This window comes from Caballeronia glebae (assembly GCF_001545035.1).
GTDB lineage: Bacteria > Pseudomonadota > Gammaproteobacteria > Burkholderiales > Burkholderiaceae > Caballeronia > Caballeronia glebae.
In genome coordinates this window covers 1-113,680 of record NZ_FCOJ02000009.1, presented here as the reverse complement: position 1 = coordinate 113,680, position 113,680 = coordinate 1, and the positions used below count along the sequence as shown (strand labels likewise).

Here is a 113,680-nt window from a genome sequence, read left to right as displayed (position 1 = left end):
AGCCGATTTTGATCGTCGCTATCGAAACAGAGGTTTCACAGCGTCTTTGACGCATCGACTAGTAGTGGCAGGACCTTTCTCTAGCAGTTCATCTTTTCTTTCACCCTGGCGGGGAGCGATCCCTACCGGGGCCGCATTCCGCCCACCATAACGGAGTGCATCATGTTTGGTCTTTATCCCGCTGGCCCGAACTGGGTTCGCACCTTTGCGTTGGGCGACTGCTCATCGCGTGATCTTCAAAAGTCGTTGGTCGATTTGGCCGGCTTTACCGCTGCGATTCAGCATCAGCCGTTCGGTCAACACCGCGGCGCGGTACTGGCGCAGTCCGGTCAGACGCTGTTGCTGGTCGCCACGACGCCCGGCGCGTGCGAAGTTGCAGTCACGCCCACGGTCGAAATGCAGCACCTTCTCTGGTCGTATCAGGAAGGGTATGCAAGTCAGTGGTCTGCTGCGGAGATCCGTAGCCTCACCGGGTATAGCGGCTTGTCGGAGCTTCTGACGAACGCGCGTCGCGAGTTCAGCAGAGTCTACGATCAGGTGGCGGCGGCGCTCGATGGCACGCTTCAGGCACCGTCCCGTGCCATTGCATCTGCCGACCTGAACGAGCCGTTTCCCAACGAGGACGACGACGCGTTCTACTCGCAGATGGCAACGCTGTCCGCCTCGATGAGTGTATCGGAGGACCTGTCATGCGGCCTCTGAAACTGACTCTGGAAGGCTTCGTTGGCGTGCGCGATGGCATGAAACGCGAAAGCGTAACGCTGGATCTGGAGACGTTGCCCGATGGCCTGATCGCCTTGACCGGCCCTAACGGGGCGGGCAAGACAACGATCATGGACAACTTGCACCCGTATCCGATCATGCCGTCGCGAGCGTCGAAGCTGTCGGTCGACGCCTTCTCGTACTGGGATCACATCTGTGGCACCAGCGCGTTGAAGGAACTCGAATGGGAGCACGATGGCATTCGCTATCGATCGTCGTTCACGTTTCGCAAGCCCGGCAAGACAGGCAAGGCGGAGTACTACCTTGCCTATCACGGCGTCGACGGTACGTGGCGCCCGGTGTCTCTGCCTGACGGAACGGTGTCGGACGGCAAGGCGGAGTCGTATAACCGCTGTGTCGAGGCGATCAACGGTTCGTTGGAAACGTTTTTCACGAGCGTGTTCTCGGCTCAGAACCGGCGGCCGCTCGCGTCCTACGGCGCGGGCGAGATCAAGACGCTGCTGGCTGAGCTGCTTGGCATCGACCACCTGAAGGCACTGTCGGCGAAAGCCGGCGAGGTCGCGAAGCTGCTCGGCAAATCGCTTGAAGGCATCCAGTCTGAGCTTGGCGCGCTCGCCGGAAAGCGCCAACGTAAAGCCGACGCTGAGCAGTCGATCGTCGCGCAGGGCAACACCCTGCGTGCCGCTCGGGAGCAACGTGATGGCGCGCTTGAGCGTGCGAGCAAGCTGACTCAAGAGCGCGCGACGCTTGCGGCCAAGCAGAGCGAATCGGCCACGACCGAAGCGCGCCTGCGAGAGCTGGGCGTGCGCCGCGACGAGTTTGGGCGTGCCCTGAAAAGCGCGGCCGACGACGAGCAAGCCGCCGCGGTTCGCTGTCAGCAGCGCGTTTCGGTGCTGAGTCGAACCGTGGCCACGCACCAAGCAACGCTGGCTCGCCGCGAGGCGATCCTCGGTGCGGCGGCGAAGCGCGAGGAGGCCGAGTTGGCGATTGCGCGCGAGGAAGCGAGGTTCGCTCCCCTGCAGCGCGAGATTGCCGATTTGGAGGTTAAACGCGCGACGTTGACCACGCTCGATGCGACGCTTACCAGCTTGATGAACCAAGGCACGACGAAAGCCGCGCACTTCGACACGTTGAACAAGCAGGCTGCGGTGGCGGAGCAAGTGCCGTGCGTCGGTCATTCGATGCATGCGCAATGCCCGCTGCTCGCGCAAGCCTTTCGAGCGAAAGAGCAAGCGGAGGTGCAGCGTGTTTCGGTGGCGAATCTTCGCGCGGAGTATCGCGAGAAGAAAGCGCAGGCCGAAGCCTTGGCGCTCGTGCCGGATGAGTTGGCGGCGAAGCGTGTTGAGATGCTCGCCATCACCGATGCGGCCGCGCAGTTGCGCCGTGCCTTGCAGGCCGCGGCAGAGCTTGCCGCCACTAACCCCTTGCTGGACGCAGCCGTATCGGGACTTGAAGCCGCGCAAGCTGAGTTGCGCTCGATCGCCGAGGAAAGTGCTGCACGGACCGCCAAGTACCAGTCTGAAAAGACGCGTATGGAAGCGGAGCTTGCCCGCATTACCGAGGAAGTCGGGCGACTGGCCGCCGTCGATGTGACAGCCGGCATTGCGAAGCTTGACCGCGACATCGCAGCGAACCGGGAGACCGTCGCGGCACTGGATGGTCGAATCGAGCAATCGATCCGCGCGCAGAGTGTGTTGCAGGCCGAAGCGGAAGCCCTGGCGCTGGAGTTGGAGAAGTTCTCGGCCACGCAGTCTCGTGCCGACCGCCTCTCCGACGAAATTGCTCATTGGAAGCTGCTGGCTAAGGGCTTGGGCAACGACGGCGTGATCGCGTTGACCATCGATGACGCGGGTCCAGCGCTGACGCACACCGTCAACGAGCTATTGCTCGCGTGCTACGGCATGCGTTTCACCGTTGAGATCCGCACGCAGCGCACGCTCGCAAGCGGTGAATTGCGCGAGGGCTTCGAGATCCTCGTTCACGACGCCGAGTCCGACAGCAGCAAGTCGGTCTCCGTCATGTCCGGTGGTCAGAAGGTCTGGATCAACGAGTGCCTCACGCGGGGCATCGCGCTCTATCTCGCGCAGAACGCCGGTCAGCCGTATCAGACCTTGTTCAGCGACGAGTCAGACGGCCCGCTCGATCCCGAGCGCAAAGTGCAGTTCATGCGAATGAAGCGCGAGGTGTTGCGCCAAGGCGGGTATCAGCGGGAGTTCTTCATCTCGCAGACGCCCGACCTTGTGGCAGAGGCCGACGCTGTCATCGACGTACAGGCGCTTGCCGCCTGATTTTTTATTAACCCTTGTGGGGAATAGCCCCCACAAGGGGCGCTTCTCGTCTTTCCGACCCTTCTCTCGCGCCTTGCGGCGCTATCCCTATGGCAAACCTTCTCATGCTGCTGCTCGCGGCAGCCAGCAGTCCGTCTCACTCGAATGCGGTGCCTCACCGGCCGCCTACGGAGCAAGCTGCACCGGCTAATGCTCAGTCGCAGCCGCCGCGTCCGCCGTACTTGCGTCGCGCGGCTGCGTTCGATACCGGCCGTCTGCGTCGCATCTGACGGCGGCTCCTTTTCCTCACTTTCTGACTGGAGCCTTCCATGGCCTATTCCTGCACCGATTTCGTCGACGACGTCCTGAACGACATGGTGATCCGAAGCTGGATCAAGCCCGAGCAGTATGGGCCTGACGACCCGCAAGCCCAATGCGATGCGGTGGTGGCCGCGATCGCCGACGCTGACGTGTCGCTGCGCCTTGCTGCTGACGCGAAGCAGTTCAATGCGGAATTGCTGGATGCCGTCGAAACGCTGACCGGCATCGCCGAACAGTACGGCGCGCTCGCCCTCGCGAATGTCGTCTATCTCCAGGCGGCCATTTTGAAGGGCGGGCTGATCGAGCTTACGCGCGACGAAGCGGAGAACTTCGCTTTCGTCAGAGACCTGCCTTCGGGCGGTCGCTGGTGGCAAAGCGTCAAGCTGATCGAGTAAGTGGCACAACTCGCCGTCTAATTTCTTCTTACAACCCTTGCGGGCAAGCGACCCGCGAGGGTCGCTCCGCGTTCTTTCTGTGGAGTGTTTTCATGTTTGAAGCAGCGAAGCTGGGCGCATCGCCAGAGCAATTCGCCAACCTCGAAGCGGCGATTGGTTACATCGCCGGCACCGCGACGCACGCGGGTGAAGTTCGTCCGTGGGTCCGCAACGTTGATACGAAGGTCTTCCTGATCATCGGTGGCAGAGTGCAACCTCAAAGCGGGGTGCGCCAATGACGCCGCCCTGGCTGGAGCAATACGCCAGCGGCCAGAAGGCTGGCTACGCGCAATCCTTCATGGCGTACGCCGAGTACTACGGAGTCGATGGATCTGCTGACGATGACCCGGAAATTGAGGAGCGGATCGCCATGCATCGGCAGCCGCTCGTCGGTTACGCCAGTCGCACCGGCACCCGCCGCAACCTGGCCGCACTGAAGGGCGCCGACTGGCGCTTGTTGGTCTCGGCCAAGGGCGAGTTGCGTACCGAGGGCTTCGATCGCTATGCGTTGGATAACGGCGCTTGGACCGCCTACCAGCAGGGCCAGCCCTTCGACGAGCACGCGTTTTCTGTTGCTGTCGAACGGCTCGGCGAACGCGCCGATTGGCTTGTCCTTCCGGACATCGTCATGGGCGGGATGGCCTCGCTCGACTACTCGTTGAAGTGGCTGGAACGACTTCGCGGGATGCCGTGCCGGATGCTGATCGCAGTTCAGAACGGTATGCAGGTCGACGACCTCGCTTCGCTTCTGTCGCCCGCTGTCGGCATCTTCATCGGCGGTTCAACGGAGTGGAAAGAGCAGACGGCGCACGTGTGGGGGTCCCTCGCGCGGCGGCGTCACTGCTACTTGCACGTCGGTCGTGTGAACTCGGCGCGGCGCATCCGCATCTGTGCGGCCGCCGGTGCGGACAGCTTCGACGGTACGAGCGTGAGCCGGTACGCAAAGTCGCTTCCTCGGCTGGATCGAGCAACACGGCAAGCGGACATGTTTGCCGCAGCGCACGACGGTCTGGAAGAGGCGCAACGAGCGACGGCCGACCTTTTGATTTGAATCATTAACCCATTCGGGAGCGAATCCCGAATGGGTCGCTCCTATATTATTGGAGAGAGAAAGATGGAACAGGAAATTGTTTCGAAGATGGAAGCTGCGATCGGCGTCATGCAGCGATACATCGAACTTGGGCATAGCCTGAGCTGCGCTTATTCAGGCGGCAAGGACAGCACGTGTACTCTGGTGTTGATGCTTGAGGCGATTCGCCGTGCCGGCGGCACGACGATCACCCACCATGTTCAGTCGGCGGACACGACGATCGAGAATCCGACAATCGCAAACTTCTTGCACTCAGTGTTGGACGAGCTGCAGTTGTTTATCGAAGCGTCGGTGTTGCCCGTACAGGTTCACGTCACGACGCCGTCGTTGGCAAGCCAGTTCGTCGTCTCCACGATCGGACGCGGCACGTTGGTACGCACACCTGAGAATGGCGTGCGTGACGGTAGACGGACCAGGGCGTGCGCGGACGAGTGGAAGGTACGCCCGGGAGGTCGGCTCCGAACACTGCTTGAACGACGAGCGGCGGATGACGGTGCCCGCGAAGTTATAACGGTGCTCGGATTGCGCAAGGACGAAAGTACCTCCCGTGCGGTCGCCATGACCGAGCGACGCGACAGCGCCGAAGTTGCGGTCCGAAGCAGAACCGGGGCGCTGACCCTCAGCCCGCTAAGCGAATGGACGTCCGATGATGTGTGGACGATGCTCGCGCTGCTGGCCGCGGACGAAGGCATGACGTTTCCCTCGCCGTTGGCACCGAGCACTATTCACCGCCTGTCCGAGATCTACCGGGCAGGAAACGGTGGAACGTGCGGTGTCGTGGTGGGCGAATCGGGTGCTCGCGCCGCGTGCGGCTCGCGTTTTGGGTGCTCCTTCTGTTGCGTCGCCGGTGATCGCGACAAGTCGCTGGAGGCCATGATCGAGGATGAGCAATACGGGCATCTTCGACCGCTGAACGACTTCCGCAACTATCTGCTTGCGATCCAGTGGGACATGTCGCGACGCGAGTTGGTGGGCCGGTCGTTGAGTGACGCCGGTTACACGCGCATCCAGGCAGACACATACAGCTACCTGACGCGCGTCGATCTTCTGAAAAAGCTCTGCAGTATTGACGCGGCCGAACGCGACCGCGCCGAAGCGCACTCGGGGGCACTGGTGACTGGTTTAATTCCCGATACGGAAGAAAACCGGGCGTTGTGTGAGCCGCAGTTTGAGTTCGTGACGCCGCAGCAGTTGGTGGCCATCGACTTTTTTCTCTCGATGCATCACTACGCGCCGCATGCGTTTCCGGCGCTGGCGGTCTGGCATGACGTGAACGTGCTTGGGCGTCGGTATCCGGTTCCGAAGCTCGACGGCTTGCCGAAGACCGACATCGTCCTGCACGGCTGGTATCCGGTCGGGCAGTACGACCGGGAAGCACCGTCGGTCGGGTTGCGCTCGTTCGATGCAGAGCAGTGGAATCCGTACCGGCATCCGGGTCGGCCAGGGCGGTATGCGAGGACGACCGGTGGCGAACAGACGGTGTATTTCGAAGAGGCCTCGCAGTTTGAGGTGGACGCGGAAGCCGCCTGCGCCTTCGTGACGTGCACGTATGACACTGCTTTCATGTTGGACACACAGCACCGCGACGCAATCGAATCAGCCCATTTCTGGCTGAACGAAGGCATCGTGAAGTTGCCGACCGGTATGGCGCAGCGGTATCAGGACATGGCCAAGCGCGGGCAGTACTTCGCGCGACTCGCTCAACGTCTGAATCTGACGGCCGCCGAGTTGGACGCGCATCTCGTCTCGAACGCTATCAGCGACGTGGAACATGACAGGCTGTTAGGCCATGACCGCATACAATTGAGTCTCTTTGCTGAGGCGGCCTAGCCGCACGACACCTTCAAAAATCCCGGGCTAAACCCCCGGGATTTTTTTTTCGCAAAGCGAAGGCATCAAGGTCGGGGGCGGGAAGCGTTTCAGTGGGTTGCACGCCGAGCAACTTTAGAGCGTGCATAATCGCGGCCGACTCTCGGGTAAAATTGATCGTGAAGGTTTCGCCTTCCATCGTGACCTGCGCGCCAGAATGAACGCTTAAAGCGTGCAGGGCTATGTTGAGTGCGCGGGCGATTTCTCCATCGCGCGTCTTTTCATCGAAAATCGGATTCATAGCTGCCCCTGGGCTCGGCTCTCGTCGTAAGAAGCAGGCACCGTGCCGGGCGAGAAGGAACGCCTCACGTGCTTCGTCCTCGAACAATCCTTTTCGGGCTTTTCCACGTCGCGTCGGTGCTTGGGTTCGTCGTGCTCCTGTCTAGTATGAGCGTAGCGACGATCCTCCTCGTGGGTATGGTGTGTGCGATCGCCGGGTTTGGCGCGGGTTTTCTCTCGCGCCGGCCGAGAAGCGAAGCGAACAACGGCGACTGGCGGACAATGGCCTATAACCCGAAAGAGCTTAGACGCATCAAATAGCGAATAGGCGAAACGAACGAATTAGCAATGGCATACACGAACTCAGAAATAACGCAGCTCCTTCAAAAGCAAGCCGCACTGAATACCGCGATCGCCGAGGCTCGAGAAAAAGAAACGAGGCTCGCTTTGATCGAGATGGTGCAAAAGATGCGCGAATACGACATTAGTCTGCATGAACTGATGGGTCAAAAGCTGGGCGAACCGGCGGCGGCTCTGCAGAAGTATCGCGATCCAGTGACCGGCGCGACGTGGAGCGGCCGTGGGCGAGAGCCGCAGTGGATCGCGGGGCGCGATCGCGATCGATTCCTGACGAACGGTGGCAACACTGACGGGCCAGTTCAAGTTGCGCTGTTTCAGCAAGCGCGCTGACTGCAGTCGGTCCCCAAGGCTTAATGCTATAGAGCAAGGTGAGTAACGGGCCGAGCCGCGCGCAACGAATTGGTGTCAGCAGCCGGTGCTCCGAGGTACCGAGTCGTTACCACGTTGGAGCTTGGGGCAGGCGTTCATTGAAACAATCTCGTTTCACCTGCGTTGATTGCGGCTTCTGCCAGCCCGTGCATCATCCTTGAGCCGATTATCTCTGGGAGGTCGGGCAATAGCTCCTTTTTGAGGTCAAGTACGCCCTTGGCGGTGTCACGACCAGCGCCTTCCAAAAAGGACTTTTCGAGGTCAAACCACAGCAAGGTGACGTCGGTCCACTCGTCGCTTTCATAGCTTTTGCTCGAGGTAACTGCGATCACTCGTCCAAGACAGAAGAGGGCCAGCGCTATCCACCCGGGTTGTCGCGGGTCGCCTGTCAGCTTGCGATGCGCACGTGTAATTGCAAGAACGATGGGATCGTCAGGATGCGCCGGCCGATTCTTGTTGAATTGAAGCGCGAGATACGGATCGCTCGACCAAAACTTCGTATGGGCAATGCGGATCATCTGATCGATGAAGTCCACGAATTTCTGGTTTCGGAATGCTTGCTGCATGCCCTCTGCCCAAGCTTGCGGCGCCACGGCCCTCAATTGTTTGGCCATTCGTGCGGCGCCGAGCGGGGCCTCTCGTAGGGCTTGGGCGAGCTCATCCTCCCGTATGGCGTCAGCAACCTGACCGAACATCGATAATTCGCCCGCTTTCTTCGACATATCCGAAAACCGGGCGATCGATGTGAACGTAGGCAGCACCTGAGGGTGTCGCACCATCTCTCCGGCCAGCGCAAGGCCTTCGCGCGTGCGATCGTCAAGAGCCGAAGATTTACTGCGGCTAGCTTTTCCCATTGTCGATTCGGAGTTGGCAGTGCACAGACGAACAGCATGCCACATCTGCTTGGCGGCCCGGATGGCCTGTGCATCCCTTTCAAGTCCAGGACTTTTGAGCGGCGATGGAGGAGCGCCGCTTCGCTCGCTAACGCGACGCGAGTGCGCGGAACTGTATAAATTGCTTAAAACCTGTCAATCAGTATAATTTACCTTTGATTCCGATTACTATTTGGGAAACAAGGTGTCTACCGGGGAGGCGGTATGGAAGCGGAACGCGAGGTTCTCTACAAGGGTTTTACGCTTTCGCCAGTCGCCGTCGATGATGGCGATTTTTATACCGCGATGCTGATTGTGCGAGCGCCCGGTGGAGAAAGGCGAGCGAGCGGTATGCTGGGTCAATTTCCCTGCGCTTTATCGGCGACCCAATACGCGCTTGCTTATGGGATGGCGGAGGTTGATCACCGGGAACTGCCGATTTTGGATTGGCCGGTCAGGATCCGCGTACCGCTTGCAGGGCGCCGCTTAAGAGCTTATTGACCGAAACGATGCTGGGCCCGCTTCCCGCCTGCTACCCTCCGTCCGTATCTCGCTAACTTCTGCCGCATCGACCACCCGGTTGCGGCCGCGCCTTCGCCCGGTACAGCGCCGCGTCTGCGAGGTTGAGCAGCGCCGGCGCCGAATCCGGCGAGGTGGGGAGCGAGCACGCAAGACCAATCGATACTGTCACCGGCGCACCGTTTGAGGATGCTGACGGGATGCCAAGTGTTTCGATCGCGGACCTCAGCGACTGCGCGACGCCCAGTCCTGCCGTTGCCTTACAGGCCGGGAGCACCACGACGAACTCTTCGCCGCCGTAGCGCGCCAGGTAGTCGCTTTGCCGCCGCAATGTGGTCGAGAGTGTGCGCGCGACCCGGCGCAAGCAGTCGTCGCCGGCAAGATGCCCGAAGGTATCGTTGTATTGCTTGAAATGATCAACGTCGATGAGTAAGACGCAAAGCGGCTGGTCGCTGTCAGATGCGAACGAAAAATCGCGCGGGAATCGATCGTCGAAGTAGGCGCGGTTGAAGACCCCTGTCAGGCCATCGCGCGCCGACGTCTCCACCAGTCTTTTATGCGTCTCGGACAATCGCCGGTATAGGCCGGTCGTCTCGTAGATCAACATCCCGAGGACTGCACTCGACGAAATCATCGACGCTGCGCGCGCCGCGTACCAGCCCACGCTGTAACGCGCCCCGGCAGACAACGTGAGCGTCACATCGATAAGCGTGCCGAGGAGCGCGACGGCGAGCCACAAGTCCATCAACGAGCGCAGTCGAGTCGTCGATACATGCAATCCGAGCGCTGCGAGGCAAATCGCCTCCACGACGATCCCGGCCGGACTGCTGGACAATTGCGCGTACGAACCGGAGGCTGCGACAAAGGGCGGGAGGTGCGCTTGCCCGGCGGTGGCGAGCGCGCAGAGGCTCAGCGCTAGCGCGACACAGGCTAATGCGACGGCTCTGCCCCGGGCGAGGCGGCTCGCAGTGGAGGGAACGGTTCGCGTAAAAAGGGAAGCGGTTATCAGCGCCGGAAAGCCGCCATGCCAGAACACCCAAATCCACACCGCCGTCTGAGGCCCCGCGCCAAGGAGGCCGGTAGGGGAAAACACGCCCGGAAAGACGAGCAACTGGATGGCGGCGATGGCACTCGTGAACGCATATGCACCGCTTAGTGCAGCGAAAAGCAGCCTGCCCGAGACGGCGAACTGCGTCCACAACAGCAATGCTGTCAGGCCCTCGGTCAGCGTCACCCATGTCGCGAACACAGGCAGGAACGGGGGAATAACCGGCCCAGGATTTTTCGCATATGGCCAGACAAAGACGGCGCCACTCATTGCGAGCAAGGCCACGACCGCCGCCATAACTCGATGCCGGAGGGCGGATGGCAGGTGAATCAGCGTTGTGTGCATTTGGTAAGCGTGCAAATGCGGCCGGTTGCCGCCGTCGCCCTTAACAATTCATCAGAAGTTTCCGCTTTTACGGTCGGAACGCTGGCTTCTTGAGATCGCCGCCAGCACAATGCGCGCCGGGGTTGGCTTAGCCGTTGCTATTGGCTAGATGGCAGGCAATATTAGAAAAGTTCGATGCCATGAAAGTTACGATCGTTTCCTATGGCGCTCCTCCGCCGGGGCATGAGGAGGACATGCGCAGGTTCTGCTTCCAGACGGAAGACGGCCCGAGCCCGCCGAGACGTCACTCAATCTCCCTGCGCACCGCCCGAGTCATTCTGGAAAGCAACCCTCCCGACGACGCGCTTACCAAAATGCTGCGCGCTATCGTGAGCACTGCCAGCGGGGACTACGACGGCCTTATTGGAAAAACCTACACAGACAACGGTGATGCCCCCTATGCGCGAAGACGTAGAAACGATGAAGGTCGAGCACGGTGATTGGACCATCGACTCGCGGCCACAACAAATGGGCCACCATTGGCATTCGTGGTGCGAGATTGAACGACGGCCAACGGACGATGGGGTCGATGGGGAAATTTTCCATTTCTTCGATATCGGCTACTTCGACACGCAGCGGGCGGCTTACGAACGTGCCGTCTCATGGGCGAAGGCGTGGATAGAGGACAACTTCTGATGCAGGCGGGCTGCGGCGGGCAAGGAGTTTGCGGTCCGCACGCCACTTAACCTTCGGGGTGCCGATATGACGGTCAGTGATAAACGGGTGGATGAGGTCGTCGTGCGGCCAGACGAGCACGCGGGGTGGCGTGTTGAGGTCCCGGACAAAGACCGACCGCAAGGCGTCTTTGTGACGATCGTAGCCGACTGTGAGGGCGCACTTAAGATCGCCGCGGATATGTATCCGACAGCGAAGATCCAAGTCGTCGACAGTCCTCCAGAAACATGAAAACGCGCTCGAGGGGCGCCACGGGCCGCGGCCCCGATGAGCCGCTCCCAGAATCGATCTCTCCGCAACTCGCCACGCTCGCTAGCCGACCGCCTGCGAGCGGCGGCTGGCTATGGGAGATAAAGTTCGACGGCTACCGATTGATGTGCCGGATAGAGAGCGGTCGGGCGAAATTGATCACGCGTGGCGGACACGACTGGACTGTGAAGATGCGCACGCTCGCGACTGCCGTCGAGCAAATGCCGGTCGACAATGCGTGGTTGGACGGAGAGGTGGTGGTGCTCACCGAGACCGGCATTCCCGATTTCAACGCGTTGCAGAACGCGTTCGACCGACGCAGCACGGCGCAATTGACCTTCTTCGCGTTCGATATCCCCTTTCTCAACGGACGTGACTTGCGCGAGGCGCCGCTCTCCCAGCGCAGAGAGCTACTCGGCGAGTTGATCGCCACGACGTCGAGCGAGCGCGTGCGCTTCAGTGAGTCATTCACAGAAGATCCGGAATCGCTGCTCGCTTCGGCGTGCCGAATGCGCCTGGAAGGGATCATCGGCAAGCGTGCGGATGCGCCGTACCGCTCCGGCCGCTCAACCGACTGGATCAAACTCAAATGTCTGCAGCGCCAGGAGTTTGTCGTCGGCGGATACACAGTACTCACGGGCGCAAAGAGCGGGATGAGATCGCTAATGCTCGGCGTGCACGAGCGAGACGGCAGCCTACGGTTCGCCGGCACCGTGAAGGCGGAATTGAAGCCGCGCCCGCTTGCTGAACTCGAGAAGAAGGCGGCGAAGCTACTTCGCGACGATCCGCCTTTCTATAACCCGCCACCGCGCGAGAAGGACCGCGACTTCCACTGGCTTGAGCCCGAACTCGTCGTTGAAGCGTCGTTCCTCGAATGGACGCCGGCGGGTGAGGTTCGTCATCCCGTTTTTCAAGGTATGCGCGAGGACAAGCCCGCCACCGCTGTGACGGAAGAGGCAGTCGTGGATGTCGATGAACCGCAGAGCCCTCCGCAAGCGAAGGGAACCACGCGGGTGTCGCCCGGCCGAGCCGATAGGATCATCTCAGGCGTGAAGGTGTCCAACGCCGAGCGAATCATCGACGACGTGACGCGCATGAAGAAGATCGACCTCGTTCGCTACTACGACGAGATCGCGGAGTTTGCGTTGCCGTATCTGAAGGATCGCCCTGTGTCGCTGGTGCGCGCGCCTGAAGGCATCCACGGCGAGCTATTTTTTCAAAAGCACGAGGAGCGCTCCAAGATACCCGGCATCACGCGGCTGCCGGTCGAGATGCACCCGGGCCACCCGCCGCTGCTGGTCGTAGACCATCACGCAGCGCTCATCGGCCTCGCCCAGATGAACGTGGTCGAATTGCATAGTTGGAACGCCGTGCAGCCCGACCTTGACCATCCCGATCGCTTCATCCTCGACCTGGACCCAGACCCAGAGCTTTCATGGCAGATGATGGTCGACGCGGCGACGCTATCAAAGGTGTTGCTTGACGAGATCGGACTCAAGAGCTTCATCAAGACGAGCGGCGGCAAGGGCTTTCATATCGTCGTGCCGCTCACGCGCCGGCAGCAGTGGGAAGAAGTGAAAGACTTCTCGCACGCGGTCGCGCGCTACATGGCGCGGCTCATGCCGGAGCGGTTCTCTGCGGTCCTCGGACCCAAGAACCGGGTGAAGAAGATCTTCATCGACTACCTGCGCAACAGCAAGGGAGCGAGCACGGTTGCGGTTTTTTCCGCGCGCGCCCGATCCGGCATGGGTGTATCGATGCCCATCGCATGGGATGAGTTGAAAGAAATCGGCCGCGCCGATCAGTGGACGATAAAGACGGCTGCCGCGCGCATGCACTCGCTTAAGGCCGATCCATGGAACGGCTTTCACCGCACGCGACAGGGCATTACCATGGCGATGCGAAGGGCGGTCGGCCTGCGCTGACCGCGCGAGCCTACTGTCAGCTATGGTTCTTTGGTTTGTGGTGCCGTTTGAGATGCAGCGTAGAGTGCTTGCCCGTCGGCCCTCCGGTCGCGCCTGTTTCGCCGTTGGCGTCGGGCGTCGGGCGTCGTTGCCGTGCCGACGCCACCACGGCCCGCGCCGTTTCCGCGTTGCCCTGCGCGAAGGCGCCCGTAGACAGGCCCGACGCAAGCGCCGTTGTCACTACGCATTTCGTTGCAACATTCAGCGTGTCTCTTTATTTTCTTGATGGCCCTCCAACGATCGAAAGCGTTGCTTGCCGTCGACTTGCGCGCGTCAGGTCTCAAAAGCTTCGCGAAGCTCCGCACGGTGTCGAGAGCCGACAAATAGCGTAGCGGTGCATGGTATCTCGCGCTGGCGCGGTTGCCGTCTAATCGGCAAGCAACCTGTTTTCTATCGCCCGGGAAGACCGCGTTTCCTGCTCTTTTTCGGCGCTTTGTACGCCTCGCTGGATACGTACACTGCTTTCCGTGGCGATGAAACGCAAAAAGCAAGTCGCACAACGGCAGTCACCGAGCATCCGGCCCAACCTCACGCCTATCCGGACAAGCGGTTGCCACGCGTGCGTCTCAGGTTTCATCACTCCGCTTCAAGAGATTAGTCGTTACGGGGAAGTCGTTGCTGTCCAGCGGTAGAGAGACGTTGTAGGAAGTTGGCGCAGTCGTAGTAAGCGAAGCCCCGGCCCGGATCATCGGTCGGGGCTTCGTCTTTTTGCGGCTATCGCGCGTCCTTCAGCTCGTGCGGGTTGAGCGGCGGGCTTGACCTCGTTGTGCTGGAACTCCGGCGTGTTCTTCTTCCTTGGTGGCGCCCGCCCACGGCGCGTGATTTGCTCTTGGTCTTGGCCAGTTCAATGCAACCGAGGCCGACAACGGACCAATGAATTAGCTCCCGCCAGTGCGCAGAGACGACGCTGCCGATGATGACCATCAGGCCCAGTTCGACAAAGCGTTCAATCTCGACCGAGAAGCCCATCATGTTTTCGGCGATATACGCATGAGCCAATTCTGGATCTTTGGCGGCTTCCTCCCGCTCGCCCCGCTCGACTGATTCCAACACCTCGCTTGGCGGTTTGTCACCCGTGGCCTTCATTTCCTGCCGCCGCAGCGCGACGCCGGCGGCGAAGACTGCGATGAAAGCGTAGCCGTCGACGATCAGGGTCGCACCGTAGGCTAAGGCAACAAGCCCAAGTGCAAGAAAGCCTTCGAGACCCAGCGCATGGTCGTACTTCGTGCGCAGTTTCGTCACCAGCACGACCACACCGGTGCCCAACGCCCAGCCGAAAAAGAGTGCGCTGGCCAGTCCCCACGCGATCGCAAGGGCGAACGTCCACGGATTCCCGCTGCCCAGACTGCTGACTCCGCAGAGTGCGAGAGCAATGTAGACCATCGGAGAGGCCGCACCGTCGTTGAGTCCGCCCTCCGACGACAGGGCGAAGCGTAGCGGTTCATCGTCGCCCGCCTCCTCGACGCGCAACTCGTTCGCCAATACGGGATCGGTCGGCGCGAGCGCAGACGCCAGCAGCAACGCCGGGCCTGCGGTGAGCCCGAGACCCCAGCGCACGGCGGCGAACATGACCGCGATCGTAATAAGCATGGCGGGACCGGCGAGGCGTAACGTCAGTCGCCAAAGCGGCCGGGAAAGCTCGACGCGCAGATACATCCCGATGGCGAATAGAGACACCACAAGTCCGGCTTCCGTAAGCATACGAAGCAGGCGCACGTCGCGCTCGATGTCGATCGTCAACAGACCGGCGCCCGCCGGACCGAGGAGGAAGCCGACGACGAGATACACCATTGCGCCGGTCATCGGCAGCCGCTCAACCAGTTTGCGGCCCAGCGCCATCAGCACCATCAATGCCCCGACGATCAAGAACCACACGGCTTCGATCGTCATCAGCGTCTCCTGTTAGAGCTTCTGAAGTCTGCGGAATTGGTTGAAGTGGCGAATGGCTAGAGTCGCTTCGCCCAGTTCTTCGTGGATACGCGCGGCGTTGAAATGGGCATCAGCGAATTCCGGGTCCTGTTCAATGCAACGCTCATAGAACTGCAGTGCCTCGCGGAAGCGGCCCGAATCTTCAAGCGCCACCCCAATGTTGAAAAGAAGCACCGGGTCGTCCGCCCGGTATCGCAGCGCGTCTTGGTACACCGATATCGCCTCGTCGAACCGCTCGCTGTCCATCAGGATGCCGCCGAGGTTCAGCGATGCGTCGGTATAGTCGGGCGCGCGTTCTAGCGCTTTCCGATAGGCCGCTTCTGCGGCGTCGAGGTCATCGTCCTCCAGGGCCCGCGCCTGCCGGAACAGGTCAACGGCTTCTTCGCGTGCCCGCTGCTCGCGCGGCGCTTGCAGGGAGGAGACGTTTCCGGTTGCGTGTCCCGGCTCGAAATCCAGAAGCAGTTGGCCGGTCTCCGCATCCCACTGGCGGCTTGCCTCGTCCCGCACGGCGACGCGATCGCCGACAGCAGCAATGCGCACGCCAGTGAGCGATCCTTCACGCCCCCAGCTCTTCTGGAGGTGATCGAGTGCGCGGACGATTTTCATTGGGGAGACACCCGCCACGCGGAGCGCATGCGCGGTCCTGAGCATGACGATGTCCTGGAAGGTGAAGCGCCGCTCGCCTTTTTCGCCGCTTAGCGGTAATACAAAACCCGCCGCGATCAACCGTTCAACGACGCTGCGCGACACACCGAGCATGCGTTGCACATCGCGGAGGCTGTACCCGTCGTCTTGCATATCACCGTTTCGTGCCAGTCTTGCGCGCGGGTGCCGGTTGGTCCTCCGTGGCCGCACGCCGCACGGCACGGCGCTTCGGAGCCGGCGCGGCTTCGACCGCTTCTTCGACCGCGGCCGCCGTGCGCGTTGTCTTGCGTGCCGCCCGCGGTGCGGCTGGCTGTTCGGCAGACGGCTTCTTCTTCAAGCTCGCCCGCAGTGCCTCCACGAGGTCGATGACTTGCGCGCCGGGGTGTTCGACGGCGGGCGCGGCGGTGATCTTGTTGCCCGCGATCTTCTTGTCGATCTCAGCGAGGATGCGTTCCTTCTCCTCGTCCTTGTACGCGGCGGCGTCGTAGCTCTCGACGCGATATTGCTCGATCAGTTGTTCGGCGAGCTGCAATTCCGTGGGCTGGATCTCGGTTTCTTCAATGCCGATATCGGCCTGCGAACGTACCTCGTCGGCGTAGAGCAGCGTCTGGAGAATCAGGCCGTCGTTGCCGGCGCGTACCTGCACCATGTGCTGCTTGCCTTTCCACGTCCAACGGGCGACGGCGCACGTGCCGCTGTCCCTCATCGCTTCCTGCAGCAGCCGGTACGGTTTGCCGCCGCGCTTGTCCGGGGCGAGGTAGTAGGGCTTGTCGAGGTAGATCGGGTCGATCGCCTCGGTCGGCACAAACGAGACAATGTCGATCGTGTGGCTCGCGCTCGCTTCCAGCGCCTCCAGTTCCGATTTCTCGAAGATCACGTACTTCTCTTTCTCGAACTCGTAGCCCTTGACCATGTCGGCGCGTTCGACGACTTTTCCGTCGTGGGGGCAGACATACTGCTGCTTGAGCCGGGTGCCGCACTCTTTGTGCATCAGGTTGAAGCCAACGCCAGACTTGCTCTCGGTGGCCGTGTAGACCTTCACCGGCACGGAGACGAGACCGAAACTCAGCGTCATTGAAGCGATCGAGCGGGCAGCCATAGGAAACCTCTCGCGTAGGTTATCTGGCCGGCCACAGTCGATGCCGCTCTTGGCGGCGCATCCCAGTCACGCGGCAAGGCCAACGGGCGTTTTGCGCAAAACGGGTGCCACGCCTTTATGCCAGGTTGTGACAACGGGGAAGGCGGGCGCCGATCCGCCTCCGTGTATATTTTCGACAACGGAGGGCGAAAAAGTGTGCACGAGCTACGAGTCTAATCCGAAAGACGCGTTTGACGTCTTCAGTCTGTTTCCGGTGCCGAACTTCGACTACAAGCCGGAAATCTACAAGGACTATGCTGCGCCGATCTTTCGCCGGATCGACGGTGAGTATTTGACTGACGCCGCGACGTTCGGCATCGTCCCGCGCAAATTCATCCCGCAGGGGGTGAAAGCGTTCGACACGATGAACGCGCGGTCGGAGTCGGTCGGGCAGAAGACGAGCTTTCGCACGGCGTGGAACAAGCTGCAACTCGCCCTGATCCCCTGCCGCCGGTTCTACGAGCCAGACTACGAGACGGGCAAGGCAGTGCGCTGGCGCATCGGCATGGCCGATGGCGCTCCGCTCGCGATCGCTGGGTTGTGGCGGGAATGGAAAGATCCTGCCGAGGGCTCAACGAGCCTGTCGATGACCATGTTGACGGTCAACGCCGAAGATCACCCGTTGATGAAGCGTTTCCACAGGCCCGGATCGGAGAAAAGATCGGTGGTCATCATCCCGCAGACCGGATACGAGGACTGGTTGTCTTGCAAAAGCACGGACGAAGCGCGGTCCTTCCTGCAGCTTTATCCGGCCGACGCGATGCACGCGGAGCCCTTTCCTCTGCCGCCCCGAACGGCAAAGCCGAAGGCAACGCCTAACGTTGACTTGGCGCAAGCATCTCTTCTTGCGGACGACGGCGGCTGATCGAGGGCAGCGATACCGGTCTGGACAACAGGAGAAAGGCGATGCCTACTTATCGCGGCATATGTTCGGCCGGAAGCCGGTTCTAACGGCGTCGGCATGCTGCTGACGACGCAAGAGCATTCCACTTTGACCGACGACGAACTGATGGTGGTCGCCCGTCAGGTGGCGGCCGCCAACGACGTGGAAGGGGGAAATTGTCATCGGCGGCTGGAGGGAGTAATGCAACAGAGGCGTCGCATCGTCGATTGCACGTGAAGCAGTTAGGCGGGCGTGCGTTTGACGGTGATGCGGTACTCTGCGCCGCGGCGGTCGGTCGCAATGGCGGTCGCAGCGTTGAGCGGGACCGTTGTGTCAACGTGCTGCTGCGAGCCCGAATCATCTAAATCAATGACGACATGCGCCGTATTGTCGGAATTGAGCGCAACGACATTAGCCACTAGCGTGAATTGGCGGTGTCCGTCGCTGCTCTGCTGGATTCTCCAACGGCCGATCAAATCCTTAGTGGCATATGACGCCTCGAGAGCTTTGGCCTCGTTGTATTTTTCGACATTGACAGTGGCCAGAGGCGCGATCGCATCCTGCCACTTGGCGTTGGCGCAAATGACTGATCGATGCGATGCGGCATCGCCGAGCGCGCCATTGTTCTCGTCGGGGCATTTTGCGCCCATGACCTGCTGAGCATGCGCGGTTCCGAGCGTCGCAAGAATCGCCCATACTGATGCAAGTAGTTTTGCTTTGTTCATTTCGATTTATTTCCCGTAAATGAGATCCCCGGCTCTGTGGCCGCGACCAACGCACTCGCGGATGTCGATGTCGAGGCCACACCAACCGACGCGGGCCGCTCGCAGCATCGTTTGCTAGTCGAATTCCGGGTCAACGATGTAGCCGCCACCGCGGCCAGCAACTGCGGTCGGGCGCGCGCGAAGCGAATACTTGAATGTCTGCCACGTAATCCTTCGACGTAGCAGAAGTCGCCCGACGTTGAATGCGTAACGGACGATCACGCTCATCCCAGAATGGCGACCGACGTGAAGCTCCTGCCCCGGCGACGGCCCCATGTCGTTTCTCAGGCCCGGCTGCCGAGCGCGCGCTCGATCTTACGATCGGTCTTGTACTGGCCGAGTGCGAAAACGGACCAGATAGCGGCGGGGATCCAGCCGATCAGCGTGATCTGCAGAAGCAGGCAGATGATTCCGTCGATCGGACGGCCGATCGTGAAAAACTGGAGCCACGGGATGATGATGGCGAGAAAGAGGCGCATGTTGAATTCCTTGATGGTTCGATGAGACCGCCGGTATAACGGCTCAACTAAGCAAATCCTTAACGGGGCGGGAGTGCGTCTTGCCTTCCGCCCCAACTTGATCAGTTGACGACAAGAGCGCCGCCGTTCCCCAGGCCGCCCTTGACGTTCTGCGCGCGGTACTGTCGAACTGCGCCAACGAGGTTGTTGAGCGAGTCGGTGAATGCGGCTACGACGACCTTGCCCTGCGCGGTCCGTGCGTAGGCACCGCCGCCCGCAGCGCCTGCGCCGCCCAAGCCGCCGGCGAACACGCCGGAGAGCATGCCGAAGTCGACGTTACGCGCCGAACCTTCGGCGGCCGCCAGTTGCACGCTGGAGCGGTTGTCGACGAGCGTCAGCATGGTCGACGCTTCCTGCGCCTTCATCGTGCCAGCGGCACCGGCGAGCACACCGCCTACCACGGGCACGAATGCGAGGAGCCCCGCTGCGCCGCCGCCCGCGTCGCGGTTGCTGAACGTCACGCTCGGGCTGATCGTGTAGTCGGCCGCGACCATCTGGCCTTTGTGCATTTTGGAGGTCTTGCGCAGTTCGCCCGATGCGTTCAGGGCGCGCTCGCCCATAGCCGTGCCGAGCGCGCGGCCGCGATCGACGATCACGAAGCAGTTGCTTTGCTGGACGAGCAGTTTCAGGACAGGCACCGTCGATCCGAGCTGGTATTGACCAGTGAGAAGGCCGTACCACGGGGCTTCCGTATCCTCGACGATGGCCACGGTGCCGAGCGGCGCCGGGCAGTGCTGCAGGCCTGCATTGGCGTTCTGCGACGCTTCGCCGGCAGCGGAACCGGTCGCCGCCGTCTTGGCGGATTGCGCGCCCGGCTGCATCTGTGAGCAAGCGGACAGCGCGAAAACGGACAGGGCGACGATGCCGATCATTTTGAGCTTCATGGTTCCTCGTTGTAGTCGTGAATTCTTGATTTATGGCGCAACGGCCGATTGAGCCAGCAGCGGTTGCGCGGCCACCGCGCAGACGCTTTCATGAGCGAAAACAAGGCTACCGGCCGTGGGCGCGTCTTGGATTCGGAAAGACGCATGTTTTTGCGCGTCTTTCCGTTTCTGCGGTGTCTAACGCCAGCGGCGCTCGAGCGGGGTCACTCGCCACCACACGCCGTCAAGGCTCGACGCTTGAGCACGAACGCGACGCATCGCCCCGCGCTTCACCATCATCCCGCCGTCCTTGACGAACCCCATGCCTTTCAATGCCTCAGTGGTGTATCGCTTTCTCAGCGTCGCGTAGATGCGAGTCATGACGACTTGCCGTCCGGAGAAGCCGCCACCTTCGGCGGGCAGTCGAAGCTGGTTCGGTCCCCTCGGATCACTTCGACATCTGCGCGGTTCGCCCGCACGAGAACGTCGCGCGACCCGTTTGTTTCGTCGAAGAGCCGTATGTACGAGCTTCCGCCGACCCCATGCCACACGGCGCGGGCGTCGCGCGTACCCCACTTATCGGTGGTCGGAAGCTTGCAGAACTGCACCTTCACACCGCTCGCCGTTGCGATCGCAGCCAACTGCGTATGCTCAGCATCGGAAAAGATCACAACTTGGCCGGGCGCTGAGCGCACGCCGAGGTTCACCATCGACAAATTCAGGAGAGCGGGGCGGGTGGCGACGAGCGCGCCAAAAATGGCCACCGCCAAGAAGACCACCGTGAGACGAATATCGCGCTGCTGCACTTTGGACGGAACGATCAGCACGATGATCGCGGTGATTGCGCCTACAGCAGCAAAGAACATAAGGGTCGCGTGCATGCGGGCGTCGGGGGACTGGTCTCTGACAAAAACGAGCAGATAGGCAAGGGGGAGTGCCACGAGAAACGACATAAAAACCATCGATCCGCTATCGACTGCGCGATGCAGCGAAGCCGCCGGCGGCTCCCCGCGCCGCTTGAGGCGGAAGTTGTTGGCGACAACGAGAAGCTTGAGCGCCCACAACGTCGAGAAGGCCCCGAAGCCGACGCCGATCAATGCTATGCAGGTGAATGAGAACGCGGCGGACGCCAAGAAGAACGCATCGCCCAGCGACAAACCCTCGGGCACGATGCTTTCGAAGTAGCAGTAGACGACCAGTATCAGACCGCCGAGGAGGAGGACCGCTTTCCATGCGGCCGCAAATGCAGCTTGAATGACGTCGATGAGCGACTTGATCAGTTTCATCGCGTCGACGGGCTCTTTCTTGTTGGGTTCCATGGGACCTCGCTTAGATGACGATAGCGACGCGAGTTCGTTCGCGTCACAAACCAGCCTATCGACACCACCGCGAAGTCAAGGAACCAACGCCGGCCTCAGACGCCCGCGAAAAGAGATGAGCCTGTCGTGGAACTGCTGACGGTTTCGGACGGGTAAAGCGTTGCACGGATACGCTGCTCGTCGGGCTTTGCTTTAGACTCAAAGCGGATCGTCCGGATGCCAGCGCTCGTCAGATATGCGTCCCGGACAGCGTCCCGAGCAGCATCATGGGTCCGATCATCGAGCTCAATGACGGCAAGCAGAGTCAGGCTCTTGTCGTACACCGCGAAGTCCACGCGTTTCTGCGAGATGCGGCGCAAGTCAACCATCCTTTGCTTGCCGGTAGCGCAGGGTTGGATAATCGCGGACATCGCGACCTGCGGGAAGATGCACGCCTCAGGCAGCGCGCGACGAAGTCGCCCGAAGAACTCCTTCTCGTTGGGTGTGAGAAGTGGCACTGCTTTGTACTTCGGTTTCGAGGCGACTGCTTTGCTCACGATAGCGAGAAGAAGCGCGACTAGAACGGCGATCAACGCCACCGGTGCGATATGGTTTGGCATGGGCAAACAGTGTCATTTGTTAGAGCGCGGACGGCGGTCGATCGGGACCGGTCAAAACCGCGCTCCCTGGGTCAAAGGGCGGTTATTGAACTATCGGGGGGCGACCGGCATGGCTAGCTGCTTTCGCCTTCGCATCGCTGGGGCTGGCCGTGGTAAATGACCACGTCAGGTCCATTGGATGCGCCGGCGCGCCCGTTGCAAAGGAGTCTGTCAGTACGCCAACTGCATGCACCGTGTACGTCGAGCTGGCAGTGAGCGGGGCGAACGGGATGCACATGGCGCCAGACGTCAGGTGCGAGTCGTTCTCGGGCGTTTGCAGTTGACACAGCACGGTGTTGCCGCCGCTGTCACCTATGCTGATGTGCACCGAACTCAGCTTCGAAAACAGCTTCCCCTGGATCGTGACCGGATAACCGGTGTTGGTCTGCCTGTACTGCGGCGCAGAGGCAAACGGGTCCGGGTCTTCATATGCGTACCAACTGGTAGGAACACCTGTTTGGCCAGCGTACGGATAAGCGACAACCTGCGACGAACTGAGGTCAGTGGTCTGATCTCCGAAGTCGATGTTGAAGGCCCCCCACGTCGCGCTGTTCACACTGCCTACGCCCATGCGCGCGTAGTCCGCCAGCATCGCCATTCGGTGGTAGGGAGCGTCAAAAATCAATTGGACTGCGGTCAGCGAGCTAGAGAATGCGCGGACATCACCCGAGATAGTTACCTCCGTTGCAGCGTTCGGGAAACCCACGGCCGCAATGCGGCCAAAAGGTGATGCACCCGTATAGCCCGGCAGGCCAGCGGTTTCGTAGTGGCCCATGGTCGAGTTCGCTACTAGGTACGCGGCGTGATTTTGAGATGACGTCGTTAGGCCGTTGTCGACTGCGATCGCCGTCGGGTAGCCGACGTTGTGGCGAACCGCGTTTGTGAACGCTATGCCGTCCACTGTCGCGTCGCCGGTGGGCGTAACCTGCTGCAGGTTGGACGCGGGAGGCAGGAATGTCACCTTCTGCGATGCGGCGACAGAGCCGGCTTCGTTGCCCGCGTTGGTGGAACCAGCGCCCGCGGGTTTGCTCGTGCTGTTCGAGTCGGAGGAACCGCCGCCGCACGCGGCGAGTACGGCGATGGTCAGCGCGGTCAACGCAGTGACGCGGACGGACGGCAATACATAACAAAATCTTTTCAAATCGAGCCTCGTTAAGTTCGTGGACGCCTCCACGGCGCTCTGATCGCTTCTTCTCTTCACCGATCCGGTCGCAAGCGCGCGGATCGTTGACAAACCAGTGTTGTCCGAAAAGCCGCTTGTCAAGGCGGTGGAGTCCCGCCTACCGCAGGGTCGCGCTGCGGACTATTGCGAATTCGGTATGCCAGCCCGGATCAGCATGAGCATGGTGAACAGAACGCCGGTTACTGAGCGGGCGAAAGCTACGATTTTTCGAGCGCCTTTCGCCCGTAACTGACGATGGCCGGCGATGTATCGTTCGCAAGGTTGAGCGCGGCCGCTGAACGGAGCAGAACCGCTAAAGGCCGCCGTCAAGCGACCGATAGAAGGGTTGGCGGGGCGTTGGCACGTCGAAGTCGCGGTTCAGGCCGCGAGTGAAAGCAAAAAACTGGTGAGGTAGATGAAAATGCTTGGAAACAAAGTTGTCGCAATCGCGTTGATGGTGGCTGTCGGCGCGACCGGTATTAGCGCAGCGACGGCCTTAACGTCGTTCTCTGCGAATTCGAATGCGACGCTGGCGGCGACGCTCATTGCAGTAACGACTAATCAGGTAATGCATGGTGATAGCGCTGAGGCGAAGGCGTCTGTAGAAAATGTCCGGGAACGGAAGCTGGAGGCGCAGGGCATGCTTGACTCGGCGGCAACCTCGCGGTCCGTCTTTTCATGGTCGATACTGGCATTTGGTTTGTCCTTGTTGCTGCTGTCGGCCTCATCGTTGAGAGCGGTACGTGTACTGATGAGGGCGCCGGGACAAGGCTCGGCCTCAAACTGACCGAAAAAATATCGGACAACGGGAAACCCGGAGGAAAAATGCAAATGGAGGTTTTTATGACGGCACTCGTCGCGCTGCTAGTTTGCGAGGCTGTCATAGCTCGGATGATGTGGCCCGCCTCCCTGCTCGGGCAAATCCTTCTCTTCTCCGCGCCCGCCGTGTTTCTGGCATGGCAAGTGACGCATCGGATACGTGAGCGCCGCAGCACTTAGAGCCGGAAAGCCTGAACGAAGATAACAACTTGATCCGCTGCCAGATAGACGCCGCTGATGACCCACAAACAACGCGCCGACATAGCTTCGCGTGGGTAAAATTGGACGCGTCTACCTTTCGCGCCGAGGTCCGCGCATCCGACTCTATGGTTTTCTCGCATCGACGATCGACGTATCTCCGACTTGGCGCAGTGGAAGCATACGCGCGCCGGAAGCGTCGCGTCATGAAAATCGCGGACAGTCCGGTCCTGTTCACCGTGCAGGCGGCTGACCCGATGATCATCCCCGAGGCGCTGTTCGCGCTGAAAGAGGGCGATTGCCTTTCTCCGAGCGACCTCGAGCCCATTGTCCCCGGTCTCGCCGACATGCCCAGCTCCTTCGGACCGGCGACGGCGGCGCACCCCCTGCATACGCTAACGACCTTGACCGATGGGATCCTCGTCGTTCTCGAGCTGGCACAGGAGGCGGAAAGGGATTGCGCGCGAGCGGAGGCGAAGCTACGCGGAACCCTAGCGCGGTTCATCGTGACGATGCTCTGGCCGCCGGGATCCGAGATCGACGCAGCGCAGCATGCCTTGGCAAACCGGCCGTTCGCATAGGTGGCGAGCTTCGACGCCGCAAAGATCCTCGTCTCGTTGAGCCGTTCACGCAGCAGCGCAAGAGGATGCCGGTTGAACGTGAGGCGCGTCCAGCGATAGGTAGTCGCTAACCGCCTGCGGCTCACTGGGTCGGCCCGGCTAGCCGCGTACACACGCGTATTTACATTTGTTCGTCGATCGCTTATAGTACATCCATTGTACACACGCCACGAGGAACGAGATGCAAACGACGCGAGTTTTCAGGAACGGCAATTCCCAGGCCGTCCGCATTCCTGCTGACCTCGCCTATGATCGCAGCGACCTTGAGCTTGAGATCGAACGCGTGGGCGATGAAATCCGCATCCGACCGGCGCGTCGACCGCTTGCCGGTGTGTTGAAGAAATTCGCCAGATTCAGCCCCGATTTTATGGCCGAGGGACGAGGCGAGCAGGAGCAAGCAGAACGTGAGGGCCTGTAATGCCGCGCTTCATGCTCGATACCAATATGTGCATCTACCTGATGAAGAATCAGCCCGAGCAGGTGGCAAAACGCTTCGCGGAATGCGTTGTTGGTGACGTGGTCATGTCAGCTATCACGTATGCAGAGTTGGAATACGGGGTCGCAGTTTGTGCAAATCCGGCCAAAGAACGGCGCACCCTCGCCGCGTTGATTGAGGACATTCCGGTGGCTCCGTTCGATGCTGCGGCGGCGGTGGCATATGGCCCGATTCGTGAGGCTACGCGCGAGCGTAAGAAGGACCAACTGGATAAGCTGATCGCTGCACATGCGGTTGCGCTCGATGTTGCTCTCGTCACGAACAACACAAAAGACTTTGTCAGTTATCCGGGCGTCAGGCTCGAGAACTGGCTTAGCGATTGAACACGGAAAACGAACCATGTCCAATTTGACTCCAGCGCTTGCTCTGCGGGCAGCGATTAACGTTTTGCGCGATTCTGCTGAGTCACGCAAGATGCCCAACGGCGAGCCGCTAACCGATACCGTGGTGCGGCTCCATTTGGACGCGGCGGACATGCTCGAAGAATCCTTGTCGGACCTTCGCGACCACGAGTGAGGGAAACGACGCATCGCATAGGAGATGAGACGATGGCTACTATCGAACTCCGGATCAACGATCGTGAACTTGAAGCCGAACTTACCGCTGGATTGAGGGTAATCGTTCGTGAACGCGATGTGGCCGAGGTCGCGTACTCGTTGAGTGAAGCGTTCGCCGCGCTGCTTCCGCAAGGTCCAGAGTATGTGCTCCGGTCGACCGTCGACGATGCGATCAGGGCACTGCTACGAAAGCACGCACTGCCCAATTAGGAAACGGAGAAAAAATGGACGCACTGTATGCCGCCGATGCGGCTCTGAAAGACGCCGTGCCTGCAGCCGTGCAACGCCATCGGCAGGCCGGGACGCTGACTTGGGCGCTAATTCATAAAATCGAGTCGGAGGTTCTCAGTGAGGTTGCATCCACCGGCGAACACAGCGCGCGGATGCTCGGCATGTTGCGGGCCTCTCCCGCGATGGGCTATCCAAATGACGAACGGCCGGTTTCGTTCGAAGGCCACGATGTGGTCCCTACGGTCTTCGGCGCTATCTACGCCGAATGGAATCGCATCAACTGACAAGGGCGTCTCGAAAATCCACCTCGATGTACCTGACCAGTGTGGCCGGCGCACTCGGCGTCGGCGACTCGACCGGGGATCCGGCGGGAAGAATGCGAGCCTGTGACGATAAGCGTCCCTCGGCTATAGGACACCAGCATGAGCAAAGAGTACGAGCTACAAACGGACGTATTGGGCACTATCGTCGCCGCAACGCCGGTCACCAAAAAGCACGCCGATTTGTTGACGACGTTCGCGACACGCACCGACTACCGGTCTCTGCGTTACGTCATGACGCGCGATACATACGGCCCATCACCGGCTCGAATCATTGATGCCGAGGGCCGTGAAATTTCGCCTGACTATCGAGCGTGGATCGAGGCGGAACTGGAGGTACATGGCGGTTCAGCACGCGCGGTATGGCTGGCGCACAAGGATGCGGGATACCTGGTCACCGAGAACGCGCTATTGCTTCATTACTTCGTTCACGACCGTGGCGGCAAACAGGACAACTTCGTCCAGATCGCAGTTTGGGAAGAGCAAGAATTCGTGGAGCGCGAGCTTCTCCCTCGCACCGACAGCTGGGGGTTGCCAGACGTCACCGACCTGCGACATGGGTCGAGCAGCATGGGGGCCGAACAGTGCGAACGACGCTCGCTCGGTCAGCCGCGGTATCGACTGCATGAGGTAATCGACATGCAACGGTTTGCGGAGCTTGCGGAGAAGCTTTACCTCGATCGACATCGCGTACGCGGCGATCGACGTGTGATCGAGACGGACTGCAGTACCGGTGAGCAGCGCAGTCTGACCATACGAGAGCTCACGCCCGGTTACGACCAGATGCAATGGTCCGGTCGGCGTTTCTTCGATGACTGGACGGACTCAAGCGCCGGCCGCCGCGGGGAGCGCGTCTGCCAACGCTGGACGTTTAACACCCAAGACTATGTTGACCAGCAGGGCGACAGAGAGCTGAGCTTCGTCCCTCAGTGGGCGCATACCCGCAAGGTCGCCGAGTTGAAGAACACGCGGGACCTCGACGTGTACAGCCTTTACGGGAAGCTCACGCAGTTCGACGAACGGATCGGAATGCCCTTCGCGTGGTACTTCTACGGGCTGCATGGCGATCTCGTGAAAAGTGGGCAGATGGAGCGGGTGCTAGAAGCAGCGGAAGCAGGATTAATCGTCTTGCCCGAACACGACTATCGTGTCCTACGACGTTGGGGCGATGCGTCCTACGGTTTCTGACGTACAGGGAATCCAAGGGTCTTCGCCTCGACCGAGTTCGGCCATAAGCCGACGGGCGGTTGGGTTACCGGTCCGCCGTTCAGGCGTCGGCTGCTCCTCCGCGACCGGTCGTTCGACTGTCGGAGAACGGTGAGACTACGCGTTTGCTGCTCCGATCGACGTCTTTTTCCTGATATAGTTGCCGCTGGCTGTCGTCGCCTGCCGCGCGCGCCCCTCCGGGGCATGACAAAGACGATGTTTAACCGCACCCACCCCATTCAATCGTCGTTGTTTTCGATGGGCGGTCCGCAAAGCGTGCACCGGATGTACCGCCCAGGAGAAGACAATGGACACTCAACAGTTGAAGCTGCTGGCTGCGGTCGTCCGCGGCCTTTTGCAGCCGTCGCACCCTTCCGTTAGCCACGGCCAATCGCTCGACCTCATCGCCGCGCTCCCAGGACTTCGTAACTGGCCCGAGGTAATGGCGTTTCCGGATCGCGTCGCCGCAACTGAACTGGACACCGCAGCAACCGGCCGCCTGGCGTTCCGCCTGAAAAAGCGCTTCGCGGTCGACTGGTCGCCGCAGGAACTGCTCGCAGCCCTGTCACCGCCCGGCTCGGTCGTCAGCCGAAGGGCTCCGCAGGTCTGGCCAGCGGGCCCCGTTCCCGGCGTCTACATCACCACCTCGCAGGATGCTATCGACGCCCTGCTGGAGGTCTACGAGGACGCAACCGACGGCGCGGTCGTCTACGCCGAACGTGCTGGCAATCAGTGGGCCGGGAGCATCGATCTGGGTGAGTACGGCCTATGGTCGTCCGGGCTAGACCGGGTACCCAGCGGCACGCTGCTCATCGTCGGGCCGTTGAAATTCGACCAGCAATCGTGGAATGACGCGGGCGAGCGGCTCGAGATGGCGTGCAACCATGCCCTGAACTCTGGGCATCGCATCGCCGTACTTGTTGACACTCCCACACCGGAAACCGTTCACCAGGATGTTCAGCTCCTTGTGACGTCGCGTCCTGACCACACGGATGACGACACGGCGTTGACCGGTGTTGTTACGGACGATGGGGAACTGGAACCGCGCACGCCGTTCGCGCGCCCCTGGCCCCGCATTGAGCTTGTGCCTTCCGCGACCACGCCCGACGCTTTCCCAGCCTCGATCATGGGCCCGCTTAGCGAGGCCCTCGCCGGGAAGACGAGCGGCCTGTTGCTGTTCGGGTCGGGGACCATCGACGAGCACCCAGCCATCCACCTGGTGGCAGCATCGCTCGCACTGACCGAGCACGCGGGCCCAGCGGCTCGTGTCATGCCCCGCCACCGCTCCACTCCGTCGAAGGATTGGGACGTGCCGGAAGCGATTCGCGCGCTGCCTTTCCTCCCATCGATCGAGAGCGCCTACGCCCAAGGGTATCGCCGGATCATCTACACACCGAGCTATAGCCGTTCTGACCATTTGCTGGGCGCGAGCAAGGACGCGCTGTTGATCAGCGGTGCCTATGGCAGTGACCTCGCGCAGGTGTTCATGGCTTCGTCGCGCTACGGTGGTGCAAAGGACGAGGAAAGCCTGCTGAGCCGCATTGTTGCCATTGCCGCCACTGTCGATATCAGAACCAGCAGCAACAGCACCGCGTCTGTCGCAGATCTTTACATCGCCAACGGGCGGGCACTCGGAACCCCAAAGCGCTTCAAGGAGGCCGACGAGTTCATGACCGCCCACCGCCTCGTGCGTTGGGAAGACGAGCTGACACGCCTGCTCGACGCGGGGTCGGTCACGCACGACGCCGTCAAGGAAGCGTTCCCGCGTAGCCATGGGATAGACGCCTTCCTGGCTGACCACGCGGCAAAACGTTCGGGCCAAACAGCGTAAGGCGAAAGGGGCGCGGCCTCTTTGGCAGACGCCCCTCCAGCGCCCACGAGCGGCTCCATGGACGTTGCCTGATTTCTAAACCGCCGGCGGGTTTCATCCGCCAGCGCGAACAACGTCGGCTGCGACCGGCCGCCTCGGGCAGTAGCCGGCCGCTTCCTACCGCTCGCCCAGCCATCTAGTGGTCACTCGGCCGGCCGGTCCACTCCGAAACCCGCTGGTTGTTGACGCGCGCTCGGTCGGCCTTTGCTGACGTTCGCCGTTTCACTAAAAAGCGGCTCGTCGGGACCTGACCGAATGGCCAGGCGCAGTCACGGTTTGGTTTGGCCTGCCTTGCGTACGCCCCCGTTATCGGGCCTCCGAGTGCTCCACCGGGCGTTGGAAGCCACGACGCTTGTCACGCCCTTGAGGCATGCGCTCATTGACAAAGGTACAAAGATTGGTACAATGATCCCCGTTGCACTGTTCAGCAGACACAGCATCTTTCCCTGTCCGGAAAGTCTCCGCTGTAGCGAGCCTCCGGCCTGACAATGATCTAATACTTGAAACTGATCCTGACGCCGCTTACGAAAATTGAACTGACACTGTCAAAGCTAAACGACTACTGATCTCGATACTGATACTTCTGGCGCTAATTTAACTCTCTATTTAACGATGACTATTGCCGGGATCGGACAGGATCCCTTGGAGCTCTTGATGAACATCCTGACTTTCAGCGAGGCGCGAGCCGGCCTGAAGCAGGCGATGGACGACGTTTGCCGGGATCATGAGCCTGCTGTGATCACCCGGCAACGCGGAGAGCATGTGGTATTGATGTCGCTTGACGACTTCAACAGCATGCAGGAGACCTTGCGGCTGCTTGAATCTCCTGCCAATGCGAAACGGCTCAGCGAGTCTATCGCCCAATTCAATGCTGGCAAGACCTCCATTCGAGGTTTGAGCAATGAACCAGCAGAAAAAGAAGGCCCGGAACAAAGCCGAGGCCGTAAGCGCAGTTAAGGTTGCGTGGTCTGACCACGCATGGGATGACTACCTGTTCTGGCAAAAAACCGACATGGCAGTCGTCCGCGAGATCAACGGTTTGCTAGAAGAGATATCGCGCGATCCGTTTCGAGGAACCGGCAAACCCGAGCCCTTGAAAGGAAGTCTTACTGGCTTCTGGTCTCGCCGAATCACCAAAGGCGATCGCTTGGTGTACGTGGTTCAAGCCGGTGTAATTCACGTGATGCAATGCCGCTATCACTATTAACGGCTCTTTTGAAAAAGCAGTGGGTAACGGGGCTCACGAGGCATGCGGGTTGAAGGCGGAGAAGTCGAGCTTGCCAGCAATCAGAAAGAGGACCGTGCGCATCGTCGTGAAGCGCGTGTAACCGCGGGCCTTTCGCTTGGCCGCTTGAAACAAACCGTTGATGGCTTCGATGAAACCGTTGGTCTGCCGGGTCTGAGTCCAGGCGATGATGCCGTCGAAGTGCCGACGAATCAGGCGCGCGACGTCCTTCATCGGTTCGACCTTTGAGCGCATGACGTTGGTGCACCACTGCCGCAACATCGCGGAGACGACATGGATTTGCTTGCGTTCGAGAATCTCTCGCAGTTGCTCGCGATACAGCCATGCGCGGGCGGTGCGCTTGGTGGCGTACCGCCTGACGAGCGCCTCGAGGTCGGTCAATTGCGCAAGATTCAGTTTGTTGGCGTCCTTGAGCAGCGTCCAGCGCATCCCTTTGAGTTCCGGGTCGGCTTTCTGTTGTTGGCGCCGTACCGTATCAAGCGCCGTGGACGCATGGGCGACGATGTGAAACTTGTCGAACGTCACTCGCGCATTGGGCAGATGTTCGCCCACGCCCTTGATGAACGCGGGCGACATGTCGATGCTCACGGTGGTGACTTGCTCGGGCGTGCCGTGGTGTTGGCTAAGGTACGCCGCAAAGCTCTCAATCGCCTGCGCGTCACGGCCGGGCGTGACGAACACGACGCGCCGCGCCTGCATATCAGCGAGCAGCGTCAGATACTGGTGGCCGCGCCGGTACGAGGTCTCGTCAATGGCTACCGTGCTCACGTCCGACAGGTCCGCCGACGCGAGCGTGAGTTCCACATAACGCGAACAGATGGCATGCACTCGATGCCACGACAGATTGACGATGCGCGCCACAGCGGCGAACGGCATCTGCTGCGCCAGCATCAGCACCAGCGCTTCGAACAGCAACGTGAAGCCGTCGAGTTGGCCGACCCAATCCGGCTGCGCGAGCCGTACCGAGCCGTCCGGCAAGCGCACTCGCGGCACCCGCACTTCCAGATGGCACTCGTGCTGGAAAAAATTGAGATGACGCAGCCGCTTGATTTGCGTGTCATGCACTGGGTGCTCGCCAGCGACCCCGGGGTAGGCGAAGCGGCTGCCGGCGACAAAATCCACGGCAATCGTGAGTTGCCGTTTGGCGGCATCGAAGTCGACACCTTGCACATACCACGGGGTCTTGATTCCCAAGGCGGCTTCAAAGAGTTGATTTGTCATCGCTTCGTCCCGCATTGCTGGTTGCAGCATTCTGCCCCAACCAGCCATGCCCCAGCTTGTCGATTCAAGGCGTCTCAAGGGTTCGCTGCGCCGGGCGCCCGCCCTTGACCCGCGAAACCACCCACTTGGAATTCAAAAGAGGCCTATTAACTAATGAAGGGCACCGGAGACGGTGCTCTTTTTTATGGCTTAGGGAATTTTCGAGCGTGCATCAAAAGCGCAGACGAAGTCAAGGTGCTGCGCAACGATATCCGAAACGCCGACAAACACTCTGCCGCGATACGTCCGCTGTACGTTCGCGACCGGCCATCGACGTAGCAATGCCGCGAACGTCGCGCGTGGGTCGCGTGCCGCCGATGACCGTCAGGCAGTAACCGGCTAGGAAACGTCATTCGTCCATCGCGTCGTTCCGCCATTCGGATGGCGCGTCAGCCCGCTAACGGTCATTCGATTACTGGAAAGCGATTAAGCGCACCAACTTATCTCGGATACTCCAGCTTTTTATCGTCGCGTTGGATGCGGAGGTCGCGTTACCAATTTGTCGCGAACCCGTATGGGCATACTTAGTGGCTAAACGAATCTTCTGGCCAGCTATTGCGCCGTCGTTCGAAGCACCCCTAGTGAGCTTGCCATCTTCGAATGAACTACATACCCTATTTCTAGAACCAGATTGCACGGCTCAACGTCGGCGCCCGTGTGTTGTGGCCAAGCGGGCGCTTCAAACATCGAAGTATCTATATAGATAAATACGTTGATCAGCATCAGAATATTTGGAGAAACACGTGTCCGAAGCGAACGAGGGTTCATCTATTAAAACAGGTAGCTGGTGGCTCACGGTACCAGGCATCTTGGCGCAAGCCGCAGTAGTCATCGCAGCGATAGCGGGCCTGATAACGACCTTGCACGAAGTCGGCATTATTAAAAGCAACAGCGGGTCAGCGTCCCCTGCGCGGGACGTGTCGGCGCTGCCATCGGCTGACGTGAACGAACTAAGGCGACGAGCGGATGCGTATCTAGTCGGGCGCGGACAGGTACCAAAGAACCTAAACGAAGCGGCGAGCCTCTATCTGAAGGCCGCCGAGTTGGGTGATGCAAAGTCGCAAAACTCGATAGGGGCCATGCTTCGGGACGGTCTCGGTGTAGCAAAGAACTGGCCTGAGTCTGTATTCTGGTTTCAGAAAGCAATGGAACAGAAAGACCCGCAATCCTATGCGAATCTCGGGTTCATGTACCAAACAGGCCGTGGCGGACTATCAGAGGATTACGCGATGGCGGCTGAGCTATACCTAAAGGGAACCGAAAAAGGCGATCCCCACGCGATGGGCTTATTGGCGTCGGCGTATCTCAATGGTCGGGGGGTTCCAGAAGACAAAGGTGAAGCACTTAAATGGGCAACTACTGCGGCGAAGTCGGGCGATCCAGTGGCGCAAAACGTTTTGGGCTTCATGACTGATGAAGGGTTAGGTGGACTCGCTAAGGACGAAAAGCAGGCTGTGAGTTGGTATAAGAAAGCTGCCGCACAGGGAGACTGGAAGGCACAGGCAAACCTAGCCTTTATGTACGCGGAAGGCGCAGGAGGTTTGACGAAGGACGATGCTGAAGCGTTGCGCTGGTATCGCAAGGCTGCGGACCAAGGCCATCCGGACGCGCAGTACGCCTTGGGCCGATATTACGACGAAGGAACTGGCGGTGTAGGCAAGGACGAAGCGGAGGCTATGCGCTGGTACCGCAAGGCTGCGGACCAAGGCCATCCGGAGGCGCAGTACGCCGTGGGCCTAAACTATGAGTCCGGTATTGGCGGCGTAACAGAGGACGACGTGGAGGCGATGCGTTGGTACCTAAAAGCTGCTGACCAAGGCCAGCCTGGTGCGCAGTACTATGTCGGCCTGAACTACGACTTGGGTGAGGGTGGCGTAACGAAGAGCGACGTGGAGGCGCTTAGTTGGTTCCGGAAAGCTGCCGTTCAGGGCAACGCAGCGGCACAATACGAAGTTGGCGTGTACCATTCTAAAGGACTGGCCGGCTTGGCAGTAGATAAGTCAGAGGCGATGCGCTGGTATCGCAAAGCTGCAGCCCAACAAGACCCTGATGCAATGTACGCTTTAGGTTGGTACTACTACAACGGGATCGCCGTGAAAAAGGATGAGACTGAGGCAGTCCGCTGGTATCGAAAAGCCGCAGAACAGGGAAGTTCCAAAGCTCAAGCGGTCCTTAATCGACTCAAGATCGGTTGAGATGCCCGCACCGTGTACAGCGCTTTTAGAGCTTGATTGGTGCCGAGAACCGAATTCGGATGCCTTTGAATTGCATTAGGGTGTATGGCCATGCCGACAGCGTAGCGAAGTGCGTCACGTGTAACGGCGGCTGGGGGTTATGCACATCGAGTCGGTTCCAGTTGACTGACCGCTCCACGTTTTCATGCGGCATTTGCTTCAGCTTGCGTCGACCGTCTGCTCAGGGTCGAGGGCGGTCCGTCGAAACAAGCGACGCTCAACCGCGTGTTAGAAGCGATCTGTGGGGCCGGGACCGCGCCGGGACAGAGCGACGGACACGGTGAGGAGATGTGGCGAAGATGATGAGGTTTGACGTGCCTTCCGACACGACCCTGTTGGCTGCGATTGGCGAAGTTGCGCTGAGGCAGGAGCATCTCAACTACACGCTGCGCATGACCATCAAGACACTGGCGCGCCTAGATCTTGGTGAGGCACTCGACGCTACCGCGTACGACGGTTCCTCGCAGCTGAGGGAACGAATCAAGAAGCTCGCGCGCCAAGAACTCCGCGAAGGCGTGCCCTTGCTCAAGCTACAAGCGCTACTGGAGCGCTGCAAGCGTGCGACGGAGAAACGCAATGACTTCATTCATAGCGTGTGGCTGAAGGAGCTGGACGCGGAGTCAGGTCGCAGACATTCGGGCGGCGCATCGCACGCATGGCCGACAGTAAGCGAACTGCGCGACCTTGCGGAGACGCTTGCGGCGCTGACGTTGGAACTGAACGAGGCCCGCTTGGAAGGGTACCTTCATGAAGCCGTTACCAAGAAAGAGAAGTAGCGGCCGAAATGACGGCAGATGGCAAAGTACCGGGTCCCGCTATACTGCACGTCCATACATGGCTTGCCCAGCAAGGGACAAGGGGATAGATGGATACCGGGAATGTGTCAGCGATCATCTCCGCTGTATCGGGCATCAGCGGAGTGCTGTTTGGCAATTCGTTCGTGGCCGTAAAGGAATGGCTGGTCCATCGCGGCGAACGCCGGAAAGCTACTGAATACCTGGCCATCATCGTGGTGTCGCACCTCGACCGCTTTGCCAATGGCTGTTCGCACGTCGCTTTTGACGACGGCACCGCGTACGGACGCCCCGCAGGCCCAGACGGTGAAGAGTTCACGCCGACCACAACGCCACCCGTTTTTCAACCACTTGATATTGACGTCGAGTGGAAGGTGTTGCCCGTCGATCTGATGTACGCGATTTTGCGACTTCCTGACCAGCATGAGCAGCTTCAGAGCTGGCTGGCTGGTATCGCAGAGTTCGACGACGACTACCCCGACCACACCGACTACTTTCGCAAGAGGAGGCGAGAATATGCGAGTCTCGGCCTCCAGGCCTCAGACTTGGCGCGGCAGCTCCGGAAGCACGTTGGGATGCCGCTTGAAGACGATCCTGCGCCCAACGGCTGGAACCGGGACCAGGAGCTGAGAGAACTGATACGACAGATCGACGCGGCGCAAGCTGAGCACAATCGTCGGCTCGCTGAAGTCACAGCGAAAACGCCTGCTGTCTCCACGCCCGAATAGGGGAGACTACGAGACGGTGCTTGTGTGGCCGTTGTACTTCAAAAGGGGCCATTTCGAAGGAGGCATGTCGAGCGGCCGGGTTGGGTCGATCTTGGTCAGCGGTGCCAAGTTCAGTGAAAATTTCGGCTCGACGTCGCCAAGTTGCCGAGGAGCGCGGTCATGTCAACGAGTCGATTTGCGACAAGGTGCTTTACTTCGCCTTCCTTCTGCCACACGCCATAGACGCCAAGCAGCGACGCTCCCAGCGCTTCCTTTCTAAACTTCTCGACGAGCGACGGCCAGACGATCACGTTAATTTGGCCGGTCTCGTCCTCCAACGTGATGAAAAGCACGCCGTTCGCTGTGCCCGGCCGCTGGCGGACGGTAACGATGCCGCATGCCTTCGCAAGCCGCCCGTTTGGATAGGTCGCGAGCTTCGAGGCTGCGAAGATCTTCTTCTCGTCGAGCCGTTCACGCAGCAACGCGAGAGGGTGGCGATTCAATGTCAAGCCCGTCGAGCGATAGTCGCTGACGATCTCCTGCGCCTCATTCGGCGCGGCGAGCACCGGCAGTTCTTCCTCGCGGGCAGTGGCGCGCAACAAGTCCTTGTCGGGTACCGCTGCCACCGCCTGCCAGAGCGCCTCACGGCGATTCCCCGATAGCGCGGAAAGGGCGTTCGCGTCCGCCAGCAACTGGAGGTCGCGACGATCGAGGCGTGCACGGTTAGCAAGGTCGTTGACCGACTCAAAGGGGCGTACCGCCCGCGCGGCTTCAATGCGTGCAGCCGATTCCTCCCGCATGCCGCGAATGAGCGACATGCCGAGCCGCACCGGCGCCATCGGGCCGTCGCCTTGAAGAAATGAATCCCAGTTGCTTATCGTGACGTCGATCGGCAGCACGCGGACCTTATGGCGCTTTGCGTCTTGCACAAGTTGTGAGGGCGAGTAGAAGCCCATCGGTTGGCTGTTGAGCATCGCGCAGAGAAACGCCGCCGGTTCATGGCACTTGAGCCAGCTGCTCGCATAGACGAGGAGAGCGAAACTCGCCGCGTGGCTCTCCGGAAAGCCGTATTCGCCGAAGCCTTGGATCTGAGCAAAGATCGATTCAGCGAACTCGCGGTCGTAGCCACGATCGAGCATGCCGTTCACGATGCGGTCGTAATAGTGCTGCAGTCCGCCTTTTCGCTTCCATGCGGCCATTGCGCGGCGGAGCTGGTCGGCCTCGCCGGCGCTGAAGCCAGCTGCGAGCATGGCGACCTGCATCACCTGCTCCTGGAAGATCGGCACGCCGAGCGTGCGAGCGAGCGCCGTTTCCATCTCAGGCGAGGGGAATGACACAGCTTCCAGCCCTTGCCGCCGGCGCAGGTACGGGTGGACCATGCCGCCTTGGACGGGGCCCGGCCGCACGATCGCGACTTCGATCACGAGGTCATAAAACTGGCGCGGCTGCAGGCGCGGCAACATGCTCATCTGCGCACGTGATTCGATCTGAAAGACGCCAACCGTATCGGCGCGGCAGATCATCTCGTACGTCTTCGCGTCTTCTGCCGGAATATCCTGCAATTCAAATGGCTCGCCGCGCTGTTTGGAGATCAGGTCCAGGGTGCGTCGAATCGCTGACAGCATGCCGAGCGCCAGCACGTCGATCTTCAGAAGCCCAAGCGCTTCAAGGTCGTCCTTGTCCCACTGGATCACGCTGCGATCGACCATCGCGGCGTTTTCGATCGGCACGAGCCGTGAGAGTTTGCCGCGCGCAATGACGAAGCCGCCGGTGTGCTGCGACAGGTGACGCGGGAAGTTCAGCAATTGCGATGCGAGGCTCGCCCACTGCTGAATGATGGGTGTCGAGGTGTCGAGGCCGGATTCAACGAAACGGTTGAGCAGGTCCGCACTGGAGTCGAACCAGTGGTGCGACTTGGCTACCTTGTCGACGATGATCGGATCGACGCCCAGTGCCTTGCCCGAATCCCGCAGTGCAGATTTCGGCCGGTAGGTGGTGACGGCAGCCGCGAGCGCCGCGCGAGTGCGCGTGTACTTGCGATAGATGTACTGGATCACCTCTTCACGCCGCTGGTGCTCGAAGTCCACGTCGATATCGGGCGGCTCGCCGCGTTCCTTGGAGATGAAGCGCTCGAACAGCATCGAGCTGCGTGCGGGGTCGACTTCGGTGACGCCCAGGCAGTAGCAGACCGCAGAGTTCGCCGCCGACCCACGCCCCTGACACAGGATTCCTTCGTTGCGCGCGAAGCGAACAAGGTCATAGACGGTTAGGAAATACGGCTCGTACCGCAGCTCGGCGATGAGCGCGAGTTCGTGCTCGATCTGCGTCTGCACCTTGTGCGGTATGCCTTGGGGAAAGCGGCGATGCGCGCCAATGTAAGTTTCCTGCCGCAGATAGGCGGTCGGGTTCGTGCCTTCGGGGATCAGTTCGTCCGGGTACTCGTAGCGCAGTTCATCCAACGAAAAGGTGCAGCGATTGGCGATCGTCAACGTCTCGGCCAGCGCCCGCTCGGGATAGAGATTCGCGAGCCGTAGCCGTGCGCGCAAGTGCTGCTCGGCGTTCTGCGCGAGCTCGAACCCGCACTCGGCAATCGACCGGTTCAGGCGCACAGCGGTTAGCGTGTCCTGCAGCGGCTTGCGAGATCGCACGTGCATGGTGACGCCGCCAGTGGCGACCACCGGGACGCCGTGTTGGTCCGCGACGTACTCGACGATCCCGCGGTGAATATCGTCCATCGCGCGGGCATGAAGCGTCAGCGCCGCCCAGCAACGGCCTTCAAACGTGCGGGCGAGCCATTCCATCTGCGCATCCAGTCGCTCCTCTTTCGCGGGATATTCCGGCGAGAGGATGACGAGGCAGTCGGGTAGACCTTTGAGGTGCTCATACGGCGCTTCGGGCCGTGCGAGATCGTTCGGCGTCAGCAGGTACGTGCCTTTAGATGTCCGCGTGCGCGCAAGCGTGATGAGTTCCGACAGGTTCCCATAGCCGTTGCGGTTCATCGCGAGCGCTGTGAAGGCGAGGGCGGGTGTGCCGTCGGCATTGGTCAACTCGAAATGCGCGCCGACGATGAGCCGGATATTCGCTTCCTTCGCGGCCACGTGCGCGCGGACGATACCGGCGAGCGAACACTCGTCGGTGATCGCGACCGCGGGGTATCCGAGCTGCTCGGCGCGCAGAATCAGTTCTTCCGAGTGCGACGCGCCGCGCAGGAACGTAAAGTTGGAGAAGCACTGCAACTCGGCGTAGCCGGGCAGCATGGATGTATACAGGTCCATCGCATCACCCGAACAGGCCGTGCAGGAACCATCGAGGATCTTCTTCGGCGCGACTGCCGACGCGCTCGCGGTAGATCCAGTAGCAGGTATGGTCGTCCGCTTCCGCGACGAAGTAGTCGCGCGTGACGAGCTCGCCTCCCCACCATCCCGCTTCGACGCGCTCACCGGGCGACACGGTGCGCAGCGGACTGCCGTAGAACGGCCGGTGCTGGCGCGTCATCAACTGGATGGGCGTTTCAAGCAACCATGAAGGGCGCGGCTGATCGCCGGGCAGCGGACAGCCTTTCACATCGCTCGACACCGACACCCAGTTCGATACGATCTCGGGCCGATGATCGGCCACAGGTGCCGCGCGCAAGACGTTCTCGTGGCCAAGACGCGCGACGAGCAACTCCATTAGCCGGTTGTGGTCGGCCGCGCTGCCGCCCGGCTCGGGGAATAGCGTGTCGGACGGCGGCTCGGCGGCTTCAACGTCATTCACTTCAAGTCGCACAGCGATGACCGCGGCCGCCAACTCGACGCGTCCAACCCGTTCTTTGAGCAAGCGCGTCAGGTGTTCCTCGTGCCACGTCGGCTCGGCGAGCGCCACCTCAATCGTCGTTGGCGGCAACGCCGCGCGCCCTCGTTCATGTTCGAGGTCGATCGAAAAGCGCGTGAGTGCCAGTTGCTTGCTCGCGAGCCAGCCGGTCAGTTGCACGATGAGCCGGCGCGCCACGAAGAGGACGGCTTCCGCGTGCTCGACGCGATCGGGTAATTCGACGCGAGCGTTGAACGACGGCGGCGTCTGGACCCATTCGTAGAGTTCGGGTGCTTCCCCAACGGCGCGATCGAGCGTATCCAGTAGCGCCGTGCCGCAGCGCTTTTTCAGACCGGCGCGCGGCAAGCGCCGCAGGTCCGCGACGCTCGTGCATCCGAGGCCGTCGAACCAGTCGGCGTAGCGTCGGGCTTCAAGAACGAGCAGGGCGGGCAAGCGCGGCAATTGACGCATCAGCGAGCGGATGGAGAGACGTCGGCCGCCGCGATAGCGGGCCATGAGCCATGCACTCTGGCCAGTGGGCGCGACGCTCATCCGCGCCGTGAAGCCGAAGGCGGAGAGCGAGGCGCGGATCGCGCGTCTGAGCGCGCGAACGCCACCGAATAAGCGCAAGCTCGCGGAGACGTCGACCAGCACCGTCTGCTCCTCAGCGATCGACACTTGCGGGCTGAACTGCATGAGGGCGGTGGACACGTCCGCGACCGCCTGCTGCTCCTTCAGTTCGTCTTTGTCGTGAATGCGCGCATCGGGCGCGAGCGTGAGAGCGCCGCCTTTGCGCATGCCGATGCGAACACCCGCCTCGTGCGCTGCCTGATCGAGCGCAACGACACGCTCGTGGTCGAGCACGACTAAGCCCACGCCCGACCCCAAGCCCGCCTCACTCGTGGACGACCAGTTCGGCTGGAAGACTTCTCGGCTGAGGTGCGGCAGATACACGCCGATCCACACTTGCATGGCGATTCAACAGGATAGGCGAATGGGTCAATCCAACGACAAGCGGCTCATCACGCGCCGGGCCGCGGCGCTTCACAAACTCCAATGAAACGCTGTCGCGCGCAGGGCGAACAGCAATGCGAAGCGGGGCAGGCGACGTATCGCTCGCGGCAGCGAGCGGCCGCACCATGAAGAACAGCGATTCGCTCGTCTGCGCGGCAAGGTGCAGGCGGCGTAGCGCTTCCGGTCGCACATGCGTTTGCCAGAAGATCAACGCGCCGAACGTACCCGTGCGAAGGATCTGCTCGCCCGCCCAGAGTGCATCGGCGGTCTTCTGGGCATGCACGACGTTAATCGACGTCTCAGGCAGGCCCCAGTACGCCGCTGCTTCGGGTTGAAAGCGATGAGGCGGCTGCAGGAAAGCAATGCGTCGTTGCGCGACAGCCTTGAGCGCCGGCAATAGCAATCGCATCTCACCAACGCCGGGCTGCTGGACCAGTAAGTCGGTGAGCGCGCCTTTGGGCCAACCGCCTCCCGGAAGTTCTGCGGCAAGCGTCTCAGATCCACACGGCACGACGTTCACGCGAGCAGAAGCCAGTTGCGAGCCGCGCCAAATCGATGGATGAATGTCTTCGAGGGCCAACGCTCCCATGTTCACCCCATACTGTATGTTTGTACAGTAGTCTACACGATGCGGGCAGCGAACGGTCCGGGGTCTAAGTCAGCGGCCCGGGTCTGATTCGATCGCGAAGGTAACTCTGTCGTTTTCGCGCATCAGTCGGGTAACTCCTTATCGAGTAGACGTTACCGAAATCGTCGTTCCGCACGCGCGGCGCGAACCAGAAAGGAAGCTGCAAGCGGCATGCCGCTGAGCAATATCTATCCGGTCTTGATCACCTGGATTGGTAAATACGCATATGACATACATCGAAAGAAGGAAATAAAACTTCCTTCGCGAACGATTGCGCGAGACGTATTTGCTGTAGCAAACGACTACCGCGTGTAACTAAATGTTGCAAACGACGGTCCGTAGTCAGACAATTCACTCGCGCCCTGACGAACGGCGCCAACGAGCAAGCCGAACTCACTACCTAGTCCGCCGCCATGATCCACGCCTCTTCTGACCTTGGTTCGATCCGCGAATTAAACCTGTCGTACCTGATGCTCGCGCGACGCGTCCTGGCGTCGGATTGCGAGGCGGCACGGTCGCATTTGGGTCTGTCCGCGGAAATGGCGGATACGCTGCTCAAGCTCTCGCCGGCGCAAACGGAAAAGCTCGCGTCGTCGTCACAATTGCTGTGCTTTTTCCGCATGAGCGCCGATGCGATGCTCGCGGGCCTCGCTGGTCGCAGCAACGAAGCTTCGATCTCGACCGCCACCAATGACGCTCTGCTGGCGGCCTAACCATGACCACGACCGTTTCCTCCAAAAGCCTGGCTGCCGAAGCTGCTCAAGTCATGCGCGCGATCGCGCTGATCAAGCTCGGCGCGCGCATGCAAGTGCTGGAATCGGAAATCCCGACGATTTCGCGTGAACGGCTAATTCGCCTGTATCGCGAAGTGAAGGGTGCATCGCCGCCGAAGGGCATGCTGCCGTTCTCGGAGGACTGGTATCTGACGTGGGCGCCGAACATCCATACGTCGATGTTTGCGAACGTCTACGCCTTCCTGGAAGCGAACAGCAAAGGGCTGGACCGCGTGGATCTACTGACTCGTGCGTACTCGCTCTACGCCGAGCATTTCGACATGATCGGCGAGCCGTTGCAGATGGACCTGACGCGCGCGTGGACCTTCATCCGTTTCAAGGACGCCGGCATCCTGCGTCTCGCGGGCTGCACGCGTTGCCGCGGCAAGTTCGTCACGCACGCCCATGAGCCGTCGCATTCGATGGTGTGCGGCATTTGCCAGCCGCCGTCGCGAGCAGGCAAGACGAAGGCGGCCGCAAAAGCCGCGCTCGAGCGCGACGCCGCCTTGCAGGCAAAGGCGGCCTGAGCGTTTATCCGCGAGCGGCCCTTGGCACGTTGAAGAGCCGCGAGTTCGACTGACGGGCAGCAACAGCGCTGTCCGCTGCTACTGCCGTCCGTCGGCGACGAAGCGGGGCGGAAAGACGATGCAGCCGGATTCGTCGCGCTCTAGCGGGATGTCGGGATTGTCGAGCATCTTCTCGACCTCTTCGACCTCTGGCAACGGCGGCCATGGCCATGCTTTAGTCGCCCATGACGGTATCTCGTCCTGACGAACAAAGCCGAATTCGTCTGGCTCGTCCCATATCGAATCGAACGTTTCGTCGAGAAGTTGCTGCATATAGGCGACGTGCTCAAGACGCATCGACCACCAGTGACGACGAACGCGGTCTTCGCCGGCGATTACGGTGCACGACTCAAGATCGAGCACGAACCGGTGCTTCATGTAGGGCTCGCTACTCCACAGCGATTCCCATTCTCCGACCGCATATCGTTGCATCGACGCTCCTAGTCCCAACCCCAATCGTGGCGCTCTTTCGCGCGGAGAGCCAATCCGAGAATATCCGGTAAGCCAAACGACGACGTCCTTCGTTTTGCTGCAACGAATTGGTCAACGAGTGCCGGCTTCACCCTGAGCATGCACATCGCTTTGAGTTCGTCATAGTCGAAGAGATGCATCATTAAGGGCCGGTTCGCGACCAACGCGCTGATCTCGCGACAGCGAACCGCCTCGCGAGCGCTCGCCAATCCGTACTTCTGACGCACCTGCTCATGGACGGCGCGACGCGCATCGATGCGGTCTTCTTTCGTCTTGTACTGCTCGAATACGTCGAACTCGATGTCCAAAAGCGCGAGGCTTATCTCGTTTCCTGCTTCTATAAATCTCGGCGGCACAGCAGATCCCTTCTCCCTAAAACTGTTGGTCAACGGTAGATGACGTCATAGCGGACGCGCCGCGAAATTCTTAAGGGTTTGCCGAAAAGCCCTTATCTGGACCGTCGTTCCAGAACCTTCAGCAGCCACGCGTCGACGGGGCGCGCGCTTGCTAGGTCCACGAAGATGGGCAGACTGCCGCCGACGATGTCGCGTGACTCTACGGAGACAACGGGGGGCTTCCATGGTTCGGCAGACGGCCGAGTGGTCGGCAGGTCAGCCGCATTAAAGTCGAGCGAGTATTCCGTGAAACTCCGGTCGGTCTCGACCACGACACGCGTGCGGTCCACGCGAATGCCCCGAAGGTCCTGGCCGACAATGCGGCCGATGACGACGTCGAGTTCTTGCTCTCGCGCGAGGCGAACGGTTCCTGCGTGGTGCTTACGATGCAGGTGGATCACAACAGCCGCTGTGGGTTTTTCTTCGAGTAGAACCAAGCGGTAAGTCGCGACGCGAGGCTCGCGTTTCTCATTCGCGTAGACGATGTCCCTGAATTGCCCTAGATACGCCATGCTCCCTCCGTTAGCTGCCGCGACACCATCGCCACGACTCACTACCGAGCCTACGGAACGGCCAGTGAAGTCAAGGGAAGCCGGCAAACCGATGAGCGTGCGACTTGGCGTCCATAATGCTGTCAAGCAGCCATATGCCGCCGCTAATTTGACCGACAAAAAATGGACAGCAGACCGCCTAAGCCAGTAGTCAAGCGTGATCCCGAAGGGACTCGTCGCCGCATTCTGAAGCGGCAAAAAGCCAGTTCGCCAAGTTCGGACTAGCCGGCGCGCGGACCGACGCAATCTCCGAAGTCGCGAGCTCCAACGAACGAATGCTCTACTACTACTTCGGCAGTAAGGAACTGCTGTATGTTGCTGTGCTGGAGGCCATGTACGCCGACTACGCGAAGAAGGAGAGCGAGCTGGACCTGAGCAGCCTGCAGCCTCGCGAGGCGATGGCAGCGCTCGCTACCTCCATCTGGGCGCATCTATGGGACAACCCCGAATGGATCGGGCTGATCAACAACGAGAACCTGCATCAGGGCCGGTACTTGAAGACTTCACAAAAACTCAGCGAGACGATCTCGCCAGTGGTTGAAGTCGTCAGGTCGATTCTTGCGCGCGGAGCCGATGCAGGACAGTTTCGTAGCGGAATCGATCCGCTGGATTTTTATGTCACGCTAGTTGGGATGGGCTACTACATCGCTTCCAATCGCTTCACTATCAGCGCGTTCACGGGCCGCGACTATGCGCGCCAGTCTGATCGGGCGCAAATCTGCGAATTGCACTTGGAGTTACTGGACGCCTATCTGCGTTCTACAACGTAGCCGCAGGACGCCGACGTATGAATCGGCACGGCTGCTGTCGACCGTTTTCGGTCGTCCATCGCCGCGCTATGTTTACGTCTCGTCGTGGCTGAACACCGACAGCTCTGCGCGCCTTCCGAGGTCCGTGCCGGACGTCGGAAACTCACAAAAGCCGTGAGTGAAGCCTTTGCAACACTCATAGCGTTCGCCTACATTGCTTCCAATGCTTTCTAGCCTTCGGACGGACGTACGTGCAACTTCGTTTGCGGACGCCAAAAGTCATTTTTGGAGCATTACATGACAGCAGATGGGCAGCCGGAAACCGGCTCCGCAATCGAGCCGGCCTTCTGCAACACGACGACTACGACATTGCCCAACGGCCTTCCGCCGGGTTGGTGTATGCAGGGGCCGGTGCAACAGGTCTCGCTCTGGTATGACAAGACCGTGTTTTTACTTAAAAACGAGTCAGACCGGACAAAGCGGGCAGTCATTCGACGAACATTGCTAAATGGAAAGCTCGAAGAGTTCACGTTTGACGTGAACTACCGGGGAGCCACAGACCAGATTGTTTGGTCAGGTAAGACGGACCGTGGAACGCTTGAACTGATCCGCGTCTCCGAGTCTCCGGACGACGACTCACTATCGGGATTGGTCCATATCAGCATGGAAGAAGAACCGCCTGGATACATTCGCAACAGATGGTCAGTGCCTGCTATGTGTCTGTCGATACCAAGCATTTGCCGCCGGGGGCAATGTCATTTTTCCGACGCGTCCTCGACCCCGGCCAGCGATTGACCTTTGGGTATGAAGCGACGGATAAGCTCGAATGGCGAGCAGCAGTTCTCCAAAGACATAATAGCCTGAATACTCCCTGGCCTCCTGCACCTTAAGGGCTCCGGTCAACTGATGTCGGCAAAGGCCGAATTGAACGCCTGCCCGCACGCCGTCCCGGGTTTCTGCGCCCGCAGACACGGGCAGGCGTCGAACAAACTTCAAGACCATGCGCCCCGCCTTATCAGTGTTCGAATGGCTGTTCACGGATGCGGAAACAGACGCACGAATGTCGAATGGCGGCCGCGACGAACGACCCTTCACGGCCGACAAGCGCCTCGCGGGCCGAACGTCAATGTCACGGCGTTAGCGATCGGCGTTCTGCCATTTCTGCGATTTATCGACGCGATCGCTCGGACCATTTTCGATGAAATCATCCTCAAAGGTCTGTCCGACCAGGTGATCGTAGTCCGCCGGCTCGCTATTCACCATGGCTCGGAACATCTGGATTAATGCGTTGCCATCTTGTAGATGTGCGACGACACACGAGCGGTGCGCAAAGAAACAGACTCGCGGACGGGCGGAGCCGCACTTCCGTCGTGCAGTTCGAAAGCAAAGCGATGAATCTCCTGATGCCCGTCCGGCAGGCTTGTATGTCCCCAAATTGTCGCTTTCATCCTTTTCGCTCTGAATGTGTTTCTTGAAAGTAAAGCAAGGTGGATGCCACGGCGGACTACCTGAATCTTGGTTCACGAGTCTCGCCTCTGCTTCACCCCTTTCTGGTGGCGAACGCGAAAGCCGAGCTCAGGGCTCTTTTTTGCTCCTATGCTTAAGCGGGAGATTGGCAATACGGCGCGCTGTGGCGGGCACCCGCGGACCGCGGCTCACGTCCCTTTGCCGGGAAGCCATTCGACCAAAGTTGTGAGCTCAAAGCCGCGACTCAGAGATGGACGTCCAACTGCCGGAGGCGACATGTTTCTGTGTTACCTGATTAACGCCGACAGCCGGTCCATAACCAAGGTGAATGATGGTTTCGACCGTGCAGCGGAGCTTACGGGCAGTGAATGCCCTGAACTCGCCGGGTTGTGGACCGATTTTGCGGACTCGACACTTGACGTTGCGTACTCGCCAGACGCAGATGAGCCGCCGTCGTTTCGCGTACGTCTGTCCTTTGGTGGGAAGACGATAGAGCAGGCGATTAGCGGAAAGGGTGTGTTAATCGCCTGTGGTGCAATCCCTCTCGAAATCGCGCAACAAATACAGACAGCGAAAGCGGTTGAGAAAATGGTCGAGTTCTCACACGCCGGCTTGATAGCCGTTGATAGGTGGCTCAAGGGTGGTTCCAGCGTGACGCGTGCGCCGGCTCGACGCGCGGATTCGACCGGTCGTTTGCGCTTGCAAGAAGACCAGGATGAAGCATCTGGCCAGCGATGACGTGCTTACGTGCGACGACGTTATTCGGTCAACGTATTGATCCTGCATTGTGGCCGAGGCCGGCCGGAAGCCACTAAGCTTGTGCTTCGGACGTCTAGCCCGGTCCGAGTGTTTGACGAAGGCGAGTAGCCGTGCGGTGGCTGGACAAGCCCATGAGATTGCTCACTTGCTCGTTAGTCTTGCCGCCTTCGATTAGCCGACGACCAAACGTATTTCGGAGTAAGCGCGGGCTCTCGTCGGCGGCCGACAAGTCCGCACGGCGTAGCGCTACGCGGACACATTTCAGCATCGTATCCGGCTGCATAGGCTTGCCGCCCGCCGTGGCGATGAACAGCCATTGCGTTGGCGGCTGAATGCGGCTGCGCGCTTCATGATAGCTGCGCAGTACGTCGATAGCGAAGGCATCGATCGGAACCCGTCGTGCTATCCGCGGCCCGTGCTTGTCAACGAAGACAGTAGGGCGCTCGCCATGCGTATCGAGGTCGTCGACGCGCAACTGCCTAAGTTCGGCGGCCGTGACCCCTGACGCCAGGAAGAGCGCCACGATCGCCGTGTTTCGCAGTTCCTTGAACGCCGCGCCTTCGGTTGCAACGCACACCGCTTGTAGCCGTGCATCGTCTTCTGGTGAAAGATAGATCGGCGTTGGCTCGTCTTGTGGCCAGTTCTCGTTGACTAACATCAGCGCGGCCGGATTATCGGTGCGCAGTTCGATGTTCACGAGGTGACGCGTGACCCGGTCAATCAGCTTCAGGTACCGCAGGCGAGTCGTCGTGCCGGGTGCGCAGTCCTGCACGAGTTCCGCGAAGAATCCATCGATGTGGTCCGCCCCGAAGCTCGCCACCGTCGCGCCGTGCGCAATCAGATAGTCGTTAAAGCGCGAGAACATCGAACGGTGCTGCACGATCGACTGGTCAGCAAAAGCGCGGCGATCCGCGCCCGTCGCTTCTTCGCGCTGCCATTGGGCGTAGGCGTCTTCGGGTGCAACAAGCCAAGTATCAGCAGGCATGGAAGTCGATATACTGAAGTTCGCTCAACCCAAACCCTACAGCGAAGCTAACGCTTCGCCAACCCCGAGCCACCAACGCGGGGGGTAACTTGGTCGACCTCGCTACGAATGGCGTCTAGGCAAGCGCCCGGTCCGCCGACAACGAGCCGCGCGGAGCACGCCAGCATCAGATTGACGCTCAGGCCAAAGTCCTCGATCAGGTAGCCGCCGGCACAAAAACCGCCTTCGCTCCCGATCGCCGCTGCCTTCACGCGCTCAACAAGCGTCTTTTCGGTGGAGCGATAGGCCCACACCGGTTTGTCGAGAGCGGCCGCGAAACCAACTTCAAAAGCCGTTCCGCTGTCTGGTTCGCCGGACCCGCGAAAGTCGTCGAGGTTCGCCATCACGATATCGGCCGACCGGATCAGTTCGATGTTCGCGGCATATATCCATCGAGCAGCGTCTTGCCGTTGGAGCGAGGAGGGCAGTTGCCCGTCGAGTCGTCGAGTGGATAGAGACCAACGAAGCCACGATCGCGGCAGAGCTGCTTGAGCTGCTCGCCGTGTTCCTTCGCGTCTCGGCGAAACACATCGAAGCCTGCGAGGTAGATGCGCGGCTCGCTCGCGGCGCGCTCGATCGGCAGCGGAGAGGGGTCGATCCTTCCTTCGCGGACCCGTCGTTTTATCCGGTTGAGCTGCTTCTTCACAGCCAAGGCGCTCTTTCCGAGACTGTTTGCAATCTGCTCGACCGGTAAGCCCTGATCGAGCAACTCCATCACTGCGCGCTGCGACTTCGTGGGATTTCTTTTGGGCATCGGTTCGTGGCGTCGCTGTGCGGCTACTAGATTCCTAGGAGCTTACCAATAACGCCCTTAAGTCAAGTCAGCCATACGAGAGGCGCAGGGCGCGTGTGTGGTCGTCGTTACCGGTACGCCCACGTCAGTGCCGCCGTAGAAAATTTCACTGGAGCGCGTGGGGTTTGGTGCCGATAGACACTGATCGCTTCTATCCCAGAAGCGGAGAGCACCGCGACCGCGCGATCGCACTGCCTTTACTGTTAAACGCTAGAAGCAAGAACAATGAAGAACTTGACGATTCGGGCGCGGCTTGCGCTCACCATGATTTTCCTCGGTTTTCTGCTGGCGCTGTCAGTCGGTTTCGGGTTGTACGGCATCGGTGCTACCTATTCATCGACCAAAGACATCTCTGAGAACTCGCTACCGGCGGTCAACGCCCTCGGCATATCAAACAACTACATCGCTCGCGCGCGGCTTGCACTCGACCGCTATGCGATAAATCCGGCGGACAAAGACGCGGGCGGGCTGATCGCACGAGCCAATGGATTCATGCGTCAGTCAGACGAGTGGTACAGCAAGTATGACTCCCTGCCGCGCGCAGCCGATGAGGATCAATTGGCAAAGCGCGTTGCCGAGTCTCGCGCCGAGATGCGACAGGCAATCAACAGATTCGGCGCTGCGATAGAAGCGGGCGACAACGAGGCGGTCGGCCGCATTGCTTTCCAGGATATGCCGACGTCGTACACCCGTTGTATTGAAGCCTTCGAAAAGCTGCAGGATTTCCAGATTGCCGATGCGAAGCGTCAGACGGCCGAGAGCGACGCCCGCGTGAAAGGGCTGCGCACCCTTGGGGTGTTGGCCTTGCTTGTTGGCGTAGCTACCGCAGCGCTCGCCTGGTTCTTCTTGCGCCGGGCCATCATGACGCCACTTGCCGAGGCGCTGAAGCACTTCGAGCACATATCGGACGGCGACCTGACGCACGAGGTGTCGATCAAGACGCACAACGAGATGGGCCAATTGCTTGCCGGCGTCGCCGCCATGAAAGAGAAATTGGCCGCCACTGTCAGCACTGTTCGGCTGAGCAGTGAGGCGATTGCCAGCGCTAGCAAACAGATTGCTGCTGGCAACACGGACCTGTCATCGCGCACAGAGGAGCAAGCAGCTTCTCTTCAAGAAACGGCCGCGAGCATGGAAGAGCTAACCTCCACGGTCAAGCAGAATTCTGAGAACGCCAAGCAGGCGAGCGGGCTGGCGGACAATGCCAACGTCGTCGCCAACGAGGGCAGCGCCATCGTCGGCCAAGTCGTCGACACGATGGCGGGCATTGAGGAGAGTTCCGCGAGGATCGCTGAGATCATCGGGATGATCGAAGGCATCGCCTTCCAGACGAACATCTTGGCGCTTAACGCGGCAGTTGAAGCGGCGCGCGCAGGCGAGCAAGGCCGTGGTTTTGCGGTAGTGGCAAGCGAGGTTCGAAGTCTCGCACAGCGCTCATCAGCCGCTGCGAAGGAGATCAAAGATCTAATCGAAAGGTCCGGCAACCGAGTGCAAGCCGGTACGGAACTTGTCGCGCGGGCAGGGGAAACCATGCAGCGGGTCGGCACTGCCATTCAACGCGTCACCGACATCATGGGCGAGATCGCCTCGGCTTCGAACGAGCAAAGCCGTGGCATTGAGCAAGTGAACCAAGCCATCTCACAGATGGACGAGGTGACGCAGCAGAACGCAGCGCTCGTTGAGGAGGCAGCGGCCGCGGCAGGTTCGATGGAGGACCAAGCGAAGCAACTCACCACCGCCATAGGAGTGTTCCGCACCGGTCAGACGCTTGCCGTTCAGCCACTCATTAACAGTGCTGCTCAAACGCCGCGCGCCGCACACGCGAAGAAGAGCGGCACGACGACGCGAGTGCTGAAGCCGTCGAGTGCACCGAAGCCGGCAGCTGTTGTGGCAGCGGCTGACGGCGACTGGTCGACGTTCTAAGCTTACCGAGAGGCACGGTGGAAAAAGGAAGAGTTCACAGATGGTAAATGCCAATACGCGTTTGTTGGTGGTCGATGACATGGCCACCATGCGTAATCTGATCCGAAAAATGCTTAGGGCTATCGGTTATACGACCATCGACGAGGCAGAGGACGGAGTTTCAGCGCTCGAGAAGCTGCGCGCGCAAGAATTCGATCTCGTCATAACCGACTGGAACATGCCGAACATGGACGGGCTGACCCTCCTGCAGGAGATTCGCAAGTCGGATCTGGCGGAACTACCGGTATTGATGGTGACCGCCGAAAAGAGGCGTGAAAACGTGCTCGCGGCGATCAGCGCCGGTGCCAGCGGCTATATCGTAAAGCCGTTCTCTGAGGCTGCCCTCGCAGACAAGCTCGCTCAAATTGCGCCGCTCTCGGCAAGCGCCGCACCAACAAATCACGGCGCATCCGTATTCGGCGCAATCTTCGATAGGACGATGTAACGTCGGTCCGACGCGTGTCAATCACGGAAACGCATGGGCGAGAGGGCACACTAACTCGGGCTCGTGGTGCGAGGACGACCCGTCCGTCACATGCTGGATAGCAGGATTTTCTCCGCTTTCGCAAGAAGCGCTCGCGCGTACTCGGATGCGAATATATCGTCGTTGTGGTCGGTGCGACCGAGAACTACTGGATTTACACGCCGCGCCTCACCAACAAACATCGAGCGGGCGGCGGCCGATACAAACGTGACATCCGCAACGATCCGCTCTGCAATGTCGTCGACTTCGCCGATTTTGACGCCTTCATCAGACACGATCGTCGCGGTCGCGTTGATGCCACGGCGGGTTTCGAGGAACGCTATGGACGAGGGGTCGATACGAAAAGCCATCCAAATTCTCCATCGGTAGCGGCCGAGCAGGATGCTTGGCTCACTACCTAGAGTACCGACGCGACAGCATTGTCAAGGCAGCGCCTGACGCGTCTTGGATGCTCAGTGGGAGGTGATTTTTCCGGCGGCGATGGCCTTCGCAAGCTCATCGGCAAGAGCCGCTTGCACCGACGCATGCTTTTCTCGCACGGTCTCGGCGTCCTTAGTAAGTTCTGGAAGATCATGGACCAGAGATGCGATCTCTGCATCCCGTGCCGCGGCCAACTCTGCCAGATTCTCTGGCCGCAATGCGTGTTCGAGGATCCCCGCGTCGATGCCAAAATGCTTGCTGATCGCTTCGCACGCATTTACGAGCGCGAACGACACTTGCTTTTCTTCGTCTAAGCCTTTGCTCTTAGGGTAGAAATAGCCGGCGTACAGAACGTCGCCAACGATCTCCGTCGCGACCCAGTCGGTGAGGTCTTCTTCGAACGCTCGCGTGTCGCTGCTAGCTGAAGCAAACATGCGGAGTGCGTCGGCCTTCGATACCTCTCGCGAATAGATCTCGACGCGACCGCCTCCGGCCTCCGCGTCGACCCATACCAAAGCTTTATCATCGTTCGACATTTTCGCCCCTCCCGTTGGGATTAGAAGAGTTCCTTCTGGGCGAGCGCAAGACCTATCGCTTCGTTTTGTTCCGCCGTCAGATTTCTCGCGTCGACGCGCTCCCGTTGATGATAGATCATCGCTCCATACACGTCGGCTAGGACCCTTGCTCTTGGGCAGACGGCGAAGTCATCCGTCGCCGCCTGGCGGGATCGCCAATAGTTGATGGCGTTCTCAATATCAGTGATCGTGTATTCGTTCATGCCGCTTCACGCAGCTTCATCAACTGCCAAAGTTGCTCACGAGTCATGTTCGGGTTCGCTGCCTTTGCCGATACGACCTCCGTAAGTTCGTCGTCCGAGTAGGCAGCGAGAACCGCGAGTTCGCCCGCATTGAAAAGCGCCTCCATCTCCGCACGATGTCGAGAGTCGGCGAAGCGCTCGTAGATTCGCACGTATTGGGCTGTGGTCGCCTCCGAAAGACCGTAGTTCAGTTTGGCTAGGTCCAAAAAGAACCTTGCCCCTTGTTTCCCAGCTGCGGCCAAGCTCGACCCTTCGCACTTAGCTTTTTCAACGCACCGATTGACGACTTCTTTCTTGGCTACCAATAAGGCTTCGCCAACTTTGAAAACGTTAACTTTTGGCTTCAACACGCGATTTGTTTCCTCTGTAATTGCCGTTGCAGGATGGAATTCATTGAAGGGACAGCCCGTAAACTTTATCGATGTTTTAACGGCACACCAGTCCGTTTCTTTTGTTCTGCGGTAGAGCTGCTGATGCAAATGAAAAGCGCCGCTTCGTAGGGCGGCGCTTTTCTTGCGAATCGATCGATTACTCTCTATCGGGAGGACCAAACCTGCCTAACGCTTTACGGCGCGTTCTGGTCCGCACTTCGTCCTCGCTAGGACTCTCGCAAGCTGCTCGTTGACGCTGCGGCCGGACCGTCCGGGAGCGTGATCTTCGGGCGCACCGCCGTTACTCTCGGTGAGGAGGGTAGGCGAAAACTCGATCAGCAAATTGTACACCCGGCTCTACAGGATAGGTTCACAGCGAAGGGACGCGTTCAATCTTAGCGCCACGTTCACCTTTTAACGGCTGGCTGGAACTCGTAGCGCCGCGGGGAACGACCCCTTTTATTTGCGTCTGCGACTACCACGTGGTAGAAAATTATGGGTCGGCAGTGAAGGCGTGGTTCTTTAGAGCATCCGGTCCTAGCATAGCGACCTGATTCGCGGCCGCATGACCCGCTTCCCAAACGGGAGAAGCTTGATTCTCGTTTGGGATAGTTCTACAATGGGAATCACAATATTCTCATTTGGGAGCCGTAAATCATGCGCTCGAATCCACCGCCCGGGCGCGATATGCCCACGCGTCCAGCACCGCATGCAACGAAGTCATTAGTTGTCGCTGGTGAATCCGTCGCCCAGACCGACGATATTGAAACGTTCCTGATCCGGTTCGACCCTCTCGAGCAGCGTCGGCAGATCCGCGAAGGCATGGAAGCGGCGATCATTGAGCGCGTTGCGAAGGACTTGTTGCACGTGCCGGTGCAAACGCTGCTCGCGAATCTCAACCTGCCGAGTTCAACGATCCTGCGCAAAATGGCACGCGAGGAGCGCTTGTCGCCGGCCGAGTCGGACCGCGTCGCGCGCGTGCTGTACGTGCGTCAACTCGCTGTCGAGGTGTTTGAGGATCCGGCGTTAGCTGCAGCATGGATGCAACGATCGAATGCGGAACTCGCGGGACTCAGCCCGCTTGAGGTCCTCGACTCCCAACCCGGCTACGATCGCGTGCGCGAGATTCTGCTGCGCGTCATTCACGGCGTATCCGCATGAGGCTTTACCGCCTCGCGAAAGAACGGCGTGGCTATTACCGCGCCGATGATCTGAGCGGCAACGGTGCGGCGATCGCCGGCGGCCGATGGAACCCGCGCGGAATGCGTGTCCTTTACTCCTGTTGCCACGCGTCAACGGCACTACTTGAAGCGCTGGTGCACATGGCAGGGTTGTTGCCGGCTGGCGGGTATTTTCTCGTGACGCTGGAAGTGCCAGACGCCGCCTATGACGCCGCGTTCATACCTGTTCTACCCGAAGGCTGGGCAGATCTGACGCGCGACCCCCCGGCAACTAGAGCGCTCGGCCGGCGATGGCTTGAGGCTGGTGAACAATTGGCGATGCGCGTACCGTCCGTCGTCTGCCCAAGTGATTTCAATCTGCTCCTGAATCCCATGCATCCTGAGATGGCGCGCGTCAAGGTCATAAGCGCAGAACCCTTTACGCTGGATCCGCGGCTATTTGGTCAAGCGACGCGATGAGCCACATCCCGATATCAGATTTCTGACGGTCCCCTGAGAAAGTAGTATTTCCCATAGAAATTGATGGGCATCACTTGCTTGCGTATTGTGGTCAAAGGAGCCGTAGTCAACTTCATTTCTACTCGTTTAGGACAACTACGTAAAGTGCGATAATACTATTTATGTTAAATTTATCCGCTCGCCTGATGAGTTGAGACGGCCTGCACTCGCCGCCTGTCAACGTCTACTCGTCAGCCGGCGCAAGCGCAGCCTCATAGTCTTGCTCACCGCGCCAAGGGTCAGGGTGCGCTTAGAAGCTTTCGCGAGGCTTCCGACTTCTGCGACCACAATAAAAGCCCGGAGCGATTGCAGGACATAATGGAAGTAGCTTGCCATGTTGTAGCAGACATGTGTTGGGGGGCTGCTCGTGAGTGTATTGCATTACTGACGAGGTGCGAGCCTGTCTGCCTCTACGCAAAGCGCCGTATCACAGAAGTGCGATTAACCGCCCGTAGAAATTCCCGTCATGTTTTCGGGCCTCGTCATTGCCCGCCGTTAGCACGCCTTGCCCACGCAACGACTGCATCAACCATCGGATGGTGCCGGCTAGGATTCCACGCAAGAGCGGCAGTGACAACCATGATGCGCTCCTGCAAAGGCCGAATAACGACATTTTCAGACGCAAGCTTCTGCATTGACGCGGGAACAAGAGCCAGGCCTTGGCCACATCCGACAAACGCAATCTGCGACATCACAGACCGCACCTCATGCAGCACTCGGGGAGCAAAACCATGCGACTGACAGACTGCCGTCAGGAAATCGAAGTACGCAGGACTGACTTGACGCGACGACATTATCAAAGACTCGTCGGCGAGAGACCGCAGACGGACCCGAGGGACATCTGCAAGTGGGTGATTGCGCGGAACCGCGACGGCGAGGCGGTCTTCCGCCAGCGGTAGCGTTGAGATTCCGTGACCGACTTTCCCGTCAAGCCTTACAAACGCGACATCAAGCTCCCCAGCTTCGAGGGCTGGTATCGCCTCTACGCTGTCAATCTCGCGGATGAACACCGTTAGCTCGGGATGGACGCGTTTCAGTGCCGCCAAGACTGCCGGAACCGTCTCTAACATTGCGGACGTGATTGCGCCGACGTGCAGCACGCCAGTTTGCCCCGCAGCAACCTCCCGCACAACGCGCTCGAGCCGTTCCAGTTGGTCCGCAAACTGCCGAACAGCCGGCAGGATGGCGGCGCCCGCGGCGCTCAGTTGAGTGCCGCGACGCGACCGGTCGAACAACGAGAGTTTCAGCGATTGTTCGAGTACCTTTATCTGCTCAGTCAAGGGAGGCTGCGACATATTTAATCGCGCCGCGGCCCGGCCGAAGTGCTTTTCCTCTGCCACCGCCAGAAACATCCACAGCTGACGAATTAGACGGAAATCAATCGTGGTCATGTTTGCACCCCGCACGTAAAGACGTCTGCAGCGAATTCGCTGATTGGTAAATCGTATCAGACACATATCGAAATGCGAATTTACAAATCAATTGTCGGAGCCGACCATGGGTCTCATCGGCAAACGGACCCACCACCATGACTTACGCGTCTACTCTTGAGCGACTCGCTTCACTCGATACGAACACTGTCTCCGATGCACTCGATTTTCTAGGCATAGCGGGCGCGACGTTTGGCCTTCGACCTCTTTGGGATTGTCCCAAGATAGTTGGCCGCGCTAGCACCATTCAGCTTGGACCAAAAACGGATGTTGTTCCCACGGTGCATCTTATTTCCCCGGTTATTGACGCCGTCTCGACGGACGACCGCGTTCTCGTAATCGGCGGTGGCCTTGAGGGAATCTCTTGCTGGGGCGACATCCTCGCGAACGCTGCGGTCGCCAAGGGAGTCCGCGGCTCAATTATCGACGGGGTGAGTCGAGACATCGAAGGCAGTGAGGCCGTCGGCTACCCGGTATTCGGCCGCGGTGTGACGATGATTAGCGCCCGTAATCGAGTCATTCAAGTCGACTCTGGAAAGCCCGTTCAGATCGCGGGCGTCACCGTCAATGAAGACGATTTCGTAATTGCTGACCGTTGCGGCACTGTATTCGTCCCGGCCGCGCGAATCGATGATGTCCTTGAGCTGGGTGAGCGTATTGTCCGTCGCCAAGACGGCATGGTCGCTGCGGTTCGCGCGGGGCGGTCGGTCGCCCAAGTCATGCACGACAAAGAATTCGAGGCCATCCGAGCCCAATAATCAATTCTTCTGGAGCAATATATGACGAATCCGAAAGCTGCAAGCGCAGAAGACCGCGAGCTCGTTGAACTTCTCGCCGGTTTGGATACGCCAGGCGTATCAGATGCGCTGGACAAGCTCGGCATCCACGGCCAAGCGCTCGGCATCGCTCCGCTAGCTGACTACACCAAGGTCGTTGTCGGACCGGCCTTCACTGTTAAGTATGTTCCTGCGAGCGTGCCACCTGGCACTGTTGGTGACTTCATCGATGACGTCGCCGAAGGTGATGTTGTTGTCATCGACAACGATGGCCGCACTGATTGCACGGTCTGGGGCGACATCATGACCCAATACGCAGGCCTGCGCGGCATCGCCGCTACTGTGATTGATGGGGTATGCCGCGATGTCAACAAAGCGCTGGGCGACGGCTACCCGTTGTTCACTTCCGGCCGCTTCATGCGAACCGGGAAAGACCGTGTGCAAGTGGAGTCGGTGAATTCGACGGTCGGCATCGGAACGGTGCGCGTCGCGTCGCGAGACGTCGTTGTCGCTGATGCAAATGGCGTCGTCATCGTTCCAAGAGCTCGCGCTCGAGAGGTCGCCGCCACGGCGCGGCAGATTGAAGAGACCGAGTCGCGGATTCGCGAACAGCTCGCACAGGGAAAGACGCTGGGCGAGGCTCGCGCTGCACTCGGTTACCACACGCTGCAGAGGAAGGGATGATGCCCGCGACCACGCAATTCGACCAGGGCGTTTTGGAACAAGCTCGGCAACTGGGCACTTCCACGCTCTATGAGGCTTCTGGGATTCCAATGAGCGCTGTCGACTCGAACATTCGAACCGTGTGGCGAGGCGCGTCCATCGCGGGCTCGGCGTACCCCCTCGAATGCTCGCCTGGTGACAACCTTTCTATCCACATCGCGATGGAGCGAGTGCCCCGAGGCAGCGTTCTGATGGTTTCAACGGGTGGTTTTGTTTTTGGGTACTGGGGTGAGGTTCTGACTGTCGCAGCCGAGGCCGCCGGTGTCGTTGGCCTGGTCATCGACGGCGGCGTGCGTGATATTGCCGCCTTGGTCGCACGACGCTTCCCAGTTTTCACGAGAGGTGTGTCGATGCGAGGAACGATTAAGGCAAGTTCGCCCTCTGTGGGTCGCCGAATTAGTTTCGCCGGTACACCCGTCGAAGTTGGCGACTTGGTCGTCGCCGACGATGATGGAGTTCTCGTGCTTCCGGCTGACGATGCACTGCGCACCGTTGCCAATGGCCAGGCTCGGGCAGACAAAGAAGCGAAGATGATGAAAGAACTCCGCGAAGGGCGCAGCACGCTTGAGCTCATGGGTCTGACGAGTTGGAGAGAGACGCGATGACCACGGAACTCAACACGTTGAATCGTTTCCTTGCTGCCGCGCGTCCGTCCGCCACGTACAAGGTAATCGACCGTGTCGCAGCTCGACGAACGAGCGGGGCCTCAATCATCTCGCTCAGCGCCGGAGAACCGGACTTCGATACGCCCGAGCACGTGCGCGACGCGGGGATTGCCGCCATTAAGTCAGGTCAAACTCGATATACCCAGGTAGCCGGGCTTCGAGCGTTGCGAGAGGGCATTGCCCAGAAGTTCGAACGAGAAAACGAACTTGTGGTCGATTGGCAAGATACGCTCGTGTGTAATGGAGGAAAGCAGGTAATCTTCAACGCTCTCGCGGCAACCCTCAATGAGGGCGACGAGGTCATCATTCCTGCGCCATACTGGGTTAGCTACCCGGAAATTGTTCAGCTGTGCGGGGGCGCCTCAGTCATCGTGCCCTGCACAGCCGCGACCGGTTTCAAGCTCACACCGGATGACCTTCACTCGGCCATCACCTCGAAGACGCGGTGGTTGCTTCTGAATTCGCCCTCGAACCCAACCGGCGCTGTCTACAGTCGCTCCGAATTGCAGGCCTTGACCGAAGTACTGTTGGCTCATCCCCAGGTGCTCGTGTTGTCTGACGACATCTACGAACATCTGATTTTCGATGACCTCCAGTTCGTGACGATTGCGCAGGTCGAGCCACGGTTGCGGGAACGCGTGCTCACGATGAACGGCGTATCCAAAGCGTACGCAATGACTGGGTGGCGCATCGGCTATGGCACGGGTCCGCGTTGGCTCATCGACGCGATGGAGAAGCTGCAGGGTCAGCAGACCTCCGGAGCATCGAGCATCTCTCAGCACGCAGCGCTCGCGGCACTGACAGGGCCCCAAGACTTCATCTTGCATTCTCGGTCCGCTTTTCAACGGCGTCGCGACCGAGTAGTCGAGCAGCTTAATCAAGCTCCCGGGCTTCATTGTCTCGTGCCCCAAGGCGCATTCTATGCGTTTGCTTCCTGCGAAGGCCTGATCGGAAAGACGACGCGTTCCGGTACGTATCTTGATGGGGACGAGGCGGTAGTGAACGCGCTGCTCGATGAGGCGGGCGTCGCGACTGTCCATGGCAGCGCGTTCGGGCTTAGCCCTTATATCCGGATTGCATATGCTCTCGACGACAAGTCGCTGGCGCGAGCGTGTGATGCCATCGGGGATTTTTGCGTCAATCTTGAGCGCTGATCTGACGCAAACCCGACATCACGGCAAAGGTCTTTAACCAGACAGGCCTTCCAAGACCTGTCGTTCATTCGCAATTCCATGACACGAGACTTCCAGCTGTCGTCGATTCCATTATCGGTAACTGGGACGTCGGTGCGCGTTTCAGCACTTTCCCGACAAGGGTCGAAGGCGCCAATTCTGTTTTTACACGGGTTCGGCTCCACCAAAGAAGACTACGCCGACATCGTTCAACACCGTGAATTCGAAGGTCACGCCTTTGCAGCGTACGACGCGCCGGGGTGCGGAGAGACCGAATGCGCGGACTTGGCGAAAGTCGACATTCCATTCCTAGTTGAAACGGCCCTCGCGGTCGCGGACCATTTTGGGTTTGAGCGCTTCCACCTCGTAGGACATTCGATGGGCGGTCTGACGGCGCTGATGCTATCGTCGCGGCTACCACGGCGCGTACTGTCTTTTACCGACATAGAAGGAAACATCGCGCCCGAAGACTGCTTCCTCAGCAGACAGATTGAACAATACCCCCGCGACAGCGCGTTGCAATTCTTTGACGACTTCATCGAACGAGCGCTTCACGCACCCGCATATGCGAGCGCCCTGTATTCCGCCAGTCTGCGGCACAAGGTGCGCGCCGATGCCGTTCCGGGCATCTTCAAATCGATGGTCAGCCTGTCGGACCATGAAGATTTGATGCAGAAGTTTCTGGGGCTCCCTTTCCCGTGCATGTTCATGTACGGCGAGCAGAACTCGAACCTTTCTTATCTAAGACATATAGAGCGTGAGGGTGTCGAGCTCGCCGAGATACCGCAGTGCGGACACTTCCCGATGTATTCGAATCCCGTGGTGATGTGGAAATCCATCGCTGACTTCATAACAAGAGCCGAGTTAGCCTCTGCTCGACGCGCGCGGGCAGGCATCGAATGCGCAACTCGCCGAACGATCCTTCATCACGCCACAATCCGCCAACGAAGTGATGACTGCGATGACCGCGAGAAACTGGATCACGCGCGAACCGGATCCCAATCATGGGCGCATCGTCGTGCTGCGGCTAACCGAGGAAGGGCGCGGCGTGTTGCGGCAGGGCATGGACGCCGTGCGTTCGCTCGAAGACCAGATGCTTAAGGACATTCAGGCGGCCGACGCGACGCTTGTTCAGAACTGCCTCGAGATGTTTGCGCGCAATCTGCGCGGCTGACGCTATCTCTTGTCAAAAAAATAGCGATTTCCATTTACTTCGGACTACACATTACTTGACATAACCTTATTCAACACATTTACATTATGTAGTGGCAAAGTTGTAATGTCCGTTTTTAGCCAAGTTCAAATGTCCGCTTTTGCTCCGCCTAAGCTATCCGCACGCCGGCTCTCCGGTGCCGGAGGTTTCGATGGCAGCGATCGAACGGATCACGATGACCATGCACGAACTCGACCGCTTCAAGGTCATTCAGGACGTAGCCGACGGCCGGCTCAAGCCGTGGCGTGCCGCAGAGCGGCTTGAGCTGACCACCCGACAGATTCGGCGTCTGGTAGCCCGTTTTCGTGAGCATGGGGCAAGCGGGTTGGTTTCGTGCCGACGAGCGAAACCGAGCAACAACCGACTGGATGCGGCGACGGCGAATCGAGCATTGGCGATCATCCGAGACCGCTACACGGATTTTGGTCCGACGCTCGCCTGCGAGAAGCTGCGTGAATGTCATGGACTGACCCTCTCGAAGGAAACCGTGCGGCACTTGATGACCGAAGCGGGCCTCTGGGTGCCGCGCCGTCAGCGCCCACCCAAGGTCTATCAGCCGCGTGCGCGCCGTTCGTGCTTGGGCGAGTTGATCCAGATCGATGGCAGCGAGCATCGCTGGTTTGAGGACCGCGCGCCGCAATGCACGCTGCTGGTGTACGTGGACGAGGCGACCAGCCGGCTGATGCAACTGCACTTCACCGCGACCGAGTCCACGTTCAGCTACTTCGAGGCGACCTCCGCGTATATCGAGGGTCATGGCAAGCCTGGGGCGTTCTACAGCGACAAGTTCTCGGTGTTTCGCAATACGACCGCGGGCCAAACCGGCAATGGCACCACGCAGTTTGGCCGGGCGATGTATGAGCTCAACATCGACACGTTCTGCGCCAATTCGAGCTCGGCCAAGGGGCGCGTGGAGCGCGCGCACCTGACTTTGCAGGATCGGCTCGTGAAAGAGTTGCGTCTGCGCGGCATAAACACGGTAGCCGCGGCGAACGCGTATGCGCCCTCCTTCATGGCGGCCTACAACGCGCGCTTTGCCAAGCCACCGAGAAGTGAGTTCGACGCGCATCGGCCGCTGCGCGCCGACGAGAGCCTGGAGCTTGCGTTGACTTGGCGCGAGCCGCGCAAGGTCACCAAGTCGCTGACTGTGCAATACGATCGCGTGATGTATCTGCTGGATGACTTGCCGGCCAATCGCAAGCTGATCAGTCGCTATGTGCAGGTCTGGGAGTATGCCGATGGGCGCATCGAGATCCGTGCCAATGGCAGGCTCATTGCGTCTCGCGCGTATGATCGGCTGGCAGAGGTCGATCAAGGCGCGATCGTCGAGCACAAGCGTCTGGCGCACGTGCTGCAAATCTCTCAGGCAATTCAAGCTCAGCGTGACGACCGGCGCATCGGCAAGGCGCCATCTCGAACGCATCTGGGTGGGGCGGTCAGAACTCAGAACCGCGTGCCCGGCACAAAGAAGCAGCGCGAGATTACGCAGGCCGATATCGAACAAGTGATTCTGCAACAGGCGCGACGCAACGACACGCAGTCGACCACCCGCAAATCTGGTAATCGGTTTGCACATGCCAGCGACATCAACGTAAGCGCCCTGCCTGATCAGGCGTCATCCTTCGACTCTACGTTGCTCGCACCCAGAAAGAGACGCCATCGAAACCACTGACACCCGGACATTTTAACTTAGCCAGACATCGGACATTTGTATCTGGCTTTGACACATTAGTTATACTAAGTTCCTTAGTACATATACAGGTCGAGAGGCCAGCGTCAGCATATCGAACGTCGAATCGAAACTAGGTGAAGAAATTTTTGAAGTTCTTCGGTGTGCCTCCAACGATAGCAGAGGAAATCGCCACCGGGCGCCGAGTCGGATCGTCCGACGCGATGACCAAGCGCCTGCAGATCCGCCGAAGTCCCGCCAATGCGCGCCCCCGGTTGAGTAATTCGGGACGACGTAGCTCGCCGCCCGATACTCGGTACACCGCGCGGCTATTGACAAAGTGCAACGGCCAGTCGTTCGCGGTCTTCGCCACGCGTTGACAAGCGAGGCGAGGAAGTTGTCTCTCAAAGGAACGGAGGTTTGGCAACGCGAGGCGACCCCTCGGTCACGCTCGGTTGTGGCATGGGCGCGGCGGCAAAAGCCTCATCCGAGCACTGGGCCAGCAGCCGTCGCGCGAATCGCATATGCCTCGCTGAAAATTCGGAAGCTCTGCTCGATGGTCTCACGCCCGATTGATCGCGTGATAAACACGATGCGCGAGCGCCGGTCATCGGATGGCCACGCATCGAGCGCAACCGGCGGATGAAAGACGTGCTGCACGCCATGAATGACGATGGGTTGCTCCTGACCTCTCACGTTCAAAATGCCTTTGATTCGGAGCATCGACACGCCCAGCAGGCTCATCAGCACATCGAGCCATTCGGTGAGGACGTGATCGGGAATGGGATCGTCGATGATGAAGCAGAAGGCGCGAATCTGGTCGTCGTGCCGGTTGACGTCGTGGTGACGGTGATGGTGAAGATGGTCGCGGTCCTGCGAGTGGCCATGCCCGTTATGATCATGATGCTCCTGGTCATCGAAACGCGCGTCGGCCAACCATTTCTGGACGTCCGCGATCTTCCCATCGACAGTGAATAGCCCGATATCGAGCATCCGCCGCGCATCGACTTCGCCGTGGCTCACGTGCATGACCTGCGCCACGGGATTAATCGCGTGGAGGCGATCCCGGAGTTGCGTCAGCGCCCGGTCATCGACAAGATCGGTTTTCGTCATCAGCAGACGGTCAGCCATGGCCGCCTGCTTTACCGCTTCGACGTGCGCGTCCAGCGTCGCTTCGCCGTTGCGGGCATCGATGGTTGTCGCCACGCCATCGAAACGGTAGCGCTCCTTCAGCGCCGGATGCGTGGCGAGCGTATGGACGATGGGCGTTGGATCGGCCAGTCCCGTCGTTTCGATCACGACACGCGCGAAACGCCGCGCTTCGTTTCTGTCGGCCGCATCCAGAATCGATACCAGCGTGCGCACGAGATCGCCGCGGATCGTGCAGCACAGGCAGCCGCTGCTCATCTCCACGACGACGTCCTCGCGGCTATGCGCAACGAGCAAATGATCCAGCCCGATCTCGCCGAACTCGTTGATCAGTACCATGGCATCCGCCATGTCTGGCTGCTGCACGAGCCGGTTCAGCACAGTCGTCTTGCCGCTGCCGAGAAAGCCGGTCAGCAAAGTAACGGGAATCTGAGCCACACTGCCTCCGATGTTGAGCGGTCTCGTCGCGCCGCCAGCGTCAAACGTCAATCGTCACGCGTCCAAAAGTCAGGCTTCTTCCGGTACGCCGCCCCACACCGGAAACGGGTCCGCGAAGCCGAGCCAGCCCGTGGGCCCTTCGGCCATTTCCGCGTCCGTCAGCAGGCACGCGTTCAGGCGCAGCCGCAGATCAGCCTCATCCATGTCGATGCCGATCAACACGATCTCCTGACGCGCATCGCCGACATGCGGGTCCCATTCTCTTTCGATAGCCTGAAGCGATTCAGGGTCGGTCGGCCAGTGCGCCTTTGGGACGGCAGCCCACCATAAGCCCGCCGCGCCGTGTCGGCACACCGCGCCCGCCTGCGACCACGAGCCTGCATAGGTCGGACGGCTCGCGAGCCAGAAGAAGCCTTTGGAGCGGATCACGCCCGGCCATTCTCCATTGATCAACGCCCAGAAGCGTTGCGGATGCATCGGCCGCCGCGCGCGCCACGCAAAGCTGCCGATGCCGTATTCCTCGGTCTCGGGTGTGTGTTCGCCGCGCATTTCCTTGAGCCAGCCGGGCGCTTCGGCGGCCTCCTCGAAGTCGAAGAGCTTCGTGTCCAGCACCCGATCGAGCGGCACGCGCCCGAACGCCGACACTTCGATGCGCGCACGCGGATTGAGGCCGCGCAGAATCGCCAGCAGCCGTTCGCGACCGGCATCGTCGATCAGATCGATCTTGTTGAGCACGATGACATCGCAGAACTCGACCTGTTCGATCAGCAGATCCACCACCGTGCGTTGGTCTTCCTCGCCTAGCGATTCGCCGCGCGACTGGAGACTTTCCTGCGAACTGTAGTCGCGCAAAAAGTTGAAGCCGTCGACGACCGTGACCATCGTGTCCAGACGCGCGACGTGCGAGAGGCTTTGACCGGATTCATCGGCGAAGGTGAAGGTTTCGGCGACCGGCAGCGGCTCCGAGATCCCCGTCGATTCGATCACCAGTTGATCGAAGCGCCCTTCCTTCGCCAGCCGGTTCACTTCCAGCAGCAAGTCCTCGCGCAAGGTGCAGCAGATGCAGCCGTTGCTCATCTCGACGAGCTTTTCATCGGTGCGCGATAGCTGCGCACTGCCATCGCGCACGAGCGCGGCGTCGATATTGACCTCGCTCATGTCGTTGACGATCACCGCGACACGCCGGCCTTCGCGATTGTTGAGAATATGGTTCAGCAGCGTGGTCTTGCCCGCGCCGAAAAAACCGGAAAGCACTGTAACCGGCAGTCGTGAGTCCATGAAATGCTCCTTGTTGCGCGATGCGCGTGCCGCGCGCGCATCGCTTCGAGTCGGAACGTCGGACATCAGAACGTCGTGCGCAGACCGACCATCACACTGCGCCCGCCTTCGGGCGCGATATCGCGCACCACGGAACTCGCATAGCGGATTTCCTGATTCGTCAGGTTGTCGCCGCGCACGTAGGCGAGCCAGTTGGTCGTGCCGACGTGGAACTTGTAGGTGAGCATCACGCCGAGTTTCGTGTAGCTCGCAGTCGGCAGATCGTCCTCGGGCACGCGATGCTGCGCCCACGCGTGTTCCATTTCCGCGCGCGCGCCGAACGGGCCGTACCCGTAGTCCAGCGCAACGGTCGCGCGCAACGGCGAAATGCGCGGCAGCGGCGAACCCGTGTCCATGTTGCGTGCGTGCGTGTAATCGCCGACGAGCGAGAAATCGACCCTGTGCGCGCCGTGTTCGTAGATGCGCCACTTGCTGTCCCATTCGATGCCGTAGAACTCGGCGCGCACGCCGCGATACACCGCTTCGTTGAGCGCGTCGTCGGTGCCGGCCGGGACCGGCTGATCGTCGTCGTCGACCAAACGGCCGGTGTTGTACTCGGTCAGATAGTTGCGGAAGCGGCTATAGAACACGCCGATGCTGCCCTTGTTCGGACCGCTCGCATAACGCAGCGACAAGTCCGCCGACACGGCCTTTTCCTTCTGCGCGTCCGGATTGCCGATCAGATACTGGCCGGTCGCATCGTGCGGGCCGTTGGCGAAGAGTTCGTACAGCGCCGGCGCGCGCTCCGTGTACGCGATGTTGCCCGCGACCGCCCACGCGGGCGTGAGCTTGTACAGCGCACCGAGCGATGCGCTTACCGCGTTGAAGTCGCGCGAGGTATCCCCCGCGAACTTTTCGTTGCCGGCTGCCGTCGGGTCATGCTTCACATGTTCATATCGAGCGCCCGCGCTCAGCTTGAACGCGTCGGTGACATTCCATTCTTCGAGGCCGAACAGCGCGACATTGGTCGTCTGCGTAGTCGGCACGAGCGCTTCGTCGCCGAGCGCGGAGAAGGTGTTCTGGCTGACCTGCACGCCAATTGCACCTTCCAGCGGCCCGATCTTCCTGTGGCGCGCCTCGATCCGCGCTTCATAACCGTGATTGCGGAACGTCGTGCCGGTCACGCCTTCGTCGATCTCCTTGTGCTCGTAATCCGTATAGCCGAAGTCGAACTTCAGTTGCGAGAACGGGCCTTGCAGATTGCGCACTTCGGACGCGAACGCAACGTGATCCTGATGCATGCGCAGACGCACGTCGTCCTCCGCGACCGAGCCGTAGTTCGCCTCGTAGCCGTTGTACGAGAGACCGGCGTACCCGTCCGCCCAGGTGTAAGCGCCGCCGACCGCGCCGCCATGCCATCGGCCGTCGCTGTTCGGGATGCTGCCGTAGGCGTCGTCCGCGTCCGGGCCGTCGAGCGCGCGTTGACGGTCCGAATGCGCGAAGCCGGGAATGCGCTCCTTGCTTGTTTCGCGGTCGAAGGCATCCAAGTGGAAGGCGAACTGGCCGTTGCCGCCCTCGACCATCGCCGCACCCGCGCGTGCGTTGTTCGCGCCGCCGTAGCTCGCATCGACCGCGCCGTCCACGCCCTTGATCGGCTCGCGCGGAATGCGATTGTCGATGGTGTTGACGACGCCGCCGATCGCGTTGCCGCCATACAGCAGCGCGGCCGGCCCGCGCACGATCTCGACGCGTTCGATGGTCAGCGGCTCCTGCGGCACGGCATGGTCGTACGACAGTGACGAGGCATCCCACGCCGCCACGCCGTTTTGCAGCAAACGGATGCGATCGCCATCCATGCCGCGAATGATCGGGCGGCCAACCATCGGACCATAGGTCGTCGTCGATACGCCCGGCAGACCGTTAAGGGTTTCGCCGAGAGAATTGGTTTGCCGGCGCGTGAGTTCGTCGCCGTAAAGCGCCGTCGCGGGCGCGATGAGGTCGCTGTCGCCAAGCGGGTTGGCCGTGACGAAGACGGGAGCGAGTGAGCCTCCAAGGACCGGAGAATCGCTCGCTGCCGTGTCTTGCGCTTGCGCTGCCATAACGAAGCAGGCCAGCGACACAGGCGTCAGGCGGAGGGCACGTTGGGAGAGGCGTCCGAAGTTGTTTTTCACGGTCGTATCGAGTTATTTCGTTTTCTTGGCGCCCGCACTATCAACGCAACAATATATCGTTGCATAATGTAGACGCGGCAGTCGCACCGGGAAACTGGGTGACCTCTCCGATGCGTTGACGCAATGTTATATCATTGCATATTCGACGTAAACAATCATTCGTCTCCACGAAACAGGCTACTGATGCGAAACGGATACGACCAGGCATTGATAAACGAACTCGAAGCGCGATCGGGGGTACTCGGTCACCGATCCACAGTGCTTCGCCGCCAAGTGCTTGACTTGCTACTCCGACGAGGCGGACATGCGTCGGCGTATCAACTCGTCAATGACTTGCCAACGATCGGGCGAGCCCCTTCTCCGCCGCAAGTGTATCGAGCGCTTGATTTTTTGATCGACCTCGGTCTGGTGATGCGCTTGTCAGCGACCAACACGTTCATCGTGACACCCGTGCCACCTGGAAGCGCGGTAAATGCAGGGCACACAGTTTTCCTCATCTGCACGAGCTGCAACGCAGTGGAAGTTCTACCCGGACCGGGTCTACAGCAAGCGCTCGATGACGCCATGGACGCGCTCAGATACCAATTGAAAGGCGGACATACGGAGGTGAACGCTATATGTGCTGCTTGCCAGGCGAAGTCAGATATCTCGAGGCCCAGACCGACCAAGACATGACGTTCGCCGACTCGTGACAGGCGTCCCTCATACGCCCTCTTCCACTGACAGACAATTGCCGCACGAAGCCGCCGTGAATGTGAAGCGGCACCCCATTTCTCGATTCTTTCTTGCCTTGGAGGCCTTTGTGAAGCTTGGTTTGATTGCGTCATCCGTCGCTGCAATGTGCGTTTCTTTGCACGCGATTGCTGCCCCTATCAAGATTGTCGCTGCTGAGAACTTTTATGGTGATGTGGCACGCCAAATTGGCGGGTCCCGTGTTCAGGTGACCAGCATCCTCAGCAATCCCGATCAGGATCCGCATCTCTTCGAAGCCAGTCCGAGTGTCGGCAAAGCGTTGGCCAACGCGAAGATCGTGGTCTACAACGGTGCAGACTATGATCCGTGGATGGTCAAACTGCTCTCGGCCTCGAGCGGCACGAGTCGTCAGACGATCGTTGTCGGCGAGTTGCTGCAGAAGAAAGCTGGCGACAACCCCCACCTCTGGTACGAGCCGGACGCCATGCCAGCCTATGCTCGCGAACTCGCCTCATCGCTGCAGTCTGATGATCCGTCGCATGCAGCAGATTACGCGAAGAATCTGCAAACTTTCCTGAACGCCCTCAAGCCGATTAATGATCGCATTGCTGCGATCAAGGCGAAGTATGCCGGCACACCTGTCACCGCAACCGAACCGGTCTTCGGTTACATGGCGCAGGCACTGGGCCTCGCGATGCGAAACGAGAAATTTCAGCTCGCGGTCATGAACGATACTGAACCGTCGGCGTCCGATGTAGCTGCATTCGAAGGCGACTTGAAGAGCCACCACGTACACCTTCTGTTCTATAACAGCCAAGCAAGTGGCGGGGCCGCGCAACGTATGCGCGATCTGGCCTTGAAAGTCGGCGTGCCAGTCGTTGGCGTGACTGAAACAGCCCCAGCAGGAAAGGCTTTCCAAGCCTGGGTACTCGACGAATTGAACGCTGTTGAGAAAGCCCTCGCCAAGGGGTCCCGTTAAATCCATCGAAGTGGTAGCTGGCCCTTAGGGCGACGTGCTTCCGCCGCCCTGCCCCAGCCGTGCCGTGTAGACCGCGCGCACTTGGGGGCTCGCCGACGAGTTGCAGCACTTACCCGACCAGTAAGCCCGCGGCAATCGGGCCGGCTCCGACGGTCTCCTCCCGCCCCGAGTTTTGCAGCTTGTGCACCGCCAGCGCCTGCGCGGCTAACGCTTCGTTGATTTCCATCAGATTGAGGTCGTTCACGCTCCAGCCGGCGCGTTTGAGAAAGCGCTTGGAAGCCGGCATAGGATCCATGCCCATGATCTTCGGATCGACGCCGGCATTGGCGTAAGCCTTGATGCGCGCGAGCTGCGTGAGACCGAGCGCTTCGGCCTTCTTCGCCGACATCACGATGACCGCCGCCGCGCCATCGTTGATGCCCGATGCGTTGGCGGACGTGACCGTGCCTTCCTTGCTGCACGCGGGCTTCAGGCCCGACAGCGCTTCGTGCGTCACGCCGTGACGCACGAATTCGTCCGTGTTGAACAGCAGCGGGTCGCCTTTGCGCTGCGGGATCCAGACGGGCAGATTTCATCGTTGAAACACGTGCAGCGTTTTAATTCGGCTTTCCTAAAAACATTGACAAAGTCTGCAGTAGCCAAAAACAGGGGCACCATCGCGCGACCATGCAGCTCAACCTCGTTCGCCAAAAAGCCGCTCGATGCCCCCGAGCAGGTGCGCACGCATGGCTTGCCGGGCGCGCTCGGGATCGCGTTGCGCGATCGCCTGCACAATCCCGCCGTGTTCGCGGATGATCGCTTCCTTGCGCGTCGCGACAGTTTGCGCGGACAGGTCGCGGATCAGCCTCACGGAGAGACGCATCTGGTCGGCGAGCGATTCCATCGTCAACGCATAGAAGCGGTTGCCGCTCGCGTGCGCGATGGCGATATGGAACGCGATGTCTTCGTCGACCCCCGGACGTCGTTCGTCGAATGCCTGCAGCATGCGCTGCTGGGCGCCGTCGATCGCGGCGTTCGCGCCTTCATTCGCCACCGATGCCGCCAGGGCCGCGCCTTCGGTTTCGATGGTCATGCGGAACATCAGAAAGTCGCGCACATCCGAGATGCCGGCCAGCGAACCATACGCGATGGCGGGCGGCGGGGCGCTCTTCGATTGCACGTAATGCCCGGAACCCTTGCGGGACACGATGCGGTTCTCCGTGCGCAACCGTTCCAGCGCAAGGCGCAGCACGGGGCGCGAAATGCCGAGCTCTTTTGCCATGCGGTCTTCGCTCGGAAGCCGCGCGTTTTCGGCGAAGCGGCCGTCGTCCAGCATGATGACAAGCGCGTCGTACGCGTGCCGCGTGAGAGAAGTCTCCTGATTCATGGCATAGACCGAAGCGGTGAGCAATAAGAAGGCTGTATAACAGCTTTCGCACACCGGGCGCAACACTCGATGTTTCCCCAGGCGCGAAGTAAAAGCTGTATCACAGCTTTTACTGCCCATTGACACTTGTTTTGGCTGAACCGGATACTGCGTCAATGCTTCACCCGGCACTCAGTCAACTCAGGAACTCAACCCAACATGTCGATCGTCACCGCACTCCGCACGCTGCGCATTCGCGAGCATCCCAATCTCATCTGGGTCGAACTCGAAACCAATGATGGCCTGACCGGCCTCGGCGAATCGTTCCGTGGCGCGGAGGCGGCCGAAGCCGTGTTGCACAGCCAGGTCGCGCCGTGGCTCATCGGACGCGATGCGCGACACATCGAAGCCGTCTCGCATCATCTAATGACCCCGTACGTCGGCTTCAACAGCAGCAGTGCGGAGACGCGCGCCGCGAGCGCCATTGATATCGCGCTGTGGGATCTCGCTGGCAAGCGGCACGGCGTGCCGGTGCATGTCGCGCTCGGCGGATGCGTGCGCGAGTCGGTGCCGGTCTACAACACGTGCGCAGGGTATCGTTTCAATACATCGGGCGCGGCACGGCGCGATATCGGCAGCACGGATGCGATGTCCGGCCCGTATGACGATCAGATCGCCTTCATGCGCGAACCCGGGCGTCTTGCCGAAAGCCTCCTCGAAGAAGGCTATCGCGCGATGAAAATCTGGCCCTTCGACGTTTTCGCGCCGAAGAGCAATGGCCATCTGCTGAGTCTGTCCGAACTGAAGCAAGGGCTCGATCCCTTCCGCAGGATTCGCGCGGCAGTAGGCGATCGCATCGAGGTCATGTGCGAATTGCACAGCCTATTCGGCGCGCATGCGGCGGCTCGGATCTGCAATGCGCTCGAAGATGTCGGCGTGTTTTGGGTTGAGGATCCGCTCAACAAAATGGACGATGCCGCCGCGCTCGCCGATTTGCGCCGCCGCACGCGTGTGCCGATCTGCGGCAGCGAAACGCTTGGCAGCGCGCGGCAATACCGCGATCTGCTCGCCGCCGATGCACTCGATATCGTGATGCTCGATCTGGCGTGGTGCGGCGGCCTGAGCGAGGGCAAAAAGATCGCCGCGCTGGCGGGCATGTACGCGAAGCCGCTCGCGCCGCACGATTGCACCGGTCCCGTCACCCTGATGGCCGGACTTCATCTCGCGGTGCACGCGCCCACCGCGATCTTCCAGGAAGTGGTGCGCGCGACGCTTGCCACGTGGTATCGCGATCTCGTCACCGAGGTGCCTGTGCTGAATCACGGCGCGGCGCTCGCGCCGACCGCGCCCGGCATCGGCACGGAATTGCAGCCGTCGATTCGGACTCGCGACGACGTCATCGTGCGCGAGAGCGGATCGCCTCGTCGCAACTGAAGCCTCGGACACTCACGATCGATACGATCCAATCGCCAATATTTCGTATGCCTAATCAATTCAAACGAACGTTGAAGGAAGGTAAGCAGCAGATCGGCATCTGGTCTTCGATTCCGAGTCCGTTCGTGACGGAACTGCTCGCCGGAAGCGGCTACGACTGGATTCTGCTCGACACCGAGCACGCACCCGCCGGCGTGCCGCAGATGATCGAACAACTGCGTGCCGCCGATGCAGCGCGTCCCGGCGCGGGCGGGCGCACGTCGGCCGTCGTGCGTCCCGCATGGAATGATGCGGTGCTCATCAAGCAGTATCTGGACATCGGCGCACAGACGCTGCTACTTCCGTTCGTGCAGAACGCGGAGGAAGCGCACTACGCCATCGCCGCCACGCGCTATCCGCCGCTGGGCACCCGCGGCGTGAGCGGGGCGATGCGCGCGTCGAACTTCGGCCGCAATGCGTCGTACCTTCATTGCGCACACGAAGACACGTGTCTGCTGGTTCAGGTCGAAACGCGCGAGGCGCTCGCCGAGATCGAAGGCATCGCACGACTCGACGGCATCGACGGCATTTTCATCGGGCCGAGCGATCTGTCGGCGAGCATGGGTCATCCCGGCGACTCGAAACATCCGGAAGTGGATGCAGCCATCTGCGACGCCATCGTGCGCATCCGCGCATGCGGCAAGGCGCCGGGCATCCTGATGGCGGATGCCGCACGCGCATCGAAGTATCTGCAACTGGGCGCGCAGTTCGTCGCGGTGGCGATGGATGTGGGCGCGCTACGCATGTCGATCGAACACAGCCTTCGGCAATTCCGCTGACGGCATCCATACCGACATATCGATAACACTTATCAGGAGACGGAAGCCATGAGCAACGAAGGCCTCGGCCGCGCCGGCGTGCGCGCGCAGTTTCTCATCGCGTTACTCGCGATGTTCACATGCGGCGTGTGCGACGCGTTATGCGCCGGACTCGCCGCTGATCTGCAGCGCGCTTACCTCGACGGCATTGACCGGGCGCACTCGGCCACGATGATCGCCAACGCACTCGGCTGTTCGTTTCTCGGCTTCACAGTGATGCTCATCGTGTGCAGTCTGCTGCTCGACAAGGTCGGCATGAAGGCGATGCTGCTGTTCTCCGGTGTGCTGTTTCTGCTCGCGAGTCTCACGCTCGCCTATTGCGGCACCCTCGGCGAGGGACGCAGCGTGTATTACCTGATCGTCGCCGGCATGTTCCTCGGCGGCGCGGCGCACGCGGTGGTCGAAGGCACGGTGAACCCTCTCATGGGCACATTGTTTCCGAAAGGCTCGACGCACTACATGAGCATGCTGCACGCTTACTATCCGGCCGGCCTCATCACGGGCGGGGTGCTGTCGGTGATGAGCAATCCTGCCACGCTGTCGTGGCACTACCTGTTTCTCGTCATCGCGGCCATCACCGGCGTTTACACGTTCATGACCTTCGGCCGCCAGTTCGCAGGCACGACGAGCACGCTGCTCGGCGTCAACTTCCGCAACCAGTTTGTCGAGTTACTGAAGCGTCCGAGCTTCTTCATGTGGTTCGGCATCATGCTTTTCACCGCGACGATGGAGATCGCGCCGCGCGAATGGATCGACGTGACCTTGTCGAACGTGGTCGGCATGCGCGGCATTCTCATCGTCGTGTACGTGGCGGCCTTACAGTTCGTCGGACGTCATTTCGCGGGCTTCTTCGAAACGCGCCTGTCGGTCGAAGGCTTGCTCGCGGTGTCCGCCGTGTTGTGCGCGGCAGGTCTGTTCGGACTGGGATATGCGCACTCGCCGGCCACCGCGCTGGTTGCAGCGACCTTGTGGGGCTTCGGCATCTGCTATGTGTGGCCGGTGATGCTTTCCATCGCGACGGATCGCTATCCGCGTGCGGGCGCGATCGGCGTCGGCTTCATGGGCATTGCAGGATCGATCTCGATCTATGTGGCGATGCCGTTTCTCGGCCGTATTGTCGATGCCGCGAAACTGAAGGCAGCCGGCGGTCCCGCGGCGCTCGCCGCCATGACAGCGGAACAGGTGCAGGAAATCTCGCGTCAAGCGGCAAGCGATTCCTTCCTGCTGGTGGGCGCGATCCCCGCCGCGCTGGTGATCGTGTTCGCAGTGCTGTGGATGCGGCGCGACAAGCGCGCGATGCCCGGTGCCGCCGGAGTCTACGATGCTTGAGCATCACGCACGCGATGGCTTTCTCGACTCGTCGGCGCTGCATCGCGTCTTCGCGAACGGCCGGGCGGATGCCTTGCTCGCAAGCAGCGTGGGTTCGGTGTTCGTCGCGAGCGGACACCGCACCTGGCTCGACGAAAAGATGCAGAGGTGGATGGCGTCTCCCTGCGGCGACGAATCGCCGCGTGCCGGATACGCGGTCGTCTTGCCGAACGGAAAAACCGGTCTGGTGGCAAACGGCGTAGCGCGAGCGGACGCGCAAGCCTGCGGTCACGACATCGTCGTGCTGTTCGGACGCGGTCAGCGACACTCCGCACCCGAGGCAGCCTTGAACGCCCTGCTGCACGAAATGGAGCTCGTAGGCAAACGCGTCGGCTGGGAAGCGCAGGTCACCCCGCGCGAAGCGATGGAACAGGCCGCGCCGATGTGCTCTTTCGTCGATGCCAGCCTTACCTGGCGCGTGCTCAAGTCGGTCAAGAGCGCTCGCGCCATCGATACGATGCGGCGTGTCTGCGCCATGACCGAGCGAGCATTGAACGAGAGCCTGCCGTCGTGGACCCGGCGCGACGATCCGCACGCGGCACGTCGCCGCTTCATGAGCCTCATTGCGGAAAGCGGCGCGGAGTTCGACCACTTCGCGTGGGGCATGGCGGGCGGCGGCGTATCGGTGCGCCTGCCGCCGCCACGTGATTCGGGCGCGTTGTTCTTTGATGCAGGCGCGCGCCTCGACGGATTTTATTCCGACACCGGCCTGACGCTCACGCACGGCGCATGCTCATCCGCCGACGAGCGACGCTATGCGGACGCGCTCGGCGTGCTGAACGCGGGCCGCGCGAAGCTGCGCGCAGGCGTTCGCGCGTCGCAGGCATGGCACGCGATGCAATCCGCATCGCCCGATTCGACGCTGGTCGCGCAAGGGCACGGCCTCGGCACGTCGATCCGTGAATGGCCGTTCTTCGGCGCAGAGACCGGGCATTGCGTCCATGACGGTATCGGCGAATACGAGATCGACCAGCCGCTGGTCGAAGGCATGGTCATCAATCTGGAAGTCGCCGGGCATTGGCCTGACGGCGCCTCGGTGCAGGTCGAACAGACGTTTCTCATCGAGGCCGACGGCGCGCGGCGGCTCGCCGATCAGCCGCGCGACCATCCGTTGATATTGAACTGAAAGTGAACGATTGAACACGATTCGAACCCCAGGAGAGATGATGGCTTCCAACACCGTGCGCCTGACGACGGCGCAAGCAATCCTGCGCTATTTCGGCGCGCAAAAGGTCTCGCGCGATGGCGCGATCGTTCCACTCATCGGCGGCGTTTTCGGCATCTTCGGGCATGGCAACGGTGCGGGCTTTGGCCATGCGCTGAGTCTCGGGGAGGGCCATTTGCCATTCTTTCAGGGCAAGAATGAGCAGGCGATGGTCCATGCCGCGATCGGCTATGCGAAGTCGCATCGATTGATGTCGACGCTTGCGGTGACGACATCGCTCGGCCCGGGCGCGACGAATCTTGTGACGGGCGCTGCGACCGCCACGGTGAATCGCGTGCCGGTGTTGCTCTTGCCGAGCGACGTATTCGCTTCGCGCCGTCAGGGGCCGATCCTGCAGGGCCTAGAAATGCCACAGGATTTCGGCATGTCGGCGAACGACACGTTGCGGCCCGTGAGCCGCTATTTCGATCGCATCACGCGAGCCGAGCAAACCATTCACTCGCTGCCCCATGCGACCGCTGCATTGCTTGATCACGCGAATGCAGGCGCGGTCACCATTGCCGTGTGCCAGGACGTCCAGGGCGAAGCGTACGACTTTCCCGCGCATCTGTTCGACGAACGCATTCATACAATCGACCGCGCAAGGCCGGACGCGCGTGCGCTCGGCGAAGTCGTCGCGGCGCTGACACAGGCGAAACGCCCGCTGATCGTCGCGGGCGGCGGCGTTCGCTATGCGGGCGCGGAGGCGGCGTTGGCCGACCTGAGCAATACGTATGGGATTCCTGTCGTGGAGAGTCTCGCCGGGCGCACGGGCGGTCGTGACGCCAAGGCGAATCTCGGCGGCATCGGCTTCATTGGATCGCCGGCGGCGAACGCGGCGGCGGAACGCGCGGACTTCGTGCTCGCAGTCGGCACGCGCCTGGCCGATACGCTGACCGGATCGCAGACGCTGTTCCAAGCTCCCGACCTGACGATAGCCGCTCTCAACCTGTCGACGCACGACCTCGGAAAGATGGGCGCGCTGTCGTTGCGTACCGATGCCCGCGAAGGTCTTGCCGCATTGTCACGTGCGCTGTCGGCGACGCCTTATCGGGCGGATGCATCGTGGAAGGACTTCGTGACGGGCGCGCGTGAAAAATGGCTGACGCAGGTCGACGCGATACGCGTGCATACGCAACCCGCGTTGACGGGCTTCGAGGTGGTGTCAGATATCGCGAATGCGACGGGCGCGAACGACCGCGTGGTGTTCTCGTCGTCGACGGCGATCGGTCATGCGCACGCGATGTGGAATGCATCCAGACACGGCGAACTCGACATGGAGTATGGCTTCAGTTGCATGGGTTACGAGTTGCCCGCGGCGCTCGGTCACGGACTCGGAGGTCAGGTACGCGGACGCATCGTCGCGGTGGTCGGCGACGGCACCTATCTAATGTGTCATTCGACCGAACTCGTGACCGCCGTGCAGGAAGGCGTGTCGATGATCATTGTCGTGCTCGTCAATCAAGGATGGCAGTGCATACGCGGTTTTCAGATGCATAACGTGGGCGAAGAGTTCGGCACGCAGTTCCGCCGCAAGGTGTCGGGCACGCGCGGCCTCACGGGCGAGTATGTCGAGGTCGATTACGCCGCCAATGCACGTTCGCTCGGCGCGCAGGGCTTCGATGTCCGCACGCGAGCCGAATTCAGGGATGCGCTCTCCAGAGCCGCGACGATCAAAGGCCCGGTGCTGATCGCCGCGCACACGAATCTCGAGGCCTTGCCGTTCGGTTCCGGCGCGTGGTGGGAAGTCGGCTCGCCGGATGCGCAGGAGCCGAAGACGCTTGCCGCGCATCGCGAGGAATTCGCGAAAAGGCGAGACGTCACCGCTGGTTCGTCTGAGTTCGAGGGAGACGTGACGATGCAAGGACAAGCACTCAGCTATTCACCGCCGCATTTGCCGAGCGGGCGGATGCGCGGCATGACGGCGATCGTGACCGGCGCGGGCAGCGGCGTCGGCGCGGAGATCGCGCGCGTGTTTCATGCGGAAGGCGCGCGCATCGTCCTGAACGGATTGACGGGCGCGAAGCTCGATGCCATCGCGACGGAGCTTGCGGAGAACGTGCACGTGTTGCCTGGCGACGTCACCGACGACGCCTATCTGGCGCGACTCGCCGCTTTCGCGGAACGATGCGCGGGCGGCGCGGTGCAGGTGCTGGTCAACAACGCGGGCGCGACGATCCGCGGTTCGCTCGACGAGACCACGTCCGAGAACTTTCGCTCGGCTATCGACGTGAATCTCGGATCGGCGATACAGCTGACGCGCCTGGTCGCACGCAAGATGCGCGTAGCGCGGGAAGGCTCGATCATCAACATGGCGTCGATTACGTCGTTGAGCGGCCTCGCGGGTGCGGTGGCGTACACAGCATCGAAGGCAGGTATGACCGGCGTCACGCGCGCGCTGGCGGTGGAACTAGCGCCGTTCAATGTGCGCGTGAACGCGGTCTGTCCGGGCGTCATCGATACGCCGATGACTTACGAACACGCCGAGTCTCAACCGGACCCGGCGGCGCATTACGAGATACTCAAGCGCCGCCAGCCGATGAACCGGCTCGCGAGCGCACGTGATTGCGCGCTGGCTACACTGTTTTTGGCAGAGCCGGCATCGTCGTTTATTACCGGCGCGTTTCTACCCGTGGATGGAGGGCGGCAGGCAGTTTGAGCCGCTCGTCTGCGGGATTGAACGCTTGATACGTCAAGGGTGTATCGGAGCGGTAACCGAAAGCGTTCTCCGCGCACGACGCAGTTGCCGTCGGTGAACGTCAGGTCGGTGCCCGAGGGAGCTTCGTCGAATGTTTGCAGGGGCGATGGGGCTCCGGAGAGGGCCCGGTGAGCGGTTGACTCTTGCATTTCAAGAAGAGACGTCCGGCCTGCCGGGTTTCGAACGGTGGCCATTGACAGTGAGCGGATGAAGCTCGCTATCCGCAAGCAGACGCTCGGCGTCATCGCCAGCGGACGTCTCACGGGAAACCGAACAGCCGCCGACGCCTCCACGAACGTCTGCTGGCGCAGCCGCGCGCGCGGTGACCCCGCTACAACGAGATTTCCCGCACGCCTTTCCGCACATGCTCCGCCTAATTTTGGGATGGAGCGTCACTCAATCTGCATCGATCAAAGACACCCCACGCCCACACATGCTTGCGGCAAAATCTCTGAGCTACACGGCCGCGTAATCACGCTCATCAACAACTGTCGCCATGTCACGGTCCATCAGAATCAATTCAGCGGCGCGATATCCCAACATCATCGCCGGACCGTTCGTATTGCCTGAAGGCGGTGTCGGCATCGCGGAGCAGTCGACAACACGCAGCCCGCTTAATCCGTGAACGCGCAAACGCGAATCAACGACACCCTCACCTGGCGCGCCCATCCGGCATGTACCCGTTCCGTGCACGCCCGGGCTCACGAGCCACTGTAGCGCTTCGGCAATCTCGTCGTCTGTCTCATAATACGTTCCGGGCACCACCTCCTTGACGATGTACGTCGCCAGTGCCGGCTGCGCCGCAAACGCACGCATGAGTCGCAGCATCTCGACAAGCGCCTTGCGGTCATCGGGATCGCCCCACCAGTTCGCATCGACCAGCACAGAATCAGCAATATCGGCAGACTGGATCGCCACGCTTCCTCGTGTTTTCGGCCGCAGATAGTAGCCGTTGAGCGTGAGGCCCGGTTGGTCCTCAAGCGCGCCGCGGCCGGGGTCGGCCTTGATTTGCGCCGACGAACGCATTGAGAACGGACCAATGCCGAATTGCACATCGGGCCAATGCGGCTGGGCACGCATCGATAGCAACGCAGTGATTTCCGGCGACGTGTAAGCCATCAAACCCTTGCGCGTGAGGTAATACTTGAGGACATGCTTCATAAGGCGCCAACCGTGGAACTCGCGATTAACGCCCCAGTCGTTCTTCATCCGGAAGGAAATCGAGAACATCACGTGATCGGCAAGATTGCGTCCGACGGCGGGCACGTCCTTTATCACGCGCACGCCTGCTTTCTCGAGGACATCGGCGGGACCAACACCCGAAATCTGCAACAACTTGGGACTCTGCAACACGCCCGCTGACAGAATCACTTCGCGCCTTGCGAGCGCAATGCGCGTTTCGCCGTTTTCGCGATATGTAACACCAGTTGTGCGCAATCCGTCAAAGAGAATGCGTTCGGCGAGTGCGCCAGTAACGACGGTCAGGTTGCTACGCCGCATGGCCCGCTTGAGGAACGCCCGATACGCCGATGCGCGACGGCCTCGCCGGTCGACGGTCGCCTGCGTATAGCCGATGCCTTGCGTGCCGGGCGTGTTTATGTCGTCGAGCACGGGCAAGCCCATCTGTTTGCCCGCCTGCAGGGCGGCACCTAGAACGCGCGAGCGAAACGGCAGTTGCGTCACCTGCAATGGGCCATTGCGGCCGCGTGAACGATGCGCGTTACGGTATCGGTAGCTTTCCATCTCGCTGAAACAACGCTCGACCTCGGCCCATGACCATTCGCGCATTCCCAACGCGCACCAGCCGTCGTAGTCGGCAGGCATGCCGCGAAGATACCAGGTCCCGTTGGTCGAACTGGAACCGCCGAGTCCGCGTCCATAGAACCATGTCTCGTTCTCGGGACGCCCCTTCTGCGCCTTGACCGGAAATTGCCAGAAGTACGCCGGATTTCCCCACATCTTCATGAAAGCACGCGGCATCCGCACGAGTTCCGATTCGTTGTCGCCGCCCGCTTCCAGCAGCAGCACGCTGCTTTTACCATCCCGGCTCAGGCGGTCGGCGAGTACGCTGCCGGACGATCCCGCGCCTACGATGATGTAATCGAAATCACTGCGCTCAGTGGACATCAAAAGCCTCATGTATCTGTAATCAAAGAATCGCCACGGCGCGAGTCCATCCGGCAGACGCGCCTCGAATCTTATGCGGGAAGCACGAAACGGTGAACCCGTGGTCGGGAAGCGCTTCAAGGTTGTGCAACTTCTCCAGATGGCAGTAGCCGATTTCCCGCCCGGCCTTGTGCCCTTCCCAGATCAGTGCCGTGTTGCCGGTTTCCGCAATCCGTTTCGCGGTGTATGAGAACGGCGCGTCCCAGCTCCATGCATCAGTGCCCGTCAGACGTACACCGCGTTCGAGCAGGTACATCGTTGCCTCGTAGCCCATGCCGCAACCCGCGCTAACGTAGTCGCCGTACCCATAGCGCGAACCTGCGCGCGTGTTGACGAGCACGATGTCGAGCGGTTCGAGCGCGTAGCCGATACGCTCGAGTTCCGCTTGGACATCGGCTGCCGTCACGACATAGCCATCTGCGAACTGGCGGAAGTCGAGCTTCACGCCGGGTTGAAAGCACCATTCGAGAGGCACCTGATCGATGGTTGTCGACGGCTGCGGCTCGCCGAATTGCGCGTCCATCGTCGAATGGAAGTGATACGGTGCATCCAGATGCGTACCCGAATGCGTTGTGAGCGTCACCCATTCGGCGGCGGCCGCTTCCCCATCCGGAAAGTCTTCAGGCTTTACGCCCGGCAGCATCGCGACGAACTCGGGCACCGTATCGGCGTGACGCTGATATGTGATCCTCGGCGCCAGAGGCGGAGGATCGGAGAGAACGTCGTTCTCGAGGTAGATCGATAAGTCGATGAACGTATGCGGTGTTTTCATAGCAATCCAGGTGAATCTCCAGGCATCACATCGCAGTGCGTTCTGGCGCAGACGCCCGCACCACGCGTTGATCGATTGCGCCGAATGGCGCGGCATCGCCGCCGTCGATACGTGCCTGCATGCGCACTCGTTCTCCAAAGCGCATGAATGATGTCTGCACGTTGCCTCGCTCGATCAGCTCGATCATCCGACACTCAGCGATGCAGGCCGAGCCCCGTCGTGCGTCTGCATTCGACACGGTGCCTGAACCCACCACGGTCCCGGCGGACAGCGACCGCGTTCGCGCAGCGTGCGCGATCAGCTGACCGAAGTCGAAGTGCATTTCGCGAGCATCGGGCTCGCCAAACCAGGTCCCATCGCGTTCCACATACAGGCGCATACACACACGGCCGTCTTGCCATGCGTCGCCGAGCGCGGCGGGCGTCACCGCAAACGGCGCGAAGCTCGTCGACGGCTTTGCCTGCAAGAAGCCGAAGCCGCTCTTCATTTCGCGCGGGCCAAATGCCCGCAGACTCCAGTCGTTGAGTTGGACGACGAGTCGAATGAAGCCGAGCGCATCGCGCGCCGACACGCCCATCGGCGTCGCGCCGACGATCACGCCGAACTCGCCTTCGAAGTCGATCTGGTGTGACTCGTCAGGCAGCGGCACGTCATCGCACGGTCCGAGAAAAAAATCCGATGCGCCTTGGTACATTAACGGCACCTCGCGGACATCGGGCACCGGCTGCATGTTGAACGCTCGCTCCATTAATTCGCCATGGGAAAGAAACGCCGACGCATCGCACCACTGAAACGTGCGCGGCAGGGGCGCGCGCGCACGCGTCGGATCGAACGCGAAGCCCTCAGACGCCCGATGGGCGTCTAAGGCTTCGCCAATTTTTTCGAGTCGATGCGCAACCTGCTCCCAATGCTCCAGCGCATACAGAAGGGTTGGCGCCACTCTCACCGCCGCCGCCGCACGCGTTCCGTCCGTCGACACCACCACCAACGAACCGTCTGCACTCCCGTCATCCAGCGTCGCGAGCTTCAATTTCATAGCTGTCTCCTCAATCAGAACCCGGTGCTCAGACGGGCGCGGCAAGCGCTAGCAGCGTTTCGCGCATGATGCGTGCGTGTTCCATGTGATCGCCCCCTTCGATCTCGATCTGCCCCAGCCGTCTTGAGTTCTCGACGACCATGCGGCATCGCTCCCAGCGGCGCGCATCGAAGCGCGCGAGCCTGTCGGCTAAAGCAAGCGTTCGTGCATCTTCGCGAGTGCATTCCTCTGCGAGCACGATCGCGTCTTCTATGCCGATACAGGCACCCGACGCCATATGCGGCGTCGTCGCGTGCGTCGCATCGCCGATCAGGACGACGCGGCCCGCATACCAGGGGCGCGGCATCAGCAGACTCTCGAGCGGCCGGTACACGATCTGCGAATGCTCGCCGAGCCGGTCGCGCAGCGCCTTCACTTCGGCTGCACCAAACGCGCCGAGTAAATCGCGCAGCTCAGCAACAAAGTTTTCGGGGTCGACGTGATCGTTCGACGGACGGTTCTCGGTCAGAAACAGATACATCAAACGCTGGGAGACGGGATTGACACCGACTTTCAGGCCCTCTCCGACCCACATCGACGCCGTTGCGATCTCCGCCGGACGCTCGAACAAGGCACGCCACACGCCCTGTCCGCTGTATGCAGGCTTCGGTGCATTCGGAAACGTGCGTGAGCGCATCGTCGAGTAGAGTCCGTCTGCACCGACCAAGAGGTCGTAGCGCGACGTCGTGCCGTCGCTGAACGAAACCTCGATGCCTTGCGCGTCTTCCGTCCACGAATCGACTGTGCAGCCAAGCCGCACATGCGTGCCGCTCGCGCGAGTCGCCTGCGCGAGGATCGCCGCAAGCGCGGGCCGCATGATCGCGCCGCCGCCCGGCACGTCCTCGCCCGCAATTCGCGGCGTCGGTAGCGCGCCGATCGGCGCACCGTCAGCGCGAAACACGTTCACGCCGTCGGCCGCATAGCCGGTGGCAAGGAACGCATCCAGCACGCCGAGCGTGCGAAACGCGCGTAGCGTTGCGCCGCCGAGGCTGATGCCCGCGCCATACGAGCGCCAGCCCGGATCGATCTCAACGAGATCCACCGCAACGCCGCGCTTGCTGAACTCGAGCGCCGCCGACATGCCAGAAAAGCCGCCACCCACGACGAGCACATGAGAGATTCCTTCAGGCAAGTTCATACTCCAGAGAAGTTTTCGTTGGATACCCACAGCTCACCTGTCTCGGTGAGCGTCAGCGGCACGCGTTGAAGTTGCTCGCCGACGCACGGGCCCTGGATGCACTGGCCGTTGTCCGGTTCGAATAACGCGCCGTGCCCCGCACAGACGATGTGCCGTCCATCAGCGCTCATATAGCCGTTCCTGCGCCATGCGAGCGGAACCGCATCGGCCAGTGCATAGTGCGGGCACGCGTTGAGCCACGCATCGACGCGCTCACCCCGTCGAACGACAAACAACCGGTCGCGCCCGCTCATATCGGGGTCGAAGCCTCGCGCCTCGCCGGGCGACAGTTCAACGAATCGGCACAGTCGTAGTGCAGCCGCGCACTCGCGGCTCAGCATGAACCGACGACCTTCGGCGGCGGACTGCCCGGCGCCCATTTCTCCCGATGCTGGAACAAGAACAGCTGCGATGCGTCCGCGCTCATCGGCGCGGCGCGTGCGACCCATTGGTCGTCGTGCAGGTCCATGTCCGCGTCGTACTCGACGTGACAGCCGAGCGGACTGTTGAAGTACCAAAACCAGTTCGATCCGAAGCGATGACGGCCCGGTCCCCAGAACGACTGGTAGCCCTTCTCGACGAAACGCGTGCCCGCTTGAAGCAGTTCGGTCGGGCCGCCTAGATGGAACGTGAAGTGCTCGCATCCTTTCATGAATGGCGGCGTCTGGATTAGGAACAGCGTGTGGTGATCGGCCGTGCCTGCTGGGCGCAGGAACGGGCCAACATCGGTGAAGCGGTCTGAGCACACGAAACCGAGACGCTCGACATAGAACGCTTCCGCCGCCGCCGCGTCCGGCACGAAGTACACGACGTGTGACAGCGAGCGCGGCTGCACGGACCTATCCGGGTTCACGCCCGGCACGTTCACGCCGCGCGTCTGCGCCGCGCCGGGTGCATTGCTTGTCTCAGCTCTGAGATCGAGCCGCTTGCGCACGGTGATTTGAAACGCGAGCGCAAATCCCATATTGTCGACGCTCGCAAGCGAGCCGTCCGCTCGCTGCTGCACTTCGCGATCCTTGCCGAGTTCGCCCGCGATGGCATCCAGCGTCGCCTGATCGGCCACACCGTAGACAGTCTCGCGCAACAGGCTCGCAGTGCCCATCTCTGGCGGCAGCCTCGCGTCGTCCTTTTGGTGGATCACGATGGCTGTTCCGTCCAGCGCTTCGAAGCGGCCGCCCTCTTGCGTCACGTCGAAGGGCGCGAGGCCGTAGTCGGTCAGGTATTGCGCGCACGCGGGGACGTCATCCACCCCGAAAACAAGTGCGTCCGGTCCGATGATGTTCATATCCTGAATCCTTTTGCTTTTCTTGAGTGACATCAAACGATGGCCGACTTGCCGCCCAGCGTCTGTGCGACCCAGTCAGCGATATATGCGCCCGCGTTCGCGGAGTTATCAAAGCTACTGTGCTGCACCCCGCCCTCGCGCTCGGTAAAAATTTTGAGTTCGCGTCGCGGGCTATTAACTAGCTGCTCGTATGTGCGTTGCGCCCAATGCAAAGGAATCTGCGAATCCTGTTCGCCGTGCGTCACCAGAAACGGCACCTTCACGCGATCGAGCACGCCATCGAGATGCACGCGTTCGGCGATCTCAAGGAAGGCGTCCATATCGGCGGCCCCCCATACCCAGCGCACGTGCTCCCAGTAATGCGGCACCGGGAAATCGCCCTCGCGCTGAAGACGCCTTTTTTGCACATCGCGCCAGTCATGATTTGCACCCCATACGACGCCGCACGCGTAACGCGGCTCGAACGCCACCGCCCGTGGGCAGAAATATCCGCCCAGGGACACGCCTTCGAGACCGATTCGAGTAGCGTCCACATCGTTTCGCTGTTCGAGCCAGTCTACGATCACGCTGGCCCAGTGCTCGCTGTCATAGCGCGCGTGAAGCCCTTGTAGACGCAGTGCTTCGCCGCTGCCCGGCTGATCGACGACGAGCGACGACACGCCGCGCCGCGCAAGCCACTGCGGCAGGCCCACTCGATACTTCAGTTCCTTGGTCGAATCGAGCCCGTTGACTTGCACCAGGATCGGTGCGCGGCCCTCAACGCCCTGTGCGCGCACGTAGAGCGCTGACAGGTGCGTGCCGTCGTACGGAATCGCCACGCGCTCGCAGTTTTCTCCGCTCAGCGCGATGCCGCGCGCGAACACAGCAAGAAAGCGCCGGTAGAGCTCGACGCGGCCCGCCGCGCCGTGCGCTTGCAGGCGCTCGCAGGTCAGCAGATAAATGGCAGCGCGGTTGTATTTGTCGCCGGCCGAAATAGGCCGGCCGTGTGCTTCGTCTTCGGCGGCGAGCTCGCACAACTGTTCCGCCATACGCGACCATGCTTCGCGGAAGTCAGCCGTTCCCGTTGCGTCCGGCTGCTTCGATGCCTCGATCAGCGGCGCGCACATTACTTCTATTTCGCCGATGCGTCCGCCCATTTCGAGCGCGAGATCGACCGCGAGATTCCAGCCGTAGTTGGTCGGAAAGTATCTGAACATGTTTGCAAAAGGCCAATGAAAAATGGTTTAGTGCGACGCTGCGTCGCTCAACGACAACCACACGCCGCCCGCACGCGACGACGCAAGAGCGGTATGAACGAAGCGCATGCCGTCGAGGCCATCGTCGATGTTTGGAAAGGCTGGCATGTCTTTTCCGCATTCAGCGCGCTGAGCGTGAATCGCCACGGCAAAGTCGCGGTAGAGATTGGCGAAGGCTTCGAGATAGCCTTCAGGATGTCCCATCGGAACACGCGTTCCGGTCGTCGCCGAAGCGCTTAATTCCGGCGCGCCACGTCGAATCAGCCGCATACTCTTGCCGAGCGGTGCGAACCAGAGCTCGTCGGGCTCCTCCTGACGCCACGTGAGGCCGCCCCTCGATCCATAGACGGCCAGTTGGAGATTGTTCGCGTTGCCGGGCGCAGTCTGGCTCGCCCACAACATGCCGCGTGCGCCGTTCGCATAGCGCAGCAGCACGTGCGCGTTGTCGTCGAGACGACGACCCGGCACGACGTGCGCGAGATCCGCTAGTAGCGCCTGCGCATTAAGTCCCGAGACGAAACGTGCGAGGTGATAGGCGTGCGTTCCGATATCCGCGATGCATCCGCCCTCGCCCGCCTGTGCCGGGTCGCTGCGCCACGCGGCCTGGCGATGGCCGCTTGCTTCGAGCGGCTCGCTTAGCCAGTCCTGCGCATATCGGACCTGGATCGAGTGAATCTCTCCGAGCGCACCCGCCGCGACCATGTCGCGCGCATGACGCACGAGCGGGTAGCCGCAGTATGTGTACGTCACGCAGAAAAGCCGGTCCGATGCACGTGCGAGACGCGCAAGTTCGACGGTTTCGTCGAGGGTTGCAGCAAGAGGCTTGTCGCAAAGCACGTGCAGACCCGCTTCCAGACAATCGCGCGCGATACGTGCATGAAGATGATTCGGCGTGACGATCGCAACAGCGTCGATGCCATCGCTGCGATTACGTTCGGCGTCGAGCATTGCCTGCCAGCTCGCGTAGGTACGTAAAGCGTCGATGCCCAACATCGCGCCCGATGCACGGGAGCGCACAGCATCCGATGAGAACGCACCTGCGACTAGTTCATAGCCATCGTCGAGCCGTGCCGCTATCCGATGGACCGCGCCGATGAACGCGCCCTCGCCGCCACCCACCATGCCGAGCCTGATACGTTTGTTCATACCTCAGTTCCTCTCGCTGTCGTGCCAGTTTTTAGTTGAAACCGAGGAGACGCCGGTTCGCCGCTTCATCCACACCCGACGCTGCGAAGTCATCGAACGTGCGCTTGGTAACTTCGATGATGTGATCGGCGATGAAACGCGCTCCTTCGCGTGCTCCAACCTCGGCGTCCTTGAGTGCGCACTCCCATTCCAGCACGGCCCAGCCCGGGAAGTCATACTGCGCAAATTTCGAGAACATTGTTTGGAAGTCGATTTGCCCGTCACCCAGCGAGCGGAAGCGCCCCGCACGCTCCAACCAGCCCTCGTAGCCGCCATAGACTCCGCGCCGGCCATCGGGGCGAAACTCTGCATCCTTGACGTGAAAGGCCTTGATCCTCTCGTGATACACGTCGATGAACGCGAGGTAATCCATCTGCTGCAAGTGAAGATGACTCGGGTCGTAAAGCACATTGGCGCGCGCATGGCCGCCAAGCGCATCGAGAAACCGCTCGAAGCTCACACCGTCGTGCAGGTCTTCGCCCGGGTGGATCTCGAAGCAGACATCGACGCCTACGTCGTCGAACGCATCGAGAATCGGACGCCAGCGGCGCGCGAGTTCCTCAAATGCCGTTTCGACAAGACCAGCGGGACGCTGTGGCCACGGATACAGAAATGGCCAGGCGAGCGCGCCCGAAAATGTCGCGTGCGCTTTCAACCCAAGACGGAGGCTCGCCTGTGCGGCGAGCATCATCTGCGAGACGGCCCATTGCTGCCGCTCGCGTGGCTTGCCGCGCAACGGCTCCGGACAGAAGCCGTCGAAAGCAAGGTCGTAACAGGGATGCACGGCGACCAGTTGCCCTTGCAGATGCGTCGACAGCTCCGTCACATCGATACCATGTTCCGCCAGCGTGCCGCGCACCTCATCTGCGTAGGTCTGACTCGTCGCCGTCCGGCGCAGATCGAACAGACGCGCGTCCCAGGTGGGAATCTGCACGCCCTTGTAGCCGAACCCGGCCGCCCATCGCGCGATCGAATCGAGCGAGTTGAACGGCTCCGAATTGCCTGCAAACTGCGCGAGAAAAATGGCGGGGCCGAGTATCGTTTTCATGGCATGCAAAATCCTTTTGGCGCAGACAGCTTCATTCGGAGGCGGGTCGCCGGACGCTGACTGCGTTGACGTCGTTCTTGTCGTGGGGGTGTTTCACCGAACCGTCCTTGCGGGACGCAGGTGGTGACGGCGGCTGATCAATGCGCGGCGCGGGTGGTGGCGCACGTCGTACAGTCCGGCACTTTTCCTCGTAGTGGTCGTTCTTCCAGACGTTTTTGCAGATGCGCTTCACCTGCTCCGCAGAACTCGCTGCGCTGCCGGATGCAGCGACGCCGTCTGCTGCATGCACATCGCTCACCATGAGCGCCGTGAGAGCCGCCGCGGAAATTGCACTTATCGAAATGCGGGTGGACATGGAGTTCTCCTATTCAGAAGCGGTGCGTCATGCCGACGCGCGCGACGGTTTGCGATGCAGTGGACGAGGCTGTGTGCGTGTAGTTGACTTCCGCAACCGCGCCGTCGCCGCTCGCCCGTTGCCAGACCAGGTTCAGATAGACATCCGTGCGTTTGGAGAGCCCGTAGAACAAGCCCGCTCCGATCTGATGAGCGTGATAGCTGTTCTGCGCCGCATTGGCCCAGTCGTAGTGATAGTTCATAGACATCACCGTATTGCGCGTCACGGGATATTGCGCACCCGCGCCGATGACCTGCACGCCCGTGCCGACCGCCGTGTTGCGCGTGTTCGTGTAGATCGCGTCGATGAACGCGGCGCCGACCGCCATTCGTCCGCCGAGGCCCCAATTACGCAATGCCTGACCCGACTGGATCACGTCGCTCGAGCGCGTGAAGGTGTACGCCGCATCCATCTGAAGCGGGCCACGGCTGAAATCGACGCCGAAGCTCTGCGTATCGCCCCTGCCCATGTGACCCGCGACGTTGCCAAATGCGTACATCGCACCCACCGTCAGGCCATTGATAGTCGGCGAACGGTAGCTGAGCGCGTTGTTAAACACGTACCAGCCCGCGAGGCCGTTGAAGTCCATGGTGCCCGCGTTCAGACCCAACTTGTCGAAAGGACCCGCCGACGTGTAGTACGGAGGCGCTGAATAAAGCTGCGGCCCCCAGCGCGATACCGTCAACGACAGGAACATGAAATCGTTCAACTGTCCGGCCGTCAGCGTGCCCCATGTATCGTTCGTGACCCCGAACGCGGGACCGAAGCCGTAGTTGGCGCCGGTCGCCGTATTGAACGTGTTGCTGATATCGAAAAAGACTTTGGTGCCCGAGCCGATATCCTCAGTGCCCTTGATGCCCCAGGCGCTCTTCCACATGATGTTTGGCTGCATTTCGATCAGGCTCTTGCCGCCGGCATTCGATATGTACGTAATGCCCGTGTCGATCGTGCCGTACAGCGTGACCTGTTGCGCCATCGCACTCGTGCCGACCAGACAGAGCCCCATCGGAATACTCCATCGGGTCCATCGGGCGGACGTCTTTCGCGCGTATCGCCGCTCGCTTTTGCGATTCATCGTTGTCGTCTCCTGACCTGTCTCTTCTGCGTAGCATTCGTCAGGCTCGCGTGCCGCGAGCCCTGCTTGTGTCGTTCTGCGCGCGCCAGATTAGCGCGTGAGTCAGATTATTGAGAGGTCCGGGCACGTCGAAAAATGATAAATTTCGCCGCCAGTCTATTGATTTCTGTGATACTAGGCCGAGGCACCCGGACGCTGGCTTCAGCGCGGGCTTTGGCTTATTTAACGCGATCCAACATCAGGGAAACCACTTACAGCGCGAGCCGATTATTGTCTCCGACAATGCATCCGGCGCCATCGTGCGGCGCGATTGTCGAGCGAATCAGAAAGGAGAGGCGGACGACATGCGGCTGAAAGGACTGGACCTGAATCTGCTGGTCGTTCTCGACGCATTGCTCACGGAGCGCAGCGTCTCGCGTGCCGCGCAACGCATAGGGCTCAAGCAATCCGCCGTCAGTTCCGCATTGGGCAGGCTGCGTGATCACTTCGACGATGCGCTGCTCGAATGGCGCAATCGTCAGATGACGCCGACGACACTCGGCTACGAGTTGCAATCGACCTTGCGCACCCTGCTGCAACGCGCGGACGTGATCAGCAACGCCACGCAGGCCTTCGCCCCGGCAGCCGCGCTGCAGGAATTCGTCGTGCTTTGCTCGGACTATGTGGCGCAAGTGTTCATGCCACGAGTCATCGCGCGACTCATGAAAGAAGCGCCTGGTGCATCGCTTTCGATCCGGCCGCTCATCACCACATTGCCGCGCTCGCGAAACCTGATGGGCGATGAACTGGAGCGGCGCGGCGCGCATCTTGCGATCGCGCCGAAGGAATTCACCTCGGCCGACCGGCCGTCCGTCGATCTCTTCCGCGAGGCATTCACATGCATCGTAGCGACCGATAATCCCCACGTCGGCGAACAGTTGAGCACAAGGCAGTATTCGGCACTGCCCCACGTGATCGCCACGTTCATGGACTCGGCCGCAAGCACAGTCGAGGGACGCCGCCTCGAACGTGCAGGCGTTGCACGACGAGTTGACGTCACGGTGCCGAACTTTCTGCTCGTGCCCGAGTTCGTAATCGGCACCGAACGCATTGGCACCGTCCCTTCGCGCCTCGCCGACGCATTGACACGGTCGATGCCTCTGCGTGCCGTACCTGCTCCCTTCCCCGCGATCGACGTATGGGAGACGCTGCAGATCAGTGCCGCGCATTCGGGCGATCCCGCGGTCGAATGGCTTGGCCATGTAATTGTCGACTGCGCGCGCGACTTCTAACCTCTCTACGAAATGCGTTATCGCTCGATCGATCTGAATCTGCTGGTCGTACTGGATGCGTTACTCGACGACCCCAGCGCCACCCGCGTGGCCGAGCGGCTCAACGTCGGGCAGCCGGCCATCAGCGCGATGCTGGCGAAACTGCGCGATCATTTCGGCGACCCTCTGCTGGTACAGGAAGGCCGCAAGCTGGTTCTGAGCCCCGTCGCAATCGAGTTGAAGCCTGCCGTGCACGCGTGGATCGAACGCGCGCGCACGCTCACTGCGGCAAAACCCGGCTTCGATGCGGCGCGCGCGGAACGGCGCTTCAGTATTGCGTGTTCGGAGATCGTCGCGGGCTTTCTGCTGCCGCTCGTCAGCTCGCGCCTTGCGCGCGACGCACCGGGCATCAGTCTGGAGGTCCGCACCTTCAGCGCGTTTCGGGCGGCGCGCACGCCCGCCATTGAAGCGCTCGAACGCCACGGGCTCGACTTCGTGGTGCTGCCGTCGATCTTCACATCCGCCGAACATCCGCGCCGGCCATTACTGACAGCCGCTTACCGTTGTCTCGTATGGCGCGGCAATCATGCCGCATTTCCTCGACTCGACGAAGTGGCGTTTTACAGGTTGCCGCATATCGTGCCGACGCTGCTCGACGGCAGCGTGGCCACAATTGAATCCGACGACGCGCTCATTCATCGCGCGCAGCGGGAGCGTGCCGTACGCACCGAACACCTGCTCGCAATACCCTTCGCGCTCGCCAACACGTCGCTGGTTGCGACCTTGCCGTCGTTCGTCGCTGAGCGGTTCGCGGCGCGGCAAACGCACCTACGCCTCGTCGATTGTCCGATTCCGTTGCCGCCGCTGAGCGAAGTCGTGCAATGGCGTCAGAACCGCGAAAACGATCCGGCATACGTGTGGTTCAAGGACTTGTTGCTCGACTGCGCAAAGGAAATCGCGCCACAGGCGTGACGCGAGAAGTGTGCAATACTGCCACGCCGCGCAAAGCAGTGGCGTGGTGCCTGCTTCACTGACCCGGCGTGGTGTTCGGCACGACGCCCCACCCTTCGCGGCGTGCGCGGGGGATAGCGGCGACGACAAGCATGACGCACACCGCCAGGCTTACCCCCCCCAGCCATCCCAGCGATATGCCGACGCCGCCTGCCGCCTTCATCGCGCCGATAGCCACGGGCGCGCTGATAAACTGCCCCAGAAAGAAGCCGCACATCCAGATGCCGGTACCGCGTCCGCGCAGTTCGAACGGCAGGCGTTGTAGCGCCATCGTCAGCAGCACGGGCAACACGAAGCCGCCGCCCAATTGATGGACCGACGCGGCGACGACGTCCATGGTCGGGCCGCCCGTACGGCCTAGGGCAATGAGCCCGACGCCCATCAATAGGAACGGCAGGCACACGATTGCATCGAGCCGCATGCGTAATGCCATGAGTCGGAACAAGACGGCGCCAACGGGAATCGCAATGCTTGCAATCGAAATGAGCGCACCGATGCTCGCCGGCGAGGTGACGCCGTGTCCCGCGAGCACCGCGCCCATCTGCACCGGAATGAGATAGAACAGCAGCGAACCGATCACCGTCAATACGCCGATGGAGAGCAGACTGCCCCACGGAAAGCGCTGGGTCTGCGGCGCGTCGCGCTCTCGCGGTGCAGGCTCCCAGGTCCACAGCAAAGTAGCGGCAAACAGCACGACGCTCAGTGCGTACATCGCGAACGGAATGCGCCAGTTATCACGGCCGAGCACGCCGCCCAGCATGATGAACACGACGCCCGAGACCGATGCGATAGCCGATTGCGCCGACAGCCATTTCACGCGCTCTGAGCCGGTGAAGTAATCGCCGAGCAAGGTGGTGCTGCACACCATGATGATTGCCTCGGCAATGCCGACGCCCACGCGGCTCACGAGTATCTGCGGCAACGTATTCAAATAGAGCGGCGCAGTGCCGCACAACACGTAGAACAACAACGCGATCAGATACGCGCGGCGACGTCCGATGCGATCCGCGGCTACGCCGATGATGGGCGCCAGCAATGCGACGCACAGCGACGGCACGGTGAGCGCCATCGGCACCAAAAAGTCGACACCGGGTGTCGCGGCAAAGTGCGCGTGCAAGCTCGGCAAAAGCGGCGCCATCACGACCGCGCCCATTACCGACATCGTGGATGCCACGCTCAGCACGAGCCCTTGAGCCGTGCCTGCCTGGCGGTCTACTCGTTGATTCATTCGCGTCTCCTGTCGGCCGATCGAGCGGCCTGTCTCCTGCTTGTCGCGCCGGCTCGCTGCTGGAACGCTCCGGCTTCGTGGGTCGGCGAGTCAATGCACAGGAGTCCATTCCGCACATTCACTTGCCTGTCGACGCGCGATTTCATGTTATCAGTATTTGATCGCGCATCTTCGCTGCGTGCCTTCGTCAGACGACCGCGAGCTGCTTGCGATCCTTGCCTACCAGCGTGAAGGGCAGATAGGAAATCCGCAGGTGCTGCTCGATCTGTACGTCATGGGCGCCTCCGGTTTGCGGCAGCGTGCCATCCACTTCGAGCCGCGCGATTTCGCCAAAGCCCCAGCGCGCGTCGAGCGCCGACCCCAGCTCAGCGACGGGAAAGCGCCCATCGGCGACAGTCAGCGTCATGTGCTCGCGCGCAACCGGTTCGCCGTCGATCGTCAGCGCAATCTGCTCGACCATCGAGAGTCCGAGCGCGCGGTAATACGGGAGCCGCACCCCGACGGAATAGCGCCTCGTCTCGCCGTTCTCGACGTGCTGGCGCAGGCTGTTTTCACAAATAATGTACTTGTCGAACATATCGTTTTGTCTCTGTGTTTGGTGTCGGTCATTCAGGCCGCGACGGGTGCGTACTGTTCGAGCAGGCGCTCAAACATGCTGTGCTGACGGCGCACCTGTTCGACACTGTCTACTTCGAATGCGTCTTGGATGTGCCGGTTTCCTTCGTATTCGCTCGACAGATAGCCCTGATAGCCACCGGCGACGAGCACAGGAATGATCTCGTCATAAGGGATGCTTGGCTCGATCTCGTCTGCCGTCATTTCGTAGAACTTCGCGTGAATGTGATGGATGCGCGGCATGAACTCGAGCAGACGCCGCGGACTCGACCAGATCGTGTGACGCACGGTTTCGGCCATGGCGAGTTCGACGGGCGTGCCGCCCATTCTGCGGACATCCTGCAGGAGATACTCGGAGAGTATGCGGTCGTCGTAAGCCGCGGAAATGAAATCGGCGAGGGACTCGCGGGCGCCCATTCGCACGAACCGGTCGCGCATGACACGCGGATAACGCTTCACGAATATCCCCATGTCGGGTAGAAAACCGATGTGCCGTGTACCAAGCTTTTCCATCGACTCCGCGTGGCGAATGATCCACGGATGATCGAAGTGTAGCGGCGAGTGCACTTCGAGGAGCATCTTCACGTCGTAGCGTTCGGCGGCGCTAACGCAGCGTGCAAGAATGTGCGGTGACACGCTGACGAGCACGCGAACATATCGGCAGCCGAGACGCTTTGCATGACACAAGTCTGCTTCGATGGATGCGACGCATTCATCGTCGGTCAACAGACGATCGGGATCACGCTTGGTGTCAAGAAACAGGTCATGGCAGACGGGCGTCGTACCGTACTTGTCCATCCACTCGGTCCATTGCGAGTAGAACGCATCAGACGCGCGCGGTGCGCGCGGAATCATCTGTTCGCTGACGATCTCGATTCCGTTCGCACCTATCTTTGCTGCTTCGGCAATGCAGCCCTCCAGGTCGAGCTTGCGCAGGAAAAACTCTTCTTGATAGCTGTAAAGGCTAATTCCGCGCTTGATCCGAGCGGGTTCTGACATACTGTCTCCGTCATTGTGGTGGGCTCATGACGGATTATTCGACTAGCGGCTAAGAAAGAAAAATAATCGATATTGCGGGTGGACTATTGATGTTTGTGATTCCTGGCAGCTGTTGCCCCATTTCTTCCGCCGCTTACGCCCAGGGGAGCGGCGGACGGCGACGTACACAGCCGTTGGCCTATGTTTGTTGACGGGGGCGTATGGATGCGAGGATGGCAAAGTCAGCGCGGCTGGGCATGTCCCAACGGCTTGTCAGAATGTGGACGGGAAAGGACGGGCACCCCCCAACATGGCTGATCGTTTCTTTTTTGGTCAGCCACCTTCTATGAGCAGGAATTTGTGAAAACCGCGTCGGTCATCGCTCCTCGGACGCGTATTCCATCGATCGGATAACGCGGCTGGCCAACCCTTTGCAGTTCGTCCTCGATCTTCCGTGCTTGCGTTGCGAGTCGGTTCTTACGTTGCGCACGCGACAGGGATTCGCATGGTCTTTTATGGAAGCTGCCAGGCTCCGAGGACATCAATCATGCGAGCGCATCTTGCAAGTTAGCGTCGTCCTCCATTCTTGGGGGCGTTGAAGTCTTTGCGCGCTGCCCACCGCCTTCCCGCCGATCATTCCTCGCCTTCTGCGCCGTGTTCGTCACTTCGCCACGCCTCTCGTTGATCTGCCTCTGGCGTTCTCGCGGCCCCCTCATCTGCTCTTCATGATCGCTCTCCGGTTTGCCTGTGGTATGCAGGCAAACGGAAAACGAAGAATGACGCGCCGTCACTTAGACTTTTGAGCAGTGGGATCTGAATATTAAGGGTTAGGTAACGCTGCGATCACCGCCTCGGTCATCGCTTTGGTACCTGCACGGCCACCATATTCCATCGGCCGGACTTCGCCATAGGCCAGCACCCGTTGCAGCGCCTGCTCGATGTTCCGTGCCCGCGTTGCGAGCGTTGGTTCGTCATGTCGCTGCGCGAGCCAGTCCAGCATCATCGCGCCAGACAGGAACATTGCGCCGGGATTCGCCTTGTCCTGACCCGCGATATCCGGAGCTGTGCCGTGTGCCGGTTGAAACAGTGCATGCGCGTCACCGATATCTGCAGACGGTGCCATTCCCATTCCACCGATGAGACCAGCAGCCAGGTCGGAGAGGATGTCACCGAACATGTTTTCAGTGACGAGAACGTCGAGGTTCCACGGCTTAGCGACCATTGTCAGTGCCAATGCGTCGACATATGCATGGTCAAATGACACGGACTCGAATTCGCGCGCGACGTCGTTGAACACGTTTCGGAAGAACGCCATGGACGTAAAAACGTTGGCCTTGTCTACGCACGTGACGCGAGCTTCGCCACGACGGGCTTTTCTTTGCTTTGCCAGTTCGAATGCGAAGCGGGTAACACGCTCGGTCCCGCGTCGAGTGATTTGCATGGTGTCATAGGCTTCACTATCGTCGATGACCTTGCCTCGACCACGAGCGTAGAACAGACCTTCTGTTTGCTCGCGGACCAGCACGAAGTCGATTGAACTCGCCTGCTCATTGGCCAAAACCTTAGGCAAGCCAGGGAACCATCGAATCGGACGCACACCGGCGAAGAGATCCAATTCCATGCGCAGGTCAAGCTGCGGGATCGGTTCGGTGCCGTCCGGGTACCGCACATTGGGCCAGCCCATTGCACCAAACAGCACGGCGTGGGCACTTCGTGCCGCGTCAAGCGTCCGAGCAGGAAGCGCCTCGCCCGTTTTTGCATAGTGTTGCGCGCCAGCGTCGTACGAAGTCATTTTTAGCAGCGGACCTTTGTCCAGCTTCTGAGCAGCTTCCAGAAGTGCAACGCATGCTTCCATGACTTCGACGCCGATACCGTCTCCGGGTAAAACAGCGATCTCGAACTTCGATGAATCGGTTTGTGACATAGCTATTCCCTTTGCGAGTTGATGTTGCACTGTATGGTGTGGGTTACAGCGCGCTGAGCCCCAGCCTTGTGAGAAGGCCTAACAGCTCCTCCCCCGCTCGTTCTCTATGAGAACGCTGCAGTTGGCCGGCCTCCGCAATGTCTCCATTGCATAGTGCGGTGACCAGCGCACTGTGTTCTTTTGTCGAGTTGATAGGCCGCGGCCTGATGCGTAGCGTGACCATCCGTGCGCGATGCGCTCGGTCCCAAAAATTCAGCACGACGGCCCTCAGCATTTCGTTGCCGCACAGATCGAGCAGATACGTGTGAAAGGCCTCGTCCGCGCGCGCCCAGGCGTCCAAATCATCGGCCTTCAATGCCTCGTCCATCGCTTCGGTTGCGCGCCTTAGAGGCTCCAGTTCCGCTGCGTTCAATCGTCGTGCTGCAGTGAGTTCGGCAGCCGTTGCCTCCAGCGAAGTAAGAATTTGGTAAATCTGCCGCATGTCGTCTGGAGATACCGGCAATACACGCATCCCGTGCCGCGGCGCGACTTTAATTAAGCCCTCTTGTTGCAAGCGCATTAAGGCCTCCCGCACGGGAGTGCGGCTCATGCCCAGCAGTTCCGAGATCTCCACTTCCGTCGCTTGGAACCCGACAGTCCAGGCGTTATCCAGAATCTTGCGCCTCATCGTTACATAGGCCGTCGCACTCATCTTGACGGCGCCGGTTTCCTTGTCGGTGGCGCCCGAGCGCAACGACGAACTGCTCTTGTCTTCGACCATTTGCTGGTTCCCATGGCAGTGAATATCCCTATTCGATAAGTTATCACATCCAACAATGTATACGTTAGGATATTCCAACCAAAGAGGAATTTTTACCCTAGGACAAACCCGATGCACCAGGAGACAGCTGTATGGAAACGAGCACGGTAGGCCAGGCCACACTCAAGCGGGTGACGACCATCCTGGTACCATTTTTAATGTTTTGTTATCTAATATCGTTTATCGATAGGGTGAACGTTGGGTTCGCTGCTTTTCAAATGAATCGCGATATCGGAATCAGCCCCTCGGTATTTGGGCTTGGCGGTGGACTGTTCTTTTTGAGCTATTTTCTTTTTGAGGTTCCCAGCAATCTGGCAATGCAGCGGTTCGGCGCGCGCAGATGGATCGCGCGAATCATGCTGAGCTGGGGCGTCATTTCTGGCCTTACAGCATTCGTGTCCGGTCCCTACTCCTTCTATACGATCCGTTTTCTACTGGGCGCGGCCGAAGCCGGCTTCTTTCCAGGTGTCATCCTCTATCTGACCCAGTGGTTTCCCGCAGCGCACCGTGGTCGAATCGTTAGCTTCTTCTATGTTGCCGTGCCTCTTTCTAGCTTTGTAGGGTCTCCAATCTCAGCGGCGTTACTGAACATGCAAGGCGTCGGCGGATTGCATGGCTGGCAATGGCTTTTCATCATCGAAGCAATCCCAGCCGTGCTCCTCGCACTGGTGACATATCTGTGGTTGCCCGATACGCCTAATGACGCCCGCTGGCTTGATGCTGACCAGAAGCGGTGGCTTAGCACCACTCTCGCTGATGAACGCGCGCAGCGCGAACGCGCGGCGCCGGTTCATGATGAACGTACTTGGCGCATCATGTTCCACCCACAAGTTTTATTGCTTTCGCTCGTTTATGCGGGGACGTCGGCGGCAAGCAACGGCCTGTCCCTGTGGCAGCCCCAGATCATCAAGAGCTTCGGACTTTCCAACACTCAAGCCGGCTGGGTAAATGCAGTACCCTTCGCCATCGCGTCTGTCGCAATGATTTACTGGGGAATGCGTTCAGACAGAAAGCGAGAACGTGTATGGAGCACTGCATTGCCGCTCGCGCTGTCGGCTATTGCGCTTGCGGCCTGCACGATGACGACGCAACTTCTGCCCGCTCTGAGTTGTCTTATCTTGACATTAGTTGGCACCTACGCGTTCAAGGGACCGTTCTGGGCACTATCAAGCGAGCGCCTTGGTCCCCGCGCTGCCGCTGCCGGTCTTGCGCAGATCAACGCAGTTGGCAATCTCGCCGGCTTCGCGGGTACGTATCTCATCGGCGTAATTCGTGAAACGACGGGCAGCTTCGCCATGGCGCTTACGCCTGTGCTGGCGCTTCAAATCATCGGTATATGTTTGCTCGTCGCGTCGAACAGGCGTACGGTTGCCACGCGCCACGCGTAGCGTTTCTGTTTTAGAGTGACGGCACGGGGCGCACTTCGCGCCCTCCGTCCGCTCTTGCAGTCGCATCATGCCAAACTATTTCCAATACGATTTACAGTCGCTGCGTCTTTTCATCGTCGTTGCAGAAGTTGGCAGCCTGACGAAAGCAGCCGACCGCACAAACATGACTCTCTCAGCGGTCAGCAAGCGGATTTCCGAGCTTGAGAGCAGCACCGGGTGCCAGCTACTCCTGCGGCAGCCACGCGGCGTCGATTTAACGGCTGCTGGGAAGGGACTTCTAGCGCATGCCCGGCAGGTTATCGAACGAGTGAATCGGATGGCCACCGAAATGAGCGATTACGCCGTCGGTGTCCGTGGCCACGTCCGCATGTGGGCAAATACCTCAGCCATCGTCCAGTTCCTTCCCCGCGATGTGCGCGAGTTCCTCTCCCAAAATCCCAGCGTCAAGATTTCGCTGGAAGAACGTCTCAGCGGGGAAATCGTGGCGGCGATCGCAAACGGCGATGCCGATCTCGGCGTCTTTGCCGACAATGTTGCCGCGCCCGGCATCGAAAAAGCCGAGTATCACCGGGACAAGCTTGTTCTGCTCGTGCCGGACGGTCATCCCCTCGCCTCGATCGAAAAGATCTCATTCGTCGACACGCTAGATTTTGAGTTTGTTGGGCTTAATGAAGGCAGCTCCTTGCTTGCACGACTTCTTGAAGCTGCTTTTAGCGCCGAACGCACGCTGAAAGTTCGCATCCAGGTGAGCAGCTTTGATGGCATTTGCCGGATGATTGAGCAGGGCCTCGGGATTGGCGTATTGCCGGACGCAGCGGTGCGTAACGAGATCTTGGCGGCCGGTCTACGACGAGTGCATCTCACTGACCGGTGGGCTGACCGCACCTTATGGGTTGGCACGCGCTCGCGAAACGTCCTGTCGCCCGAAGCCGCACGGTTATTCGACTTCATGTCTGGAACAACGCACGCGCAATAGGGTTTTCCCTACACTTTCTCACAGGGAAAGGGTCGTTGAAAATTCATTGATTATCAGCGAGCGTGGTTTGTCGCAAAGTGAGACATCGAGAAAATGATGCCTCACAGGAGACAACCATGTCGAAGCCACTTCAGGGTATTCGCGTCCTCGAAATGGGTCAGCTCATTGCCGGACCGTTCGCTGGAAAGATGCTCGCTGAGTTCGGTGCCCAGGTCACCAAAATTGAACCTCCCGTAACAGGCGATCCGTTACGTAAGTGGCGCCTGCTTCACGAGGGGACATCAGTGTGGTGGGCAGCGCAGTCACGCAATAAAGAATCGGTGACGCTCGATCTTCGTTCGCCGGAAGGTCAGGAGGTCGTTCGCAAACTCGTTGCCACCAGCGATGTGCTGATTGAGAACTTTCGGCCGGGAACTCTCGAAGGCTGGGGCCTAGGATGGGACGAGTTGCACGCGCTGAATCCCGGTCTGATCATGCTACGCGTCTCGGGCTATGGGCAGACAGGACCCTACCGCGATCGTCCAGGCTTTGGCGTTGTTGCCGAAGCGATGGGCGGGTTGCGTCACCTGAGTGGCGAGCCGGGCCGCACTCCAGTGCGAGTGGGCATTTCAATCGGCGACTCGCTTTCCGCCCTGCATGGTGTCATCGGAATTTTGCTCGCGCTTCGACATCGCGACCAGAACGGCGGAAACGGCCAAATGATCGACGTCGCTCTCTACGAGTCGGTCTTCAACATGATGGAGAGCCTCCTGCCGGAATACTCGACATTCGGCACTGTGCGTCAGCCGGCCGGTAGCAGCTTGCCGGGTATTGCACCCTCCAACGCCTATCGTTGCTCCGATGGCAAATATGCACTGATCGCCGGCAATGGTGACAGCATCTTCCGCAGGCTGATGGACTTGATTGGACGCCGCGATCTTGGTGAGGATCCCGCCCTCGCGCAGAATGACGGCCGCGTGAGAAGCGTCGAGCGCATTGACGCGGCGATTGCTGAATGGACATCCACTCAGCCGCTCGAAGACGTACTCGCGGCCCTCAACGAGGCACGAATTCCCGCCGGCAAGATTTACGACGTTGCCGATATCGCCGCGGATCCGCATTACCGTGCACGCGGCATGATCATTGACACGCAATTGCGAGACGGCACGCCGGTGCAAGTGCCGGGCGTCGTGCCGAAGCTCAGCGCAACGCCTGGCACAGTCGATACCTTGGCGCCGACGCTTGGTGAGCACACAGATCAGGTTCTCGAACGTATCGGCATCGACAACGACACCCGCGACACATGGCGTGCGCGCGGCATCATTTGAAGGAGCGTGCTATGAGTAGCAACAAGCGTATCTATATCCAAGAGGTCGCGACCCGCGACGGCTTCCAGAATGAAGCGCAGTTCGTTGACACCGATGCAAAGATCGCTTTGATCGACCGCCTGAGCGCATGCGGGTTTGCAAAGATCGAGGTCACATCGTTCACGTCTCCAAAAGCCATTCCCGCGTTGCGTGACGCCGAAGCGGTGATGCATGGCATCACCAAACACGATGGCATTGTCTACACCGTGCTCGTGCCTAACGTGAGAGGTGCCGAACGCGCGTTGTCTTGCGGCGTCAATGAGGTGAACCTCGTGATGTCTGTGAGTGAAAGTCACAATCGCACGAACTTGCGCATGAGCCGAGAGCAATCGTTCTCGCAATTGCGCGATGTAATCAGCGTCGTCAAGCAAACCAATGTAGCAATCAACGTCTCCCTGTCCACGGCAATGGGATGTCCGATGGAAGGCAACATCGCGCAAGAGGTCGTCCTTGACTGGATGCAGCGTTTTGCTGATCTCGGCATCCATGGCGTTACGCTTTGTGATACCACAGGCATGGCGTTTCCCTCGCAAGTAGCCGCGTTGTCCACGGCGGCGGCAAAGCGTTTCCCCATGTTGGAACTCACGCTGCATTTTCACAACACGCGCGGTATGGCGTTGGCCAATACGCTCGCAGCGCTCGAGGCAGGCATCGACCGATTTGACGCCTCCCTTGGCGGCCTAGGCGGTTGCCCGTACGCGCCTGGCGCGACTGGCAATGTTTGCACCGAAGAGTTGGTGCATATGCTGGAACTCGATGGCTATGACACACGCGTCGACCTGCCTGCGCTGCTCTCGGCGTCTGCGTTGCTCCCGGGCCTTATCGGCCATGACGTGCCGAGCCAACTGCTGAAAGCCGGTCGGAGACTCGATCTTCACGCCATTCCTTGCGCTTCAAGTGACGGCGGCCTTCCGGAACAACGAGCGTTTGCTGAGAGAGCTTGAGATGCCGCTCATCGACCACATCGATCACGTCGTGATGACTTGTGTCGACCTACCGGCCACGATTCGCTTCTACGGTGAAGTGATGCAATTGCAGATCGAATCGTTTGGCGAAGGACGGACGGCGCTCCGCTTCGGCAATCAAAAGATCAATTTGCACCAGCGAGGCGCTGAGTTCGAACCAAAGGCACATCTGCCGGTTCCCGGAGCGCTTGACCTTTGCTTCATCGCTGCAGTTCCGCTTCAAGATGTTATTTCGCATCTTCAACAGTGCAATTGGCCAATTTTGGAAGGGCCCGTTGAACGTACCGGCGCCACGCAAAAGATACGTTCTGTCTATGTTCGCGATCCGGATTTGAATCTTATCGAAATCTCTGAACCGCTCGAGTGAATCGATGGAACATTACCCCCTTCCCCGTGACTTCCAAGTAACGCCCAACGAGCTGAAAGTTGTAGCGCGCGGCCTGACGCGCCCCGAATGCGTCCTCGCTCTCGACGACGGCACTTTACTCGCGGCGCACGGCGCAGGCGGCTATTCGGTTATTTCGTCTGAGGGAACCGTGTCGCATCGCTTGGCTGAATCCGAAGCCGAGTCTGGTCGCAGCTATGTTCCCAATGGAATCGCTCTTGCAGGCGATGGCCGAGTCCTCTTCGCAGATCTCGGCAAAGCGTACGGGGGCCTCTTTTCTATAGACACCCGCGGCCGAATCGGATCCGTGCTCGATGCAGTAGATGGCGTGCCCCTCCCGCCGAGCAACTTCCTGACCGTCGACGAATTCGGCGTTCTCTGGTTTACCGTCAGCACCCGAAAAGTTCCGCGAAGTGAAGCGTGGAACCACGAGATTAGCGACGGCTTCATTGGCGTAATCGATGCTGCTGGGGCACGCATCGTCGCAGATGGCCTCGGTTACACGAACGAAGTAGCGATCTCCCCAGATCGAAAATGGCTCTATGTCAACGAGACCTACGCTCAGCGCGTGAGCCGCTTCCCGCTTCTCGGAACCCCGGTCGCTCCGGATCTGGGGGCCCGCGAAATTGTTGCGAGCCTTGGCGGGGCAGATCTTCCTGACGGGCTTGCATTTGATGCGCACGGTGGTCTGTGGGTGACCTGCATAGCGAGCAACCGCGTGCTGCTTGTGCGCCCCGATGGCGAAGTGCAAACAATCCTCGCCGACACCGATCAGGACCATGCTGAGTTAGTCGCTCGTCGCGTCCGAGAGGGGACGCTACAGCACGCGGACATGCAGACGGCCGGACGGTCCCGTCTCGGTAACGTATCCAGCATTGCGTTCGGTGGGCCTTCGATGTGCACAGCTTATCTAGGCTGCCTGCTCGATGACTGCATCCGTTCATTCGAAAGCCCAATTGCCGGCCTGGAATTGCCACACCGAAAGCGCCGGATCGCCTAAAAGAATTTAATTTCTCATCGAAAAAGCCAAAGAGCAGAGTCGATCCCTTATTGATGTTTGCAGGAGACAGAGATGACGGAAATTGAATCGCGAACGATGCGCAAGATTCTGCGCCGCTTCGCTCCCCTTCTTACTATTTGCTTCGTAGTGGCCTTTCTGGACCGCGTAAATGTCGGGTTCGCCGCCCTCACGATGAATCGGGATCTTGGACTTTCCGCTTCTGCTTTCGGCCTCGCAGCAGGCTTATTTTTCGTCAGTTATTTCATTTTTGAAGTCCCATCGAACATCTTACTTGAGCGGGTCGGAGCGCGGCGATGGATCGCGCGCATCATGTTCACCTGGGGACTGTGTTCGGCAGCAACTGCTTTTGTCCAAGGCGAGTGGTCCTTCTACGCTGTCCGTGTACTGCTAGGCGCGGCCGAAGCCGGTTTTTTCCCAGGAGTAGTGTTCTTCCTCACTTTGTGGGTCCCCGCGTCCTACCGTGCGCGCGTCATCGGCGGTTTCATGGCAGCGATGCCGCTCGCAAGCGTAATCGGCTCGCCACTTTCCGGCTATCTGATGAGCCTTCACGGATGGCTCGGTCTTGCTGGCTGGCAGATCATGTTCCTCCTCGAAGCGGTGCCCTCGCTCATACTCGCTTTCGTCGTACTGCGAGTTCTGCGCGACTCACCGAAAGACGCGGAATGGCTTGACGAGAGCGAACGCGCTTGGCTCGAATCAACGCTTGCCGCCGAACGCAAAGATCGCACGGCAGTGGTGGAGCATGGGGTGTTCAATTTATTGAAAAGTCCGATTATCCTTTTCACCGCTTTGGCCTACTTCGGTGTGACAGGATTCAACTATGGGCTGAGCTTTTTCTTACCTCAGATCGTCCGTGCCTTCGACCTCACCATTCAGCAGGTGGGATTTGTCAGCGCACTCCCCTTTATCGCTGGCGCTGTCGGGATGATCATCGTCGGCCGTCATTCAGACCGGACTAACGAGCGACGTTTGCATCTTCTGCTGCCTCTAGCCTTGGCCATCATCGGACTGACTGGGTCGACGCTCGTTGCAGCCCCCGCCGCAAAGCTGGCCTTATTGTGCATTGCAGCCTTCGGCGTCTTCTCCGCATTGCCCGTTTTCTGGGTTGTCGCCCCGCGTCTCCTTGGCCCTGCCACGGCGGCGGCTGGCATTGCACTGATTAATTCGCTAGGCAACCTCTCTGGCTTTGTAAACCCCTACGCCGTTGGTTTGATAAAAGATGCCACTGGGAGTTTCAACGGCGGCCTTCAATTGATTGCTGCATTTGGAACACTCGCTTTAGTAATTCTGCTTTTTGTAACAACCCGCATTGCAAGAGGTGGGACGGGCGACAATTCTACGATATCGCCTGCTTCCTATAAAACCGAAAGCTAAAACAACTCAAGCATAAGATTGCCCAATGCGCGTTGTGGCACGACGCTATGATCCGCCGATCACGATGGGGCATTCGGTGCAGTAGTCAAATAACGTTGAATCCGTCGCTGACGCAAGCGTTTCAGCGCGGATCAATTCATCTGTTGCCAACAAGACGTGGGCCACGAGCTCATAGTCTTGATTAGCATCCGAAGTGGCGAGCGGAGCATAAGCCGACCCACACTTACTTGAGCATTAATGAAGGAGACAATTATGTCCATTTCTACTCCAGTGTCGTCTGCCCCCGATCCTGTAATACAGCCGCGCAAGCGCTGGTATCGTCACCTCTACGTGCAGGTCTTAATTGCGGTAGTCATCGGCATCCTACTGGGACATTTCTATCCGTCGGTCGGCACAGCGATGAAGCCGCTCGGAGACAACTTCCTCAAACTGATCAAACTGATGGTCGCGCCGCTCATCTTTTGCACGGTGGTGCATGGCATCGCGAGCATGAGTGACATCAAGGCCGTTGGTCGCGTGGGCGTGAAAGCATTGATCTATTTTGAGGTAATGACGACCCTGGCGCTTGCAATTGGTTTGGTCGCAGTCAACTTGCTGAAGCCTGGTACGGGGATGCATGTTGACCCGAGCACGCTTGATGTCTCTTCCATTGCGGCCTACACCAAAGCTGCCCACGATCAGACGGTCACGGGATTTCTCTCGCATATTATCCCATCGACAGTGTTCGGCGCGTTTGCAGAGGGCGACATCCTCCAGGTCCTGTTCATTTCGATCATCTTTGCGTTCGGCTTGCAGATGCTCGGCGAGCGCGGAAAGCCACTTCTTTCGGTGATCGATGCGGGCGCGAATACGTTCTTCAACATGGTGCGGATCGTGATGTACGTGTCACCGATTGGCGCTTTCGGGGCGATTGCATTTACGATCGGCAAGTACGGTGTCGTTTCGCTCGCTTCGTATGGCCAACTCCTCTTTACCTATTACACCACTGGCGTGTTTTTCGTAATCGTTGTATTGGGCCTTGTCTGTCGGCTTGCTGGGTTCAGCCTGTTCTCCTTTCTGAGGTATATACGGGAGGAATTGCTGATCGTTCTGGGAACCTCCTCGTCTGAGTCCGCGCTGCCCCGCTTGATGGCGAAGCTCGAGCGGCTTGGATGCGAAAAGTCTGTCGTCGGACTGGTTGTCCCGGCAGGGTACTCGTTCAATTTGGACGGGAGCTGCATCAATATGACGGTCCTTGCGATCTTTATCGCGCAGGCTACCGACAGCGCTTTGAGCCTTGGACATCAAATTACCCTCTTGGTCGTTCTGCTTCTTACTTCGAAGGGCGCTGCAAGCGTTAGCGGGGGCGCTTTTATTGTGCTCGCAGCTACTTTAAGTTCCGTGCCTGGCATCCCCGTCGCAGGTCTGGTTCTCGTCCTTGGCGTGTATCGATTCATTTCTGAGGGAGGGGCGATCATCAACGTCATTGGTAACGGGATCGCGACGATCGTGGTTGCGAAGTGGGAAAAAGCACTCGACAAAGATGTCTTTCGCGCGCAGTTGGCGCAAGGACCGGGCGACGACTAAGTCGCCGCGTGTCCGAGTCGAGCCGTGGCACAAACCGCACGGACTTTTGAACCTCTGCGGCACCGCAGCCCCCACAACTTTCCGTTCACATAGCCTGTCAAGCCGCGAAGTGGACCACTTCGTGCATTTCGCGGCGGTGTGCATACCTGAACGGAATCGAACTTGGAATGAACATGCATTCTGAATCAGCTTTACTTAAAGTAGTGTTCCTTGACCGCTCGACTATCCCAGCCTCGACTAATCTTAAGGAACTACCCTTCGCTCACGTCTTAGAGGTTTTCGACTCCACGACTCCGGATCAGTTATTGGACCGCATTCGCGACGCGGATATCGTCATTACGAACAAAGTGAGATTGAGCGCCGAGGCGCTCACACATGCGAAAAAATTGAGGCTGGTCGCGATAGCCGCGACCGGGTCCGACAATGTGGATCTTGCGACGTGCAATGAACTCGGAATAACAGTATGCAACGTGCGAGAGTATGCGGGCCATACCGTTCCGGAACATACCTTTGCCTTGATCTTCGCACTTCGTCGAAGTTTGGTCGCATACCGAAGAGCTGTGCAAGCGGGTCGCTGGCAGGAGTCTGGGCAGTTCTGCTTTTTTGATTACCCGATCAAGGATTTGGCTGGGTCCACGCTCGGCATCATTGGGGATGGGGTCCTAGGAAAGGCGACTGCCGCCATTGGAAGATCGCTTGGACTAAATGTCCTGTTCGCAGCTTTCAAGGGTCGAAATGACATGGGAATGCTCTACACCCCCTTCGAGAGGGTCCTTGAGGAGTCTGACATCATCACGCTCCACTGTCCACTCAACAGCGAGACACGCGACCTTATCAGCGATGCAGAATTCGCGACGATGAAGCGCAAACCACTGTTGATTAACACAGCGCGGGGCGGTCTGGTCAACGAAGGCGCCTTGGTCAGAGCACTCAAATCCAACACGATCTCGGGAGCAGGGTTCGACGTGGTTACCGAAGAGCCGCTTCCAGTTAGCAATCCGCTGCACGAAGTACTTGATCACCCCAGCTTTATCCTAACTCCTCACGTCGCGTGGGCAAGTGAGGAGGCTATTCAAACCTTGGCAGATCAACTAATGGATAACATTGCGGCTTTCGTACGCGGAGTGCCTGCCAATATCGTAAATAAGCCGCGCCTTCAGGCACTGGAGAACCTGCGAGCGAGTAGCGATCTGTGAACGTCCGCTTCGACCACTTCCGGTTTGTTGCTTGCCTCCAAATGAAACCTCCCAAAGGATTGAACTATGACATCCAAAGAGTCTGATCGAACGATCGTGGGCTTTGTGGGTCTCGGCCAAATGGGTAAGCCGATGGCCCTGCGCCTTCTCAGCGCGGATACCGAATTGCGCGCGACTTCAAAAGTTGAAGATGCCTATGCTGATCTACGGGCTGCAGGTGCGACAACTGTTGATTCGCTCGACGGTCTCGCAGAGGCCAAGATCGTCTTCCTGAGCCTGCCTGGCACTGCAGCCGTCCTCGATGTGCTTTTCAGTAATGGAGGGCTTGCGAGTCAGCTGCGACCCGGCTCGATTGTCGTGGATACCAGCACGATGGAGCATGGCGCGACTCTGGATATCCATTCCCGCCTAGCGTCCGCAGGCATATTCTTTCTCGATGCCCCCGTTTCTGGCATGCAATCGCGCGCCGAAGACGGTTCATTGACCATTATGTGTGGCGGCTCGCCTGAGGTTTTCGAAACTGTAAGGCCGTGGCTTGCGCGCATGGGCAATAACATCCTTTACATGGGGGAAGCGGGCAGTGGCCAGCTGACAAAACTGGTCAATCAGTTGCTCTTCGATATCAACTGTGCGGCGCTTGCGGAAATCCTCCCAATGTCGCGACGTATGGGACTTGATCCGGAAAAAATCGCGTCGGTCATCAACAGCGGTACGGGACGAAGTTATGCATCAGAGTTCTTTCTGCCTCGTATCTTGAACCGCCACTTCAGCGATGGCTACCCGCTCCAAGCGGCGTACAAAGACCTTGTCAGCGCGGCGGAATTGGGTGCACGTCATTGCATCCCAATGCCCGTGCTTGCGGCAGCCACATCAACCTACCAGATGAGCCTTCTGGCAGGCAACGGAGCCAGCGACAAGGGTTCAATGACTCGACTTTTTGAAGACATGCTGGGCGTGCAGTTCAGTGCCGCAGCTTCTCACTTGGAGAAATAAGATGGCTGAGACACTTGGCCTCGACAATGGCCTGACCAACTACGGCGACCGCGACTTTGCTCGTTACCTGCGACGCTCGATGGCGCACTCGATGGGCATTTCGTCAGAACTTCTTTCGCGCCCCGTGATCGGCATTGCTGCGTCGCCCAGCGACTTCAACAACTGCCATCGCTACATGCCTCAACTCGTAGAAGCTGTTTCACGGGGTGTACTTGCGGCGGGCGGTCTACCTCGTATGTTCCCTACCGTATCGCTGGGCGAGGTGTTTCTCAACCCGACCAGCATGGTGTACCGTAATCTGATGTCGATGGACGTCGAAGAGATGGTGCGAGCGCAGCCTATGGATGCGGTTGTGCTGATCGGCGGATGCGACAAGACCGTTCCCGCTCAACTTATGGGCGCCGCCTCGGCCAACCGTCCTGCAATCCAACTGGTTACCGGCCCAATGTCAACGGGCCGTCACAAGGGAGAGCGACTGGGCGCGTGTACAGATTGTCGCCGCTTCTGGGGTAAGTTTCGCGCCGGTGAGATTGATTCGACCGAGATCCAGATCGTAGAAACGCGTCTCGCCACTACCGCCGGTACCTGCGCGGTCATGGGCACAGCAAGTACGATGGCGTGCATCGCTGAGGCTTTGGGTATGTCCCTGCCGGGAACTGCAGCGATACCTGCAGTCGATTCCCAACGTTTGGTTGCTGCCGAAGAGAGCGGTAAGGCCGCAGTCCGCCTTGCGCGTTCGCCCATCCTGCCGTCGCAGGTTATCACTGAACAATCGGTTGAAAACGCCTTCCGCGTGCTGATGGCGTTGGGCGGCTCGACTAACGCCATTATTCACCTTACGGCGGTGGCTGGCCGACTGGGTATTCGTATCAGCCCGCAACGTCTGAACGATATTTCGGACGAAACTCCGGTTCTGGTCGACCTCAAACCTGTCGGCGAGGGCTACATGGAAGATTTTCACGCAGCCGGAGGTATGGGGGCGGTGCTGCGAGAGCTGCGTCCATTGTTGAATCTCGACTGCTTGACAATTGACGGCCGGACTCTTAGAGAACGGCTGAATGAGCGCGCTGGATGGGTTGACCGGAAAATCATCCGCCCCTTCACGGATCCTGTGAGCAATGTAGGTGGGCTTATCTCACTACACGGTAGCCTTGCACCTGAGGGCGCAATCTTCAAACGCGCAGCTGCGACTCCCGCTCTTTTCGAGAAGGAAGGCAGGGCTGTAGTGTTCGAAGGCCTCGAAGATTTGTCAGCGCGAGTGGATTCGCCTGACCTCGACGTCACCGCGGATGACATCTTGGTATTGAAGAATGCTGGGCCCCTGGCTGCTGGAATGCCAGAAGCCGGCTACCTGCCTATCCCGTCGAAGCTTGCCAAGGCTGGCGTCAAAGACATGGTGCGCATCTCAGATGCACGCATGAGCGGTACGGCCTACGGAACAATTGTTTTGCACGTCTCTCCTGAAGCGGCAGCCGGAGGCCCATTAGAAGCCGTTCGCAACGGTGATCGGATTCGACTCTCAGTGTCAAAAAAGACGATCGATTTGCTCGTCGATCCGGCGGAGGTCGCGCGGCGCCTGGAAGAGCGTAAGCCGCTCCCGAAAAAGCGCGGCGGGTATCAGGAACTCTATCAACGCACGGTCACGCAAGCGCCAGAGGGCTGTGATCTCGACTTCCTCGCCCAGGCTCGTAGCTGACTTTCTCGTCTTCAAAGGAACAAAAAGTCATGAACTTCTACTCTCAATTGCTCGCACGCGCTGAGCAGGGCAACCCGATTCGTGTAGGTCTCATCGGTGCAGGAAAATTCGGCTCGATGTACCTAGCACAAGTTCCACGAACACCGGGCGTACACATGGTCGGCATAGCGGATTTATCGCCAACAAACGCCCATGCGGCCTTGACGCGCGTCGGCTGGGAGGCGGATCGTGCGCAAGCATCGTCGCTCGACGACGCGGTCCGCTCCGGAACGACCCACGTCGGTGACGACTGGCAAGCTCTGGTGGCTCATCCTGGCGTCGATATCATTATCGAGTGCACGGGCAATCCCATTGCCGCAGTCGACCACTGCTTAGCCGCGTTCAAACAAGGCAAGCATGTTATCAACGTGACCGTTGAGGCAGATGCCTTCTGCGGGCCCTTGCTAGCCCACCGTGCACGCGAGGCTGGTGTCGTGTACTCGCTTGCCTACGGTGACCAGCCCGGTTTGGCCTGCGAGCTGGTCGATTGGGCGAAGACGTGTGGTTTCCCGATTATTGCAGCAGGGCGCGGCCACAAATGGCTTCCGAAATTCCGCGAATCGACGCCCGATACGGTATGGGACCACTGGGGCGTTACAGCAGAGCAAGCTCGCATCGGTGGGATGAACCCGAAGATGTTCAATGCTTTTCTCGATGGTTCGAAACCGGCTATCGAAAGCACTGCTATTGCAAATGCCACCGGTCTCCAGGTGCAGGCTGAAGGCATTACTTTCGCGCCTGCTTCAGTCGAGCAGATACCTACGGTAATGCGCCTTAAGTCCGAGGGCGGTGTATTGTCCGCTAAGGGCGTGGTGGATGTAGTGTCCTCATTAAACACCGACGGTACCTCCGTGGGATACGATATCCGCAAGGGCGTGTGGGTTTGTGTCGAAGCACCCAACGACTACATCCAGCGGTGCTTCAAGGAATACCAGGTGTTCACTGATCCCGACGGCCGCTGTATGGTGCAGTACAAGAAATGGCACTTGATTGGGCTTGAACTCGGCATATCCGTGGCCAGCGTGGGTTTGCGTCGAGAGCCCACTGGTGTAGGTCAGTATTTCAATGCAGACGTCGTTGCCACGGCAAAACGAGATCTAAAGGTTGGCGAACTGCTTGACGGTGAAGGGGGCTACACAGTCTTTGGCAAACTCTTTCCAGCCAAAGAGTCGCTTCGGGTCGGAAGCTTGCCTCTTGGTCTCGCACACGGGCTGAAGCTGCGTCGAGACGTGGCCAAGGACCAGTCTTTGACATGGGACGATGTCGTCATCGACGCTGAACAACCGGCATATCGCGTGCGCAAGGAGATGGAAGAACTCTTTCAGAAATAAATATCGCACAGTATAAGCGCCGGAATGTTGAGCGACATTCCGGACGCGTCATCCATCTGCGTTCGTTTTGATCGACCCCTGGCAGCAACAAAGACGTTGCGCGGTAGGTCCGTAGAAAGACGAACGCGATCCTACGCTTGATGCTTTTGCCAACGGAACTGTGAATTGGAGCCACCCCAATAAGTCAACCGTGGCCCTTTGCCTCATGCTGGAATACCGGAACGTCTACCAGCGAGCGCCGAAGGTCGCGCATAGTTCCTTGATTGCGACATCGGACAAGGGCTCTGCGCGCGGCGACGTCGACAGATAAAGGCGGGCCGTCTCTTCCAACTCCTCCAACGCATACGATGCGTGCGACACCGATTTCTCCCACACCACCGGGCCAAGTCGCTCCAGCAACACCGCACGCACGCTCGACGCCAATGCCGCCACTTCCTCCGCCACCGCCGCATCGCCCGGTCGGCGATACGCAATCAACGGAACATGTCCAACCTTCATCACGTAGTACGGCGTGATCGGCGGCAAGACATCGTCGTTTTTCCAGACGCCCGCGAGCGTCAGCGCGACCAGATGCGTCGAATGCGTATGCACCACGCCACGCGCTTCAGCATTGCTCTCGTAGATACGGCGATGTAGCGCCAGCGTCTTCGACGGCCGTCCGCCCCACACATGATTGCCCTCGAGATCCACCTTCGCGATGTCGTTCGGATCGAGGCGGCCAAGGCACGCGTCGGTCGGGGTGATCAGCCAGCCGTCTTCCAGGCGCGCGCTGATGTTGCCCGCGCTGCCCACCGTATAGCGACGCTCGTAGAGGCTCTTGCCGGTCAGGCAGATCTCTTCGCGAATGGAATTTTCGGTCGATGCCATCACAGTGCCTTCAGCGCCTTCTCGAAGAAATCGGTCGCGCCGAAATTGCCGGACTTGAGCGCGAGACCCAGCGCTTCGCCCGCATTCGCACCGATCGATTGCGTCGCCGGCACGCCTGGATCGATCTGCGGTCCGATGCGCAAGGAACGCACGTCGAGCGCCTGCACGACCGCGCCCGACGTCTCGCCGCCCGCGACCACGAACCTCGTGTAGCCGTCGTCGCGCAACGCGCGCGCGATGGAGGCGAGCGCGTCCTCGACCAGATGCCCCGCCTTTTCGACGCCCAGTTCCTTCTGCACCGCCTTCACTTCATCGGGCGATGATGTCGCGTAGATGAGCACCGGCTCGTCGTGTTCGCGCGCAAATTCGACGGCGCTCTGCACCACCGGCTCGCCGCACGAAAGCGCCATCGGATCGATCCGGAAGCTCGGCTTCGATTCACGCCAGTGCGCGACCTGCGCGTTCGTCGCCTTCGATGCGCTGCCCGCCAGGACGACCGACTTGCCCTCCAGTTTCGGCAGATCGGCGGCGTGTTCCGCATGCGCGAGCAAATTCGCCGCGCGGAAGTTCTGCGGCAGTCCCAGCGCGATGCCCGAGCCGCCCGTGATCAGCGCGAGATCGCGGCACGCATCGCCGAGCACGTGGAGATCGGCGTCGGACACGGCGTCGGCGATCGCGAGGCGCACGCCGTCTTTCTGCAACTCGCCGATACGCGCGCGGATCGCGTCGGCGCCTTTTGCGATCGTGTCGTAACGGATCAGGCCCACTTTCGATTTCGTCTGGCGCTGCAACACGCGCACGAGGTTCGGATCGGTCATCGGCGTGAGCGGATGATTCTCCATGCCCGATTCGTTCAGCAGCACGTCGCCGACGAACAGGTTGCCGCGAAAGATCGTGCGGCCGTTCTCGGGGAATGCGGGGCAGGCGATCGTGAAATCGTCCTTCAGCGCGTCCAGCAGCGCATCCGCGACCGGGCCGATGTTGCCCTCGTCGGTCGAATCGAAGGTCGAGCAATACTTGAAGAAGAACTGGCGGCAGCCCTGCGCGCGCAGCCATGCGAGCGCGTCGAGCGACTGGCGCACGGCGTCATCGGCGGAAATGGTGCGCGACTTCAGCGCGACGACGAGCGCGTCCGCCTCGATGCGCGCGTCCGCCGCCGGCACGCCGATGGTCTGTACCGTACGCATGCCGCCGCGCACGAGCATGTTGGCGAGATCGGTCGCGCCGGTAAAGTCGTCAGCGATACAGCCCAAAAATGCGACGTTGCTCTTCTCCATTCGCTCATCCATTTTGAAAGTTGCTTAACCGCGAGAGCGTACTTTAACCGTCGACAGACAGCGCCCTAGCCTTGATGCATCGGGCTGCCCGAGCGGTTCGTTGCCTCGAAACGCCGTTACGAAACCGACAGAGCGCTGAGGCTCGCGAACGGTGGGGGTGGGCGTCGAAGAAACTTCTTTTTCTAGAACAATCTTGCCAATAAATGATGTGCCTCAGGCACATCCTTCAGGGAGTTATGGTCGAAACTGGTGTTCGGGGCGAGGCGGGGATTTGGAGGCGGTGGAGGTTTAGCTGAGAATGTTGCTT

General features: G+C 60.1%; 109 protein-coding genes and 5 pseudogenes. 63 read left to right on the top strand and 51 right to left on the bottom strand.

All coding sequences use genetic code 11. From position 1 onward, the window contains the following. Window positions 1-162 precede the first annotated feature (162 nt). The 6 genes from AWB82_RS08680 (at window position 163) to AWB82_RS08655 (ending at window position 6,665) form a co-directional block, all read left to right on the top strand. Window positions 163-702, top strand: a complete 540-nt coding sequence (locus AWB82_RS08680; RefSeq protein WP_086966730.1) for a hypothetical protein — start codon at window positions 163-165, stop codon at window positions 700-702. Continuing rightward, window positions 690-3,011 (top strand): nuclease SbcCD subunit C, encoded by a 2,322-nt coding sequence (locus AWB82_RS08675; protein WP_086966729.1) that lies wholly within the window; start codon window positions 690-692, stop codon window positions 3,009-3,011. The genes AWB82_RS08680 and AWB82_RS08675 overlap by 13 nt, the downstream gene beginning before the upstream one ends. A gap of 308 nt (window positions 3,012-3,319) precedes the next feature. Further along, window positions 3,320-3,706, top strand: coding sequence for a hypothetical protein (locus AWB82_RS08670; RefSeq protein WP_086966728.1), 387 nt, complete (start codon window positions 3,320-3,322; stop codon window positions 3,704-3,706). Between the two features lie 92 nt (window positions 3,707-3,798). Then, complete coding sequence (locus tag AWB82_RS08665) at window positions 3,799-3,984, top strand: hypothetical protein (RefSeq protein WP_086966727.1); 186 nt, start codon at window positions 3,799-3,801, stop codon at window positions 3,982-3,984. Beyond that, entirely contained in the window at window positions 3,981-4,796 is an 816-nt protein-coding gene (locus AWB82_RS08660; RefSeq protein WP_086966726.1) for a hypothetical protein, read from the top strand. Before AWB82_RS08665 ends, AWB82_RS08660 begins: the two co-directional genes overlap by 4 nt. A gap of 63 nt (window positions 4,797-4,859) precedes the next feature. Continuing rightward, a complete protein-coding gene (locus AWB82_RS08655; protein WP_086966725.1) occupies window positions 4,860-6,665 on the top strand; it encodes a phosphoadenosine phosphosulfate reductase domain-containing protein in 1,806 nt (601 codons plus the stop codon). 13 nt (window positions 6,666-6,678) lie between these two features. Here AWB82_RS08655 and AWB82_RS08650 read toward each other — a convergent pair whose 3' ends face one another. Beyond that, the gene (locus AWB82_RS08650; protein ID WP_086966724.1) at window positions 6,679-6,945 is read right to left on the bottom strand and encodes a hypothetical protein; all 267 of its coding nucleotides are present in this window, start codon (window positions 6,943-6,945) and stop codon (window positions 6,679-6,681) included. A gap of 326 nt (window positions 6,946-7,271) precedes the next feature. Here AWB82_RS08650 and AWB82_RS08640 point away from each other — a divergent pair, with 326 nt between their 5' ends. Then, complete coding sequence (locus AWB82_RS08640) at window positions 7,272-7,613, top strand: H-NS histone family protein (protein WP_086966722.1); 342 nt, start codon at window positions 7,272-7,274, stop codon at window positions 7,611-7,613. A gap of 134 nt (window positions 7,614-7,747) precedes the next feature. Here the strand turns inward: AWB82_RS08640 and AWB82_RS08635 are convergent, their stop codons facing one another. Then, the gene (locus tag AWB82_RS08635) at window positions 7,748-8,506 is read right to left on the bottom strand and encodes a hypothetical protein (protein WP_143756693.1); all 759 of its coding nucleotides are present in this window, start codon (window positions 8,504-8,506) and stop codon (window positions 7,748-7,750) included. 243 nt (window positions 8,507-8,749) lie between these two features. Between AWB82_RS08635 and AWB82_RS37005 the strand changes: the two genes are divergently transcribed. Then, the gene (locus AWB82_RS37005; RefSeq protein WP_143756692.1) at window positions 8,750-9,025 is read left to right on the top strand and encodes a hypothetical protein; all 276 of its coding nucleotides are present in this window, start codon (window positions 8,750-8,752) and stop codon (window positions 9,023-9,025) included. A 52-nt stretch (window positions 9,026-9,077) separates the two neighbouring features. On the opposite strand, the gene AWB82_RS08630 is transcribed toward AWB82_RS37005, so the two are convergent. Beyond that, window positions 9,078-10,376 (bottom strand): sensor domain-containing diguanylate cyclase, encoded by a 1,299-nt coding sequence (locus AWB82_RS08630; RefSeq protein WP_235023227.1) that lies wholly within the window; start codon window positions 10,374-10,376, stop codon window positions 9,078-9,080. 498 nt (window positions 10,377-10,874) lie between these two features. On the opposite strand from AWB82_RS08630, the gene AWB82_RS08625 reads away from it, so the two are divergent. After that, on the top strand, window positions 10,875-11,111 hold the full coding sequence (locus tag AWB82_RS08625; protein ID WP_235023226.1) for a hypothetical protein: 237 nt from the start codon (window positions 10,875-10,877) through the stop codon (window positions 11,109-11,111). 266 nt (window positions 11,112-11,377) lie between these two features. Next, window positions 11,378-13,324: a DNA ligase D gene (ligD, locus tag AWB82_RS08615; RefSeq protein WP_086966719.1), complete on the top strand. Its 1,947-nt coding sequence runs from the start codon at window positions 11,378-11,380 to the stop codon at window positions 13,322-13,324. Window positions 13,325-14,077: 753 nt separating this feature from the next. Here ligD and AWB82_RS08610 read toward each other — a convergent pair. From AWB82_RS08610 to ku, 3 genes are read right to left on the bottom strand one after another with little or no spacing between them, the layout of a single operon-like run. Beyond that, on the bottom strand, window positions 14,078-15,253 hold the full coding sequence (locus tag AWB82_RS08610) for a cation:proton antiporter domain-containing protein (protein ID WP_235023225.1): 1,176 nt from the start codon (window positions 15,251-15,253) through the stop codon (window positions 14,078-14,080). Window positions 15,254-15,265: 12 nt separating this feature from the next. Next, a complete protein-coding gene (locus AWB82_RS08605; RefSeq protein WP_086966718.1) occupies window positions 15,266-16,090 on the bottom strand; it encodes a tetratricopeptide repeat protein in 825 nt (274 codons plus the stop codon). Between the two features lies 1 nt (window position 16,091). Then, entirely contained in the window at window positions 16,092-17,036 is a 945-nt protein-coding gene (gene ku, locus AWB82_RS08600; RefSeq protein WP_086966717.1) for a non-homologous end joining protein Ku, read from the bottom strand. Window positions 17,037-17,229: 193 nt separating this feature from the next. Here ku and AWB82_RS08595 point away from each other — a divergent pair, with 193 nt between their 5' ends. Continuing rightward, entirely contained in the window at window positions 17,230-17,940 is a 711-nt protein-coding gene (locus tag AWB82_RS08595; RefSeq protein WP_086966716.1) for an SOS response-associated peptidase, read from the top strand. A 96-nt stretch (window positions 17,941-18,036) separates the two neighbouring features. After that, a complete protein-coding gene (locus tag AWB82_RS37595) occupies window positions 18,037-18,195 on the top strand; it encodes a hypothetical protein (RefSeq protein ID WP_159462575.1) in 159 nt (52 codons plus the stop codon). 5 nt (window positions 18,196-18,200) lie between these two features. Here AWB82_RS37595 and AWB82_RS08590 read toward each other — a convergent pair whose 3' ends face one another. From AWB82_RS08590 to AWB82_RS08560, 7 genes are all read right to left on the bottom strand, one after another. Beyond that, complete coding sequence (locus AWB82_RS08590) at window positions 18,201-18,683, bottom strand: hypothetical protein (protein ID WP_086966715.1); 483 nt, start codon at window positions 18,681-18,683, stop codon at window positions 18,201-18,203. Between the two features lie 323 nt (window positions 18,684-19,006). Next, entirely contained in the window at window positions 19,007-19,201 is a 195-nt protein-coding gene (locus AWB82_RS08585) for a YqaE/Pmp3 family membrane protein (RefSeq protein WP_086966714.1), read from the bottom strand. A gap of 101 nt (window positions 19,202-19,302) precedes the next feature. After that, a complete protein-coding gene (locus AWB82_RS08580) occupies window positions 19,303-20,112 on the bottom strand; it encodes a CsgG/HfaB family protein (RefSeq protein ID WP_235023224.1) in 810 nt (269 codons plus the stop codon). Window positions 20,113-20,301: 189 nt separating this feature from the next. Further along, complete coding sequence (locus tag AWB82_RS08575) at window positions 20,302-20,484, bottom strand: hypothetical protein (protein ID WP_053572589.1); 183 nt, start codon at window positions 20,482-20,484, stop codon at window positions 20,302-20,304. Continuing rightward, entirely contained in the window at window positions 20,481-21,422 is a 942-nt protein-coding gene (locus AWB82_RS08570; RefSeq protein ID WP_086966713.1) for a hypothetical protein, read from the bottom strand. Before AWB82_RS08570 ends, AWB82_RS08575 begins: the two co-directional genes overlap by 4 nt. Window positions 21,423-21,517: 95 nt before the next feature. After that, window positions 21,518-22,021 carry a DUF2726 domain-containing protein gene (locus AWB82_RS08565; RefSeq protein WP_086966712.1) on the bottom strand — a complete coding sequence of 168 codons (504 nt, stop codon included), beginning with the start codon at window positions 22,019-22,021 and terminating at the stop codon, window positions 21,518-21,520. Window positions 22,022-22,103: 82 nt separating this feature from the next. Further along, complete coding sequence (locus tag AWB82_RS08560) at window positions 22,104-23,324, bottom strand: CAP domain-containing protein (protein ID WP_235023223.1); 1,221 nt, start codon at window positions 23,322-23,324, stop codon at window positions 22,104-22,106. Window positions 23,325-23,637: 313 nt separating this feature from the next. Between AWB82_RS08560 and AWB82_RS37000 the strand changes: the two genes are divergently transcribed. The 11 genes from AWB82_RS37000 (at window position 23,638) to AWB82_RS08510 (ending at window position 30,746) form a co-directional block, all read left to right on the top strand. Further along, window positions 23,638-24,009, top strand: coding sequence for a hypothetical protein (locus tag AWB82_RS37000; RefSeq protein WP_143756691.1), 372 nt, complete (start codon window positions 23,638-23,640; stop codon window positions 24,007-24,009). 436 nt (window positions 24,010-24,445) lie between these two features. After that, window positions 24,446-24,820, top strand: a complete 375-nt coding sequence (locus AWB82_RS08550; protein WP_086966710.1) for a hypothetical protein — start codon at window positions 24,446-24,448, stop codon at window positions 24,818-24,820. 220 nt (window positions 24,821-25,040) lie between these two features. Continuing rightward, window positions 25,041-25,277, top strand: coding sequence for a type II toxin-antitoxin system VapB family antitoxin (gene vapB / locus AWB82_RS08545; RefSeq protein WP_077161747.1), 237 nt, complete (start codon window positions 25,041-25,043; stop codon window positions 25,275-25,277). After that, complete coding sequence (locus AWB82_RS08540; RefSeq protein WP_077161748.1) at window positions 25,277-25,678, top strand: type II toxin-antitoxin system VapC family toxin; 402 nt, start codon at window positions 25,277-25,279, stop codon at window positions 25,676-25,678. The genes vapB and AWB82_RS08540 overlap by 1 nt, the downstream gene beginning before the upstream one ends. Before the next feature lie 16 nt (window positions 25,679-25,694). Next, window positions 25,695-25,871 carry a hypothetical protein gene (locus AWB82_RS37910; RefSeq protein WP_198066187.1) on the top strand — a complete coding sequence of 59 codons (177 nt, stop codon included), beginning with the start codon at window positions 25,695-25,697 and terminating at the stop codon, window positions 25,869-25,871. A gap of 32 nt (window positions 25,872-25,903) precedes the next feature. Then, window positions 25,904-26,122 (top strand): hypothetical protein, encoded by a 219-nt coding sequence (locus AWB82_RS08535; protein ID WP_008343311.1) that lies wholly within the window; start codon window positions 25,904-25,906, stop codon window positions 26,120-26,122. A gap of 14 nt (window positions 26,123-26,136) precedes the next feature. Next, complete coding sequence (locus AWB82_RS08530; RefSeq protein ID WP_077161749.1) at window positions 26,137-26,427, top strand: DUF2471 family protein; 291 nt, start codon at window positions 26,137-26,139, stop codon at window positions 26,425-26,427. 138 nt (window positions 26,428-26,565) lie between these two features. Next, on the top strand, window positions 26,566-27,651 hold the full coding sequence (locus AWB82_RS08525) for a hypothetical protein (RefSeq protein WP_077161750.1): 1,086 nt from the start codon (window positions 26,566-26,568) through the stop codon (window positions 27,649-27,651). A gap of 325 nt (window positions 27,652-27,976) precedes the next feature. Then, window positions 27,977-29,500 (top strand): hypothetical protein, encoded by a 1,524-nt coding sequence (locus AWB82_RS08520; protein ID WP_086966709.1) that lies wholly within the window; start codon window positions 27,977-27,979, stop codon window positions 29,498-29,500. Window positions 29,501-30,193: 693 nt separating this feature from the next. Next, window positions 30,194-30,496, top strand: coding sequence for a type II toxin-antitoxin system Phd/YefM family antitoxin (locus tag AWB82_RS08515; RefSeq protein ID WP_061163049.1), 303 nt, complete (start codon window positions 30,194-30,196; stop codon window positions 30,494-30,496). Beyond that, complete coding sequence (locus tag AWB82_RS08510) at window positions 30,441-30,746, top strand: Txe/YoeB family addiction module toxin (protein WP_074171417.1); 306 nt, start codon at window positions 30,441-30,443, stop codon at window positions 30,744-30,746. Before AWB82_RS08515 ends, AWB82_RS08510 begins: the two co-directional genes overlap by 56 nt. A 33-nt stretch (window positions 30,747-30,779) precedes the next feature. Here the strand turns inward: AWB82_RS08510 and AWB82_RS08505 are convergent, their stop codons facing one another. After that, window positions 30,780-32,006, bottom strand: a complete 1,227-nt coding sequence (locus tag AWB82_RS08505; protein ID WP_086966785.1) for an ISL3 family transposase — start codon at window positions 32,004-32,006, stop codon at window positions 30,780-30,782. Window positions 32,007-32,788: 782 nt separating this feature from the next. Here AWB82_RS08505 and AWB82_RS08500 point away from each other — a divergent pair. The 3 genes from AWB82_RS08500 (at window position 32,789) to AWB82_RS08490 (ending at window position 35,801) form a co-directional block, all read left to right on the top strand. Continuing rightward, a complete protein-coding gene (locus AWB82_RS08500) occupies window positions 32,789-34,240 on the top strand; it encodes a tetratricopeptide repeat protein (protein ID WP_159462574.1) in 1,452 nt (483 codons plus the stop codon). Window positions 34,241-34,578: 338 nt separating this feature from the next. Continuing rightward, window positions 34,579-35,055: a hypothetical protein gene (locus AWB82_RS08495; RefSeq protein WP_086966707.1), complete on the top strand. Its 477-nt coding sequence runs from the start codon at window positions 34,579-34,581 to the stop codon at window positions 35,053-35,055. 104 nt (window positions 35,056-35,159) lie between these two features. Continuing rightward, window positions 35,160-35,801 carry a hypothetical protein gene (locus tag AWB82_RS08490; protein ID WP_235023222.1) on the top strand — a complete coding sequence of 214 codons (642 nt, stop codon included), beginning with the start codon at window positions 35,160-35,162 and terminating at the stop codon, window positions 35,799-35,801. Between the two features lie 110 nt (window positions 35,802-35,911). Here the strand turns inward: AWB82_RS08490 and AWB82_RS08485 are convergent, their stop codons facing one another. The 3 genes from AWB82_RS08485 to imuA are packed head-to-tail and all read right to left on the bottom strand — an operon-like array spanning window position 35,912 to window position 41,175. Next, window positions 35,912-39,055, bottom strand: coding sequence for an error-prone DNA polymerase (locus AWB82_RS08485; RefSeq protein ID WP_086966705.1), 3,144 nt, complete (start codon window positions 39,053-39,055; stop codon window positions 35,912-35,914). A 4-nt stretch (window positions 39,056-39,059) separates the two neighbouring features. Beyond that, window positions 39,060-40,544, bottom strand: a complete 1,485-nt coding sequence (locus AWB82_RS08480; RefSeq protein ID WP_200818069.1) for a Y-family DNA polymerase — start codon at window positions 40,542-40,544, stop codon at window positions 39,060-39,062. Continuing rightward, the gene (imuA, locus tag AWB82_RS08475; RefSeq protein WP_086966703.1) at window positions 40,468-41,175 is read right to left on the bottom strand and encodes a translesion DNA synthesis-associated protein ImuA; all 708 of its coding nucleotides are present in this window, start codon (window positions 41,173-41,175) and stop codon (window positions 40,468-40,470) included. Before imuA ends, AWB82_RS08480 begins: the two co-directional genes overlap by 77 nt. A gap of 452 nt (window positions 41,176-41,627) precedes the next feature. Here imuA and AWB82_RS08470 point away from each other — a divergent pair, with 452 nt between their 5' ends. Continuing rightward, a complete protein-coding gene (locus AWB82_RS08470) occupies window positions 41,628-41,927 on the top strand; it encodes a flagellar transcriptional regulator FlhD (RefSeq protein WP_086966702.1) in 300 nt (99 codons plus the stop codon). 2 nt (window positions 41,928-41,929) lie between these two features. Next, window positions 41,930-42,514, top strand: a complete 585-nt coding sequence (gene flhC, locus AWB82_RS08465; protein WP_086966701.1) for a flagellar transcriptional regulator FlhC — start codon at window positions 41,930-41,932, stop codon at window positions 42,512-42,514. A gap of 78 nt (window positions 42,515-42,592) precedes the next feature. Here the strand turns inward: flhC and AWB82_RS08460 are convergent, their stop codons facing one another. Genes AWB82_RS08460 through AWB82_RS08450 form a run of 3 tightly spaced genes read right to left on the bottom strand, consistent with a single transcriptional unit; the run spans window position 42,593 to window position 43,931 of the window. Then, window positions 42,593-42,985 (bottom strand): hypothetical protein, encoded by a 393-nt coding sequence (locus AWB82_RS08460; RefSeq protein WP_235023221.1) that lies wholly within the window; start codon window positions 42,983-42,985, stop codon window positions 42,593-42,595. Window positions 42,986-42,993: 8 nt separating this feature from the next. Continuing rightward, window positions 42,994-43,413, bottom strand: a complete 420-nt coding sequence (locus AWB82_RS08455) for a hypothetical protein (protein ID WP_159462573.1) — start codon at window positions 43,411-43,413, stop codon at window positions 42,994-42,996. Between the two features lie 59 nt (window positions 43,414-43,472). Beyond that, the gene (locus AWB82_RS08450) at window positions 43,473-43,931 is read right to left on the bottom strand and encodes a hypothetical protein (protein ID WP_086966698.1); all 459 of its coding nucleotides are present in this window, start codon (window positions 43,929-43,931) and stop codon (window positions 43,473-43,475) included. A gap of 162 nt (window positions 43,932-44,093) precedes the next feature. On the opposite strand from AWB82_RS08450, the pseudogene AWB82_RS08445 reads away from it, so the two are divergent. Next, window positions 44,094-44,740: pseudogene (locus AWB82_RS08445) on the top strand (TetR family transcriptional regulator). A gap of 276 nt (window positions 44,741-45,016) precedes the next feature. Continuing rightward, window positions 45,017-45,514: a hypothetical protein gene (locus tag AWB82_RS36995; RefSeq protein ID WP_143756690.1), complete on the top strand. Its 498-nt coding sequence runs from the start codon at window positions 45,017-45,019 to the stop codon at window positions 45,512-45,514. A gap of 342 nt (window positions 45,515-45,856) precedes the next feature. Here the strand turns inward: AWB82_RS36995 and AWB82_RS36990 are convergent, their stop codons facing one another. After that, entirely contained in the window at window positions 45,857-46,243 is a 387-nt protein-coding gene (locus AWB82_RS36990) for a hypothetical protein (RefSeq protein WP_143756689.1), read from the bottom strand. Window positions 46,244-46,462: 219 nt separating this feature from the next. On the opposite strand from AWB82_RS36990, the gene AWB82_RS08440 reads away from it, so the two are divergent. Further along, entirely contained in the window at window positions 46,463-46,924 is a 462-nt protein-coding gene (locus AWB82_RS08440; RefSeq protein WP_086966697.1) for a hypothetical protein, read from the top strand. A gap of 94 nt (window positions 46,925-47,018) precedes the next feature. Here the strand turns inward: AWB82_RS08440 and AWB82_RS08435 are convergent, their stop codons facing one another. Beyond that, window positions 47,019-47,930, bottom strand: coding sequence for a tyrosine-type recombinase/integrase (locus AWB82_RS08435; protein ID WP_086966696.1), 912 nt, complete (start codon window positions 47,928-47,930; stop codon window positions 47,019-47,021). Between the two features lie 47 nt (window positions 47,931-47,977). Then, window positions 47,978-48,546 (bottom strand): annotated as a pseudogene (locus AWB82_RS08430) (nucleoside 2-deoxyribosyltransferase). A gap of 441 nt (window positions 48,547-48,987) precedes the next feature. Between AWB82_RS08430 and AWB82_RS08425 the strand changes: the two are divergent. Next, entirely contained in the window at window positions 48,988-50,685 is a 1,698-nt protein-coding gene (locus AWB82_RS08425; RefSeq protein WP_086966695.1) for a methyl-accepting chemotaxis protein, read from the top strand. Between the two features lie 40 nt (window positions 50,686-50,725). Next, window positions 50,726-51,169 carry a response regulator gene (locus AWB82_RS08420; RefSeq protein WP_086966694.1) on the top strand — a complete coding sequence of 148 codons (444 nt, stop codon included), beginning with the start codon at window positions 50,726-50,728 and terminating at the stop codon, window positions 51,167-51,169. A gap of 86 nt (window positions 51,170-51,255) precedes the next feature. Here the strand turns inward: AWB82_RS08420 and AWB82_RS08415 are convergent, their stop codons facing one another. The 4 genes from AWB82_RS08415 to AWB82_RS08400 form a co-directional block, all read right to left on the bottom strand. Then, on the bottom strand, window positions 51,256-51,558 hold the full coding sequence (locus AWB82_RS08415; protein ID WP_086966693.1) for a hypothetical protein: 303 nt from the start codon (window positions 51,556-51,558) through the stop codon (window positions 51,256-51,258). Between the two features lie 102 nt (window positions 51,559-51,660). Beyond that, window positions 51,661-52,164, bottom strand: coding sequence for a hypothetical protein (locus AWB82_RS08410; RefSeq protein WP_086966692.1), 504 nt, complete (start codon window positions 52,162-52,164; stop codon window positions 51,661-51,663). A gap of 20 nt (window positions 52,165-52,184) precedes the next feature. After that, complete coding sequence (locus AWB82_RS08405; RefSeq protein ID WP_077161772.1) at window positions 52,185-52,406, bottom strand: DUF3717 domain-containing protein; 222 nt, start codon at window positions 52,404-52,406, stop codon at window positions 52,185-52,187. Further along, entirely contained in the window at window positions 52,403-52,924 is a 522-nt protein-coding gene (locus AWB82_RS08400) for a hypothetical protein (protein WP_143756688.1), read from the bottom strand. Before AWB82_RS08400 ends, AWB82_RS08405 begins: the two co-directional genes overlap by 4 nt. Before the next feature lie 549 nt (window positions 52,925-53,473). On the opposite strand from AWB82_RS08400, the gene AWB82_RS08395 reads away from it, so the two are divergent. Beyond that, complete coding sequence (locus AWB82_RS08395) at window positions 53,474-53,977, top strand: antitoxin Xre/MbcA/ParS toxin-binding domain-containing protein (RefSeq protein ID WP_235023220.1); 504 nt, start codon at window positions 53,474-53,476, stop codon at window positions 53,975-53,977. Next, complete coding sequence (locus tag AWB82_RS08390) at window positions 53,974-54,456, top strand: RES family NAD+ phosphorylase (RefSeq protein WP_086966689.1); 483 nt, start codon at window positions 53,974-53,976, stop codon at window positions 54,454-54,456. The genes AWB82_RS08395 and AWB82_RS08390 overlap by 4 nt, the downstream gene beginning before the upstream one ends. Window positions 54,457-54,977: 521 nt before the next feature. Here the strand turns inward: AWB82_RS08390 and AWB82_RS08385 are convergent. Next, entirely contained in the window at window positions 54,978-55,886 is a 909-nt protein-coding gene (locus AWB82_RS08385) for a LysR substrate-binding domain-containing protein (protein ID WP_086966688.1), read from the bottom strand. Window positions 55,887-56,023: 137 nt separating this feature from the next. On the opposite strand from AWB82_RS08385, the gene AWB82_RS08380 reads away from it, so the two are divergent. The 7 genes and pseudogenes from AWB82_RS08380 to AWB82_RS08350 all read left to right on the top strand — a co-directional run bounded on the left by AWB82_RS08380 (window position 56,024) and on the right by AWB82_RS08350 (window position 62,146). Further along, window positions 56,024-56,683: an RraA family protein gene (locus AWB82_RS08380; RefSeq protein WP_086966687.1), complete on the top strand. Its 660-nt coding sequence runs from the start codon at window positions 56,024-56,026 to the stop codon at window positions 56,681-56,683. 21 nt (window positions 56,684-56,704) lie between these two features. Then, the gene (locus tag AWB82_RS08375) at window positions 56,705-57,385 is read left to right on the top strand and encodes an RraA family protein (RefSeq protein WP_086966686.1); all 681 of its coding nucleotides are present in this window, start codon (window positions 56,705-56,707) and stop codon (window positions 57,383-57,385) included. Further along, a complete protein-coding gene (locus AWB82_RS08370) occupies window positions 57,385-58,029 on the top strand; it encodes an RraA family protein (protein ID WP_200818068.1) in 645 nt (214 codons plus the stop codon). The genes AWB82_RS08375 and AWB82_RS08370 overlap by 1 nt, the downstream gene beginning before the upstream one ends. Then, on the top strand, window positions 58,026-59,243 hold the full coding sequence (locus AWB82_RS08365; RefSeq protein WP_086966684.1) for a pyridoxal phosphate-dependent aminotransferase: 1,218 nt from the start codon (window positions 58,026-58,028) through the stop codon (window positions 59,241-59,243). The genes AWB82_RS08370 and AWB82_RS08365 overlap by 4 nt, the downstream gene beginning before the upstream one ends. A 78-nt stretch (window positions 59,244-59,321) precedes the next feature. After that, window positions 59,322-60,110, top strand: a pseudogene (locus tag AWB82_RS08360) (alpha/beta fold hydrolase); the annotation flags it as partial. A gap of 22 nt (window positions 60,111-60,132) precedes the next feature. Beyond that, window positions 60,133-60,435, top strand: a pseudogene (locus tag AWB82_RS08355) (MarR family winged helix-turn-helix transcriptional regulator); the annotation flags it as partial. 190 nt (window positions 60,436-60,625) lie between these two features. Beyond that, the gene (locus AWB82_RS08350) at window positions 60,626-62,146 is read left to right on the top strand and encodes an ISNCY family transposase (protein ID WP_086966682.1); all 1,521 of its coding nucleotides are present in this window, start codon (window positions 60,626-60,628) and stop codon (window positions 62,144-62,146) included. Between the two features lie 480 nt (window positions 62,147-62,626). Here AWB82_RS08350 and AWB82_RS08345 read toward each other — a convergent pair whose 3' ends face one another. From AWB82_RS08345 to AWB82_RS08335, 3 genes are all read right to left on the bottom strand, one after another. Further along, window positions 62,627-63,730 carry a CobW family GTP-binding protein gene (locus AWB82_RS08345; RefSeq protein ID WP_235023219.1) on the bottom strand — a complete coding sequence of 368 codons (1,104 nt, stop codon included), beginning with the start codon at window positions 63,728-63,730 and terminating at the stop codon, window positions 62,627-62,629. 69 nt (window positions 63,731-63,799) lie between these two features. After that, window positions 63,800-65,008: a zinc metallochaperone GTPase ZigA gene (zigA, locus tag AWB82_RS08340; protein WP_086966784.1), complete on the bottom strand. Its 1,209-nt coding sequence runs from the start codon at window positions 65,006-65,008 to the stop codon at window positions 63,800-63,802. Window positions 65,009-65,073: 65 nt separating this feature from the next. Further along, entirely contained in the window at window positions 65,074-67,086 is a 2,013-nt protein-coding gene (locus AWB82_RS08335) for a TonB-dependent receptor (RefSeq protein ID WP_235023240.1), read from the bottom strand. A gap of 195 nt (window positions 67,087-67,281) precedes the next feature. Between AWB82_RS08335 and AWB82_RS39140 the strand changes: the two genes are divergently transcribed. Then, a complete protein-coding gene (locus AWB82_RS39140) occupies window positions 67,282-67,833 on the top strand; it encodes a Fur family transcriptional regulator (RefSeq protein ID WP_086966680.1) in 552 nt (183 codons plus the stop codon). 163 nt (window positions 67,834-67,996) lie between these two features. Then, the gene (locus tag AWB82_RS08325) at window positions 67,997-68,830 is read left to right on the top strand and encodes a metal ABC transporter solute-binding protein, Zn/Mn family (protein WP_086966783.1); all 834 of its coding nucleotides are present in this window, start codon (window positions 67,997-67,999) and stop codon (window positions 68,828-68,830) included. Between the two features lie 112 nt (window positions 68,831-68,942). Here AWB82_RS08325 and AWB82_RS08320 read toward each other — a convergent pair. Both AWB82_RS08320 and AWB82_RS08315 read right to left on the bottom strand, forming a co-directional pair. Further along, window positions 68,943-69,398: pseudogene (locus AWB82_RS08320) on the bottom strand (thiolase family protein); the annotation flags it as partial. Window positions 69,399-69,503: 105 nt separating this feature from the next. After that, entirely contained in the window at window positions 69,504-70,196 is a 693-nt protein-coding gene (locus AWB82_RS08315; RefSeq protein ID WP_159462571.1) for a FadR/GntR family transcriptional regulator, read from the bottom strand. Window positions 70,197-70,394: 198 nt separating this feature from the next. Here AWB82_RS08315 and AWB82_RS08310 point away from each other — a divergent pair, with 198 nt between their 5' ends. From AWB82_RS08310 to AWB82_RS08290, 5 genes are read left to right on the top strand one after another with little or no spacing between them, the layout of a single operon-like run. Further along, on the top strand, window positions 70,395-71,609 hold the full coding sequence (locus AWB82_RS08310) for a mandelate racemase/muconate lactonizing enzyme family protein (RefSeq protein ID WP_086966678.1): 1,215 nt from the start codon (window positions 70,395-70,397) through the stop codon (window positions 71,607-71,609). Window positions 71,610-71,656: 47 nt separating this feature from the next. Continuing rightward, window positions 71,657-72,427 (top strand): HpcH/HpaI aldolase family protein, encoded by a 771-nt coding sequence (locus AWB82_RS08305; protein WP_200818067.1) that lies wholly within the window; start codon window positions 71,657-71,659, stop codon window positions 72,425-72,427. Between the two features lie 48 nt (window positions 72,428-72,475). Next, window positions 72,476-73,795 carry an MFS transporter gene (locus tag AWB82_RS08300; protein WP_086966677.1) on the top strand — a complete coding sequence of 440 codons (1,320 nt, stop codon included), beginning with the start codon at window positions 72,476-72,478 and terminating at the stop codon, window positions 73,793-73,795. Then, window positions 73,788-74,960 (top strand): M24 family metallopeptidase, encoded by a 1,173-nt coding sequence (locus AWB82_RS08295; protein ID WP_086966676.1) that lies wholly within the window; start codon window positions 73,788-73,790, stop codon window positions 74,958-74,960. Before AWB82_RS08300 ends, AWB82_RS08295 begins: the two co-directional genes overlap by 8 nt. 40 nt (window positions 74,961-75,000) lie before the next feature. Continuing rightward, entirely contained in the window at window positions 75,001-77,697 is a 2,697-nt protein-coding gene (locus AWB82_RS08290; RefSeq protein ID WP_159462570.1) for an SDR family oxidoreductase, read from the top strand. Between the two features lie 495 nt (window positions 77,698-78,192). On the opposite strand, the gene AWB82_RS08285 is transcribed toward AWB82_RS08290, so the two are convergent. Genes AWB82_RS08285 through AWB82_RS08240 form a run of 11 tightly spaced genes read right to left on the bottom strand, consistent with a single transcriptional unit; the run spans window position 78,193 to window position 89,079 of the window. After that, window positions 78,193-79,983 (bottom strand): GMC family oxidoreductase, encoded by a 1,791-nt coding sequence (locus tag AWB82_RS08285; protein WP_200818066.1) that lies wholly within the window; start codon window positions 79,981-79,983, stop codon window positions 78,193-78,195. Continuing rightward, window positions 79,886-80,674 (bottom strand): cyclase family protein, encoded by a 789-nt coding sequence (locus tag AWB82_RS08280; RefSeq protein ID WP_086966673.1) that lies wholly within the window; start codon window positions 80,672-80,674, stop codon window positions 79,886-79,888. Before AWB82_RS08280 ends, AWB82_RS08285 begins: the two co-directional genes overlap by 98 nt. A gap of 25 nt (window positions 80,675-80,699) precedes the next feature. Beyond that, window positions 80,700-81,704, bottom strand: coding sequence for a fumarylacetoacetate hydrolase family protein (locus tag AWB82_RS08275; protein WP_086966781.1), 1,005 nt, complete (start codon window positions 81,702-81,704; stop codon window positions 80,700-80,702). 34 nt (window positions 81,705-81,738) lie between these two features. Then, window positions 81,739-82,887 (bottom strand): FAD-dependent oxidoreductase, encoded by a 1,149-nt coding sequence (locus tag AWB82_RS08270; protein ID WP_086966672.1) that lies wholly within the window; start codon window positions 82,885-82,887, stop codon window positions 81,739-81,741. Next, a complete protein-coding gene (locus tag AWB82_RS08265; protein WP_086966780.1) occupies window positions 82,884-83,267 on the bottom strand; it encodes a Rieske (2Fe-2S) protein in 384 nt (127 codons plus the stop codon). The genes AWB82_RS08270 and AWB82_RS08265 overlap by 4 nt, the downstream gene beginning before the upstream one ends. Continuing rightward, entirely contained in the window at window positions 83,261-84,211 is a 951-nt protein-coding gene (locus AWB82_RS08260; protein ID WP_086966779.1) for a VOC family protein, read from the bottom strand. The genes AWB82_RS08265 and AWB82_RS08260 overlap by 7 nt, the downstream gene beginning before the upstream one ends. A 32-nt stretch (window positions 84,212-84,243) precedes the next feature. Further along, the gene (locus tag AWB82_RS08255) at window positions 84,244-85,407 is read right to left on the bottom strand and encodes an alpha/beta hydrolase family protein (RefSeq protein ID WP_086966671.1); all 1,164 of its coding nucleotides are present in this window, start codon (window positions 85,405-85,407) and stop codon (window positions 84,244-84,246) included. Window positions 85,408-85,434: 27 nt separating this feature from the next. Continuing rightward, complete coding sequence (locus AWB82_RS08250; RefSeq protein WP_235023218.1) at window positions 85,435-86,592, bottom strand: Gfo/Idh/MocA family protein; 1,158 nt, start codon at window positions 86,590-86,592, stop codon at window positions 85,435-85,437. 31 nt (window positions 86,593-86,623) lie between these two features. Continuing rightward, window positions 86,624-87,679, bottom strand: coding sequence for a sugar phosphate isomerase/epimerase family protein (locus AWB82_RS08245; RefSeq protein ID WP_086966670.1), 1,056 nt, complete (start codon window positions 87,677-87,679; stop codon window positions 86,624-86,626). A gap of 31 nt (window positions 87,680-87,710) precedes the next feature. Continuing rightward, a complete protein-coding gene (locus AWB82_RS36985; protein ID WP_143756687.1) occupies window positions 87,711-88,034 on the bottom strand; it encodes a hypothetical protein in 324 nt (107 codons plus the stop codon). A 13-nt stretch (window positions 88,035-88,047) separates the two neighbouring features. Further along, entirely contained in the window at window positions 88,048-89,079 is a 1,032-nt protein-coding gene (locus AWB82_RS08240; protein WP_159462569.1) for a porin, read from the bottom strand. A 179-nt stretch (window positions 89,080-89,258) separates the two neighbouring features. Here AWB82_RS08240 and AWB82_RS08235 point away from each other — a divergent pair, with 179 nt between their 5' ends. Both AWB82_RS08235 and AWB82_RS08230 read left to right on the top strand, forming a co-directional pair. Beyond that, on the top strand, window positions 89,259-90,419 hold the full coding sequence (locus tag AWB82_RS08235; protein ID WP_143756686.1) for a LysR family transcriptional regulator: 1,161 nt from the start codon (window positions 89,259-89,261) through the stop codon (window positions 90,417-90,419). Window positions 90,420-90,431: 12 nt separating this feature from the next. Beyond that, the gene (locus AWB82_RS08230) at window positions 90,432-91,370 is read left to right on the top strand and encodes a LysR family transcriptional regulator (protein ID WP_086966667.1); all 939 of its coding nucleotides are present in this window, start codon (window positions 90,432-90,434) and stop codon (window positions 91,368-91,370) included. Between the two features lie 55 nt (window positions 91,371-91,425). Here the strand turns inward: AWB82_RS08230 and AWB82_RS08225 are convergent, their stop codons facing one another. The 5 genes from AWB82_RS08225 to AWB82_RS08205 all read right to left on the bottom strand — a co-directional run bounded on the left by AWB82_RS08225 (window position 91,426) and on the right by AWB82_RS08205 (window position 96,914). Further along, window positions 91,426-92,637 carry an MFS transporter gene (locus AWB82_RS08225; RefSeq protein ID WP_086966666.1) on the bottom strand — a complete coding sequence of 404 codons (1,212 nt, stop codon included), beginning with the start codon at window positions 92,635-92,637 and terminating at the stop codon, window positions 91,426-91,428. A gap of 187 nt (window positions 92,638-92,824) precedes the next feature. Further along, complete coding sequence (locus AWB82_RS08220) at window positions 92,825-93,214, bottom strand: C-glycoside deglycosidase beta subunit domain-containing protein (protein WP_086966665.1); 390 nt, start codon at window positions 93,212-93,214, stop codon at window positions 92,825-92,827. A 32-nt stretch (window positions 93,215-93,246) separates the two neighbouring features. Further along, a complete protein-coding gene (locus AWB82_RS08215) occupies window positions 93,247-94,251 on the bottom strand; it encodes a sugar phosphate isomerase/epimerase family protein (RefSeq protein ID WP_086966664.1) in 1,005 nt (334 codons plus the stop codon). Window positions 94,252-95,050: 799 nt separating this feature from the next. Beyond that, a complete protein-coding gene (locus tag AWB82_RS08210; protein ID WP_086966663.1) occupies window positions 95,051-96,154 on the bottom strand; it encodes an isocitrate/isopropylmalate dehydrogenase family protein in 1,104 nt (367 codons plus the stop codon). A gap of 43 nt (window positions 96,155-96,197) precedes the next feature. Continuing rightward, a complete protein-coding gene (locus AWB82_RS08205) occupies window positions 96,198-96,914 on the bottom strand; it encodes a GntR family transcriptional regulator (protein WP_086966662.1) in 717 nt (238 codons plus the stop codon). A 131-nt stretch (window positions 96,915-97,045) separates the two neighbouring features. Between AWB82_RS08205 and AWB82_RS08200 the strand changes: the two genes are divergently transcribed. The 12 genes from AWB82_RS08200 to AWB82_RS08145 all read left to right on the top strand — a co-directional run bounded on the left by AWB82_RS08200 (window position 97,046) and on the right by AWB82_RS08145 (window position 111,229). After that, on the top strand, window positions 97,046-98,341 hold the full coding sequence (locus tag AWB82_RS08200; RefSeq protein WP_086966661.1) for an MFS transporter: 1,296 nt from the start codon (window positions 97,046-97,048) through the stop codon (window positions 98,339-98,341). Window positions 98,342-98,408: 67 nt separating this feature from the next. After that, window positions 98,409-99,317, top strand: coding sequence for a LysR substrate-binding domain-containing protein (locus AWB82_RS08195; protein ID WP_086966660.1), 909 nt, complete (start codon window positions 98,409-98,411; stop codon window positions 99,315-99,317). 116 nt (window positions 99,318-99,433) lie between these two features. Continuing rightward, the gene (locus AWB82_RS08190) at window positions 99,434-100,624 is read left to right on the top strand and encodes a CaiB/BaiF CoA transferase family protein (protein WP_086966659.1); all 1,191 of its coding nucleotides are present in this window, start codon (window positions 99,434-99,436) and stop codon (window positions 100,622-100,624) included. Window positions 100,625-100,635: 11 nt separating this feature from the next. Further along, window positions 100,636-101,607, top strand: a complete 972-nt coding sequence (locus AWB82_RS08185; RefSeq protein WP_086966658.1) for a hydroxymethylglutaryl-CoA lyase — start codon at window positions 100,636-100,638, stop codon at window positions 101,605-101,607. Window position 101,608: 1 nt separating this feature from the next. Continuing rightward, window positions 101,609-101,995, top strand: a complete 387-nt coding sequence (locus tag AWB82_RS08180) for a VOC family protein (protein ID WP_086966657.1) — start codon at window positions 101,609-101,611, stop codon at window positions 101,993-101,995. A gap of 4 nt (window positions 101,996-101,999) precedes the next feature. Further along, window positions 102,000-103,013, top strand: coding sequence for an SMP-30/gluconolactonase/LRE family protein (locus AWB82_RS08175; RefSeq protein ID WP_086966656.1), 1,014 nt, complete (start codon window positions 102,000-102,002; stop codon window positions 103,011-103,013). 72 nt (window positions 103,014-103,085) lie between these two features. Beyond that, the gene (locus AWB82_RS08170; protein WP_086966655.1) at window positions 103,086-104,408 is read left to right on the top strand and encodes an MFS transporter; all 1,323 of its coding nucleotides are present in this window, start codon (window positions 103,086-103,088) and stop codon (window positions 104,406-104,408) included. Between the two features lie 252 nt (window positions 104,409-104,660). Further along, the gene (locus AWB82_RS08165; RefSeq protein ID WP_086966654.1) at window positions 104,661-105,974 is read left to right on the top strand and encodes a dicarboxylate/amino acid:cation symporter; all 1,314 of its coding nucleotides are present in this window, start codon (window positions 104,661-104,663) and stop codon (window positions 105,972-105,974) included. A 173-nt stretch (window positions 105,975-106,147) separates the two neighbouring features. Then, window positions 106,148-107,170 (top strand): D-2-hydroxyacid dehydrogenase, encoded by a 1,023-nt coding sequence (locus tag AWB82_RS08160; protein WP_086966777.1) that lies wholly within the window; start codon window positions 106,148-106,150, stop codon window positions 107,168-107,170. 66 nt (window positions 107,171-107,236) lie between these two features. Further along, a complete protein-coding gene (locus tag AWB82_RS08155; protein WP_086966653.1) occupies window positions 107,237-108,163 on the top strand; it encodes an NAD(P)-dependent oxidoreductase in 927 nt (308 codons plus the stop codon). A 1-nt stretch (window position 108,164) separates the two neighbouring features. Then, window positions 108,165-109,859, top strand: coding sequence for an IlvD/Edd family dehydratase (locus AWB82_RS08150; RefSeq protein ID WP_086966652.1), 1,695 nt, complete (start codon window positions 108,165-108,167; stop codon window positions 109,857-109,859). 29 nt (window positions 109,860-109,888) lie between these two features. Then, window positions 109,889-111,229 (top strand): NAD(P)H-dependent oxidoreductase, encoded by a 1,341-nt coding sequence (locus AWB82_RS08145; RefSeq protein ID WP_086966651.1) that lies wholly within the window; start codon window positions 109,889-109,891, stop codon window positions 111,227-111,229. 225 nt (window positions 111,230-111,454) lie between these two features. Here AWB82_RS08145 and otnC read toward each other — a convergent pair whose 3' ends face one another. Both otnC and otnK read right to left on the bottom strand, forming a co-directional pair. After that, a complete protein-coding gene (gene otnC, locus AWB82_RS08140; protein ID WP_086966650.1) occupies window positions 111,455-112,096 on the bottom strand; it encodes a 3-oxo-tetronate 4-phosphate decarboxylase in 642 nt (213 codons plus the stop codon). After that, window positions 112,096-113,373, bottom strand: coding sequence for a 3-oxo-tetronate kinase (gene otnK, locus AWB82_RS08135; RefSeq protein ID WP_086966649.1), 1,278 nt, complete (start codon window positions 113,371-113,373; stop codon window positions 112,096-112,098). Before otnK ends, otnC begins: the two co-directional genes overlap by 1 nt. Between the last annotated feature and the right edge of the window lie 307 nt (window positions 113,374-113,680).

Excerpts from the sequence above, each read along its gene's own strand:
- AWB82_RS08380 (WP_086966687.1), top strand. The coding sequence starts at position 56,024 with ATGACTTACGCGTCTACTCTTGAGCGACTCGCTTCACTCGATACGAAC.
- AWB82_RS08350 (WP_086966682.1), top strand. The coding sequence starts at position 60,626 with ATGGCAGCGATCGAACGGATCACGATGACCATGCACGAACTCGACCGC.
- AWB82_RS08650 (WP_086966724.1), bottom strand. The coding sequence starts at position 6,945 with ATGAATCCGATTTTCGATGAAAAGACGCGCGATGGAGAAATCGCCCGC.
- AWB82_RS08245 (WP_086966670.1), bottom strand. The coding sequence starts at position 87,679 with ATGAAAACGATACTCGGCCCCGCCATTTTTCTCGCGCAGTTTGCAGGC.
- AWB82_RS08450 (WP_086966698.1), bottom strand. The coding sequence starts at position 43,931 with ATGGCGTATCTAGGGCAATTCAGGGACATCGTCTACGCGAATGAGAAA.
- AWB82_RS08375 (WP_086966686.1), top strand. The coding sequence starts at position 56,705 with ATGACGAATCCGAAAGCTGCAAGCGCAGAAGACCGCGAGCTCGTTGAA.
- AWB82_RS08305 (WP_200818067.1), top strand. The coding sequence starts at position 71,657 with ATGCCTAATCAATTCAAACGAACGTTGAAGGAAGGTAAGCAGCAGATC.
- AWB82_RS08680 (WP_086966730.1), top strand. The coding sequence starts at position 163 with ATGTTTGGTCTTTATCCCGCTGGCCCGAACTGGGTTCGCACCTTTGCG.
- AWB82_RS08570 (WP_086966713.1), bottom strand. The coding sequence starts at position 21,422 with ATGGAACCCAACAAGAAAGAGCCCGTCGACGCGATGAAACTGATCAAG.
- AWB82_RS08565 (WP_086966712.1), bottom strand. The coding sequence starts at position 22,021 with ATGCCAAACCATATCGCACCGGTGGCGTTGATCGCCGTTCTAGTCGCG.
- AWB82_RS08280 (WP_086966673.1), bottom strand. The coding sequence starts at position 80,674 with ATGAAAACACCGCATACGTTCATCGACTTATCGATCTACCTCGAGAAC.
- AWB82_RS08310 (WP_086966678.1), top strand. The coding sequence starts at position 70,395 with ATGTCGATCGTCACCGCACTCCGCACGCTGCGCATTCGCGAGCATCCC.
- AWB82_RS37595 (WP_159462575.1), top strand. The coding sequence starts at position 18,037 with ATGCTGCTGACGACGCAAGAGCATTCCACTTTGACCGACGACGAACTG.
- AWB82_RS08655 (WP_086966725.1), top strand. The coding sequence starts at position 4,860 with ATGGAACAGGAAATTGTTTCGAAGATGGAAGCTGCGATCGGCGTCATG.
- AWB82_RS08230 (WP_086966667.1), top strand. The coding sequence starts at position 90,432 with ATGCGTTATCGCTCGATCGATCTGAATCTGCTGGTCGTACTGGATGCG.
- imuA (WP_086966703.1), bottom strand. The coding sequence starts at position 41,175 with ATGGGAGCGTTGGCCCTCGAAGACATTCATCCATCGATTTGGCGCGGC.
- AWB82_RS08540 (WP_077161748.1), top strand. The coding sequence starts at position 25,277 with ATGCCGCGCTTCATGCTCGATACCAATATGTGCATCTACCTGATGAAG.
- AWB82_RS36995 (WP_143756690.1), top strand. The coding sequence starts at position 45,017 with ATGACAGCAGATGGGCAGCCGGAAACCGGCTCCGCAATCGAGCCGGCC.
- AWB82_RS08480 (WP_200818069.1), bottom strand. The coding sequence starts at position 40,544 with ATGCAAGTGTGGATCGGCGTGTATCTGCCGCACCTCAGCCGAGAAGTC.
- AWB82_RS08460 (WP_235023221.1), bottom strand. The coding sequence starts at position 42,985 with ATGCAACGATATGCGGTCGGAGAATGGGAATCGCTGTGGAGTAGCGAG.
- otnC (WP_086966650.1), bottom strand. The coding sequence starts at position 112,096 with ATGGCATCGACCGAAAATTCCATTCGCGAAGAGATCTGCCTGACCGGC.
- AWB82_RS08385 (WP_086966688.1), bottom strand. The coding sequence starts at position 55,886 with ATGACCACGATTGATTTCCGTCTAATTCGTCAGCTGTGGATGTTTCTG.
- AWB82_RS08660 (WP_086966726.1), top strand. The coding sequence starts at position 3,981 with ATGACGCCGCCCTGGCTGGAGCAATACGCCAGCGGCCAGAAGGCTGGC.
- AWB82_RS08515 (WP_061163049.1), top strand. The coding sequence starts at position 30,194 with ATGAACATCCTGACTTTCAGCGAGGCGCGAGCCGGCCTGAAGCAGGCG.
- flhC (WP_086966701.1), top strand. The coding sequence starts at position 41,930 with ATGACCACGACCGTTTCCTCCAAAAGCCTGGCTGCCGAAGCTGCTCAA.
- AWB82_RS08155 (WP_086966653.1), top strand. The coding sequence starts at position 107,237 with ATGACATCCAAAGAGTCTGATCGAACGATCGTGGGCTTTGTGGGTCTC.
- AWB82_RS08675 (WP_086966729.1), top strand. The coding sequence starts at position 690 with ATGCGGCCTCTGAAACTGACTCTGGAAGGCTTCGTTGGCGTGCGCGAT.
- AWB82_RS08535 (WP_008343311.1), top strand. The coding sequence starts at position 25,904 with ATGGCTACTATCGAACTCCGGATCAACGATCGTGAACTTGAAGCCGAA.
- AWB82_RS08370 (WP_200818068.1), top strand. The coding sequence starts at position 57,385 with ATGCCCGCGACCACGCAATTCGACCAGGGCGTTTTGGAACAAGCTCGG.
- AWB82_RS08635 (WP_143756693.1), bottom strand. The coding sequence starts at position 8,506 with ATGGGAAAAGCTAGCCGCAGTAAATCTTCGGCTCTTGACGATCGCACG.
- AWB82_RS08145 (WP_086966651.1), top strand. The coding sequence starts at position 109,889 with ATGAACTTCTACTCTCAATTGCTCGCACGCGCTGAGCAGGGCAACCCG.
- AWB82_RS08260 (WP_086966779.1), bottom strand. The coding sequence starts at position 84,211 with ATGAACATCATCGGACCGGACGCACTTGTTTTCGGGGTGGATGACGTC.
- AWB82_RS08180 (WP_086966657.1), top strand. The coding sequence starts at position 101,609 with ATGCCGCTCATCGACCACATCGATCACGTCGTGATGACTTGTGTCGAC.
- AWB82_RS36985 (WP_143756687.1), bottom strand. The coding sequence starts at position 88,034 with ATGTCCACCCGCATTTCGATAAGTGCAATTTCCGCGGCGGCTCTCACG.
- AWB82_RS08495 (WP_086966707.1), top strand. The coding sequence starts at position 34,579 with ATGATGAGGTTTGACGTGCCTTCCGACACGACCCTGTTGGCTGCGATT.
- AWB82_RS08520 (WP_086966709.1), top strand. The coding sequence starts at position 27,977 with ATGGACACTCAACAGTTGAAGCTGCTGGCTGCGGTCGTCCGCGGCCTT.
- AWB82_RS08290 (WP_159462570.1), top strand. The coding sequence starts at position 75,001 with ATGGCTTCCAACACCGTGCGCCTGACGACGGCGCAAGCAATCCTGCGC.
- AWB82_RS08415 (WP_086966693.1), bottom strand. The coding sequence starts at position 51,558 with ATGGCTTTTCGTATCGACCCCTCGTCCATAGCGTTCCTCGAAACCCGC.
- AWB82_RS08390 (WP_086966689.1), top strand. The coding sequence starts at position 53,974 with ATGAGGCTTTACCGCCTCGCGAAAGAACGGCGTGGCTATTACCGCGCC.
- AWB82_RS08200 (WP_086966661.1), top strand. The coding sequence starts at position 97,046 with ATGGAAACGAGCACGGTAGGCCAGGCCACACTCAAGCGGGTGACGACC.
- AWB82_RS08440 (WP_086966697.1), top strand. The coding sequence starts at position 46,463 with ATGTTTCTGTGTTACCTGATTAACGCCGACAGCCGGTCCATAACCAAG.
- AWB82_RS08605 (WP_086966718.1), bottom strand. The coding sequence starts at position 16,090 with ATGCAAGACGACGGGTACAGCCTCCGCGATGTGCAACGCATGCTCGGT.
- AWB82_RS08265 (WP_086966780.1), bottom strand. The coding sequence starts at position 83,267 with ATGCTGAGCCGCGAGTGCGCGGCTGCACTACGACTGTGCCGATTCGTT.
- AWB82_RS08590 (WP_086966715.1), bottom strand. The coding sequence starts at position 18,683 with ATGAACAAAGCAAAACTACTTGCATCAGTATGGGCGATTCTTGCGACG.
- AWB82_RS37005 (WP_143756692.1), top strand. The coding sequence starts at position 8,750 with ATGGAAGCGGAACGCGAGGTTCTCTACAAGGGTTTTACGCTTTCGCCA.
- AWB82_RS08665 (WP_086966727.1), top strand. The coding sequence starts at position 3,799 with ATGTTTGAAGCAGCGAAGCTGGGCGCATCGCCAGAGCAATTCGCCAAC.
- AWB82_RS08255 (WP_086966671.1), bottom strand. The coding sequence starts at position 85,407 with ATGTTCAGATACTTTCCGACCAACTACGGCTGGAATCTCGCGGTCGAT.
- AWB82_RS08250 (WP_235023218.1), bottom strand. The coding sequence starts at position 86,592 with ATGAACAAACGTATCAGGCTCGGCATGGTGGGTGGCGGCGAGGGCGCG.
- AWB82_RS08185 (WP_086966658.1), top strand. The coding sequence starts at position 100,636 with ATGAGTAGCAACAAGCGTATCTATATCCAAGAGGTCGCGACCCGCGAC.
- zigA (WP_086966784.1), bottom strand. The coding sequence starts at position 65,008 with ATGGACTCACGACTGCCGGTTACAGTGCTTTCCGGTTTTTTCGGCGCG.
- AWB82_RS08405 (WP_077161772.1), bottom strand. The coding sequence starts at position 52,406 with ATGAACGAATACACGATCACTGATATTGAGAACGCCATCAACTATTGG.
- ligD (WP_086966719.1), top strand. The coding sequence starts at position 11,378 with ATGAAAACGCGCTCGAGGGGCGCCACGGGCCGCGGCCCCGATGAGCCG.
- AWB82_RS08640 (WP_086966722.1), top strand. The coding sequence starts at position 7,272 with ATGGCATACACGAACTCAGAAATAACGCAGCTCCTTCAAAAGCAAGCC.
- AWB82_RS08395 (WP_235023220.1), top strand. The coding sequence starts at position 53,474 with ATGCGCTCGAATCCACCGCCCGGGCGCGATATGCCCACGCGTCCAGCA.
- AWB82_RS08175 (WP_086966656.1), top strand. The coding sequence starts at position 102,000 with ATGGAACATTACCCCCTTCCCCGTGACTTCCAAGTAACGCCCAACGAG.
- AWB82_RS08210 (WP_086966663.1), bottom strand. The coding sequence starts at position 96,154 with ATGTCACAAACCGATTCATCGAAGTTCGAGATCGCTGTTTTACCCGGA.
- AWB82_RS08195 (WP_086966660.1), top strand. The coding sequence starts at position 98,409 with ATGCCAAACTATTTCCAATACGATTTACAGTCGCTGCGTCTTTTCATC.
- AWB82_RS08170 (WP_086966655.1), top strand. The coding sequence starts at position 103,086 with ATGACGGAAATTGAATCGCGAACGATGCGCAAGATTCTGCGCCGCTTC.
- AWB82_RS08315 (WP_159462571.1), bottom strand. The coding sequence starts at position 70,196 with ATGAATCAGGAGACTTCTCTCACGCGGCACGCGTACGACGCGCTTGTC.
- AWB82_RS08575 (WP_053572589.1), bottom strand. The coding sequence starts at position 20,484 with ATGACTCGCATCTACGCGACGCTGAGAAAGCGATACACCACTGAGGCA.
- otnK (WP_086966649.1), bottom strand. The coding sequence starts at position 113,373 with ATGGAGAAGAGCAACGTCGCATTTTTGGGCTGTATCGCTGACGACTTT.
- AWB82_RS08530 (WP_077161749.1), top strand. The coding sequence starts at position 26,137 with ATGGACGCACTGTATGCCGCCGATGCGGCTCTGAAAGACGCCGTGCCT.
- AWB82_RS08510 (WP_074171417.1), top strand. The coding sequence starts at position 30,441 with ATGAACCAGCAGAAAAAGAAGGCCCGGAACAAAGCCGAGGCCGTAAGC.
- AWB82_RS08420 (WP_086966694.1), top strand. The coding sequence starts at position 50,726 with ATGGTAAATGCCAATACGCGTTTGTTGGTGGTCGATGACATGGCCACC.
- AWB82_RS08300 (WP_086966677.1), top strand. The coding sequence starts at position 72,476 with ATGAGCAACGAAGGCCTCGGCCGCGCCGGCGTGCGCGCGCAGTTTCTC.
- AWB82_RS37910 (WP_198066187.1), top strand. The coding sequence starts at position 25,695 with ATGTCCAATTTGACTCCAGCGCTTGCTCTGCGGGCAGCGATTAACGTT.
- AWB82_RS08240 (WP_159462569.1), bottom strand. The coding sequence starts at position 89,079 with ATGGGGCTCTGTCTGGTCGGCACGAGTGCGATGGCGCAACAGGTCACG.
- AWB82_RS08165 (WP_086966654.1), top strand. The coding sequence starts at position 104,661 with ATGTCCATTTCTACTCCAGTGTCGTCTGCCCCCGATCCTGTAATACAG.
- AWB82_RS08410 (WP_086966692.1), bottom strand. The coding sequence starts at position 52,164 with ATGTCGAACGATGATAAAGCTTTGGTATGGGTCGACGCGGAGGCCGGA.
- AWB82_RS39140 (WP_086966680.1), top strand. The coding sequence starts at position 67,282 with ATGTTATATCATTGCATATTCGACGTAAACAATCATTCGTCTCCACGA.
- AWB82_RS08190 (WP_086966659.1), top strand. The coding sequence starts at position 99,434 with ATGTCGAAGCCACTTCAGGGTATTCGCGTCCTCGAAATGGGTCAGCTC.
- AWB82_RS08295 (WP_086966676.1), top strand. The coding sequence starts at position 73,788 with ATGCTTGAGCATCACGCACGCGATGGCTTTCTCGACTCGTCGGCGCTG.
- AWB82_RS37000 (WP_143756691.1), top strand. The coding sequence starts at position 23,638 with ATGAAAATGCTTGGAAACAAAGTTGTCGCAATCGCGTTGATGGTGGCT.
- AWB82_RS08335 (WP_235023240.1), bottom strand. The coding sequence starts at position 67,086 with ATGGCAGCGCAAGCGCAAGACACGGCAGCGAGCGATTCTCCGGTCCTT.
- AWB82_RS08585 (WP_086966714.1), bottom strand. The coding sequence starts at position 19,201 with ATGCGCCTCTTTCTCGCCATCATCATCCCGTGGCTCCAGTTTTTCACG.
- AWB82_RS08625 (WP_235023226.1), top strand. The coding sequence starts at position 10,875 with ATGCGCGAAGACGTAGAAACGATGAAGGTCGAGCACGGTGATTGGACC.
- vapB (WP_077161747.1), top strand. The coding sequence starts at position 25,041 with ATGCAAACGACGCGAGTTTTCAGGAACGGCAATTCCCAGGCCGTCCGC.
- AWB82_RS08215 (WP_086966664.1), bottom strand. The coding sequence starts at position 94,251 with ATGTCAGAACCCGCTCGGATCAAGCGCGGAATTAGCCTTTACAGCTAT.
- AWB82_RS08205 (WP_086966662.1), bottom strand. The coding sequence starts at position 96,914 with ATGGTCGAAGACAAGAGCAGTTCGTCGTTGCGCTCGGGCGCCACCGAC.
- AWB82_RS08270 (WP_086966672.1), bottom strand. The coding sequence starts at position 82,887 with ATGAACTTGCCTGAAGGAATCTCTCATGTGCTCGTCGTGGGTGGCGGC.
- AWB82_RS08160 (WP_086966777.1), top strand. The coding sequence starts at position 106,148 with ATGCATTCTGAATCAGCTTTACTTAAAGTAGTGTTCCTTGACCGCTCG.
- ku (WP_086966717.1), bottom strand. The coding sequence starts at position 17,036 with ATGGCTGCCCGCTCGATCGCTTCAATGACGCTGAGTTTCGGTCTCGTC.
- AWB82_RS08610 (WP_235023225.1), bottom strand. The coding sequence starts at position 15,253 with ATGACGATCGAAGCCGTGTGGTTCTTGATCGTCGGGGCATTGATGGTG.
- AWB82_RS08670 (WP_086966728.1), top strand. The coding sequence starts at position 3,320 with ATGGCCTATTCCTGCACCGATTTCGTCGACGACGTCCTGAACGACATG.
- AWB82_RS08220 (WP_086966665.1), bottom strand. The coding sequence starts at position 93,214 with ATGTTCGACAAGTACATTATTTGTGAAAACAGCCTGCGCCAGCACGTC.
- AWB82_RS08225 (WP_086966666.1), bottom strand. The coding sequence starts at position 92,637 with ATGAATCAACGAGTAGACCGCCAGGCAGGCACGGCTCAAGGGCTCGTG.
- AWB82_RS08325 (WP_086966783.1), top strand. The coding sequence starts at position 67,997 with ATGTGCGTTTCTTTGCACGCGATTGCTGCCCCTATCAAGATTGTCGCT.
- AWB82_RS08550 (WP_086966710.1), top strand. The coding sequence starts at position 24,446 with ATGAAAATCGCGGACAGTCCGGTCCTGTTCACCGTGCAGGCGGCTGAC.
- AWB82_RS08580 (WP_235023224.1), bottom strand. The coding sequence starts at position 20,112 with ATGATCGGCATCGTCGCCCTGTCCGTTTTCGCGCTGTCCGCTTGCTCA.
- AWB82_RS08435 (WP_086966696.1), bottom strand. The coding sequence starts at position 47,930 with ATGCCTGCTGATACTTGGCTTGTTGCACCCGAAGACGCCTACGCCCAA.
- AWB82_RS08485 (WP_086966705.1), bottom strand. The coding sequence starts at position 39,055 with ATGGACCTGTATACATCCATGCTGCCCGGCTACGCCGAGTTGCAGTGC.
- AWB82_RS08365 (WP_086966684.1), top strand. The coding sequence starts at position 58,026 with ATGACCACGGAACTCAACACGTTGAATCGTTTCCTTGCTGCCGCGCGT.
- AWB82_RS08525 (WP_077161750.1), top strand. The coding sequence starts at position 26,566 with ATGAGCAAAGAGTACGAGCTACAAACGGACGTATTGGGCACTATCGTC.
- AWB82_RS08150 (WP_086966652.1), top strand. The coding sequence starts at position 108,165 with ATGGCTGAGACACTTGGCCTCGACAATGGCCTGACCAACTACGGCGAC.
- AWB82_RS08425 (WP_086966695.1), top strand. The coding sequence starts at position 48,988 with ATGAAGAACTTGACGATTCGGGCGCGGCTTGCGCTCACCATGATTTTC.
- AWB82_RS08470 (WP_086966702.1), top strand. The coding sequence starts at position 41,628 with ATGATCCACGCCTCTTCTGACCTTGGTTCGATCCGCGAATTAAACCTG.
- AWB82_RS08505 (WP_086966785.1), bottom strand. The coding sequence starts at position 32,006 with ATGACAAATCAACTCTTTGAAGCCGCCTTGGGAATCAAGACCCCGTGG.